Source organism: Actinokineospora globicatena, from assembly GCF_024171945.1.
Taxonomy (GTDB): domain Bacteria; phylum Actinomycetota; class Actinomycetes; order Mycobacteriales; family Pseudonocardiaceae; genus Actinokineospora; species Actinokineospora globicatena.
On the sequence record NZ_JAMTCR010000005.1, the window covers coordinates 230,687 to 346,029 of the forward strand.

Sequence of the window (115,343 nt, forward strand, 5' to 3'; positions counted from 1 at the left end):
TGACTCCGGCGGCGCCCCGGCCTCCATCGCCAGGGGAGCGGCTAGACCCTCGGGGATCACGGCAAGGCCGACGAGCCACGACAGGGACAAGAGCACGCGGAGCTTGCGGTCGCTGAAGACCCACTTGGCGCCGTCGAACCAGCCGTCGTCCTTGGACCCCGCGGGTGGCCGGTTGCGGACGTCGCGTTGCACCAGGATGGCCGCGATGGTGAAGGTGCCCGCGTCGATGAGCAGCGTCGTCGTGGTGCCGATGGCCGCGATGAGCAGCCCGCCGCCGCCGAGCCCGAGCAGCATCATCGTGTTCGTGGAGATGCCCCGCAGGTCCTGGCTGCGCAGGTAGAGGGCGTCGTCGTCGGCGAACACCTCGCGCGTGGTGGCGTTCTGCGCGGCCAGCGCGGGCGACTGCACCATCGGCACGATGATGACCAGCACGAACAGCACCCACAGCGGCACGTGCGGGATCGCCATGGTCGCGACCACCACGGCCTGGATGACCGAGCACACCACCATCAGCGTGCGGCGCCGGTAGCGGTCGGCCAGCTGCGAGAGCCCGAGGCCACCGGCCAGCGCGGGCAGGAACGTCAACGCGTAGATGCCCGCGGAGTAGAAGGCCGAGCCGGTGCGCTGGTACACCAGGATCGCCAGGGCGACCCGGGTCAGCTGGTCACCGGCGACCGACACCGCCTCGGAGATCCACAGCGCGCGGAACTCCCGGTTCCGAAGAACCGCGACCATGCTCGGCGCTGCTCGGCTCACGTGTGCTCCCGTCCGGCGGGTTCGTGGCCCGCTGGCTGACTCCCATCCTCCGCGTCCCTGGGTCTGGGGGCGGTGAACCCGGTGCCTGCCGCCGCTCGGTCATCGCGGCGTCGCACAGAGTACCGGCAGTATCGGCGCCGGATCGGCACAGGTGAAGCACCAAGGACCCGGAAAACCCGCTGATGCGCCCGTCCGGCGCAACCGGTCCGATCGGTCGGCGACTACCCGCGGGCTGAATGGCCCACCGCGTTCGGCGCAGCCGCCTCGCCGCTCGTCGCGGGGCACCCCGCGGTGGTGACCGAGTACCCAACACTGGCGTCAGCTTGTGGCGGTGTGACCGCCACCGCGGCGGGCGCTCGTCCGCCGCGGGGATCGGGGCGGCGAGGGGTGGACGGCATGGACGGCAAGGCTGTGGTGGTGACCGGGGCCGGGCGCGGACTCGGGGAGGCGTTCGCGGCGCACCTGGCGCGGGCGGGCGCGGCCGTCGTGGTCAACGACGTCGACGAGGCCCAGGCGACCAGGGTGGCCGAGCGGATCCGCCGCGACGGGGGCGCCGCGGTGGCCAGCGGGCACAGCGTGGCCGACCCCGAGCAGGCCGAGGCCATCGTGGCGCTGTGCGCGGCGGAGTTCGGCGCGGTCCACGGGCTGGTCAACAACGCGGGCCTGACCTACGAGGCGCTGCCGTGGGACGACGACCCGGCGCGGGCCCGTGCGGTGGTCGAGGTGAACGTGCTCGGCGTGATCTACACCGGACTGGCCGCGATCCGGCGGATGCGGGCGGCGGGCGGCGGCGCGATCGTCAACATCTCCTCCGGCGCGGCGCTCGGCCAGCGCACCATCGCGACCTACGCGGCCACCAAGGGCGCTGTGTCCTCGCTCACCGCGTCCTGGGCGCTGGACCTGGAGGACTGCGGCATCCGGGTGAACGCGGTCTGCCCGAAGGCGTACACCAGGATGGTGTGGACCTCGGAACGGGCATCGCGGCACACACCGCCCGAACGCACCCCGGACCTCGTGGCGCCGCTGGTGCACTTCCTGCTCGACGAGCGCTCGGCTGGCATCACCGGGCAGGTTGTCCGGTGCACCGGACCGGAGTTGCACATCGTCGGCCAGCCGTACCTCAAGGCGCCGATCCTGCACCGCGACGCCTGGGACGTCGACAGCGTCGCGACCGCGTTCGCCGAGGTGTTCGGCGGCCACCTGGAGCCCTACGGGTTGGAGAAGCGGTTGTCGCCGCGGTTGCGCAAGTGGCTGACCCCCGTGCGCAGCGCGTAATCGGCCACCCGCGCGGGAGAGTGATCAATTCCCTCTATCGGGCGCTGCGCGGCGGTGGCGAACGCCGTAATCGAGTAGTCGACACGTCCGAGTAGTGTCGTGCTCCATTCGGGCGCTGCTTGGCGTAGCGGGGTCGCTACTGTCGGCGCAGGACGTACCGTGGGGACAGTGGCACGCGGAACGGTCACGCGGGTCCAGCACGGCCCGAATGACACACCGCGTGAGCGGTCGGCGATGTTATCGGCGAGTGCCCGGCGACCACGCCGGGCCGGGTGCCCGGGTCCGGACACAACCCCCCGGGCGCGCGGACGTCTCAGTGGACGCTCGCTCGCGGCGCGGAGGAAGGAGGGCGAGGCGTTGGGGCTCACCGATCGTGGCGACGCGCACGACGCGCCGCGCTCCGGCGTGCCGCCGTTTTCCGGTGGGGACACTGGGGATCGAGGGGATCGCGCTGCCGGGGGCAACGGGGACATCGCCGTCGGGGCGGGCGGGGTTACCGCCGCGGCCGCTGTGGACGGTCGGACCGGGACACCGGTCGAAGTGGACGATCTCGACGTGCTCACCAATCACGGGACACTGGGTGCTCCTCGGGTTGGGTCGGCGGGAGTGGTCGACGCTGAGCTCACCAATCGCGGGACATCCACGGCTCCTTCGGTCGTTGCTGGGCTTGACGGTGGGGCTGTGGTCACCAGTCGCGTGACATCGGGCGCTCCTCTTTCTCCGGTCGGGGCTGTGGCTGGGGTTGACGCTGCGTTCACCAGTCGCGGGACATCCGTTGCTCCTTCTGCTGTCGCTGGGGTCGGGGCTGAGGTGGTCACCAGTCACGAGACATGTGCTGCTCCTCGGGGCGTCGACGGGCTTGATGGCGGGGTACTTGATGGCGGGGTAGTGGTCACCAGTCGCGAGACATCGGGTTCTCCTTCTGCTGCTGAGCGGGATGGCGTGGGGGCTGTGGTCACCAGTCGCGGGACATCTGCGGCTCCTTCTGCTGTCGCTGGGGATGGCACTGGGGTTGTGGTCACCAATCGCGAGACATGCGCTGCTCCTTCTGCGGTAGCGGGGAATGGCGTGGGGGTCGTGGTCACCAGTCGCGGGACATCTGCGGCTCCTTCTGCGGTAGCTGGGGTGGACGCGGGGGGCGTGATCACCAATCGCGAGACATCTGGGGCTCCGTCCGAGGTTGTTGGGGTGGGCGCTGAGGTGGTCACCAGTCGCGAGACATCGAGTGCTCCTTCTCCGGTCGGGTCGGTGGTTGTGGCTGACGCTGTGGTCACCAATCGCGAGACATCCGCGGCTCCTGTTCCTCTTGGGACGGTGGGTGGCGTTGGGGCTGTGGTCACCAGTCACGGGACATCGGGGGCTCCTTGTTCTCCAGTCAGGACAGTGGCTGAGGGTGAGGATGTGGTCACCAATCGCGAGACATCCGGGGCTCCTTCGGTGGTCGACGGGGCGGGGGTCACTGCCGGGGTCACCAGTCGCGTGAGCGCATCGGGCTCTCCTTCGCTGGGTCGGGCCGTGGGGTCGGACGGGGTCACCAATCGCGAGAACGCATCTGCCGCGACTCCTTTGCTCGATGTGGACGCTGCCGATAGGTACGCTGGGAACCGCCACGCTGCCGACAGGGACGTTCACCCTGCGCGGTCGGTGGGCGCGCACGTGCTGGGCGGTAACGTCACTGGTCACGCGAGCGCATCGGACACACCTCCAAGGGGATCCACGCTGGACGAAACGTTCGACAGGCCGGAAGGTGACGCCGCGGCGGCGAATCGCAACCGTGGCGGCACCGGCGTTGGCGCGCCGGGGTCTGCGCCGCGCGGGGGAGGCTGGCGCTGGATCCGTTCACGGCTAAGTGTGACCGACTCGCTGCGCACTGAACACCCTTCGTCTTGGCGGTGGGTCCGCTCGTGGGGCCTGTGGTCGCTCTCGACCGGCGCCCGCCGCTATGTGATCATCTTCGAACTCCTCGCCGCCATCGCGGTCGTCGTCGCCTGCCTCACTGACCTACCACCGACGCGCGCGGATTGGCGCTGGTTCGGGGTGCTCGTCGGCGCGGGCGCGCTGCACCTGTGGTTGTCGCGGCGCACGGAGGAGACCAGGCGCGACAGCGGCACCGGTCCGCACATGGACACCAGTGTCGTGTGGATCTTGCCCGCGATGGTCCTGCTCCCGGCGTGGATGGCCGTGCTGTCGATGTTGCTGCTGCGCGTGCAGCTCTACCCGGTGGCCCGCCGACCGCTCTACCGGTACACCTTCGGCACCGCGGGCATCCTGCTCGCCGCGCTCGGGTCGCTGGCCGTGGTCCGGCTGGCCGGGGTGGACATGACCAGCGCGTTCGGCGCCCGCGAGGCGCTGGTGCTCGCGCTGGCGGGCCTGACCTACTTCGTGATCAACGCGATCGCCATCGGCGGCGTCATCGCGCTCTCGGCGCCGCAGCCGACCTGGACGGTCGTGGCCGGTTCGCGGCGCGACAACGCCATGGCCGCGCTGACGGTGTGCCTCGGCGCGCTCGCCGCGCTGGCCATCGCGCACGCCTGGCTGGCGCCGCTGTTCGTGGTGCCGCTGCTGTGCGCGCTGGACTGGGGCGCGCTGCAGATCGAGAACCTGCGCGGCGACGCCCGCACCGACCACAAGACCCAGTTGCTCAACAGCCGCGGCTGGCACGAGCAGGCGGCCCGTGAGCTGGCCCGCTCGGCGCGGCTGCGCACCACGCTCTCGGTCGCGGTGCTCGACCTGGACCACTTCAAGCTGGTGAACGACACCTGGGGCCACCCGGCTGGCGACGCGGTGCTCCGCGCGGTCGGCCGGGTGCTGCGCGAGACCACCCGCCAGGGCGATGTCGTCGGCCGCTTCGGCGGCGAGGAGTTCATCCTGCTGCTGCCCGACACCGACCTCGACGGCGCCATCCAGGTCGCCGAGCGGATCCGCCGGGGGGTGGCCGCCATGCAGGTCGCCGCCACCGACAAGCGCGGCCAGCCGGTGGTCATCAGCGACCGCACCACCTCGATCGGGGTGGCCGCCGCCGCGGGCACCGCCGACCTGGACACCCTGATGCGCCACGCCGACGCCGCCGTCTACGAGGCCAAGCACGGCGGCCGCAACCAGGTCCGCGCGGCCGACCAGAGCGCCGACGCCGCCCTCTGACGCCCGCCCTGGTGTGGCCCAAGTCCTACCCGGTCGTGTCCCGACATGCGGGAAGCCGGCCCCGGGGGACCGGCTTCCACTGTTCGGTTCGGACTAGCGGGGATTACGGGCGGGACGCCCGCAGGGCGTAAGAGCCGGAGCCGCTGTAGGCGTGGACCTGCCAGCGGTAGTACCCGGCGGTGCCCGTGTACGACACGGACTCCGAGTTGGACGGAGTGGAGCCGCTGGCGACGTTCGCCCACGTGCTGCCGTTCCACTTCTGCAGGTACAGGTCGAAGTCGGTACCGGAAGGACCGGTCAGGCAGCCGCGGTGCGCGCCGGTCACGGTCGTTTGGTAGTAGCTGTTGTTCGGCTGCACGGCCCTACCGCCGCTGGCGAGGCTGCCGGTGTAGGTCGTGCCGGTGCAGTTGCCCGGCGGGTTGGTCGTGGGTGGGGTGGTGGTCGGCGGGGTCCCGCCGTTGGTGACCAGGCTCAGGCCGTAGGCCTGCAGGATCTCGTTGACCGGCTGGAAGTAGGTCGTGCCGCCCGACGAGCAGTTGCCGGAGCCGCCCGAGGTGACGCCCTGGGCCTGGCTGCCCGAGATGGCCGAGCCGCCCGAGTCGCCCGGCTCGGCGCAGGCGTTGGTGCGGATCAGGCCGGTGATGGTGCCCTCGGGGTAGGTGACCGAGGAGTTGCGGGCCTGGATGGTGCCGCAGCGCCACCCGGTGGTGGACCCGGAGCGGCAGATCGACGACCCGACCGGCGCGTCGGTGCTGCCCGCGACCGCGACCCGGCCGCCGGAGTAGTTGTTGACCGCGCCGATCATCGTGTTGCCGGAGCCGACCCGGACGAACGCGTAGTCGTTGCCGGGGAAGCTGGATCCGGCGAAGCTGCCGCTGGGCTGGGTCGTGCTGGCGCCGGTGTTGCCGCAGTGACCCGCGGTGACGAAACCGCCGTTGACGGAGAACCCGACCGAGCAGCGCGTGCCGCTGCCGATGTAGTACGCGTTGCCGCCGACCACGTCGATCAACTTGCGCGGCGACTCGTCGGACGCCTCCACGCTGACCGCGTCCGCCGGGACCCCGCTGGCCGCCACGAACGCCGTGGCCGCGGCGAGCGCCGAACCGCGCGACTTGACGACGATCTTGTTGCTGGGCAGGTCCACGTACCAGGCGGGGACGGTCTTGGGGCTCTTCGCCAGGTTCGCGTCCAACCTGGCCTTGAGGTCGTCGAGCTGCGCCTCGGTCCGCGACACCAGCACCGCGTCCGCCCCGGCCGCCCGCGCGGTCGACGCCGCACCGCTGTCGGTGACCGCGACCACGAGCTTGCCCCGACCCGCGTCGTACCAACTACCGCCGTGCTTGGCCGCCAACTGCTTGCGCAGCACCCGATCAGCCCCAGCCGCCCGGTCCTCACTACCGAGCCGACCGCTGACCGCCTCGGCGGACAGACCGAGATCGCGCTGCGTCGCCGCCCGCATACCGTCGTTCGAGGCCGCGGGCGGTGCGGGCGCCGCCTCAGCCGTCATCGTGACCGCGACAGCGACACCAGCGGTCGCCACCGTGGCCGAGAGTAACGCGATGATCTTCCGTGCCATGGGCCGTTCTCCTCGTGCAGGGGGAGGTGTCCGGAACCCACCAACCCCGCACCGAAGCCACCAGCTGGCTAGGCCGGTCTGTCGACCCCCGCGCGAACCCCGCCCGGAAGATCCCTCAACCGGACGAATCGGTCAGCAGGCCCCTGGCACGGTAATCCACATCACAGCCCTTCGGCCCATACCACTTCCCCATACCTCCTCAAGCCCCCACCGTGGGCCCTCCCCGCACACCCGCCCACAATGCCAACCCCGCCTCTCGCCGGCCTGGCCCGTCGACCAGGTTCGACCCTCGCGCTAACCCAGGCTTCGCCCGAAATCCCGCGCGCCACCACACCTTCGAGCGAACCCCCTTGACGCTCCCGGGGACCCTCCCCAAGCCTGGCCCGGCCCCCACCCATCCCGGGGGGCGTCCCTGGGCCAGTCTATCGGGGGGTGCCGACAGTGGATCTTGGAATGGGGGTGCGGAGATCCACATGTGGATAACTTCTGTCGCCCGGCGGAGTGACATTTCGGCGGGAAAGCCCTGGTCGCGGTGTGCGGAAGGGGTACGGCGGGGCCGTCGAGGGCAAGTCGTTCCGCGAGTGATCATCAGCGGCCGCCGCCCAGCCAAACGACCGCCGCTAAACGAGACGACCGCCCGGCCAGGCAGCAGCCGTCCAGCCAAACGGCAGCCGCCCTGCGGGCCGGGGGTGGGGGAAGCCCGGCCAGCAGGGCGGTGGGTCGAGTCGCGGGGGGAGCGGGCTACACGGCTTCCGGGCGTTCGACGCCGAAGCCGGGGTGGTCGCGGAGGAACTCGGTGTAGCGGGTGCTGCGGGCGATCACGTCGGCGTAGGCGGTGCTGGCCATCTTGACCAGTTGGTCGGAGAAGGCGGCGGCGGAGCCGTCGGGGTGCCAGCCGATGAGGTTGCGCCAGCGCAGGGGGTTTCCGGCGATGGGGACGGGGACGACGCCGGGCATCTTGCGGAACATGGGTTGGCAGAGCACGACCGCGTCACCGGACTCGACCAGGTCGATGCAGCTGTTGACGTCGGTCTCGTAGAGGGTGCGCGGGGTGAACCCGGCGCGGGCGCAGGCGGCGGCGAAGCAGTCGGCGAAGCAGCCGTCGCCGGGGGTGGCGCCCCACTGCCAGCCCGCGAGCGCCGACAGCTCGACCTGCGGCTGGTCGGCGAGCGGGTGCTTGTCCGAGAGCAGCACGAACACCGGGTCGGTGGCCAGCGTCCGCCAGATCAGGCCCGGTTGCGACGGGGGTGGTGCGTCGCCGCAGACCCCGACCAGGGTGTAGTCGACCCGCCCGTCGGCCACCATCGACGCCAGCTCCTCCGACGACCACGACACGTGCGTGGTGACGTGCAGGTCGGGGTAGGCGGCGTTGAGCTGGTGCACGAGCCCGCCGAGGACCGGGCCGGTGGCCGAGCCGAGCCGCAGCCGGGCCGGGGTGTCCCCGGGCAGGGCGGCGTTGTTGGCGAACCGGGCCGCTTCCTCCCGCAGGCCCGACACCGCGGGCAGCAGCAGTCGGGCCCGGGACAGCACGAGTTCACCGAGCGCGGTCGGTCTGGCTCCCTTCCGGTCGCGTTCGAAGAGAGGTCCACCGAGCGCGCGCTCGATCCGGTGGAGCTGAGCGGTCAGCGCGGGTTGGGCGAGTCCCAGGGTGGACGCGGCCTTGGTGATGCTGCCCGCCTCGGCGACCGCAACGATGATTTTGAAGTGGCGCAGCTCCAGCTCCATGGGACAAAGCTAGGCCGAAGGATCACAGACGCCAAGCCCTAGGACCAGGGCGCACGAGTTCTGCCTGTTGTTGCGCGTACACCACCGGTTAGCGACAACTTCGCTCACGGAGCGTGCAACTCTGGTTCAGGGGTGCGCACGTGCGGCCACGTGCGTAGACGTCGATCTGCAAGTTGCACCCTAGTCGGACCGGGTGGGTCTTGTCAGTGGGCGCGAGGGCTTCCGAACACGCTGGGAGCGCTCCACCCGGCTCCCGGATCGACCAGTGTGGACAGTCCAGCACGGACTGGGCGGTCTAGTCCACTGGCTCGGCTGTGCGCTGCCTCGCACGCTGGTACGCCCCGAACGCCACCAGCGCGACGAACATGCCGGTGACCACGCAGATGGACACCCTGGCCACCCCGGCCGCCAGTTGCGCGTCGGTCGGCGGCACCCCCGCGGCCAGCGTCTTGGTGAAGCCGACGACGGACTGGTGGTTCATCCAGGCCATCACCGTCACCGCCCTGACCACCGCGAGCCCGACCCCGGCGGCCACCACCGCGCTGATCACCAGCCACGGCCTGGCGGGCGGGGTGTAGAGCGGCGACACCCGCTCCACCGGCTCCTGCCGCCGCAGCCGCGCGAAGGCGTACCAGAGCACCACGGCCCCGCCGACGACGCTGCTCAGGTACTGCAGGAAGTGGTAGCGCGGCATGCCGACCCACAGCCACTCCCGGAACAGCCGCGGGTACTGCAGCACCACCCAGCCGTCGTGGTGGGTGAACGCGTCCCACACCAGGTGCGTCACGCCGCCGATCAGCACCGACAGCACGATCCACCCGACCGCCGCGACCCCCAGCCGCGGCGGTCGGGGACGCACCCGCACCCGGACCCAGCGCGGTGCCAGGGCCATCAGGGCGGGGACGACGAGCAGGTGGAACACGGCGAGCAGGGCGAGCGCGACCGGCAGGTCGATGACGAGCAGCCCGAGCCAGGTGTGCGTGCGCGCGTCCACGCCGGGTTCGAGGGCCAGGAAGTACAGCAGGTCCGGCGACATCGACCCGACCACGAGCGCGGAGGCCACCAGCGGTCGCCGTCGAACAAACGGCAACACGGCGGCGGCGTGCGACAGCGTGTAGGGCATGGCGCCACCTTGCCCGGTCGGCTGTGTCCCGCGCGCGCCTGAGTGGTGCACATCCTGTGGAGAACCGGTCGAGCCGCGACCGGTCCTGGACGTCGAACGCGGGCCACCCCCCGTCCGGGGTGACCCGCGTTCGAGCGCGGTCAGCGCTGGTGACCCAGCTCGACCGGGTCCTTCGCCGGACTAGCGCGCCGGGGCGCCTGCGACCTTCCAGATGGCGTAGGCGATCGCGTCGCTGTGCCGGTCGAGCGCGGTGGCGTTGATGTTGGTCGTCCGGTCGCACGAGCGGTGGTAGCAGGGGTCGAAGGCCGCGTTGGCGGTCCCGCCCCACTTGCGCGCCTGCGCCGCGGTCTTGGTGCCCTCCGCGCCGCTGAACAGGCCGCCGATCGGGATGCCCGCGCGGGCGAACGCGGCGTGGTCGGAGCGCCCGCCGACCGAGGTGGTCTCGGTGGGCACGCCGATGCGGGTGAAGTGCTCCTCGAGCGCCTGCTGCAGCGCGGCCGACCCGGTGGGCTGGCCGCTGGCGGCGTACACGAAGTACGCCGGGTTGGGCGAGCCGGTCATGTCGAAGTTCAGGTAGGCCTTGATCTTCGACCGCTCGGTGCTCGCCAGCGTGTTCACGTAGTTGGTCGACCCGACCAGGCCGAGCTCCTCCGCGCCCCACCAGCCGAAGCGCAGGTGCTTGGTCGGCTTGAGCTGCGCCCGCGACACCGCGAGCGCGACCTCGAGCAGCCCGGCCGACCCGCTGCCGTTGTCGTTGATGCCGGGGCCCGCGCTGACGCTGTCGAGGTGCGCGCCCGCCATGACCACGTTGTTGGCGTCACCGCCCGGCCAGTCCGCGATCAGGTTGTAGCCGGTGGCGCCGCTGGAGGTGAACGTCTTGACCGAGGTGGTCCACCCGGCCGCGTCGAGCTTGCTCTTCACCCAGTCCACAGAGGCCTTGTAGCCGGGCCGCCCGTGCGCCCGGTTGCCGCCGTTGTTGTTGGCGATGGTCTGGAACTGGTTGAGGTGCGCCTGCACGTTCGCCACCGAGATGTCCGGTGCCGCGAGCGCCTGGGCGGCACTGGCGGTGGGAACGGTGAGCACGGCGCCGACGAGCGCGAGCCCGGCCGCGATCGGTGCGATGGCTTTCCTGGCCATGGTTGGTGCCTCCTGCAGGGGTTTCGGGGACAACCACCCCGATACTGATCCACTGCCCGGTACGTCCGATAGGCCCGCCCATTCCCCTTATTGCCAGATGCGCATAACCCCAGGTCACCGCCCCCGCACGCAAGCGCCCACCAGTGCGCCCCCCAAACAGTTAACACTCCCCCAGAACACGAATCCCATAGCAATGTCACCCAGTCACGGATACACACTGGCGCAATAACTCACAGGCCAACCAAGCCCGCCGATACCCCACCCCTCGCGCACCCACCGCACCGTGGGCGACAACCCGTTGGTTATGCGATGACCGAAGGTCAAGCGACCCCCGCTGGGTCCGCCGCCGACCGCACCGTGGGGGTCTGGGGGTTCGACCCCCAGAAACGACAACAACCGACCAGGTCCACGTACTCTGTGGACACAGGTCGGTTGAGGTTGTGCGCCGCCAGGGACTCGAACCCCGAACCCGCTGGTTAAGAGCCAGCTGCTCTGCCAGTTGAGCTAGCGGCGCTCGTCAGGATCTCTCCTGCTGACGGGTGAAAAGTTAGCACAGGGTGTCGCGCGGACAGAAATCAGGGGGGTGTGTGGGCGGTGCGCGGGTCTCACTCGATCGTGTCTGGTTCGTCGGGCACACTGTTCACAGTGGTCTTGGCTCGGGCGTGGAGCAGGAACGGCAGGTCAGGTATGTCCAGGGGTGGGCGGTCGTTGGTGGGTCTGGTGGGGGTCGCGGTCCTCGCGGTCGCGGGGTGCACGGCGGCTGAGTCCGCCCAATCGGGTGGTACGAGTGTGGCCGGTTCCACACCGAGCGCGACCAGTACGACGGCGACGAAGCCCCCGGTGCCGTTCGCGTTGGCGCTAACTCCGGCGGACAAGGCGGCGGAGGTTTCGCCGGGTGAGTTGGTCACGGTCGTGGCGACGGGCGGCAAGCTCACCGCGGTAGCCGTGACAGGGCAAGACGGCCGTGTGGTCGCGGGCGCACTCGCCGCCGATGGCGCTAACTGGCAGAACACCGAGCCGCTCGGTTACGGCAAGACCTACACGACGACGGCGACCGGGCAGGGCGCCGACGGCAAGGCGAGCACGTCCACGTCGACCTTCACCACAGCGAAGCCGAAGCGGCAGACGGCGCTGTCGATGAACCCGCTCGACGGCCAGAAGGTCGGTGTCGGCCAGACCTTCGCGTTCTACTTCGACACCGTGATCACCGACAAGGCCGCCGCCGAGAAGGCCATCCAGGTCACCGCGAACCCGGTGACGGAAGGCGCGTTCTACTGGTTCAACGACAAGGAAGTGCACTGGCGGCCGAAGGAGTACTGGAAGTCCGGTACGACCGTCACCGTCAACGCGGCGATCTACGGTAAGAGCCTCGGTAATGGGGTCTTCGGCCGAGAGGACCGAAAGGCGACCGTCACCATCGGCGATTCCGTTGTCGCTGTCGCCGACGGTGCGACCCACCAGATGACCGTGACCGTCAACGGTGCCGTCGCCCGCACCATCCCGGTGTCGCTCGGTAAGAAGGCCCACGAGACCCCGGTGGGCACGTACACGGTGATGAGCGAGCACACGAACTACGTGATGGACTCCTCCACCTACGGCGTCCCCGCGGACTCGGCCGCCGGTTACCGCACCAAGGTGGCCGTCGCGACGCGCATGTCCAACAGCGGCATCTTCTACCACTCAGCGCCGTGGTCGGTCCGCGACCAGGGCGCGCGCAACGTCAGCCACGGCTGCATCAACATGTCGACCGATAACGCTGCCTGGTTGCAGAGCATCTCCAACAAGGGCGACGTGATCGTGGTGCAGAACTCCGGCGGACCGGTGCTGGAGCCGTGGGACGGCCTCAGCGTGTGGCAGGTCCCGTGGGAGACCTGGAAGGCAGGCGGCAAGAAGTAGCGGTCAGGGGGAGGTCACCCGGATCTCCTCCGCGCCGACCGTCACGTGGTCGCCGGGGTGGATCTGCCTGCCGCGGCGGAACTCGGTCTCGCCGTTGACCGCGACGTCGCCCGCGTCCAGCAGGTCCTTCGCCTGCGTCCCGTCCTCGGCGATGTTCGCCAGCTTCAGCAACTGTCCCAGTCGGATCATGTCGTCCCGGATCTCCACGTCACGCATGCGTTGACCCTAGGACGGGCAGGTGCCCCCACCCGGGACTGGGTGGGGGCACCTGGTTCGTTCAGTGCTGGCGCCTGGTGCTTAGAGCGCGCCGGTGTAGCCGGTGATCCAGCTCTTGTGCGCGACCACGTCGGTGTAGATGGACGGGGCCTGGGCGCACTGGGAGCCACCGCCGGAGCGGCTGGTGGCGCCGGTCAGCTGCCACACGCCGCCGACCGAGATGATCTGCGGGCCGCCGGAGTCGCCGTAGCAGGCACCCGCGCGGCCGCCGGGGTTGTTGGTGCAGATCTCGATCGAGCCGGAGATGCCGGAGCACCGGGAGTCGGCGACGACCGAGGTGTCGAGCTGCTGCAGGGTCACCGGCGCGCCGCAGCCGCCGGGGGCGGGGCAGGTCTGGCCCCAGCCGATGATCCGGCTGGCCTGGTTGGTGGCGCCCGAGCTCGCGGCGATCTTCGCGGGCGCCTGGGTGACGCTGGTGCTGAGCTGGATCAGCGCGATGTCGTTGCTGGTCCGGTAGCTCGGGTGGATGATGATCCGCGAGGCGCGGGCGACGGTGCCGCCGCTGGTCCGGTTCGTGGTGCCGATCCGGGCCTGCACGCTGGCCGCGGACTTGCCCTGCACGCAGTGCGCGGCGGTGACGATCCAGTTGGCCTTGATCAGCGAGCCGCCGCAGAAGTGGCTGCCCGAGGTGCTCTGCAGCGAGGCCATGAAGCTGTAGGTCTGGGTGGCGTTCCCACCGCCGACGATCGCCGGGGTCAGGACGGGGTCGCCTTCCGGGGCCGCGGTGGCGGCCGCGGGGGCGGCGATCGCGGTCGCCGCGGCGGCCAGCAAGCCGAGCAGCAGGGTACGGACCTTCATTCGGCACTCTCCTTCCGCACCGGGGCCCTCGTCCCGGTGACGAGGAGAAAAGTAGGTAGCACTCAGTGCCCGTCGCCAGGGGCCAAGCAGCGTCCACAGTTACCAGAGGTGCTGTACCGGTCACCGTTTCGACCGCCCGAAACACATTCACCTGTCCGAATACATCGCCCCAACCACCCGAAACACCCCCGTATTGGTCTGGTAACCCAGCTCACCCGCCCCCACCCGCCCACTCCCCGCCCCCGCAAAAAAACATCCCCAATGTCCGACTACCGAACACCCGCCCACCTCACCGCGACGCCCAAAGCCCGAGCGAGCCCCCGCCAGGCCCGTGTGCCAGCCCGTTCCCCCCGGCACGTGCTCGTCCCTCGCACTACGCCCGCGCGACCCCGATGCGACGACCGAAGGTCGAGCGAGCCCCCGCCGTCTTCGTGTGCCAGCCCGTTTCCCCGCTACGTGCTCGTCCCTCGCACACGCGCCCACCGCACCGTCGGGGGTCCGGGGGGCTCGGCCCCCCGGGAATAACAAAGGCGACCCACGTCCGCGCATTCTGCGGACATGGGTCGCCGTCGCCGGGTGAGTGACGGGACTTGAACCCGCGACTTCCTGGACCACAACCAGGTGCTCTACCAACTGAGCTACACCCACCATCGCACCCCCGGGGCTGGCCCCTGCGGTGCTCGAACATCGTAGCGTGCCCGGTACCGGGTCCTGAAACCGGTTAGGCCTTGGGCTCGGACACGGCCTCCGCGACCGCTCGGGCCTCTTCGGTCGTCGGCCCGGGTTGGGGGACGAACGCGGTGCCCCGGTAGTAGCGCAGTTCGCGGATGGACTCGCGGATGTCGGCGAGGGCGCGGTGGGCGAGGCCCTTGTCCGGCTGCGCGTAGTAGACCCGCGGGTACCAGCGGCGGCACAGCTCCTTGATGGAGGAGACATCGACCATCCGGTAGTGCAGGTGGGCGTCGAGGGCGGGCATGTCGCGGGCGATGAAGCCGCGGTCGGTGGCGATGGAGTTGCCGCACAGCGGGGCGACGCGGGTCTCGGGCACCCAGCCGCGCACGTACTCCAGGACCTGGGCCTCGGCGTCGGCGAGGGTCAGGGTGGAGGCGCGGACCTCGTCGGTGAGCCCGGAGCGGGCGTGCATGTCGCGCACCACGTCGGGCATGGCGGCCAGGTGCTCGTCGTCGGCGTGGATGACCAGATCGATCCCCTCGCCGAGGATGGTGAGCTCCGAGTCGGTCACCAGGGCGGCGATCTCGATCAGGGCGTCACGGCCCAGGTCGAGTCCGGTCATCTCGCAGTCGATCCACACCAGCCGGTCGGTCACCTGCGGGAGCTTAGCCCGATCGGTCCGCGCCGCCCGCGCGCTGACCGCCGGGTGGGGGTCGTTGGGCCGAGTGGAGTACGCCCTGTGGCGGGTTGCCCCGGCATGGATCACCCTGGGTGGCATGGGCAAGGACGTGGAGTCCACCGGCTTCACCAGGGCCGACCGCGCGCGGTTCCGGCAGAAGGTGCGCCGGTGCCTCGACGTGTTCGCGCAGATGCTCGCGGAGTCGCGGTTCGACGCCGACCGGCCGATGGCCGGGTTGGAGATCGAGCTGAACCTGGTGGACGGGACCGGTGACCCGGCGATGCGCAACGCGCAGGTGCTGGCCGCGATCTCGGACCCGGCGTTCCAGACCGAGCTCGGCCAGTTCAACATCGAGATCAACCTGGCGCCGCAGCGGTTGGGGCCCGGTGGGCTTGGCGCGTTCGAGCGGTTGGTGCGGGCGGACCTCAACGAGGCCGAGGCGAAGGCGGCGCGGCTGGACGCGCACATCGTGATGGTCGGCATCCTGCCCACGTTGCGCGCGCAGCACACCAGCGCGGCGGCGCTGTCGGCGAACCCGCGCTACAAGCTGCTCAACGAGCAGGTGCTTGCCGCGCGGGGCGAGGACCTGGAGATCAACATCGGCGGGGTGGAGCGGCTGCTGGCCTCCGCCGACTCGATCGCCCCCGAGAGCGCCTGCACCAGCGTGCAGTACCACCTGCAGGTCGCCCCGGACGACTTCGCCCGGTTCTGGAACGCCAGCCAGGTGGTCGCGGGTGTCCAGGTCGCGCTGGGCGCCAACGCGCCGTACCTGTTCGGCAAGCACCTGTGGGCCGAGACCAGGATCGCGCTGTTCGAGCAGGCGACCGACACCCGGCCCGACGAGCTCAAGGCGCAGGGGGTGCGGCCGCGGGTCTGGTTCGGCGACCGGTGGATCACCTCGATCTTCGACCTGTTCGAGGAGAACGCGCAGTACTTCTCGGCGCTGCTGCCGGTGACCGACCAGGAGGACCCGGTCGAGGTGCTGGCCAGGGGCGACATCCCGGAGCTGCACGAGCTGCGGCTGCACAACGGCACCGTCTACCGCTGGAACCGGCCGATCTACGACGTGGTCAACGGGCGGCCGCACCTGCGGGTGGAGAACCGGGTGCTGCCCGCAGGCCCGTCGGTGGTCGACACCGTCGCCAACGGCGCGCTGTACTTCGGCCTGGCCAGGGCGCTGGCCGACCAGGACCGGCCACTGTGGACGCAGATGAGCTTCTCCGCCGCCGAGGACAACTTCCACGCCGCGGCCCGCAACGGCATCGACGCGCGCGTGTACTGGCCGGGGGTCGGCGAGGTCCCGGTCACCGAGTTGGTCTTGCGCCGCCTGCTCCCGCTGGCCTACGAGGGCTTGGACGCCTGGGGTGTTGACCCTGCCGAGCGCGACCGGCTCCTAGGCATCATCGAGCAGCGCTGTCTTACTGGTCGCAATGGCGCTACCTGGCAGGTGGAGACCGTCCAGGCTCTAGAAAAGTCCTCCTCTGTTGACCGGCTCCAGGCTCTACGCCAGATGGTCGGCCTATACCGCGAGCACATGCACACCAACGAGCCTGTCCACACCTGGCCCACTACGCCTTGACCAGGAATTGCCCGATCAGGTCCGGGATAGCGCTGTCTGCCAGGTCGAGCCCTTGCTTGTCGCCGATGTCTAGCACCGAGTAGCCGCTAGAGCCTGCCGCGGTGATCGCGGTCAAGGTGAAGACGCGGGCGCGTCGCTGGAAGAGGGTGCGGGTGAGTTTCCAGCCGATGATGCCGTTGCGGAGTAGGGCAACGGTGGTGCGGTCTAGAGAACCAGAGCGGGCGACTAGGTAGTCGTTGGTGAGGGTGTGCCCGAGGTTGCGGTACCGGTCGAGGCCGAGCACGACGGACACCGGGATGAGCACGGCAGCGACGACCCACGGCCAGGTAGGCCAATCAGCGGTCTCCGCCAACAGCAGGAGAACACCGGCAACGACCACCGTCGGCACTACCGCGCGCACGACTCGGCGAACCTTCGCGCGCGCGGGGTGCTTGGTCAGCGGTGCGGCGGTAGGTGTCTCATCGACGGCAAGAACGTTGGCGGCGACCCGGTCCGCTTCGACGCGCGGAGCCGGGGGAAGCAAGAGGCTGCTTCCGCCGATCTTGTTCAGGCCGGTCGTGACAACTGTGACCCGCGCTCCCTTGCCCGCACGCAGCAGCAGCGGCTCGTGCAGCACCGCGCCGCGCAGCCGCTTCTCCTCGATGGAGACCGAGCGGGTCGTGAGGAGGCCCCGGCGGACGCGGACAGTGCCGTCCGGTTGGCGGGTCAGCCGGTAGTTGTGGTTCTGCAGGAGGTACCCGGCCAGCGAGGCCAGCACGGACAGCACGATCACGAACACGGCCGCCACCGGCACGACCCGCACCGGGTCCGCGTGGCTGACCCAGCCGAACGCCGAGCGGAACGCGCCCACCTCGGAGAACCGGAAGTCGAGTTCGCTCGCCAGGTTCATGACGAAGCCCACCACGATGCCGATGGTGATGAACCCCGACAACGTCAACGGCGCATAGCGGTACCAACGCTTGTCGAGCTGCGAGATAAGGACGCCCTCGTCGCTCTCGTCCTCGGAGTGCGCCACCTTGCGCAGTAGGGCCTGTCGCAGTCGCTCAGCCTCAACGGCGGTGACAGCGTCAAGCGTGACTGTGCCCTCGCCCGGCGTGCGCTCCTGTTGCCCGGTACCGACTCGGACAGCGGATAGGCCGAACGCGCGATGCCCGAGCTTGGCAGTGAGGTCTACCGAGCGGATCCGGTCGCGGGGGATCGCCCGGCGCTGCCGGAACACGACGCCCTTGTGCAGCTCGACCTGGGTCTCGGTGATGCGGTACTTGGTGGTCAGCCAGGACAGCAGGCCGTAGACGATGATCAACCCGACCACGCTCGCGCCGGTGACCACCCGCCAGGTGTCGACATTGCCGAAGAACACCAGCGCGGCCAGCGGCGGCAGCAGCCCGATCAGCTCGTTGAGCGGCCGGACCACGATCATCCTCGGGTCGAGCCTGCCCCACTCGGGCTCGCTCACGTCGCGTCCCCCGGCGTCGCCTGGGTGGTGGCGGCCAGCTCGTCGACCACCCGCGCGGCCACCTCGGCGTCGAGGCCCTCGATCTTCAACGGGCCCTGGGCGGAGGCGGTGGTGACGGTGATCGTCGAGAGCCTGAGCAGCTGCTGCAGCGGCCCGCGCGCGGTGTCCACGGTCTGGATCCGCGAGATCGGCGCCAGCCGCCACTCCTGGGTGACCCACCCGCTGCGGGTGAAGACCGCGTCGGCGGTCGTCTCCCAGCGGTGCACCCGGTAGCGCCACCTGGGCATCACGATCGTGTGCACGACCCCGACCACCGCGGTCACGACGATCGTCACCCGCAGCCACCGGGGTGCCCCGTCGACCACCAGCAGGACCACCGCCTGCGCCCCGGCGACCACCGCCCAGAAGATCGCCGCGCGCAGCGTCCACAGCAGAACGGCCCGCTTGCTGACCAGGTTCGCGGGTGCCCGCAACCGCCACTCCGACTCGCTCACGGGACCAGTCTGCCTGGGTCTGGACCACTCCGGCGTCCGACTCCGGTATCACCGGGGGATCAACGCCGTGTCGCATGTTGGCGAGTAACCAGTCGCCCGCTTGTTCGGGGACATTCTGAGATCGCGTCACTTTTGTCGTCACGTGTCGTTACCGTCCGCGTCATCACCTAGTCGGGTTCCTCGACCCGACGGCGGCGTGGTCGGAGGGGTAGGTGCGGTGAACAACCACCGGGAGTGGTCGGTCGGCTGTCGCGACATCGCGGGTCGGCGGCGGGACGTGACCGTGTTCGTGCGGGGTGGGCGGGTGGTGCTGGTGGCGCCGCCGGGGGAGACGGCGGTGTTCTCGCCGTTGGACGTGGGCAGGCTGCGGGCCGCGCTGCGCGACGCCGTGGTCGACGCCACCGTGGAGGACTAGAACTTCCTACTTTGGAGTAGGTAGTGGCAGACTCGGTGCCGAGGAGGCACGAGATGGCAACCTACTTCGTCACCGGCGGCACCGGGTTCCTCGGTCGCGCGCTGGTCGAGCGGCTGGTGGTCCGCGGTGAGACGAGCGCGGTGCACATGCTCGTGCGGCAGCGCTCGGTGGACCGGTTCGTCGCGGCGGCCCGGCGCTGGAGCCGCCCGGACCTGGTCTTCCCGGTGATCGGCGACCTCGGCGAGCCGGGTCTCGGCGTCGATGCCACCGCGCTGGCCGGAGCCGTCGACCACGTCGTCCACCTGGGCGCCGTCTACGACTTCACGGCTGCGGCCGAGGACAACCAGCGGGCCAACGTCGACGGCACCCGGCACGCCCTGGAGTTCGCCGAGGCGGTCGGCGCGGGCCTGTTCCACCACGTGTCGTCGATCGCCGTGGCCGGTGACCACCGGGGCCGCTTCACCGAGCGGGACTTCGACCTCGGTCAGCGGCACCACTCGCCGTACCACGCGACCAAGTTCGAAGCCGAGCGCTTGGTTCGCCAACAGGGCCGCGTGCCGTTCCGCGTCTACCGGCCCGCCGCGGTCGTGGGCGACTCGCGCACGGGTGAGATGGACAAGGTCGACGGCCCGTACTTCTTCCTCCCGCTCTTGACCCGCCTGGCGCGGTTGCCGAAAGCGCTTCCGTTGGTGCTACCGGACTTGGGCGGCACCAACATCGTGCCGGTGGACTACGTCGTCGACGCCATGACACACCTGATGCACGTCGACGCGGCCTCAGGCACGACCTATCACCTCACGCACAACGGCAAGCAGCGCGTCACCGATGTCTTCAATGCACTCGCGACAGCCGTTGGTGCGCCTCGGGTGCGGGTGAGCCTGCCTTTTTCGTTGCCCCGTTTGCGCGCTGTAAGGCCAGTTCCGGCCGCGGTGCTCAACGAGCTAGGTGTGCCTGCCGAGGTTCTTCCGCACATGGACCTACCAACCGTCTTCGACTCAACGGAGACTGTGGAAGCTCTCGACGGCATAGAGCTACCTGACTTCACGACATACGCCGACGTCCTTGTCCGCTACTGGGCGGAGCACCTGGATCCCGAGCGGGTGTGGGACAAGTCGTTGCAAGGGAAGCGAATCGTCGTTACCGGAGCCTCTAGCGGTATCGGGCGTGCGACGGCTCTAGCGGTAGGAGCGCGCGGGGCAACCGTGTTGCTGGTCGCGCGTAGGCAGGCCGAACTGGATGACGTGCGCAGCGAGATCGAGCAGGCAGGCGGCACCGCGTCGGTCCACCCCTGCGACCTGACTGACACAGACGCGGTCGACGCCTTGGTCAAGGACCTCGGTGTCGTCGACATGCTCGTCAACAACGCGGGCCGCTCGATCCGCCGTGCTGTCCACCTCTCCGTCGACCGGCTTCATGACTACGAACGCACCATGGCACTGAACTACTTCGCGCCACTACGACTCACCCTCGGCCTTCTCCCCGGTATGCGCGCTAGAGGTTTTGGTCGGATCGTCAACGTCACGACCATGGGGTTGCAGACAGACACACCGCGCTTCTCCGCCTACCTAGCGTCCAAGGCGGCCCTAGAGGCGTTCGGTCGCGCGGCAGGTCGGGAACTGCTCGCCGACGGAGTCACCGTTTGCGCTGTCCGCATGCCCTTGGTCCGCACACCGATGATCGGTGCCACGGACGCCTACAAGGGCTTCCCCGCGACCTCACCGGAATCGGCCGCCAAGCTCGTCCTGCGGGCGTTGACCAGCGACAGCGAGGTCGTCCAGCGCGCCGAGGGCCTGGCCATGGAACTACTTCGGGTGCTCGCGCCCGGCCTGGCCCGCCAGGTCCTCAACATCGCCTACCGGCTCACCGGCGAGTCCGCCCCCGAGGCCAGGACCCGCCCCGGGCGACCGCTGCCCGTCCTCGCCACCGCCCTCGTCCGACCGCTCTGGCGCGGCCTGCGGCGCTGACGGCCGCATCAGCGCGAACGTCGCTATCCCGCCCACCGACAGCACCGCGATCACGATCGCCATCGGCAGCGCCGTGTCGCCGCCGCCCAGCCCGACCAGCGGCGAGGCGATCCCGCCGATGACGAACTGGAGCACGCCGATCAGCGCCGACGCCGCGCCCGCGTCCCGGCCGTGGTCGGCCAGCGCCAGCGCGGTCGAGTTCGGACTGATCATGCCGATGCAGGCCACCGACACGAACAGCGTCACCAGCAGCCACACCAACCCGAGGTCCCACACCACCGCGCCCAGCACCCCGAGCCCGCCGACCGCCGCGACCACCAACCCGGCCACCAGCAGCGCCCGCGGCGCGAACCACCGCAGCAGCAGCGAGTTCAGCTGGGCGACCAGCACGATCCCCAGCGCGTTCGCCCCGAACACCAGGGCGTACTGCTGCGGGCTCAACCCGTGGATGTCCTGCAGGACGAACGACGACCCCGAGATGTAGGCGAACATCGCGGCCAGCACGCACCCGGCCGACACCGCGTAGGCCACGAACCCGCGATCGGCCCCGATCCTGGCGTAGGCGCGCAGCGTGCGGCGCAGGTCCGCCTTGCCGCGGTACTCCTTGGGCAGCGTCTCCGGCAGCCACAGCAGCGTGGCGACGAACAGCAGCGCGCCGAACCCGGCCAGCACCACGAAGATCCCCGGCCACGCCGTCCAGCGCAGCACCTGCCCGCCGATGATCGGCGCCAGCATCGGCCCCAGGCCGTTGACCAGCATCAACGCCGAGAAGAAGCGGGCCATCGCGGCCCCGGAGAACAGGTCGCGCACCGCGGCCCTGGCGATCACCACCCCGGCCGAGGCGGCGACACCCTGCGCGAACCGCAGCACCACCAGGGGGTACACCGAAGGGGCGATGGCGCAGGCCAGCGAGCTGAGCACGTAGAGCCCCAACCCGACCAGCAGCGGGCCCCGCCTGCCCAGCGAATCCGACCACGGCCCGGCGACCACCTGACCGACGGCCAGCCCGATCATGAAGGTGGTCAGGGTCAGCTGCACCTGCGCGGGCCCGGTGCCCAACCCGGTCGCGAGCTCGGGGAACGCGGGCAGGTACATGTCGATGGAGAGCGGGCCGAAGGTCGACAGCCCGCCCAGGATGAGGGCGAGGCGGACCCTGCTGGGGGCGGGCTGGGCGGACATCCGCTGATTCTATGAATGCCGAACCGGGATCCGTGAGCGCTGGGGGTGCGGGTAGGACGAACACCACGTGGCGGTGCGTAGTCACGCGTGCGGGTGAGGCGATGCGGCCACTCGGGTGTGGTTGGCGGTAAACGGGTGAACTCTTCACCTTGACGGAGGACACTGGGGTAGCCATTCGTGACCGGGCCGCGCGCGTCGCCGCTGATCCGACCGGTGGCTTGACACACTGGAGGTCGAGGAGCGGAGGGTGCCATGGCCGAGTCGATCGACGCGGTGCTGGTGGAGGCCGCGCGGCTCACGGCGGCCGGTCGCCCCACCGAGGCCGTCGAGGTGCTGCGCCCGGTACTGGTGACCCACCCCGACCACTCCGAGGCCTGGTGCAGGCTGGCCGCGGCCCTGCTCGACGCGGGCGAGTTCCAGCCCTGCCTCGACGCCGCCAAGCGCGCCATCACCCTCGGCGAGCGGTCCTGGGCGCACCGGCTGGCGAGCCTGTCGCTGGCCGAGATGGGCCGCCACGACGAGGCCATCGTGTCCGCCAGGGAGGCCGCCCGGCGCGACCCCGGCGACTGGCGCTCGCTCGTCACCCTCTCGGAGGTACTGGGCCCGGCCGACCCGGAGGAGTCGCTCGCCGTCGCGCTGGGCGCGGTGACCGCCGCGCCCGAGGTGCCGCGCGTGCACGAGGTGCTCGGCCTCGCCGCGGCCCGCGCCGGTGACGACGACCTCGCCCGCCGCGCCTACACCGACGCGCTGCTGCTCGACCCGGGCAACACCGAGGTCAAGGCCCGGCTCGACCGCTTGCCCGCGCTGCCCCGGCGGCGCGGTGTGCCCGCGACCAACGGGTTCGCCCGCCGCCTGTCCAACGGCGCGGGCGACTACGACCACGCCGCCGCGGAACCGGTGGTGATCGACGCCGTCGTTGATCGGGTGGAGACTGTTGGTGCGTTCGTCGGCCCTGTCAGGCCGGTGGACCCGGTAGACCTACCTGACGATGAGGAGTTCGTGGAAGACCGGTGGACAGTCGAGTCGGAGTGGCAGCAGCGGATGTCCGCTGTCTGGCCGGTCCCGGCCAGGCCGGTCGACGCGGAGATCGAGCCGGTCATCCAGGTCGTCGCCGAGCCCGCGGTCACCGTCCGGCCCGCTGACCCCGAGCCCGCCGAGGCGCCCCGCCGTCGGGTGGTGCGCAGGCCGACACGGGAGATCCCGGTCGTCGAGGAGCCGGTTCGCCCGGATCCACCCGCCGCGCGTCCCGGGCACGCGGGGTTCACCCGCGCCAAGCGCGTCTCGCTGTGGTTGGTGCTGCGCCGCTGCGCGGGCTGGCTGGCCATCGGGGGATTTGTCCTTTTAGTGGCCGGAATGCCCGAGCCGAGTCCGCTGCTGGTCTGGTTCGCGCTGGCGTTATTGCTCATTGTCACCGGAGCGGGCGGTTTTGGTTACCGCGCCATTCCCGCTGTCGACCGACCCACCCCGCGTGAGGTCGCCGACCACGCGCCGCTGATCGCGCTCGCGGCGGCCCTGGTGCTGTTCGGCCTGGTCATGCTCGGTGTCTGGACGCTGGTGCTGTCCTTCGGCGCCGCCGGGAAACCACTGCTGGTGACCGCCCTGGTCCTCGGTCTCGCCGCAGGCGGGGTCTCGTGGTTCGGGCTCTGGCGAATACGGACCGCCTCCCGATAAGGTGCGCGGGTCAGTTTTCGAATGGGGAGTCGCGGGTGGGGGCAGCCGCGGATTTCACCGAGGTCACTAGGGGACGCTCGTGCGTGGTTTAGCCGGTTTGCTGATGGTCTACGGGTTCGGGTCCGCCCTGATGAGCCTGTTCGGGTACTCGTTCACCATCGTGTCCTGGGCGTACTCGTACCAGCCCGGCGCCGGGCTCGGCATCGGCGCGCTCGGCCTGCTGATCCTGGTGCTGTCCATCGCGTTCACCAAGGAACCGCAGGACCCGCCGAACACCGTCCTCCCCCCGCCGCCGGGGTACTCGTACGACCCGCAGCAGCCCCAGCCTGGTAACCCGGGTTACCCCGCGCAGCCTGGCTACCCCGCGCAGCCCGGTTATGCCGCGCAGCAGGGCTATCCCCAGCAGGCCTCTTACCCCGCGCAGCCTGGTTACCCCGCGCAGCCTGGTTACCCCGCGCAGCAGGGGTATCCCGCTCAGCCCGGGTACCCGCCCGCCCAGCCGGGTGGTCAGCCGCCGCAGGGGTTCGGGCCGCCGCGCTAGCGCCTCGGCCGGGCGCGGTGGCAGACTCACCGCGCTCGGACGACCCCGGACGGTGAGGTTCGCGATGGCGGAGCACGCGCGGTACCAGAACGAGATCTACCTGCAGGGCCTCGCCGACCGGGTCCCGCCGTTCACCACGGACGCCACCCGGCTCGAGGCCGTCGCCGAGTCCACGATGGACCCCGGGCCGTTCGGCTACGTCGCCGGTGGTGCTGGGTCCGGCGACACCGTCCGCGCCAACCGCGCCGCCTTCGCCCGGTGGCGGATCGTGCCCAGGATGATGACCGGCGCCACCGAGCGCGACCTGGCGACCACGGTCCTCGGCACGCCCATGCCCGCCCCGGTCCTGCTCGCCCCCGTCGGCGTCCAGTCGATCGTCCACCCCGACGGCGAACTCGCCACCGCCCGCGCCGCCGCCGCGCTCGACGTGCCCATCGTGCTGTCGACCGCGTCGTCGTACCCGCTGGAGGACGTCGCCGCCGTCGGTGGGCCCCGGTGGTTCCAGCTGTACTGGCCCAACGACCCCGAGGTCTGCGCCAGCCTCCTGCACCGCGCGAAGGCCGCCGGGTACACGGTCCTGGTCGTCACCCTCGACACCTGGACCCTGGCCTGGCGCCCCCGCGACCTCGACCACGCGTACCTGCCGTTCCTGCGCGCCGCCGGTGTCGCCAACGCCTTCACCGACCCGGCCTTCCTCGCGGGCCTGGCGAAGCCCCCGTCCGAGGACCAGGCCACGGCCATCCTGCGCTGGGTCTCCCTGTTCACCGGCACCGACAAGCGCTGGGACCACCTCCCCTTCCTCCGCGAGCACTGGGACGGCCCCATCGTCCTCAAAGGAATCCAACACCCCGACGACGCCCGCCGAGCCGCCGACGAGGGCATCAACGGCCTCATCATCTCCAACCACGGCGGCCGCCAAGTCGACGGCGCGATCGCCGCCCTGGACGCCCTCCCCGCCATCGCCTCCGCCGTCGGCGACCGCCTAGACCTCCTCTTCGACTCCGGCATCCGCACCGGCGCGGACGTCATCAAGGCCCTTGCCCTGGGAGCCAAAGCCGTCCTCCTAGGCCGCCCTTACATCTACGGCCTAGCCCTAGCCGGCGAACAAGGCGTTCGCCACGCCCTCCGCAGCCTCCTAGCCGACCTAGACCTCACCCTCGGCCTAACCGGCCACCAAACCCCCGCATCCCTAACCCCCTCCTCCCTACACCGCGACTAATCCCTTCCCGCGCTCGCACTAACACCCCCCGCCCCACCAAGCCCACCCGCCTTACCGACCGACGCCCCACCACGTCCCCACGCCCAGCCCCAACCCACCCGCCAAGACTGGCGAGGACCCAACAACGTCGGCCCTGAAGCACCCGCCGACGACGTTGGCCCCAAGAACGCCCGCTGACGACGTTGGCCGCCCCGCGCTCCACGAAGTCGCTGGTGCCACCCCATCGAGCTTCGCTCGAAAATCGCGCCTGTCCGATGCCGCAGGCGAGGCGTTTCCCGCAGCGAAGCGAAGGCCCGAGACCCGGACTTCCCCCAGCTCAACGCCTACCCGCCCACGGCCCCCAAGATCAACCCGCCCCAAAGACCCCCGAATACACAGCCTACCGAGGGAGCGCCCAGGGGAGAGAGGATGAAACCAGAGCCTGTGCACAACTCACCCCCTGTGGACAACTCCAACAAGCCGCCCCGACCCCGCCGCCACCCCGCCCTCACAACCCCGCCCTCACAACCCCGCCCTCACAACCCCGCCCTCACTTAGCATCCGCATAACACTCCACCGCCTGTGCCAGCAACGGAAACCGCACCTGCGTCCCCGGGAACACCAGCCCACTAGCCTCCTCCGCCGCCACCCCGATCTCCGCGATCGCCGTCTCAGCCACTTCCTGAGGGCAATGCACCATCACCTCATCATGCTGAAAGAACACGATCCGAGCCTCCGGCGCACTCTCCGCCAACCGCCGCCGCAACGTCGCCAGCATCGTCAGCGCCCAGTCCGCGGCACTCGCCTGCACCACGAAGTTCCGCGTGAATCGCCCCCAGTCCCGTGCCGCCTGCCGTCCAGCGCGATCCGCGTCTTCATCCCCAGTAGCAGTAGTCCGCTCCCGCCAAGCCTCGCTAGGCGGCGGACTAGTACGCCCAAGCCGAGAGCGCACCACCCGCCCGTCCTCACCCGCCCGCGCCGCGTGTTCCACGTAGTCCACCGCTACCGGAAAGCGCTTGCGCAGCACCGAGAGCAGCGGTTCAGCCTCGCCGCTGGTTCCCCCATACATCGCCGACAGCATTGCGATCTTGGCGCGTCCCCGGTCCCCGTCGAACGCGTCCGCTGCCAGGCTCGTATATAGGTCGTCAGTGCTGGAGACCTCCGCGAAACGTTGGTCGCCAGACAGCGCACCCAACACGCGCGGCTCCAACTGGGACGCGTCGGCCACCACCAACGACCACCCCGGGTCCGCCCGCACCGCCGTGCGCAAGGCTTTCGGCAACTGCAACGCCGCCCCGCCGCGAGTCGCCCAGCGGCCTGACACGACTCCGCCGACGACGTACTCCGGGCGGAAGCGGCCCTCGGTGACCCACGAGTCCAGCCACGACCACCCGTGCGCGACCCACAGCCGCGCCAGCTCGCGGTACTCCAGCAGTGGCGGTACCGCCGGGTGTTCGACTTCCCGCAGCACCCACGCCCGTGCCGACGCGACCTCGACGCCCTCCCGGGCGAAGGCCTTGACGATGCTCGGTGGGCTGTCCGGGTTGATCGGCCGCCCGCCGAAGGCCGCGCTGATCTGCTCGGCCAGTGCGGCGAGCTTCGCTGGCCGCGCCCCCGGTGCGGGTCGAGGACCGATCAGGTCGGCGAGGAGTCCGATGTGGACGTCCGTGCGCCAGGGCAGGCCGTGGTGGCTCATCTCCGCGGCCGCCAGTCCGCCCGCTGACTCCGCCGCCGCCAGCAGGCGCAGACGGTCTGGGTGCGCGGTCGCCGACAGCCGTCGTTCCTGGTCGGCCAGCACCTCGGCGGCTGCCAGCGCCGCGTCCGCGCCGACCGGTGTCGTCCCGCGGTCCGCCTCGAACAGCGTCGGCTGCTCACCCCGGGCCATCGGCGGCGGATCAGCGGGTTCGGCGCCCCCGTGCAGCCGCGCCCACGCCGCGGCCAGGTTGCGCGGTCGACCCGGCCGCTCCTCGAACGCCAGCAGGATCGACTCGACCAGGGCGAGGTCGTGGCAACGACCCAGCCGGACGCCCGCGCGCAGCAACACCGGGTACGCCTCGTCCAGCGCGGGCAGCACCCACCTCGGCGCGTGCCGCCGCTCCAGGTCGGCCATCCACCCAGCGAGGTCCGGCACGTCGACCAGGTCCCCACCGGGCACCTGCGCGCGCCCGGCCCCCTCCGCTCCCGGTACCACCACCACCCGCACGTCCAGCATTCTTGGCCACGGCACCGACAACCGCAGCCACCTCGCGCCGACCCGCCACCCATCTCTGCTGATCCACACCCAGCGGACCCGTTCTCGAGTCACTCCGCGAAGGCGTTCGGCAGATGCGGTGACCAGGCTGTTGACTCGCCAGTAGGTAGTGCGGCACGGTGTTACTTTCGGGTAACACCTGTTGGGAGGCGCCGGTGAGCGAGTACCTGACCCGAGTCCGTGACCTCGTCGCCAAGGTCCCCACGGCGCTGCGCAGTGTCGAGGTGATGCGGCAGGCGGGTCTGGTGCCGCTGAGCAGGCCCGACCACGTGCTCGGGTCGATGATCGCGATGCGCAGGCTCGGCCCCATCGCCGGGGCCGCCCGGATCGCCGCCACCAGGGATGACGCCGCGATCGGGCTGGTCGACGAGCGCGGCAACCTCACCTTCGCCCAGCTCGACCGCCGGTCCAACGCGCTGGCCAGGGCGTTCGCCGAGCGCGGGGTCACCGCCGAGTCGGTGGTCGCGCTGCTGGCCCGCGACCACCGGGGCGCGGTCGAGACGATGCTGGCCGCCAGCAAGCTCGGTGCTCGGCTGCTGCTGATGAACACCGGTTTCGCCCGCCCGCAGCTGGTCGACGTCGCCGAGCGCGAGGGCGTGACCGTGTTCGTGCACGACCAGGAGTTCACCCCGCTGGTCGACGCGCTTCCCGGCTCGGTGCCCAGCTACCTCGCGTGGGTCGACGAGCCCGCGGGGGAGTCCCTAGAGGACTTGATCGCGAACACCGACGACCGCGCTGTGCCGTTGCCGCGCCAGCCGGGCGGCATGGTCCTGCTGACCAGCGGCACCACCGGCACCCCCAAGGGTGCGCCCCGCCAGGTCCGGTCGCCGTTGGCCGCAGCCCAGTTCCTGGACCGGATCCCGCTGCGCACCGGCGAGGCGACCGTGCTGGCCGCGCCGCTGTTCCACGCGACGGGGTTCTCCCAGTTCATCATCTCCTTCGCGCTCGGGTCCCGGGTCGTGCTGCGCCGCCGGTTCGACCCGGAGGCGACCCTCGCCGCCATCGCCGAGCACCGTGCCACCGCGCTGGTGTTGGTGCCGACCATGCTGCAACGCGTTCTCGACCTCGGCGACGACGTGATCAGCCGCTACGACACCACCAGCCTGCGCATCGTGTTCACCGCCGGGTCCGCCCTGTCGCCGGAGTTGGGCAACCGCGCGACCCGCGTGTTCGGCGACGTCGTGCACAACCTCTACGGGTCGACGGAAGTCTCGGTCGCCTCCGTGGCGACGCCGCAGGACTGGCGGGAGGCGCCGGGCACGGTCGGCAAGCCGCCGGTCGGCTGCAAGGTCGCGCTCTATGACGCCGACGGCAAACCGGTCACGGCTCCGGAGGTCACCGGGCGGGTCTTCGCGGGCAGCGGCCTGGCCTTCGGCGGCTACACCGACGGGCGGCACAAGGAGGTCATCGGCGGCCTGCTGTCCACAGGGGACGTCGGGCACTTCGACGCCGCGGGCAGGCTGTTCATCGACGGCCGCGACGACGACATGATCGTCTCCGGTGGCGAGAACGTGTTCCCCGGCGAGATCGAGAACCTGCTCGTGGCCCACCCGGGCGTGGTGGAGGCGGCGGTGCTCGGGGTCGCCGACGCGGAGTTCGGCCAGCGTCTCAAGGCCTACGTCGTGCTGGCGCCGGGCGCCTCGGTGTCGGCGGAGGAACTGCGCGAGCACGTGCGCGCCAACCTGGCCAGGTTCAAGGTCCCGCGCGAAGTCGTCTTCCTCGCCGAGTTGCCGCGCAATGCGACCGGGAAACTGGTCCGTAAAGAGCTCGGCTGATACCACGCTGAATTCTGCGGGCGCAACCCTCCGCGGTCGGGATAAACACACCGGAATGACTCGCTCGACGGTCGAACTGTCGCGATTTTCGAGTGTTTGGTTCACATTCACGCAATGGTTGATCAACCGGTGTCTTGGCAACGGTAAACCGGCTTTGAGCTGCGCGAACTTCGGGTTGTCCACAGGTTACCGGTGAGTATTCAGTGTATGCGGAGTTGTGCCGAATGGCGTAGTTCGACTGGCCCGATCAGTCCACATGTGGCAAGTGGCAACTGTTGATGCGATTCGCGACAGGGCGTTGCATATCACTCACACAACGACGCCGAGTCGGTGTCGGAAGTGCTCTGTCGGGGCTACGAAAGGTTTTCCATGACTACGAGGCGCGAAGGTCGTCGGGGCCGGCTAGCTGCTGGTTTCGCACTCGTCGGTGCCGCCGCTGTCGCCGCGGTCGCCATCACCCCAACCGCCCAGGCCGCCCAGGGCGAGGTCCGGTTCGCCGGATCCGCCGACGCGGTGGCCGACAGCTACATCGTCGTGCTCAAGGACACCAAGGCCGCGGTGAGCGCGCAGGCCAGCACGTTGGCAGGCCAGTACGGCGCCACGGTCAAGCGCGAGTACGACACTGTGCTGACCGGCTTCTCCGCGACCATGTCCGCCGAGCAGGCGCGCGAGCTCGCGGCCGACCCCAAGGTCGCCTACGTCCAGGCCAACCAGCGCTTCCACGCGACCGGCACCCAGGAGAACCCGCCGTCGTGGGGCCTGGACCGGATCGACCAGGCCGACCTGCCGCTCGACGACAGCTACACCTACCCGGGTGAGGCGTCCGACGTCACCGCGTACGTGATCGACACCGGTGTCAACGCCGCGCACGCCACCTTCGGCGGCCGGGCGTCCGGCGGCTTCGACGCGGTCGACAACGACGACGACCCCGACGACGGCAACGGCCACGGCACGCACGTCGCGGGCACCATCGGCGGCAAGGAGTACGGGGTCGCCAAGGGCGTCAAGATCGTGCCGGTCCGGGTGCTCGACGACAACGGCAGCGGCAGCACCGAGGGTGTCGTCGCGGGCATCGAGTGGGTCGCGGAGAACCACAGCGGCGCGTCGGTGGCGAACATGAGCCTCGGCGGTCCCGGTGACACCGCGCTCGACCAGGCCGTCAAGGGCGCCATCTCGGCCGGGGTCACCTTCGCCGTCGCGGCGGGCAACTCCGGTGACAACGCCAGCGGCTACTCGCCCGCCAGGGTCAGCGAGGCGATCACCGTCGCCGCGTCCGACGAGAACGACGCGCAGGCCCAGTTCTCCAGCTACGGCTCCGTCGTGGACATCTACGCGCCGGGTGTGAACATCACCTCGTCGTGGATCGGCAGCACCACCGCTACCAACCGGATCAGCGGCACCTCGATGGCCACCCCGCACGTGACCGGCGCCGCGGCGCTGTACCTCGCGGAGAACCCGTCGGCCGGCCCGGCGGACGTCGCCTCGGCCCTGGTGCAGAACGCGTCCTCCGACAAGATCACCAACCCGAGCTCGGGCACCGCGAACAAGCTGCTGCACGTGGGCTCCTGACCTGGGGGTTCGATGGCCCGCACCCTTTCGGGGGGTGCGGGCCGTCGCCTTGTCCGGCTAGGTTGACTCATCAGTAACTTGGCGGCTGGCTCCGAGGAGGTCTGGCGTGGACTTCGCACACCCGGCACGAGTGCTCGACCTCTTGGACCGGGTCGCCACGTTCGTCCGCGACGAGGTCGAACCGGCCGAGGTGGACCACCGGCGAGCCGTCGAAGCCGACCCGTGGGCGGTGCCGCCAGTCGTCGAGGAGCTCAAGGCGAAGGCTCGCGCGCAGGGGTTGTGGAACCTGTTCCTGCCGAGCGAGTCCGATTTGTCCACTGTGGAGTACGCGCCGCTGGCCGAGGCGATGGGCAGGTCACCGTTGGCGCCAGAGGTGTTCAACTGCAACGCGCCGGACACGGGCAACATGGAGGTCCTGCACCTCTATGGCAGTCAGGCTCAACAGGACCGCTGGCTCAAGCCACTGCTCGACGGTCTTATCCGCTCCGCGTTCTGCATGACCGAGCCGGACGTGGCCTCTTCCGACGCCACCAACATGGCCGCCACCGCGATCCCCGACGACGACAAGATCGTGCTCAACGGCACTAAGTGGTTCTCCACCGGCCTCGGGCACCCCAACTGCTCCGTTGTCATCTTCATGGGTCTTACCGACCCGACCGCGCCCCGCCATGCCCAGCACTCGATGGTTCTAGTCCCGCTCGACACCCCCGGCGTCACCATCGACCGCATGCTCCCCGTGTTCGGCCGTCACGATGAGCCGTACGGGCACGGGCAGGTCACCTTCACGGATGTGCGGCTGCCGCTGGACTCCGTCATCGCGGGGCTCGGTCGTGGCTTCGAGATCGCCCAGGGCCGGTTGGGCCCGGGCCGGGTCCACCACTGCATGCGCCTGATCGGCCTGGCCGAACGCGCCCTGGAACTGGCCTGCGTCCGCGCCACCCGGCGGGTCGCCTTCGGCAAACCCCTGGCCGACCTCGGCGGCAACCGCGAACGCGTCGCCACCGCCCGCATCGCCATCGACCAGGCCCGGCTCCTGGTCCTGCACACCGCGTGGAAGCTGGACGCGCACGGCCTCGCGGCCACCCGCTCCGAGATCTCCCAGATCAAGGTGGCGGTCCCGGCGATGGCCCTGTCCGTCATCGACATGGCCATCCAACTGCACGGCGCCGCGGGCATGACCGACGACTTCCCGCTGGCCGCCGCCTACGCCGCCGCCCGGTCCCTGCGGCTCGCCGACGGCCCCGACGAGGTCCACCAGGACGTCGTCGCCCGCCTGGAACTCAAGAAGCACCGCCCATGACCCCGGACCCACCACCAGGAGCACCTCTGTGACCAGGACGAACATCCTCATCACCGGCGCCAGTTCCGGCCTGGGCGCCGAGATGGCCAGGCAGTTCGCCGCCAAGGGCCGCAACCTGGTCCTCGCCGCCCGCCGCACCGACCGGCTCGCCCAGGTCCGCCAGCAGCTGCTCACCGCCAACCCCGGCATCACCGTCCTGGTCAAGGCCCTCGACGTCACCGACCACGACGCCGTGTTCCGGGTCTTCGCCGAGGCGCGGGCCGAACTCGGCACCCTGGACCGGGTCATCGTCAACGCGGGTCTCGGCAAGGGCCAACCGCTGGGCACCGGCTACTTCCACGCCAACCGGCAGACCGCGGAGACCAACTTCGTCGCCGCGCTCGCGCAGTGCGAGGCGGCCATGACCGCCTTCCGCGACCAGAACGCCGGGCACCTCGTGGTCGTGTCGTCCATGAGCGCGATGCGCGGACTGCCGCGCAACCTGTCCACCTACGCCGCCAGCAAGGCCGGTGTCGCCGCGCTCGCCGAAGGGGTCCGGGCCGACACGCTGCGCACGCCGATCAAGGTGACCACGCTGTTCCCCGGGTACATCCGCTCGGAGATGAACGAGAAGGTCCGCAAGACACCGTTGATCTCGGAGACCACGACGGGGGTCCGGGCCATGGTGCGGGCGGTGGAACGGGAGGTCGCAACCGCTTGCGTGCCCGCGTGGCCGTGGGCGGCGCTGGCGGTCGCGATGCGCGCGTTGCCGCTCGGGGTCGTGGCGAGGTTGTCGTGACCGTGCCCGTGCGGCCGGAGGACGCGTTCGACGTCCCGGCCGTGCACGCCTGGGTCCGCTCCACTGTGGACGTACCGGATGGCGAGCCCGAGGTGCGTCAGTTCCCCGGCGGCGCGTCGAACCTGACCTACCTCTTGCGCTATCCGGGCCGCGAACTGGTCTTACGCCGCCCGCCTGTGGGCCGCAAAGCCGTGTCCGCGCACGACATGCGCCGCGAGTACCGGGTCCAGCGGCAACTCAAGCCCGTCTACCCGTACGTGCCGGACGTGATCGGGCTTTGCGAGGACCACGGCATCCTCGGCAGCGACTTCTACCTCATGGGCCGCGTCCCGGGCACCATCCTGCGCGGCGACCTGCCCCCGGACATGACGCTCGCACCGGCCGAGGCGCGCGCGTTGGCCACCACTCTCGTCGACCGGCTCGTTGACCTGCACCGCGTCGACCCCGCCGCCGCGGGACTGGGGGATCTCGGCAAGGGCGCGGGTTACGTCGGCAGGCAGGTCCGCGGCTGGACCGAGCGGTACGCCGCCGCTCGCACGCCGAACGTGCCCGACTTCGTCCCGGTCACCGACTGGCTCGCGCGGCGGCGGCCCGACGACGTCGCCACCGTGGTGGTGCACAACGACTGGCGGTTCGACAACGTCGTGCTGGACGCCGACCTGGCCGTCGTCGCGGTTCTGGACTGGGAGATGGCCACGCTCGGCGACCCGCTGATGGACCTCGGCGGCGCCCTCGCGTACTGGATCCAGGCCGACGACGACGCGTTCTTCCAGCGCGCCCGCAGGCAACCCACGCACCTACCCGGCATGCCGACCCGCGCGGAGCTGGTCGCGCACTACGCCGAGCGGACCGGCTCGCCGCTGCCCGACTGGTCGTTCTACGAGGTGTTCGGCCTGTTCAGGCTGGCGGTGATCATGCAGCAGATCTACTACCGCTACCACCACGGTCAGACCCACAACCCGGCCTTCGAGGACTTCTGGACCTTCGTCGCCTACCTCGAGTGGCGCTGCCGCGAGGTGATCGGCTAAACCCATCCCCCTGCGACCCGAGGAGCGACCCCCATGGCCCGGCCGAACATAGAGCCCGTTGTCTGGCGTGCACCACGGGCAGGTCGACCGCCGCGCGGTTCGAACCTGCCCCCGTTGACCGTTCGCCCTATCGACGGCAAGGGCGCCGAGGACGTTCTAGTCGACACCGAGGGCCGCGTCCTCACCGGCGTAGAGGACGGTCGAATCCTGCGCGTCGCGGACGGCCGGGTGGATGTAGTCGCGGACACCGGAGGTAGGCCTCTCGGCTTGGAGTGGTACCCGGACGGTCGGCTGCTCGTGTGTGACGCGGATCGAGGTTTGCTGCTGGTCGCCGGTAGCGATATAGAGGTGCTCGTTCCCGCTGGGCCTGACCTCCGCGTGTGCAACAACGCCGCCGTTGCCGCTGACGGCACTGTCTACTTCACCAACTCGAGCGACCGGTTCGACCTCGAGTTCTGGAAAGCGGACCTCTTGGAGCACTCCAAGACCGGGCGACTGCTGCGCCGCGACCCGGACGGAACGCTGCACACCTTGTTGCGCGGTGTGCAGTTCGCCAACGGTGTCGCGCTCGCGCCGGACGAGTCCAGCGTGGTCGTGGCCGAGACAGGGGAGTACTGCCTGCGCCGGGTCTGGCTTACCGGCGACCGTCAGGGCCAGTCGGACCTTCTTACTGACAACCTGCCCGCGTTCCCGGACAACCTGTCCACCGGATCTGACGGTCTCCTGTGGATCGCCATGGCCAGCCCGCGCGATCCACTTGTCGACCTCTTGCTGCGGACCCCGCCGCTGCTGCGCAAGGCCATCTGGCGAGTCCCGGAACGCCTGCAACCGAAGGAGAAGCGCGTCGTGTGGGCGCGGGCCGTCGACTTCGCCACCGGCGCGGTGGTGCACGACTTCCACGGCACCGCCCCCGACTTCCACATGGTCACCGGGGTCCGCGAGCACCACGGCCTCGTCCACCTGGGCAGTCTGGAGGAACGAGCGGTCGCCGCGTTCGACCTGCCCTGACCACGATCGGGGCGCGGATGTCCCCCACACCGGTCGCCGCCGGGCGACGGCCCGACCCGCGCGGCACGATCGACGCAGCGCTACCGGGAGGTGGCGTTCCGTGATCCACCGAGTGGGGAGACCCCATGCGCAAGCTCTTGCGAGCCGCGGTCCTCGGTTTCGCCCTGGTCGCCGCCCTCACCGCTCCCGCACGGGCCGAGTTCCCCGACAGGGTCGTCGGCGATGTCGTAGCACCGCAGGGTGCCTACCCCTGGCTCGCGCGGCTGTCCATGGGCTGCGGTGGATCCCTCGTCACGCCGGACATAGTGCTGACGGCGGCTCACTGTGTTGGCGGAACCGGGGCGAACTCGAGCATAGAAGCGATGTTCGGCGCAGTGGACCTAGAGAGCCCAGACGCGGACATCATCGACTCCCTCTATGTCTATCGGTCGCCGGACTACACCTCAGCCAGCCGTGGGTCCGACTGGGCGCTGATCAAGCTCGACCGCCCCGCGCCCTATCCCGTCGTCGCACTCCAGTCGACGTTGGTGACCACGGGTCCCTTCCGCGTGATGGGTTGGGGTGCGGCACAAGAGGGCGGCGACCAGCAGCGGTACCTCTTGCACGCCGACGTCCCCTACGTCGACGACACCACCTGCGCCGGTCTCTACACCCCCTACGGCTACAAGTTCCTGGCTGCCGGGATGCTCTGCGCGGGTGTTGTCGGCACCGGTGGGATCGATACCTGCCAGGGCGACTCCGGGGGCCCGATGGTCGCGAAGGACGCCAGCGGCGTAGTGCGACAGGTAGGCATAGTCAGCTGGGGCATCGGCTGCGCGCGACCGCAGTTCCCCGGTATCTACACCGAGGTCTCCGCCTACCTGCCCGCGATAGCCGCGGCGATCACGGCGCTGTCCTGACGTCCGTTCGTCCGGTTGGCTACGCCCCGATGAAACCCTGAGGCGGTACACGAGCCACCGCAGGGCTCCTCCCGTGCTCCCGCCAGGTGTGACGCATTGCTCACCGCCCGAGGTAGCCGACATACCGGACAGCGCACCGGCAAGCAACCCCTTGGTGTCGTGACCGGTGCCCTGGTTTGCTTACGCCCGAGCGAGTACCCGAGCGGGTACCGGTGGCCAGGCTGGAGGCACGAGGAGATGACCGCGACCGTCGAGGGCAGCGCGGGGCCGAAACCGATGTTCGGTGCGCCCCGGGCGCACTGGCCGCAGGTCGGCACCTACCTGTTCATCCTGGTCCCGTTCGCCGCGCTGGTCGCCGCCGTCCCGCTGGCCTGGGGCTGGGGCCTTGGTTGGGTGGACGTCGCGCTCGCCGCGTTCTTCTACACCTTCACCTGCCTCGGCGTGACCGTCGGCTTCCACCGGTACTTCACCCACGGCTCGTTCAAGGCCACCCGCGCGCTGCGGGTCGGGCTGGCCGTCGTGGGCAGCATGGCGCTGCAGGGCCCGGTCCTGCACTGGGTGGCCGACCACCGCCGCCACCACGCCTTCGCCGACCGCGAGGGCGACCCGCACTCGCCGTGGCTGTTCGGCACCTCCCCGGCCGCGCTGGCCAAGGGCTTCTGGCACGCGCACATGGGCTGGGTGTTCGACCGCAACCTCACCAACGCCGAGCGGTTCGCCCCGGACATGCTCGCCGACCCCGACCTGCGCCGGGTGCACCGCCAGTTCGGCCTGTGGACCGCCGTCACGCTGCTGGCCCCCGCGCTGCTCGGCGCGCTGATCACCTGGTCGTGGTGGGGCGGGGTCACCGCGTTCTTCTGGGCCGGGCTGGTGCGGGTGTCGTTCCTGCACCACGTGACCTGGTCGGTCAACTCGGTCTGCCACATGATCGGCGAGCGCCCGTTCCGCTCCCGGGACAAGGCGACCAACTTCTGGCCGCTCGCCGTGCTGTCGATGGGCGAGGCCTGGCACAACCTGCACCACGCCGACCCCACCTCCGCCCGCCACGGCGTCCAGCGCGGCCAGGTCGACATCTCCGCCAGGGTGATCTGGCTGTTCGAGAAGCTCGGCTGGGCCACCGAGGTCCGCTGGCCCACGCAGGAGCGGTTGGCGAAGCTGACGGCCAAGTAGTGCCCAGGACGGCGACGGCCCAGACCCCCGACCGCGACGCGCTGCTGGAGTTCCTGCGCGCCCGCACGCGGTGCGTCCTGGTGACCCGTCGCGCGTCCGGTGCTCCGCAGATGTCCCCGGTCACCTACGGCGTCGACGACTCGGGTCGGCTGGTCATCTCCACCTACCCGTCCCGCGCGAAGGCGACCAACCTCCGCCGGGACCCCACGGCGGCGGTCTGCGCTCTCTCCGACGACTGGAACGGCCCCTACGTCCAGGTTGACGCCCAAGCGGAGGTCCTAGACCTACCGGAGGCTCTGGACCCTCTAGTCGACTACTACCGCTCGATCTCGGGCGAGCACCCCGACTGGGAGGACTACCGCGCCGCGATGGTCCGTCAGGGCAAGTGCCTGCTCCGACTGAGCATCACCGGGTGGGGGCCCATCGCCACCGGGGGCTTTCCCCCAGGTCTGGGTCACTAGCCGCGATCATCCGGACGGGGACAATCACTCCTCGGATCACCCAGTTACTCATGCTATCGGGTGATAGACGGTAGCGGTCGGTAACGAAGTGCTCCATTCGGCCGATCGACCGGGTATGTCGGTGGAACTGCGGGATCTGGTCTGGGCCAAGGCCGCGGAGGGGCCTGCCGCGGGGCAGGGCGCCCGCGCGACCGGCGAGCGCCGTGCGGCAGGAGACCCGGCTCGGGTCAGAGCCCTCCGCGTCGCCCGGGTGGACCGCGGCCGCGAGGACCACTGAGCGTTGGCATAGCGGTAAAGCGACAGCTGAAACAACACACAATTCACTGAATCGGACCCAATTTTCCTGTGGTCTTGCGCACGGGCTCGCGTCATGCACCGTTGGCCGGCAACAATCGGGTTATAGTCCCGGCGAACTCGAGCGGTGCTCCGCGTCGGTGATCGTTTCCGTCCGTCCGCGCCGCGAGGGAGGTCCCGGTGAACCCGCGCGAGCCGTTGGCGGTGACGACCAGGGGGACCCGGTCGGCCGTCGTGGTCAGCGCGGTGGGCCGCATCGACATGGTGACCGAGCGGCCGTGGCGCGAACAGGTCGAGGACGCCTGCGCGGAGAACACCGTGAAGCGCTTCGTGATCGTCGACCTGTGCGGGGTCACCCACCTCAGCGTCGGCGCCGCGCCGCTCATCGTGCGCGCCCACTACCACTGCCTGCACCGGGGCAAGCTGCTGCGCGTCGCCGTCCCGATGGGGCCCGCACTGCACACCATGCACGTGACCGGCGTGCGCGACCTGGTCGCGGTCTACCCGAACCTGGACTCGGCGCTGGAACCCCGCGCCTCCCGCTGGTGATCGGACCGAGATAGGCCGCTGGCGCATTCCCCGGGCGGTATTTCGCGCTCCGAGTCCGTTATTGACTCGTACGAGTGAGCGACGGTCGCGATCCGCTGACCGATTCCGGGCCCGGGGGAGTTGTCACCACCCGGTGGGCCCAACCCGGACGAGTGTGGCCATCGCGCAACGCGAGGTCCGGCGTGCGGGCGGCTGCTGATCATCCGGTCACGCCCCTGGCGAGCTGGTAGCCGTTGGACGGAAACCACCAAGCCCAGCCCGAGAGGAATCCCGATGAATCGCCACCTCGCGCGGTTCGTGACCGCAGTCGCGGCCGCGAGCGTGCTGACAGCGACCGGAGCGGGTCTAGCCTCCGCCACGGCACCGGCCGAACAGGACAACCGGGCCGCTCACCTGCAAGAACTGACCGCTGCGTACAACGAGCTCACCGCGGCCGGGGACGACGCCGCGCTCGGCACCGCCGTCACCAGCCTGCGGACCGCCCTCAACCACGTCCGCGGCTGCGGCGCGACCGACCTGGCCACCCCGGCCGACACCAAGGCCGCCGAGGTCGAGCGCATCCTGCCGATCCCGGGGCCGATCAACCCGGTGCTGGTCGCGGGCCTGCTCGACCTGGTCACCACCCTCATCCACCACCTGGCCGCCGCGCTGCCGGTGCCCGGTGGCCTGCCCATCCCCGGCGGTCTGCCCGGCACGCTGCCCATCCCAGGTAGCCTGCCCATCCCGGGTGGCTTGCCGACTCCTGGCACGTTGCCGATCCCGGGCGGTCTGCCGATTCCCGGTGGTCTGCCGACCCCGGGGACGCTGCCCGACCTGAGCACCATCCCCGACCTGAGCACGCTGCCGGACCTGCCCGAACTCCCGGACGTGCCCGATGTCCCGGATGTCGCCGACGTCCCGGACGTCGCCGACCTGCCGGAGCTCACCGACCTGCCCGACCTGTCCGGCATCTCCACCGGTGCCATCCAGCCCGGCCTCCCGGACCTGTCCGGCACCGTCCCGGCGCTGCCCGACCTCGGCGGTGCCCTGCCGACGCTGCCCGGCGGCCCGGAGACGACCTGACCCGGCGCGGACTCCCGGGTCGTTCGGGCTTGTCGGGAGAGCCCGACCCGTCGGTGAGGTCCGGCCACGAGTGTGCGGTGGGGTGATCTGCCCCGCCGAGCAGGCCGTCCGCCCGTGATCGGGTGGTGGTGTGCGTGATCGCCGAGCCCCGGTGGCCCACAAGGCCCCGGGGCTCGACCCTGTCCTAGGCTCGCCGCCATGCCCAGTCCCATGCGCCGCGTCACCGGCAAGCAGGTCGAGGTGGTCGAACCGGGGGCGTTCGCCGACCTGCGGTCCCGCTACTCGGGCGCGGTGCTCGACGTGGGCACCGGCGACGGCAAGCACGCGCTGCACCTGGCGAAGGCGCACCCCGAGCTGCTGGTGATCGGGCTGGACGCGGCCAAGGACAACATGCGCAAGTCGGCCACCAAGGCCAGTGCCGCGCCGAAGAAGGGCGGCCTGCCGAACCTGCTCTACCTGTGGGCCGCCGCCGAGCAGCTGCCCGAGCTGACCGGGATCACCGAGCTGCACGTCCTGATGCCCTGGGGGAGCCTGCTGCGCGGCGTCCTCGGCTCGGACCCGGCGATGCTGGCCGGTCTGGCCGGGACCTGCGCGCCGGACGCCCGGTTCCTGATCGCCCTCAACCTGCACGCCTGGCGCCCGCCGGTGCCCGAGGTCGGCACGCACGCCGAGCCCACGCCGGAGTCCGCGGTGGCCGAGCTGGGGCCCGCGCTCAAGGCGGCCAACTGGCACCTGGACGCCGCCGAGTACATGGCCGCCGAGGCCATCGCCGCCCTGGCCACCTCGTGGACCCGCAGGCTCAACTCCTCGCGTGACCAGCTCGACGTCCTCGCGCTCACCGGTCGGATCAACCCGGCTTAGCCAGCCCGAGCACGAAGTCGTAAGCCTGCTTGCGCGACCACCCCGGTTGCGCTGCCAGTGCCCGTGCGAGAGTCGACGCGGCTACCTCTTGGCCCAACAGCGCTGTCAGCAGTCCGGCGACGTCGAGGTCTACCGCGACGGGTCCCGCTGTCGGATCTAGAGCGCACCACACGGATGCTGATCCGCTGAGGTTGGCGAACTCTGAGACAGGGCCCCAGGTAGGCCGCTCGTCCACTGTCATAACGCTTACGTGCTCCGTGCCCGCGACGCGCTGGGCGTCCGCGAGCCAGCGGGGGAGATCGCTCGCGGGGCAGGTGAACACCACGCGCGCTGTACGGGTTGTCGCGGCCAACTTGACCACGTCTCGGCGGGACAACCCGGTAGCTACGAGCAGTGGGGCCACTTGCGGTGCCGCGCCTGCTACCGCCAACTCCGGCGGTAGGCCTAGCACCTCGACCGACGCGCCTTCGGCCAATAGCTTCGACACCGAGGCGCTAGTCCCGTCCACAGTGGATACCGCCAACGTGCGGCCGGGCCCGTTGATGTCTCGAGAAGGCGTGAAACCCAGAGCGGTCACCAAGGCTCGAGCACCGGCGTCTTCCGCGACGATCACATCGGCGGCAGCGCACTCTGCGCTCAAGCGGTCGTCGGGGCTAAGAGCACCCCGGTACCGCACGAGGTGGGTTCCAGACGTTTCGGCTCTAGTCACCACAACGTCTACGACTACGTCCGGATCGGACAGAGCCACCGCCAACTCGCGGGGGAGGTCGGCTGACGACAGATCTGCGTCCGTGGCGAGCGTGTTCGACATCCGTTGGCCACTACGCCGCACGACCGCGTTTCCGCCGGGGCGCCACCGCGAGTTCGCTTGTGCTCGCACGGTAGCGCTGACTCCGCCGGAACTGATCGTGATGAACACCGGCCCCGCAACGGCAGGCGGCGCTAGGCCGACAACCTCACCGGCGACCCCGACCACGCAGGTGGCGCGACCGGTGATCGCGGCGTCCGCGGTGAACTCCAGCGTCTTGCCGTGGGTCGCGCGGATGTCCTGGTGCCCGCGGCAGCGCAGCCGCAGCAGTTCGGTGGCCACCCGCCCGCCGCTACTTGACGACCTGGTAGATCGTCGAGTCGGTGTTGCGGTAGACCTCGCGCAGCCCGCTGACCTCGTCGAGGTCCTGCAGGCCGATGGCGACCGGGGCCATCGGGTCCGCCTTGACCGAGCCCCGGCTGACGAAGACGTAGCTGATCTTCAGGTTCTGCACCGCGCGGCGCACCGAGCTGTCGGTGTCCAGGTCGTTGAGCCGGTTCAGGATGATCGAGGCGTCGTTGCTGCCGTCCTTGCGCGGCGGGATCGGCCCGATCACCGACACCTTGAACAGCGGCTGCACGCCGTCGATCGCCCACATCCACGGCGAACCGTCGTGCGGGTCGTTGGCCACGATGGTGCCGGGCGGGACGTTCTTCTCCAGCCAGTCCATCGCTTCCATCTTGGTGTGCGATACGACCGGCCCGTCGAGGTAGAGCCACCGCAGCCGGTCGGTGTTACGCGGCAAGTAGAAGCCACGCGTCAGGGCGCCGAAGAGGACCACGACCACACCGAGGGCGATGACCGGGAGGAGAACGCGCTGGCGTTCGCTGGTCTCCCTCTTAGCCGTGACCTTCTTGTACAGCGTCACGAGGCCATCCCGGAAGGTGATGACACCGATGGCGGCCAGCACGATCAGCCCCGGCGTGCTCAACGCCGCGATGCGCCACGGGTCGTTCCACCACGGCCTGCTCAGCGCCCGCACCAGCGGCGTCGAGTACCCGGCCACCCCGATGTAGAGGATGGTGAACGCCAACCCGCCCAGCAGCCACCAGTACAGCGGCCGGAACTTCGCCTTGCGCACCCCGATCAGGCCCACGACCAACGCCGCGGTGAACCACCACGCGGGGAAGGTGGCGCTGTAAGGGGCCGCCCAGGCCGGGTAGCCGACCGCACGCGAGGCGCCCAAGAGCCTGCCGAAACCATCCGCGGGCAACGCCGTCGGCGGCCACGCGACGTCGTCACCGGAGACCTGGATGCCCAGGAATGCCGACACCTGACCGAATCCGATGACGATCGCGAGCACGGCGACCACAGCGCCTGCGGCCAGGTCGGGCAGGATCCGCCGCCGGTTCGTGATCCAGCGCTGCACCAACAACACGCCGCTGAGCAGGATGGCGGCCACGGCGACGCTGGAGTGGATCGCGAGCAACCCGATCCCCGCGAGCCCGGTCGCCAACGCCAGCCCGGGCGTGCGCTTGGTCAGCGTGTAGTGCAGCAGCGCGACGAACGCGGGCACCAGCGCGATCCCGGCGGCGAGCGGGAACAGCGGGCCCCACACCTGGATGTCGTACGGGAAGGTGGTGACGGTCGCGGACAGGATCGCCGTCACCGCGGTCAACGCCGGGCTGTTGGTGCAGACCTTCACCAGCGTCGCCATGCTCAGCACGAACACCGCGATCACGGCCCCGTTGGCCATGTCCAGCGAGGCCACCACGTCGAACCCGCCGATCTGCCGCACGACGGCGACCAGCGAGTGGAAAGCGTTCGGGTAGAAGTAAGTGGCGACGTCCGGGTCGGCCAGCACCTTCAACGCCGACGGCGCCGAGTTCCCGGTGTCGGAGATGAACCGGATCGCGTTGGCGTGGTACGCCGCGTCAAACCACTGCGGAACCGCCGAGAACCCGCGCGAGGCACGGTAAGAGGCGAACAGTCCGATCCCGGCCCCCAGCAGCACACTGCCGCCCACGGCCAAGTGGTGCGTTCGGCTCCAGGGCGCGCGCACCGGTTCCTCTTCGGCCCAACGCCCATCCCACCGCCGCGTGAGCCTGCTGATCCCGAAGCCCACCAACGCCAACACGGCAGACACCCCGAGCAACGCCACGACGTTCCACGAGATCCCCAACCGCGGCAACACCGGCGCCGCGACCCCCACCACCCCGAAGGTCACCACGGGCGCCGTCCCCACCAGCACCCATCCCCGCAGCCCCGAGGCATACCCCACCACCAGCCCCGGCCCCCCCGCGACCGCGACGGTGGTCAAAAGCAACAACGCCATCTCGCCGGTCGGGATCAACTCAGAACTCCACAGGTGGTGTCCTCGGAAAGCGCTCGTGCCCCCGAGCATCAACTCTCAAGCCGCCCCGAGGCTACACCGCCCCACCCCCATCACCCCCGGCAACACCAACCCCACCCACCGCAACCCCACCCCCAATCCGCCCCAACCCAACCCGCGAAGCAATCAGAGCCTTGAGGGCCGCCCCCCGACGAATTGCCCCAGAGCGAAGCTCCCCACACAGGCCTGAAGAATGACGACCAACCAGGTTCGCGCTCTCAGCGAACACGGGTGACCCACAGCGGGGGTCCCGGGGGCGAAGCCCTCCGGGCCAGCCTGTGGTCGCATCCCTGAGAAATGACGACCAACCAGGTTCGTGCCCTCCACCAACACAGGCGACCCACAGCGGGGGGTCCGGGGGCGAAGCCCTCCGGGCGGGTCTGGGGTTGCACCCCAGAGAAGATGACGAGCGACCCTGTTCGCGCATTCCGCGAACAGGGGTCGCCGGAGCTCGTGCCCCCGGCAGGACTCGAACCTGCGACCAAGAGCTTAGAAGGCTCCTGCTCTATCCGCTGAGCTACGGGGGCTGGGCGTGCGGCCGAGGCCGCACAGTAGTCCGCTCACGGGACTGATCGTCCGAGGACGGCTCACCGTTTCCGCTTGGAACTGATCGGGTGACGAACGACGCTCGGATGCGTCCGTTCGGGGGAGGGCCGTTGCGCTAAGCGCGCGGGAGTCTGGTTACCGCGCGTTCAGTGAGCGGTTGCAGGATACGCACCAGGGCGGCCTCGGACACGTCCCGCTTGTCCACCGCGACCAGCAGGGATCGGTCTGGGCGGACCTCGACGGTCGCGGTGCAGGTGCGGTAGCCCTCTGTGACCGTACAGTGCAGCCACGTCGGGTAGCCGAGGGTGGACTCGGCGTGGCCGCCCGGTTGGTCGCGGCGGACCTGGGCGAGGGGCTTGTGCAGGGCGACCAGGGCGAGGTCACTGGTGGCGCCGTTGCCGAGCGGGAAGCCGCAGGACTCGGGGAACGTCTCCGTGCGGGTTCTCGGGGTACCGATGAGGCCGCCTGCCTCGGTGAGGTCGTCGGCGGTGAGTAGCCCGCACAGGTTCACGCCGTCGAGGGATAACGGTGACGGAACGCTCACTGGGGTGTGCGGTGTCGTGACCGGGCCGAAGCCCGCGGCGGGAACGGGGCGGCCCGCCACCGGTGCGCCGCACGCCGCCAGCAGCCCGATGCCGACGACAGCGACAAGAGTCCGCCTCACGCCGCCTACGGTAATGCCTGGCCGCCTGTGTGTGATTACCCAAGCACGGCGGGTTGTGAATCAGCGCTTCTCGGCGCCTCCGGACCCGGCTACTACGCTCGACCCGTGTCCCCTGATAGCTCCACCGAGACCCGTCGACCGGGATCGGGCCTAGCCCCGTTGCTCGTGGTCGGGGGGCTGCTGGCCGCCCTCGTAGGTGCGGCGCTCGTCGCCGCGTCCGGTAGCGACCGGTATGTCCTGCAGGGGCTACCGACGCCGGACGCGTTCACCGAGCACGCGTTGACCGTGGTGCGGGTCCTGACCGAGGTCGGTTGTGTCATCACCGTCGGCAGCCTGCTGTTCGCGGCCTTCCTCGTGCCCCCGCAGCGCTCGGGGGTGCTCGACGTCGGTGGCTACGCCGCCATGCGCATGGCTACCTGGGGCGCTGTCGTGTGGTTCATCGGCGCGCTGCTCTCCGCGCCGTTCACCGCCGCCGACGCTGTTGGCCGATCTATCACGACCGTGCTGCGCGGCGATGTGCTGTTCACGCTCGTTGGCTCTCTCTCCCAAGCGCAGGCGTGGTTGCTCACCGCGGCTATCGCGCTCGTAGTGCTTGTCGCGACCCGGTTCGTGCTCACCTGGAACTGGACGGCGGCGCTGTTCGTGATCGCGGTCGTCGGCATCGTGCCGGTCGCGGTCACAGGGCACTCCTCTAGCGGCGGTCAGCACGACATGGCGACCAACAGCCTCTTGTTCCACCTTGTCGCCGCCGCGTTGTGGGTCGGAGGGCTTGTCGCGCTGCTTGCGCACGGTCGTCGTCGCACCGAGCACCTCGGATTGGCCGCGACCCGGTTCTCGCGAGTCGCCCTGGCCTGCTGGATCGTCATGGCGATCTCAGGTGTGGTCAACGCGCTGGTACGCCTGCCGCTGTCGGACCTCTTCACCTCTTGGTACGGCGGACTCGTCCTAGCCAAGACTGTCGCCCTACTGATCCTCGGCCTCTTCGGCTACCTGCAGCGGGAACGCGGAGTGCGCGCGGTAGTGGAGACCGGCAGCGGTAGCGCACTCGCCCGGCTCGCCGCGGTCGAAGTGCTGATCATGTTGTTGACGATCGGTATCGCCGCCGCGCTGGCCAGGACCCCACCGCCGGAGACCGGCGCCGCCGAACCCGGACGCGTCGAGCTCGCGCTGGGCTACCCCCTCAGCGAAGCGCCGTCGCTGGGGAACCTGTTGTTCGCGTGGCGGTTCGACCTCGTCTTCGGGACCCTCGCCATCGCGCTCGCCGTGGGTTACGTGCGCTGGTTCCTGCGGCTGCGCGCGAAAGGCATCGCGTGGCCCGTGGGTAGGCTGGTGGCGTGGCTCGCGGGCTGCCTCGTCGTCCTCTTCGCGACCTCGTCCGGCTTCGGCAAGTACTCGCCCGCCATGTTCAGCATCCACATGGAAGCGCACATGATGCTGTCCATGCTGGCGCCGGTCCTGCTCGTTCTCGGCGCACCGATGACTCTGGCACTGAGGGCTCTACCGCGCGCGGGTAAAGAAGGCGTGCCCGGAGCGCGGGAGTGGTTGCTGGCCTTCGTGCACTCGCCGGTGTCCCGGTTCCTGACCCACCCGATCGTCGCGCTGGTGCTGTTCGTCGGGTCCTTCTATGGGCTCTACCTGACCGGCCTGTTCGACTCGGCGCTAGAGGAGCACTGGGCGCACCTGGTCATGAATGCGCACTTCCTGATCGTCGGCTACATCTTCTACTGGCCGGTGATAGGAGTTGATCCCGCGCCGCGCCAGTTGCCCCACCTCGGCAAGTTGGGTCTGGTCTTCGCCTCCATGCCGTTCCACGCGTTCTTCGGGGTGATCCTGATGAGCACGCAGACGGTGATCGGCGAACGCTTCTACCAGGGCCTCGGCCTGCCGTGGAACACCGACCTGCTCGCCGACCAGCGCCTCGGCGGCGGCATCGCCTGGGCGTCCGGGGAGATCCCGCTGCTGGTCGTGCTCATCGCCCTGCTCGTGCAGTGGTCGCGCGCCGACGACCGGGAGGCCCGCCGCTCCGACCGGCGGGTCGACGAGGGCACCTCCGACGACCTCGACGCCTACAACGCCATGCTCCGCGAGCTCGCCGACGGAAAGAACCCGACCTGACCGACCGGGTTGTCCACAACCCCGCGAGCCATCCACAGCCCAACCGCACTCCTCGACGGCCGCCCCGCCGCCGCCCACCCTGGACCTGTCAGCAGGACACGACCCAGGAGGGCGAGATGAACGAGACCATGATCACGTTGGTCGGGCAGGTGGCGGGCGAGGTCACCCACCGCCGCTACGGCGACGACAAGGACCTGGTGCGGTTCCGGCTCTACACCAAAGAACGCCGGTACGACCCCGAGCAACGCACCTGGGGCAACGCCAACCCCATGTACTTCACCGTCAACTGCTGGAGCGGCCTCGGCGAGACCGTCCGCAGGACGCTGCGCAGGGGAGCGCGGGTGATCGTCCTCGGCAGGCTCTCGCTGCGCCAGTACGACGACGGCGACGCACAGCGCTTCGAGGCCAAGGTCGACGCCCGCGCCATCGGCGCCGACCTGACCTTCCAGGACATCACCATCGAGCACCCGGCGTGGTCGGGCCCCGACGACCCGCTCACCCAGGTCGAGCGGCCCGAGCCCGCCGCGATGGCGGCCTGAGGTGTTTGCCGTGGCCACGACCAGGGCACCTCTCCCGCGCGACCGGGACGAAAACCGACGGTGCCCGACCCCGGGAGCACGGACGAGGGTGGGCTCACCCACGCTCTCCGAGACCACTGACCACCGACGTCGCGCCCCTCGGGGTGCCCCGTCCCCCCGGTCGCGCTCAAGCGCCCGGGCCGACGCCTCTACGATCGCGAGCATGGCCGAGTTCATCTACACCATGAAGAAGGTGCGCAAGGCGCACGGGGACAAGGTCATCCTTGATGACGTGACCCTCCAGTTCCTCCCCGGGGCGAAGATCGGGGTGGTCGGTCCCAACGGCGCGGGCAAGTCAAGCGTGCTCAAGATCATGGCGGGCCTCGACCAGCCCAACAACGGGGAGGCGTTCATCTCCCCCGGGTACTCCGTCGGCATCCTGCAGCAGGAACCCCCGCTCAACGAGGAGAAGACCGTCCTGGGCAACGTCCAGGAGGCCTTCGGTGAGATCAAGCTCAAGCTCGACCGGTTCAACGAGATCGCCGAGCTGATGGCCACCGACTACTCCGACGAGCTGATGGAGGAGATGGGCAAGCTCCAGGAGGAGCTGGACCACGCCGACGCCTGGGACCTGGACTCCCAGCTCGAGCAGGCGATGGACGCGCTGCGCTGCCCGCCGCCGGACGCCGACGTCACGGTGCTCTCCGGTGGTGAGCGCCGCCGGGTCGCGCTGTGCAAGCTGCTGCTGTCCAAGCCCGACCTGCTGCTGCTCGACGAACCCACCAACCACCTGGACGCCGAGAGCGTGCTGTGGCTCGAACAGCACCTCGCGCAGTACGCGGGCGCCGTCCTGGCCGTCACCCACGACCGGTACTTCCTGGACAACCTCGCCGAGTGGATCCTGGAGATCGACCGCGGCCGCACCTACCCCTACGAGGGCAACTACTCCACCTACCTGGAGAAGAAGGCCGAGCGGCTCGCGGTCCAGGGCAAGAAGGACCAGAAGCTGCAGAAGCGGCTCAAGGACGAGCTCGCCTGGGTCCGGTCCAACGCCAAGGCCAGGCAGACCAAGTCCCGGGCCCGCCTCGACCGCTACGAGGAGATGGCCGCGGAGGCCGAGAAGACCCGCAAGCTCGACTTCGAGGAGATCCAGATCCCGCCGGGCCCGCGCCTGGGCAACGTGGTCGTGGCGGTCGACAAGCTGCGCAAGGGCTTCGGCGACCGGGTGCTCATCGACGGCCTGAGCTTCGACCTGCCGCGCAACGGCATCATCGGCGTGATCGGCCCCAACGGCGTCGGCAAGACCACGCTGTTCAAGACCATCGTCGGCCTGGAGAAGCCGGACGACGGCCTGGTCAAGATCGGCGAGACGGTCCGGCTGTCCTACGTCGACCAGGGCCGGGAGAACATCGACCCGGCCAAGACGGTGTTCCAGACCGTCTCCGGCGGGCTCGACTACATCCAGGTCGGCCAGGTCGAGATGCCCTCGCGGGCCTACGTGAGCGCGTTCGGCTTCAAGGGCCCCGACCAGCAGAAGCCCGCGGGCGTGCTCTCCGGTGGTGAGCGCAACCGGCTGAACCTGGCGTTGACCCTCAAGCAGGGCGGGAACCTGATCCTGCTCGACGAGCCGACCAACGACCTGGACGTCGAGACCCTCGGGTCGCTGGAGAACGCCCTCGAGCAGTTCCCCGGCTGCGCGGTGGTCATCTCCCACGACCGGTGGTTCCTGGACCGCACCTGCACGCACATCCTGGCGTGGGAGGGCACCGCGGAGCAGCCGTCGAAGTGGTTCTGGTTCGAGGGCAACTTCGAGGGCTACGAGCGCAACAAGGTCGAGCGGCTCGGTGCCGACGCCGCGCGCCCGCACCGGGTGACCTACCGCAAGCTCACCCGGGACTAGACGGGGAACGGCGACGTGGCGGCCTGGAACGAGTTACCCGCGGCGGGCACGGCCGAGTGCGCGGCACTCGTGGCCGCGGCCGACCGGCTGCGGTGGAGCGCGCCGGAACTGGCGGTCCAGTTCGCCGACCGTTCGTTGCGCTCCGGCGCGGCGGACGCCGCCACGACGACGAGGGCGCAGGTGCTGCTGGGCACCAGCCTGGTCCGGCTGGGCAGGCACGCCGAGGCGGTCGAGCCCGCGCTCGCCGCGTTGCGCGCGGTCACCGGCGGCGGCTTGGTCGAACGGGCCGCCGCCGTCCGGGTGGCGCTCGCCGCGTGCGCGCGCGTGCTCGGTGAGCCGTTGGTCGGCAGCGAACTGCTGCGGCCGGTGCTGCGCGCCTCGGCGGCGGCACCGGCGACCAGGGCGTTGGCGCTGGGCCAGTTCGTCGCCTGCGCCGGGCACGTCGGGCGGCGCGACGACCTGGAGGACGCGCTCGCCGAGGCCGACCGGTTACTGGCCGCCGACGAGTCGCTGAGCCAGGACGCGCGCAAGCTCGAACGCGCCCTGCTCTGCGTCCGGGCCGCCTCCTACCACCGTCGCCACGGTGACACCGAGGCCGCGACCGAGGTCGCCCGCGAGGGTCTCGCGCTGCTCAACCGGATCACCGGGGCGGGCGTCGAGGCCGGTCTGGCCAAGGCCAGGCTCGTCCTGGAGATGGTCTGCGCGTTGCTCGACGACGGCGACATCGACGAGGCGTCCCTGGTGGCCGCGACAGTGCTCGGTGAGCCGGTACGCGCGACCTCGGCGTTGGCGCTCGGCAGGCTCCGGCTGGCCATGGCGAGCCGGGTGCACCTGCCCTCGGGTCGGGCCGAACTCGGTCACGCCATGTTGCTCGACGTGGTCCGCATCGCCGATCGACACCGGCTGGACTCCTTGGTCGCGGACGCGTGGACCTTCCTCGCGCACGCGGAAGAGGAGGCCGGGCACCCGAGCGAGGCACTGCACGCGCTGCGATCGGCGCGGGCCGCTGAGTACCGGTACCTGCGGGCAGCGTCGACGGCTCGTGGCCTGCTCGTCGCTGAGGTGGGCACGGCGGTCAACCCGGAGAGCGTGGTCTCGCTGCTGCGCGCGACGGTCCGACCCGCGGTTGCCGTGGAAGGCAAGACCGAGGCGGCGGAAACGAGTTCGGGGGAGCGGACCGCCCGCAAGGCGACTTCGGCGACCAGGCGTGCGGCTGCGCGTGACGCGCCGGACGCGGCATCACCGGAGACTCCGCGTCGAGGCGCGTCGGTTCGCGAGTTGGCGTCGCACGGGAAGCAGGCGTCCGACGTGTCGGCACCGGTAGCCGGTGCGGACGCCAGGCAGGCGGAGACCTACGACCGGAGCCGTTCTACTGATCCGGCCGCGCGGGAGGGGACTCGGTCGCGGCGTGACGGGGCCAAGCACGGGGCCGGTGAGGGCGCTTCGGCTGGTGGGTCGCGGCGTCGGGCCTCGTTGCGCGAGTTGGCATCGCAGGGGAGTGCGGCGCCGGGGGAGTCCCGGGCTGGGCAGACCCGGCACAGCGCCGCCGATCGCGACGACGCTGACCAGGCGGACGCGGACCCAGTAGGCGCGGATCGGGCAGGCGCTGGTCGGGCGGACGCGGGCCGTTCGGCTGATCCTGGGGCCGCTGCTGATCGTGGAGGTGCGACTGGGCGCGGTGCGACCAGGCGCGTGGATGTGGCTGGCAGTGGCGGCGCGACTGATAGCGGGATCGCGCCTGGCGGTGGGGACGCTGCTGGGCGTGCGAACGTCGGTGGCCGAGGAGACACGGCTCGGCGTGCGGGCGCGGCTGGGCGTGACGCGGGTGCGCGGGGTGTGGCCGGTCGTGGTGCGACCGCGCCGGGCTCGGCTCAGCACAGCGTTGGTCAGCACAGTGCTGGTGGGTCTAACACCGATGGCGGATCTAGTGCCGACAACCGCACTGCAACTGCTGGTCGACGACCTGGTGGGGCTGCTGAGAGCGGTGCGGCCCAGCACAGCGATGCGCGGGCCAGCGGGGGCGGCCCGGTCGAGCACAGCGTGGCCGAGCAGGTGATGGAGCACGGCGTCGTCCAGCGCAAGGCTGGTACGTCCGGCGGGGAAGGCATTTCGCCTGCCGTCGGGACAAAGGCTGATGCGGCTGCCTCGGAAGTGGCCGGTCCGCTCAAGGCTGATGCGGGCGCGGCGGGGGCTCATCGGGGTGCCGGTGGGGGTTCGCCAACGGTGGCCGACGAGGCGCCGAAGGACGGGCTGTTGCGCGGGGTCTCGGCGCGGCGGGTCAAGCGGGTGACGACGACGCCGACCCGGCACGAGGCCGCCGCGGTGGAGATGTTCGCCGTGACGCTGGTCCGGGTGTCGCCCAAGGGGGTCGCGGAGCCGGTCGAGCCGGAGGAACTGCCGCTGCCCGTCGGGGGCGAGGTCACGCTCAACGCCTTGGCGATCCACGTCCGGGACCTGGCCCCGTCCGACGCCGAGTTGTTGCGGTCGGATCGCGGGGAGTTCGCGGTGCTGCTGCCGTCCACCACGCTCGCCGAGGCGGAGGCGCTGGCGGACGCGATCCGGCAGACCGCGCCGGACGCGCAGTGGTTGATCGACGACCAGGGCCAGGAACTCACGATCAGCACCGGTGTCGCGGCGTTGCCCGGCACGGTGGACGGCCCGCACGACGGCATCGAGGCGCTGCTGCTGGCGGCCCGGAGCGCGTTGACGGTGCCGGAACCGGCCAGCCCGGCGCCCGCCGTGCTGCGCCGCACCGACCGGTTCCGCCGGTCGCCGACCACGGCCAAGACCGTCCCGCTCAGTGACAAGCCCGCCCGGCGGCTCTCCGGCGCGGTCCGCCGCGTCGACCCGGCGCGGCACGACTCGGGTCTGATCGCCCAGCGCGCGGACGACTCGCCGACCATCCCCGACATCTCACTGGCCGACGACAACCCGACGATCCCCGCTCCGACCAGCCACCACACCGCCGCTGACGCCACCGGTGAGGCCGAGCAGACCGAGGGGCGGTGGTCCGTCGAGACCGTGCGGACCACCGGCGCCGAGGAACCCACGACCCAGGCCAACACCGGCTCGATGGGACGACGCGCCGCGCGCCGGGCCAAGGCGGACGAACCCCAAGAGTCCACTGTGGACGAGCAGGCGGGCGTCAAGTCCGTGCTGAGCCGGTTCGGGGTCACCGCCGAGGGCGGCGGCCGTCGCCGAGCACCGGACGGCGACGACGACTACTACGACCCCAACGCGCTGGTCGGCACCGACCTGCCCACGCCGCCGCAATCCTCGGCGCCCCCCGCCAGCGACCCGAAGCGGGCGCACGGGACCGAGCCCAAGCAGGCTTCCCAGCCACCGACCGCCCCGAAGCCCCCTGTCGGCACCGGTTTGCCCGTGCCGCCGATGTTGCCGCAGTCGCTGGAGCCCGACGCCGACGATCCGCGGTGGGCGCACGCGTCGGTCCCCGGGACCGAGGCGAAGAAGCCAGAGCAGGCAGCACAGCCATCGGCGGCGACGGAGATCCCCAGCCCCGACCGCGTGGATCTGCCTGTGCCGCCGATGCTGCCCCAGTCGCTGGAGCCTGACGCCAGTGATCCGCGGTGGGCGCAGGCGTCGGTTCCCGTGGCGGAGTCGAAGAGGTCGGAGCAGGTTGCTCAGTCTTCGACTGCCCCGAAGATCCCTGCTGGCACCGGTTTGCCTGTGCCGCCGATGTTGCCGCGGTCGTTGGAGCCTGATGCCAGTGATCCGCGGTGGGCGCATGCCTCCGTCCCCGGGACCGAGCCGAACGAGCCTGAGCAGGTTCCCCAGCCACCGGCCACCCCGGAGATCCCCGACCCCGGCACGCCGGATGAGATTCCGCCCGCCGCGCCCGAGCCGACGGCGCCCGAGGTTGATCCGCCGCCGAGCCAGGTGGTGGTGCCACGCAAGGTCGGGCAGGAGAGCGGTGTCCGGGCTGCTGGCCAGGTGACCGTGGAGCCCGCCGCGTCGGCGAATGAGCGGCGGGCCATCGACTTCGCTGCTCGGCTGCGGGGCTTACCCCGGACCACCGCCGCGGCCACCGAACCGGCCAAGGACGAGGACGACCGGCCCGCCCCGGACGACGCCGACCAGCCCGAACTCGTCGACCTCGACCCGCCGGACCTGCCTGCCCGGCGTCGGCGGACCCCGAGCGGTCGCCGGGAGCGCACCAACCCCAGTGGCCTCGCCGACCTGCTCGCCGAGGCGCTCGTCGCCTTCAAGGCCACCCAGCCCGACCGCCCCGACGGCGACGCCAACGCTCCCTGGACCGACGACTGGCCCAAGGCCCCCACCATCGGCCAGACCCAACCCACCGCCGACTCCCCACCCGCCGCAGCGCCGCCAGGAGAACCGGGCGGTTCCCCGAACTCGCCACCAGCCGCCCACCTGGACGAGCCGACCGGCCCGCTGCCCGAGTCCGACCGGACCATCGGCACCCAGGTCCACTACTCCGCCGAGCTCCGCAAACCCCGCGCGGACCCGGCCAAGTCGCACAACACCAGCGAGCTGCCCCGCTGGTCGCGCCTGTCCACCGAGTCGCACTGGCCCGACCAGTCCGAATGGCCCGCCCCGTCCGCCGACGGTCCCGCCTGGGCCGCCGACGCCCGAGCAGCCGAACCCGGCGACCGCTCCCGGTCCCGCCGCGCCGACCGCACCTCCCCCCACGACGACCCCCACGGCCGCCACCGCTCCTCCGAGTGGGCCCCCGCCGACTTCGAGAGCGGCTGACCCACCCGAGGACCCCGGTGATCGTTGGCCTCACCGCTACGGGTGGATCACCGACAGGTCGACATCCCCAGGGATCGGGATGCCTGTCCCACCAGGTGGGCGAACGCGAGGAATCGCCGGAGCTGGTGGTGGCTGGTCCGCGACATCGGGTCACCAGCAGGTGGACGGGGTGCCACCGGGGTCCGAACAGGGCGTTCCCATCCCGCGAAACGGCATGTCACGCCTGGGCGGCGGTCGGTCCCGACGTGCGGAAGCGGGGTCGGGCGGCACTAATGTGGGGGATGCATGCGGCACAGCGGCGTGCCGCCAAGCGTGGAGCCAAGGAACACCATGACCTCGACTGGAACACCGCCCCGCACCGATGGAGTCGTCAGCGTTGACGACTCGACGTCGGCGAGGCGGCCGGTCAGCACCAGCCCGGAACAGACAAGAGACGACCTCATCGAGCGGGCCGCCGTGCAGGCGCCCGACATCGCCGACCTGATTCGCCTGTACTTCCGCTACATCCCGCCGGAGGAGGTCATCGGGGACGACCCGGTCGACCTCGTCGGGGCGGTGCGCTCGCACCTGCAGTTGGGCGAGGCCCGGATCAAGGGCAGGCCCGCGGTGCGGATGCTCAACCCGGCCGCCGCCACCGACGGTTGGAGCGCTCGCGGCTCCGTCGTGCAGATCGTCACCGACGACATGCCCTACCTGGTGGAGTCGGTCAGCGCCGAGCTGGTCCGCCGCGGCGTGCAGGTGCAGCGCGTGGTGCACCCGATCGTGGTGGTGCGCCGCGATCTCGCCGGTGGGCTCAAGGAGGTGCTGCCGACCTGCGACGCGGCGGCCCCGCCGACCGACGCGTTCGCCGAGTCCTGGATGCACATCGAGGTCGACTTCATCACCGACGTCGACCGGGCCCGGGAGATCGAGAACGGCCTGCTCAGCGTCCTCAACGACGTGCGCGAGGTGGTCGAGGACGCCACCAAGATGGCGAGCACCGCGCTCGCCCTCGCCGAGCAGCTGGAGACCGCGCCGCCGCCGCTGGACGGGGAGGAGGTCCGCGACGGGGCCGCGCTGCTGCGCTGGCTGGCCGACGGGCACTTCACCTTCCTCGGCTACCGGCAGAACGAGCTGGTCACCGACGACGGTGAGCCCGCCCTGCGCGCCGTGCTGGCCTCCGGGCTCGGTGTCCTGCGCCAGGACAGCCTCGCCGCGCGCAGCCTCACCGCCGGTCCCGACTCCGTCGCCTACGCGCTGGCCCCGCGCCTGCTGGTGCTCACCGAGGCCAGTGCCCCGTCGACGGTGCACCGCTCGACCTACCCGTACTACGTGGGCGTGAAGACCTTCGGCGAGCACGGCGAGGTCACCGGCGAGCACCGCTTCCTCGGCGTGTTCACCGGCAACGCGCTGCACGAGGACGTCCTGGACATCCCGGTGGTGGCCCGCCGGGTGCGCGAGGTCATCCACCAGGCCGGGTTCCCGCTGGAGTCCTACTCCGGGCAGCGGATGCTCGAGGTCATCCAGAACTGGCCGCGCGCCGAGCTGTTCTCCACCACCGAGGACGCGCTCTACGCCACGGCCACCGGGGTGCTCGCCCTGGCCGACCGGCGCAGGCTGCGGCTGTTCCTGCGCCGCGACCCGTACAACCGGTTCTTCTCGTGCTTGATCTTCCTCCCCCGCGACCGCTACACCACGACCTCGCGCATCGCGATGCAGGAGGTGCTGCTCGACGAGTTGGGCGGCACGAACCTGGAGTTCAGCACCCGCCTCGGTGAGACGCCGCTGGCGCAGGTGTACTTCATCGTCCACACCGATCCCGGCCGCCACGTCGACCCGGACGTGCAGCGCATCCAGGAGCGGTTGACCGAGGCCGTGCGCGGCTGGGACGACCGGCTGGTCGAGGCCGTGTTCGCCGAGCAGCGCGAGCAGGCCCAGTCCGGTTCGCCGCTGGGCCCGGAGTCGGCGACCGAGCAGGGTCAGCGCTACGCCAGCGTGTTCCCCGAGGCCTACAAGGAGGACTTCACCGCCGCGGAGGCGCTCGCCGACCTGCACCGGCTGCGCAGCCTCGCCGACGAGTCCGACCTGCGGATGTCGTTCTACGTGCCGCAGGGCGCGGCGCCGGGGGAGCGCCGGTTCAAGCTGTACCTGATCGGCGAGGGCATCACCCTCTCGCAGGTGCTGCCGGTGCTGCAGAACATGGGCGTCGAGGTGGTCGACGAGCGCCCGTACGAGCTGCGCCGCGAGGACGGCAGCCGGTGGTGGATCTACGACTTCGGCCTGCGGATCGAGCCCGCGGTGCTCGAGGGCCGCGACGCCGACGAGCTCGACCGGCTCAAGGTCGACTTCCAGGAGGGCTTCGCGGCGATCTGGCGCGGTGACGCCGAGCCGGACCGCTTCAACGCGCTGATCCTGCGCGGTGGCCTTACCTGGCGTCAGGCCGTGGTGCTGCGTGCTTACTCGCGTTACCTGCGCCAGGCGGGCACTCCGTACTCCCAGGAGTACATCGAGGACGCGGTGCTCGCGCACACCGGTATCGCTACCGCGCTGGTCCGGCTGTTTGAGGTGACCTACGACCCCGCGCTGTCCGAGGACTCCAGGCACGCACAGGCAGGCACCCGGGTCGCCGAGATCTCGGAGATGATCGACGGGGTCACCAGCCTCGACGAGGACCGGATCCTGCGCAGCCTGCTCACGGTGATCAAGGCGACCCTGCGCACCACCTACTACGTCCGCGACGCCGACGGCGCGCCCCGGTCGTACCTGGCGGTGAAGCTGGAGCCGCGCGCGGTGCCGGACCTGCCGGAGCCGAGGCCGCGGTTCGAGATCTTCGTGTACTCGCCCCGGGTCGAGGGCGTGCACCTGCGCTTCGGCTCGGTGGCGCGCGGTGGTCTGCGCTGGTCGGACCGCAGGGAGGACTTCCGCACCGAGGTGCTCGGCTTGGTCAAGGCGCAGGCGGTGAAGAACGCGGTGATCGTGCCGGTCGGCGCGAAGGGCGGGTTCGTGGTCAAGCGCCCACCGGCGGCGACCGGGGACGCGAGCCTGGACCGCGAGGCGAACCTCACCGAGGGCATCGCCTGCTACCGGATGTTCATCTCCGGCCTGCTCGACCTGACCGACAACCTCGACGCGGGCGAGGTCGTGCCCGCGCGCGACGTGGTGCGCTACGACGCCGACGACACCTACCTGGTGGTGGCGGCCGACAAGGGCACCGCGACGTTCTCCGACATCGCCAACGAGGTCGCGGTCAGCCGGGGCTTCTGGCTCGGCGACGCGTTCGCCAGCGGCGGCTCGGTCGGCTACGACCACAAGGCGATGGGCATCACCGCCAAGGGCGCGTGGGAGGCCGTGAAGCGGCACTTCCGCGAGCTGGACCTCGACACCCAGACGCAGGCGTTCACCGTCGTCGGGGTCGGCGACATGTCCGGTGACGTCTTCGGCAACGGGATGCTGCTGTCCGAGCACATCCGCCTGGTGGCCGCCTTCGACCACCGGCACATCTTCTTGGACCCCAACCCGAACCCGGCCGTTGGCTTCAACGAGCGCAAGCGGCTCTTTGAGCTACCGCGCTCCTCTTGGGACGACTACGAGCGGTCGTTGATCAGCGAGGGCGGCGGTGTCTACCCGCGAACGCTCAAGGCCATCCCGGTCACCCCGGAGGTGGCGCGGTCGCTGAGCCTGCCGGAGGACACGGGCAAGCTGTCCCCGCAGGAGCTGATGAAGGCCATCCTGCTCGCCGAGGTCGACCTGCTCTGGAACGGCGGCATCGGCACCTACGTCAAGGCGAGCACGGAGAACCACGCGGACGTCGGCGACAAGGCCAACGACGCGCTCCGGGTCGACGGCGCCGCGCTGCGGGTCAAGGTCGTCGGCGAGGGCGGCAACCTGGGTCTGACCCAGCGCGGCCGCATCGAGTTCGCGCGCTCCGGCGGCAAGGTCAACACCGACGCGCTGGACAACAGCGCGGGCGTGGACTGCTCCGACCACGAGGTCAACATCAAGATCCTGCTCGACCACCTGGTCCGCGACGGCGGGCTGGACCGGGCGAGCCGCGACGCGGTGCTGGCCGAGATGACCGACGAGGTCGGCGACCTGGTGCTCGGCGACAACTACGCGCAGAACGCGGTGCTCGGCGTCAGCCGGGCGCACGCGGGCCCGATGCTCTCGGTGCACGCCCGGTTGGTCGACCACCTGCAGCAGGACCAGGAGGGCTTCGACCGCCGGTTGGAGGCGCTGCCCTCGCGCGAGCAGTTCCGGGCGCTGGAGAAGGCGGGCGACGGCCTGACCTCCCCGGAGCTGGCGACGCTGCTGGCGCACGTGAAGCTGGCGCTCAAGGAGGACGTGCTCGCCAGCGACCTGCCCGACCAGGACGTGTTCTCCCGCAGGCTGCCGGAGTACTTCCCCAGCCAGCTGCGGGAGCGCTTCGGCCCGGCCATCGGGGCGCACCCGCTGCGCAGGCAGGTGACCACGACGCTGCTGGTCAACGAGGTCGTCGACGGCGCGGGCATCTCCTACGCGTTCCGGCTGGCCGAGGAGATGAGCGCCAGCGCGACCGACGCGGTGCGCGCGTTCGCGGTGGCCACCAGGGTCTACGACCTGCGGTCGCTGTGGGCGGAGATCCACGCGCTGGACAACGCCGTGTCGACCGAGGTCACCGACGCCATGGTGCTGGAGTCGCGGCGGCTGCTCGACCGCGCGTCGCGGTGGCTGCTGTCGAACCGGCCGCAGCCGCTGGCGGTGGGCGCGGAGATCAGCCGCTTCCACCGGGTCGTCGGTGAGCTGGCGCCCAAGGTGCACGACCTGCTGCGCGGCCGGGCCCGCGAGGAGGCCGACGCCGACGCCGCGCGGATGGTCGCCGCCGGGGTGCCGGAGGCGCTGGCCAAGCGGGTGTCCGGGCTGCTCGACGAGTACGGCCTGCTCGACATCACCGAGGTGTCGGAGCTGGCGGAGCGGGACGCCGGGCTGGAGTCCGAGCGCAGCCCGCTGGAGACCGCGCAGCTGTACTACGCGCTGTCCGACCACCTCAACGTCGACCAGATGTTGACGTCGGTCAGCGCGCTGGAGCGCGGCAACCGCTGGCACGCCCTGGCCAGGCTCGCCCTGCGCGACGACCTGTACTCGTCGTTGCGCGCGATCACCCTCGACGTGCTGCGCCAGAGCGACCCGGGTGAGGCGGCCGAGGACAAGATCGCCATCTGGGAGCGGGCCAACGCCTCGCGGCTGTCGCGGTCGCGGTCGGCGCTGGAGGAGATCCACGCCTCCGGCAGGCTCGACCTGGCCACCCTGTCGGTGGCCGCGCGCCAGGTGCGCAGCATGGTCCGCTAGTCCTGTCTCCCGGTCGCGGGCCGAATCGGTCCGCGACCGGGGGCAGATAGGGTTGCCCAGGGGATCGGGCAGCTTTGGAGGGACAGTCGTTGGGTGTCTTCGTCGCCGAGGTGCGGCCGCGCTGGTCGGACATGGACTCGTTCGGGCACGTCAACCACGCGAACACGGTGACGTTGTTGGAAGAGGCCCGTGTCGACCTCTTGTTCCACGAGGCCGCGCTGCGCGGCGCCGATGACCTCGCCCGCGGCGTCGTCGTCGCCAAGCTGGTCGTCGACTACAAGGCCCCGCTGTTCGCCAACGGCGGCGTCTTACGCATAGAGATGTCCGTTCGCGAGATCCGGGCCGCGTACTTCGTGCTCGACTACGCCGTGCGCGGCGGACCGACCGAGTCCGACCCGGTAGCGGTAACGGCGTCGACGACCCTCGCGCCGTACGACCTGACTAGCGGCAAACCACGCCGCATCACCGACACCGAGCGGGACTTCCTCGCCGCTTGGCACAGCGGGGGCAACGGTGCCTGACCTGACCTTCACCGACCGCTCCGACCGCGACGACTTGGGCGCCTTCGTGGCCAGGGCTGTCCGGCTTGACCAGCAGGCCGTCGTCCGCCTGCGCGCCCGCGACGGCGACCTCGTCGACGCGTGGGTCGCCACCCCGTTCGACGTCCTGGCCACCCGCACCGCCCGCGCCACCATCGACCCGTCGGACATGACGGTCTCGGGCAACGAGCTCCTCGCCTCCCTCGCCGTCGTCCGCGGCGACCACCTGGACCCAGGCACCTCCCGCGACATGCTCTGGCGCTCCGCGCTACCCCCGACCCGGCACTGGCAGATGGTCGACCACCTCCCCGCGCCAATGGTCTCGGAACTAGCGGACAAGGGCTTGGCTGTCGCCCGGGACAACGTCGGCCCGCAGGGAACCCCGCCCGCGTCCCTCCTGGACCAGACAGTGCTGACTGTGTCTGGTGACGGCCTAGAGGTGAAGGTCCCCCTCCGCTGCCTCTTCGCCCTATCCGGCATGGGCTTCCTCACCGACGACGCAGACGACCAAATCCGCGTCACCGCCACCGACGCCTGGATGCGCCTGGACGCCCGCTACGGCGCCGTCGTCCGCCGCCGCCACGCGCTCCTGCCGCTGCTGATGTAGCTGTCCACTGTGGACGATCTCGGTGGTTTCGGGCCGCTAATCGATCTTCGTTCGGCCGACTTGGCGCGCTTCCGGCTGCCCGTTGGGGCTTGATGTGCCCTGACCTGGCGATCTCTGTTCTTGGGCTGCCCGATATTCATGCTTACGGGTGACAGAAGTTATCCACATGTGGATCTGTGCGGGGGTCTTTTCAAGATCGCCCGTCGGTGGGCCCCGGTAGACTGGCCCAGGGACGCCCCCCGGGATGGGTGGGGGCCGGGCCCAGGCTGGGGCGGGGCGGCGGGGGCTGTCAAGGGGGTTCGCTCGAAAGTGTGGCGGGGCCGGGTTCGCGGCGGGGTTGGGCGGCGCGCGGTGTAATCGCGGCGGTGTCGCCGAGTGTGGTGGCGCGCGGGGCGAAGCCGGGTGAGCAAGGGGGCGGCCTGGTCTGGCGGTTCCACTGTGGATGCAGAGAGGTCCACAGTGGAACGACGTGGGCTAGATGAGCCAGACGGCGGTTTCCGGGGGGAGGTCGGTGGTGGGGATGGGGCCTGAGGACAGGAGGATCTCGCCTGGGGGGAGGGGGACGGGGGCGCCGGAGGTGTTGAGGGCGCAGATGAGGCCGCCGCCCTTGCGGCGGTAGGCGAAGCAGCCGGGGGGTGCGCCGTACCACTCGATGTCGGTGCCGCTGAAGCCCGCGTGGGTTTTGCGGAGTTCTAAGGCCTGCCGGTAGAGGGACAGCATGGAGTCGGGGTCCTCGAGTTGCCGCTCCACCGTCAACCCGGCCCACTCGGGCGGGATCGGGAGCCAGGTGTTCGTCCCCTCCGAGAACGCGAATGGCGGCTCCGTCCCCTCCCACGGCAGGGGAACCCGGGCACCGTCACGGCCGCGGTCGGTGTGTCCCGAGCGCTCCCACAGCGGGTCCTGTAGCGCCCAGTCCGGCAGTTCCACGTTCGGCAAGCCAAGTTCCTCGCCGTTGTACAGATAAACCACGCCAGGTAGCGCTAACTGCACCAGTGCCATCGCACGCGCGCGCCGTGCCCCAAGCTCAGATCCCCCATAGCGGGTCACGTGCCGAACGACGTCGTGGTTGGACAGCGTCCAGGTCGGGGGCGCGGCCGAGCGGGACACCGCCTCCAGTGACAGGTCGATCGCGCGGCGGACGGCGTCGGCGTCGAAGTCGGCGTCCACCAGGGCGAAGTTGAAGCCCAGGTGCAGTTCGTCCTGCCGCACGTACTTGGCGAACTGGGTGTCGGTCTGCACCCAGATCTCGCCGACCGCCATGGTGTCCGGGTACTCGTCGGCGACCTTGCGGATCAGCCGGTGCACCTCGTGCACCTCGTCGTTGTCGAACCGGGGGTCGTCCACGCCGTGCGCCTGCGCGCCGGTGACCGAGCGCAGGTACTCCGGCATGTCCGGCAGCCCGGCCGGTTTCGCCATCCCGTGCGCCACGTCGATGCGGAACCCGTCCACGCCGCGGTCCAGCCAGAACCGCAGCGTCTCGACCAGGTCCGCGCGGACCTCCGAGTTGTCCCAGTTCAGGTCCGGCTGCTGCGGGGTGAACAGGTGCAGGTACCACTGCCCGTCCGGCACCCGCGTCCACGCCGGACCGCCGAAGACGCTGACCCAGTTGTTCGGCGGCTGGTCGCCGTCGCGGAACAGGTACCGCGCCCGCTCGCGCGATCCGGGAGCGGCCGCGAGGGCCTCCTGGAACCACGCGTGCTGGTCGCTGGTGTGGTTGGGGACCACGTCGATGGTGACCTTGATGCCGTGCGCGTGCGCGTCGGTCACCAGGCGGTCGAACGCCGCCAGGTCACCGAAGAGCGGGTCGACCGCGCGCGGGTCCGCCACGTCGTAGCCGTGGTCGGCCATCGGCGAGCGGAAGAACGGGGTCAGCCACAGCGCGTCGACCCCCAGCAGCTCCAGGTACCCCAGCCGGGACCGGATGCCCTCCAGGTCGCCAACGCCGTCGCCGTCGGAGTCGGCGAAGGAGCGCACGTAGACCTGGTAGAACACCGCCCGTTGCCACCAGTGCGGGGCTTGCTCACCCGAGGGGTCTGGCTCGGCGGATCGTCGCACGGTTGTCCATCCTGCCCGCAGGTCGGCTGGCTCGCCCAGCACCTGTGATCTTGACCCTGTCAGACCCAGCTGTTGAGCATGCTGTTGGCGGCCATCTCCAGGTACTGCCACAGCCGCGCCCGGTGCGCGTCCGAGAGGCCCGCGGCGTCCACCGCGATCCGCATGCAGCGCAACCACGCGTCGCGCTCGTTGGGGCCGATGGTGAACGGTTGGTGCCGCATCCGCAGCCGCGGGTGCCCGCGCTGGTCGGAGTAGGTGTGCGGACCGCCCCAGTACTGCATCAGGAACAGCCGCAGCCGGTCCTCGGCCGGGCCGAGGTCCTGCTCCGGGTACATCGGCCGCAGCAGCTCGTCCGCGGCGACCTCGACGTAGAACCGGGCCACGACCCGGCGGAAGGTGTCCTCACCCCCGACCGCGTCGTAGAAGTTCTCGGTGGGGGAGTCGGAGTCATGCGGTGTGCCCACGACACCCATCCTCGCGCACCGGTGGCTAGGCCGGGGCGGTCGGGGGGAACAGCCTGCCCATCGGCGGCTGGATCCCGGCTTCCTCGACCGCGCCCATGGTCCGCGCGCGCAGTGCCCGCTGCACCGCCCACTGCCTGCCCGGGCGCACCTTCACGGTCATCCGGATGGTCACGCTCTCCGGGGTCACCTTCTCCACGCCGAGCACCTCGGGGGCCTCGATCACGTCGGAGGAGAACGGTTCCTCCCCGGCGACCTCGGTGGCCACCCGGCCCAGCAGCGCGATCACCGCGTCCACGTCGGCGCCGTAGCCGACCGGGAGGTCGACCACCGCGACCGCGAAGCCCTGGCTCGAGTTGCCGACCCGCAGGATCTCGCCGTTGCGCACGTACCAGACCGTGCCGTTGACGTCGCGCAGCGTGGTCACCCGCAGCCCCACCGCCTCGATGGTGCCGCTGGCCTCGCCGACGTCGACGACGTCACCGACCCCGTACTGGTCCTCCAGCATCATGAAGATGCCGGACAGGAAGTCCTTGACCAGGTTCTGCGCGCCGAACCCGAGCGCGACGCCGACGATCCCGGCCGAGGCGATCACCGGTCCCAGGTTCACCCCGAGCTCGCCGAGCGCCATGATGAAGGCGAGCCCGTAGACGATGAACGTCACCAGGGACTTGAGCACCGAGCCGATGGTCTTGGCCCGCTGCTGGCGCCGTTCGGACACCAGCGCGCCCAGTGCCTGCGGCGCGCGTTCCTTGAGCGGGCGCAGCAGCGCGGGCGTCTTGCCCTCGCCCGAGGTCAGCCGGTCGATCAGCCTGCGCACCAGCACCCGGATCACGAACGCGATCGCGAAGATCAGCAGGATCTTCAGCGGCTTGGCGACCAGCCAGCCCGCCGACGCGGCCAGCCACTCGTTGCCGGTCAGCCGCCACACCTCCGCGCACCAGGAACCGTCCTCGGTGAGGCACTTGGGCGGCTCGGTCATGAACGGGAGTTGGGTCGGGGCCAGGGGCAACCGGATCAGTGGGGGAGTCGTGGCAATCATCGGCAGCGACGATAGCCGGCCCCGGCGAATCGGTCGAAGCGGGTGTCCACAAGCGGCGTTCACCGAGTTGTTGTCGGGTGATCCGGGACACGTCACAGAACACACGTGCGCCGCGGGCCTGGTTTGTGGTCGACTTAGGCAGCACCGGTGGAGGTGGTCGAGTGCCAGACCGACAACCGACCCGCTCCGGCGCGCCCTCGGGGCACGCGCCGGGGCCGACGCTTTGCCCGGATCCGGACGCCTCGGCGCCGGATGTGCCGCCACGCGCCCGGGCCGCCCCGACCTGCGTCCCCGTTCCGAACCTGCCCGTGCCGCCCGCGCCGTCGTGGGGCAGGCGCCGGGTGCTCTTGCTCAACACCACGTTCGAGCCGCTGACCGCGCTGTCGTTGCGCCGCGCCGTCGTGCTCATCGTCTGCGGCAAGGCCGAGGTCGTGCACGGTGACCCCGCGGGGATGGCGGTCCACTCCGCCACGTCCAGCGTGGTGATCCCGTCGGTGATCCGGCTCAGCAAGCACGTCCGGGTCCCCTACCGCGGCCGCGTCCCCCTGACCAGGGCCGGGCTGATGCACCGCGACCGCCACCGGTGCGCTTACTGCGGTGGCCGCGCGGAGACCATAGATCACGTCATCCCGCGCAGTCGGGGCGGGACCCACACCTGGCACAACTGCGTGGCGTGCTGCGCGAAGTGCAACCACCGCAAGGCGGACAAGATGTTGTCGGAGCTGGGCTGGCGGCTGCGGGTGGTCCCCACCGCGCCGCGCGGCCCGCACTGGCGACTGCTGGCAGGCGTGATCGACGCTGACCCGCTCTGGCTCCCCTACCTGGGTGAGCCCGCCGCTTGAGATGACACTACGCCGATGAACCGGCTGGTGGGCTAGGCCGCGGTGACGCGCGTGCCCGAGGTGACCCGGGTCCCCCTGGTCACCCGGGTGCCGCGCGTGACCCGCGTGCCCCTGGTGACGCGCGTGCCGCAGTCGTCCGCTCCGGTGACGCGGGTACCCCGGGTGACGCGGGTGCCGAGTTCCAGCGAGGTGACCCTGGTGCCACGGGTGACCCTGGTGCCACGCGTGACGCGGGTCCCGCAGTCCATCCCGGTGACCCGGGTGCCCCTGGTGACGCGAGTGCCACGGGTGACGCGGGTTCCGCGCGTGACCCGGGTGCCGCAGTCCATCCCGGTGACCCGGGTGCCCCCGGTGACGCGAGTGCCACGGGTGACCCTGGTACCGCGCGTGACCCGCGTGCCGTTCTCCAACAAAGAAGTCACGCGAGTGCCCCGGTCAAGGGTGGAAGTGACGCGGGTACCACGCGTGACGCGGGTGCCGTTCTCCAGCAGCGAGGTGACCCGGGTGCCCCTGGTGACCCTGGTGCCGCGCGTGACGCGAGTGCCGTTCTCCAGGACCGACGTGACCCGGGTGCCTCGGGTGACGCGCGTTCCCCTGGTCACGCGGGTCCCGCAGTCGAGGGCCGTGACCCTGGTGCCGCGCTCGGCGGCGGTGACCCTGGTTCCCCTGGTCACACGGGTGCCGCGGTCCTGCGCGGTGACCCTGGTGCCCCGGGTCACGCGGGTGCCCTTGGTGACCCGGGTGCCCCGGCCTGCCGAAATCCCCCTGGTGTCCGAGGTCACCTCCGTGCCACCCTGGGAGGTGGTGACCCACGTCGCGCGGGTCACCCGGGTGCCCTGAGCGGTGACCCGGGTTCCCCGCGTACCCCGTCGGGTACCGCCGCCCAGTTGCGTGTCGTCAGCCATTTGGGTGATGATCATTGCCGCGTCGTGGGAAGCGATGGTGTACATGGCGTGGCCTCCTGAGGGCGGTTGCGCGTCGAGAGAAGCGGAGGGGTGGTTTCGCAAGGGCCGTACAGGTGAAAGCTATGACTCGGATCGGTAACCGACAAGACGTCGGTGACCCCCAAGCGCCCCCGCCTGTGCGTTTGAGGCCATTCGCCCCTTGCTGATACGCCCAACGAGCTACGACGTCGGCCGACGCTCGGCCCAGCAGCCTTACCAGGAGAGCACCAACCGCTCACTCGCCGCGACCACCGCGGGGTGCTCTGGGAGCAGTGCTCACACCCGGTCCCAGTCCGGAGGCCGTCTCGGCCGGTCAGGGCCCTGTCGGCTACCGTATCCGCTGTGACGCTCGTCGAGACCCTGCTTGTCTTCGCGGCGATCCCGCTGGCCATCTATGGCGCGATCGCCCTACTGACACTGCGCGAGAAGTTCGCCAAGGCACCTCGGTACCGCCCCGGCCAGGACTGGGAGCACGAGCCGGTGTGGTGGACGGCGAACCCGGCAGGTCTGGGCGCGAGCCACCACGGCTCCGCCGAGACCGGCGCGACCCCGGTGCACACAGCCAAGGGAGGAGCCCGCGGTGGCTGGTGATCTGGTCCGGCACGAGCCGGACGTCTTGGTCGAGGACCCCGAGCACGGCTACGGCGCCGTCCGCACGATCAGCGGGCGCGTGTCGGTGGCCAAGCAGCACCAGGCCCCGGCCCCCGGCCTGCCGTTCTCCACGGTCGCGCTGACCCGCCTGGACGAGGCGCTGACGCTCTCGTCGCGGGCGACCGGCATCGGCTTCAGCGTGTACCTGGGCGACCTCGGTGCCGACACCAGGGCCCGCGCCGAGGAGCTGCACGCGGCCATCGGCGCGCACTCGGCCGAGTCGGTGCTCATCGCCGTCTCGCCCGGCCAGCGCCGGGTGGAGATCGTGACCGGCACCGAGTCCGCGCGCAGGCTGACCGACCGGGGCTGCAACCTGGCCGTCATGAGCATGGTCGCCTCCTTCAAGGAGGGCGACCTGGTCGGTGGCCTGGTCAGCGCCCTGCGGATGCTGGCCGACCAGGCCGGGCACGCCCCCAAGCACTAGGACCTCGACGAGAAGGGCCCCGGACCGCACTGGTCCGGGGCCCTTCTCGTCAGCTCACTTGCCGTAGAGGTCCCGCTGCTCGAAGAGGACCTCGCCGTCGTGCGCGTACAGGTCCTCCGGCCACTCGCCCTCGTCGGGCCCGAGGGTGTCCTCGCGGTCGACGACGACCACGCTCGCGCCGACCGGCCGCAGTCCCTCGACGTCGCCGAGCTTCGGCCACCCGTCCGCGTGCCCGATTTGGTACAGAGCCCGCCCGAGGTGGCTCACGTCCTCGGCGGCGGTGGCTTCATCGTCATCCGGCCAAGACCGCAGGTAGGCAGCGCGACCGGCGGCCATCACCGCTTCCGCGTCGGTCACCCGGTAGTCCTGCCGCTGCAGGATGGAGACGCCGGTCGACGGCGGCTCCTCTTCCTCTTCGTCTTCGTCGTCCTCTTCATCGTCGACGAGGTCGTAGAGGGGGCCGAGCGGGAAGGTGGTGCCGGTGTACTCGAACTGCGCGTCCGCGTACGCCAAGAGCGCGGGCAACAGCTGGTCGCCCGCCGTGAACACCTTCTCGGTGTCCTTCTCGCTCGTCCCCGCCGCGACCGCCTCCGCGTGCGCGGTGATCGCGGCGGTCAGCTCCGCGGCGGCGGCGCGGACCCGCGCCGCCCCGTCCGGGGTCCAGGGGATGAAGTCGTCCTCGTCGTCGCTCACGAGCCGTCGAACTCCCGGGCCGCGAGCGCGCGCACGATGCCCGCGCGGCCCTCGGAGACCAGGCGGCGCAGGGCGGGCGGGTGCTCACCGGTGAGCCACTCGTCGGCGGAGGCCACCGTGTCCGGGTGCACCGCCCAGGCCGGGAACAGCCCGAGCGCGACGGACTGCGCCCGCTCGCTGGAGCGGCGCGCCCACACCCCGGCGACGTCGGCGAAGTACCGCGGCGCGTAGGAGCGCAGCAGCGGCCGCTGCGCCGGGTGCGAGAAGCCGCCGATGATGGCCTCGTTGATCGCGTTGGGCAGGTCGTCGTCGTGGATGGCCCGCCGCCACGCCTCCGCCTTGCCCTCCTCGGTCGGCCGCAGCGACCGGGACCGCTCGGCCTGGCGCTGGCCCGCCGCGGTGGAGTCCCGCTTGAGCTCGGCGTCGATCTCGTCGTCGCCCGCCGCGCCGTGCGCGACCAAGGCGTGCAGCAGCCGCCAGCGCAGGTCGGTGTCCACGACCAGGCCCTCGAGCTCGGCCGAGCCGTCGAGCCAGCCGCGCAGCACGCCCAGCTTGGTCTCGTCGAGCACCGCGCCGGTCAGCGAGTTCACCAGCGCCAGCTGGTGGTCCGAGCCCGGCTGCGCGGCCAGGGCCAGCTCCAGCACCCGGTCGGTGAACTGCTGCCAGCCGGTCGGCGCGAAGGCCGGGTCGGCGTAGGAGGTGAGCGCGGTCTGCGCCTGCAGCAGCAGCCGCTGCACCACGCCGACCTCGGTCTCGGCGTCGAGGCCGTGGCAGACCAGGGTGACGAAGTCGCGGGCCTTGAGCTCGGCCTCGCGGGTCATCTCCCAGGCCGCCGACCAGCACAGCGTGCGCGGCAGCGGCTCGGTGATGTCGCCGATGCGGTCGATCAGCGTGGTCAGCGACCCCGGGTCCAGCCGCATCGTGCAGTAGGTCAGGTCGTCGTCGTTGACCAGCACGAGCTTGCCCGCGTCGATGCCGACCAGCTCGGGGACCTCGGTCAGCTCGCCGTCGACGTCGATCTCCACGCGGTGCGTGCGGACCAGCTTGCCGACGGTGTCGGTGGCGTCGTCGTACACGCCGATGGCGACCCGGTGCGTGCGCAGCTCGCCCTTGCCCGGCTTGGCCCCGCCCTGCAGGACCGCGAACTCGGTGAACTTGCCCTCGGCGTCGACCTCGAAGCGGGCGCGCAGCGAGGTGAGGCCCGTGGTCTGCAGCCACTGCGCGCTCCACCAGGACAGGTCCCGGCCGGAGGCCTCCTCGAGCGCGGCCAGCAGGTCGGCCAGGGTGGCGTTGCCCCACGCGTGCTTGCCGAAGTAGACCCGCAGCCCGGACAGGAAGTTGTCCAGGCCGACGTAGGCCACCAGCTGCTTGAGGACCGCGGCGCCCTTGGCGTAGGTGATGCCGTCGAAGTTGACCTCCACGGCCTGCACGTCCGGGATGTCGGCGGCGACCGGGTGCGTGGAGGGCAGCTGGTCCTGGCGGTAGGCCCAGGACTTCTCGATGTTGGCGAAGCTGGTCCAGGCGTGCTCGTACTCCGTCGCGCTGGCCTGCGCCAGGACGCTGGCCCAGGTGGCGAACGACTCGTTGAGCCACAGGTCGTCCCACCAGCGCATGGTGACCAGGTCGCCGAACCACATGTGCGCCATCTCGTGCAGCACGGTCTCGCACCGGCGCTCGTAGGCGTAGCGGGTGACCCGGCTGCGGAAGACGTAGTCCTCCAGGAAGGTCACGCAGCCCGCGTTCTCCATGGCGCCCGCGTTGAACTCCGGCACGAAGCACTGGTCGTACTTGCCGAACGGGTAGGCCACGCCGAAGTTGTCGTGGAAGAACGCGAAGCCCTGCTTGGTCTCGGTGAACAGCCGCTCGGCGTCCATGTGCTCGGCGAGCGAGGCGCGGCAGTAGATGCCCAGCGGGATCGTGCCGTGCTCGTCGCTGAACTCGTCGCGCCACTCGGCGTAGGGGCCCGCGACCAGCGCCACCAGGTATGTCGAGATCGGCTTGGTCGTCTCGAACACGTGCCGCGCGGTGCCCTCCACCCCGTCGACGTCGGTGATCGACGCGGCGGCGGCGTTGGAGATGACCTTCCACGAGCGCGGCGCGGTGACCGTGATCGCGTAGGTCGCCTTGAGGTCGGGCTGGTCGAAGCAGGCGAACATCCGCTTGGCGTCGGCGGTCTCGAACTGCGAGTACAGGTACACGCCCTTGTCGACCGGGTCGACGAAGCGGTGCAGGCCCTCGCCGGTGTTGGTGTAGAGGCAGCGGGCGACCACGGTCAGCACGTTGCTCTCGGCCAGGTCGACGAGCTCGACGCCGTCGTCCTCGCGGTAGCCGGAGACGTCGATGGGCACGCCGTTGAGCTCGGCGGAGACCACCGACTCGGCGACGACGTCGATGAACGTGCGCGCGCCCACCTCACGGCTGGTGAACCGGATGGTGGCGGTCGAGGCGAAGGTCGTCTCGCCTGGCTGGCCGACGCCGTCGGTGAGGTCCAACTCGACTTCGTAGGACTCCACCTCCAGCAGCGCGGCGCGCTGTTGGGCTTGGTCTCGGGTCAGGTTGGGGGCGGCCACGGCGAACACCTCGGCGAACTCGTCGGTCGGACTGGGGCGGGGGGACTGCGGGCACTGCCAGGACACGGGCGGGTGATCTCCCCGTCGTGGCCTGATGGTGACTTGGCACTGGGTGGAAACTGGCTGGAGCTGACTGGCGACTCGGTGCTGACAATCGCATCCAATCACGCTCCGGGGCCCGGCGGTGCCCCCATCCTCGGGGAAGCATTCCCAAGCGGTCCGCGTTGCACCGGCGGGGGAGGCCGCGCGCACCCGACGCACGCGGCGAAGATCCAACTCTGGAGACGTTTGATGACCGCAGCACAGCACGCCGACTCTGGGAACAAGACCAAGGTCGACTTCTACTTCGACCCGATCTGCCCGTTCGCCTGGATCACCTCGCGCTGGATCCTCGAGGTCGAGCGGCACCGCGAGCTCGACCTCCGGTTCCGGGTGATGAGCCTCTCGGTGCTCAACGCCGACAAGCCCGACCTGCCCGAGCAGTACCGCGAGCTGCTCTCCCGCGGCTGGGGCCCGGTGCGGGTCGCCATCGCCGCAGCCCAGCACCACGGCGAGGAGGTCCTGCGCGACCTGTACACCGCGCTGGGCACCCAGATCCACAACAAGGGCGTCAAGGACTACACCGAGGCGATCGCCGCCGCGCTGGCCGAGGTGGGCCTGCCCGCCGAGCTCGCCGAGGCCGCGACCAGCACCGAGTACGACGAGGCGCTGCGCAAGTCGCACCACGAGGGCATGGACCCGGTCGGCCAGGAGGTCGGCACCCCGACCATCCACATCGACGGGGTGGCCTTCTTCGGGCCGGTCCTGAGCGAGATCCCGCGCGGCGAGGACGCCCTGCGGGTGTTCGACGGCGCGGTGGCGCTGGCCAGCTTCCCGAAGTTCTTCGAGCTCAAGCGCACCCGCACCGGTGAGCTGAACTTCAACTGACCCGGTTCGCCCACCCGGGTCTCGTCCGCCCGGGCGGGCCATCCGGCCGTGCGCGGGCCGCCGTGGATGTGACACCCTGACCCCGAAATCGTCAGCAGGTGTCACAAGTGGAGGTCCCATGGCTGCCCCCGTCACCACTCGCGCCGGTCACGTCATCGGCGGCGCGCTGGTCTCCTCCGCCGGGGAGCGGATCGAGGTGGTCAACCCCGCCACCGAGGAGGTCATCGGCACCGTTCCGGCGGGCACCGCGGCCGACGTGGACACCGCGGTGGCCGCCGCGGCTGCGGCGTTCCCGGCGTGGGCGGCCCGTGACCCGCGCGAGCGGGCCGCCGTGGTGCGCCGGGTCGCCGAGGGCCTCGTGGCCAGGCGCGCCGAGATCGCCGCGCTGATCACCGCCGAGATGGGCTCGCCGATCGGGTTCGCCACCAAGGTCCAGGCGAGCCTGCCCGCCGCGACCACGGCGGGCATCGCCGACCTGCTCGAGGGCGGCTACGCCTTCACCGAGGAGATCGGCAACTCCCTGGTCGTGCGCGAGCCGATCGGCGTGGTCGGCGCGATCACCCCGTGGAACTACCCGCTGCACCAGATCGCCGCGAAGGTCGCCCCGGCGCTGGCGGCGGGCAACGCGGTGGTGCTCAAGCCGAGCGAGGTCGCCCCGCTCAACGCGAACCTGTTCCTGGAGATCCTCGCCGAGGCGGGCGTGCCCGACGGCGTGGTCAACCTGGTGCACGGCACCGGCCCGGTCGTCGGCGCCGCGATCGCCGGGCACCCGGGCGTGGACATGGTGTCGTTCACCGGGTCGACCGCGGCGGGCAAGAGCGTGTCCGCGCTGGCCGCGCAGACCGTCAAGCGCGTCGCGCTGGAGTTGGGCGGCAAGTCGGCCAACGTGGTGCTCGACGACGCGGACCTGGCCAGGGCGGTCAAGATCGGCCTGGCCAACACCTACATCAACGGCGGCCAGACGTGCACCGCGTGGACCCGCCTGCTGGTGCCCGCCGACCGGCACGACGAGGCCGTGGAGCTGGCCGTCGCCGCCGCCGCGAAGTACACCGTCGGCGACCCGCTCGACGAGTCGACCCGCATCGGCCCGATGGCCTCGGCCGCCCAGCGCGACCGCGTGCTCGACTACATCCGGATCGGGGTCGAGGAGGGCGCGACCCTCGCCCACGGCGGCACGACCGACGGCCTGCCCGAGCGCGGCGCCTACGTGCCCGCCACGATCTTCGCCGGGGTCCGCTCCGACATGCGGATCGCGCAGGAGGAGATCTTCGGCCCGGTCCTGTCGATCCTGCCCTACGCCGACGAGGACGAGGCCGTGGCGATCGCCAACTCGACCGTGTACGGCTTGGCGGGCGCGGTGTTCGGCGCCGACCAGGACCGGGCGGTCGCGGTCGCCAGGCGCTTGCGCACCGGCCAGGTCGACGTCAACGGCGGCGCCTTCAACCCGGTCGCGCCCTTCGGCGGCTACAAGCAGTCCGGCAACGGCCGCGAACTCGGCCGGTTCGGGTTGGAGGAGTTCCTGGAGGTCAAGTCCATCCAGCTCTAGCGGCTAGGCGCTGTCCTGCAAGTCCGGCACGCGCTATCCGCGCCCGCCTAGGCGACCCGTCCCCGCTCTAGCGCCGGACGGGTCGCCTCCGCCGGGTACGGGCTTTGCGCTACCGCCTCGTCCACGCTGAGCGTCCCACTGCGCACGCCGTCGAAGAGGCTTGCCACGACCGCTAGCTCTGCCCGCTGGCCGCGCACGAAACCCGGGTCGACCGGTTCCCCGTGTCCCGGCACGATGATCCGCGGTCCCAGGTCCAGTAAGACGTCCAGAGCGGCAGGCCACTCCAGCGGATAGCCGTCCTTGCCGATCGACGGCGGCGCGCCCTGCTCGACGGTGTCCCCGGCGAACACGACGCCGTCGTCGGACACGTGCACCAGGACGTCGTTGTCGGTGTGGCCGCGCCCGGGGTGCACCAACGTGACCGAACGGCCACCGAGGTCCAACTCGACGTGGTCGACGACCTCGTGCGTGGGGCGGACGACGCGCGCGGCCAGCAGCCGGTCGGCGAGGTCGTCGCGGCCGGACTCCCGGTACCGCTCGGCCCACGACTCGGCCTGGTCCCGTGCGTGGCCGTCGATCTCGGCGGTGCAGCGCGGGTGCGCCCACACGTCGGCGCCGGGGAACGCGGCGGTACCGAGGAAGTGGTCCCAGTGCGCGTGCGTGATGACCACTGTCCACGGTAGAGCGGTGATCTCCCGCACCGCCGCGGCCCACTCGGCACCGTGGTGCTCGTCGGTGCCGGTGTCGACCACAAGACACCGGTCGTCGCCCACCACCAGCCCCAGCGTCTGGTCGAGTTCGGCGTAGCGGCTGGCGAACACCCGGTCAGCAAGTTCGATCCATCGCATTACGGGTTTCTACACGATCCCGGGCAAACCGCCTGTAACCCCGACCACGCCGCCCGCGCCCGGTTGGGGCCCGGCCGCCGTCTGATGGCACACTCAGCGCCGTGCGCGTTTACCTGGGATCCGACCACGCGGGCTTCGAGCTGAAGACCCACCTCGTCGAGCACCTCACCGCAGCGGGTCACGACGTCGTCGACGTCGGCCCGCACGCCTACGACGCCCTCGACGACTACCCGCCGTTCTGCGTGGAGACCGCGCGCCGCGTGGTGGCCGACCCGGGCAGCCTCGGCGTGGTGCTCGGCGGTTCCGGCAACGGCGAGCAGATCGCGGCCAACAAGGTGCCCGGCGCCAGGGCCGCCCTCGCCTGGAGCGTGTCGACCGCGCGGCTGAGCCGCGAGCACAACGACGCCCAGCTCATCGGCGTCGGCGCCCGCCAGCACAGCACCGAGGAGGCCACCGCCATCGTGGACGCCTTCCTCGCCACCCCGTTCTCCGGCGACGAGCGCCACCAGCGCCGCATCGACCTGCTCACCGAGTACGAGCGCACCGGCGAGCCGCCCGCACTGCCCGCGTGATCCTGTCCTTCTGTCGCTCGATGGGGTGAAGTTCGCGTGCCCGAAGGGCATACGCTGCACCGGTTGGCACTGCTGCACCACAAGGCGTACGCCGGGTCTCCTGTTCGGGTGAGCAGTCCGCAGGGGCGGTTCTCGGCTGACGCGTCGCTTGTGGACGGTTCGGTGCTCGAGGCCGCCGAGGCGCACGGGAAGCACCTGTTCCACGTGTACGGGCCGGATCGGGTCGTCCACGTCCACCTGGGTCTCTACGGCACGTTCACCGATGGTGAGCCGCCCGTGCCCGAGCCGGTGGGGCAGGTCCGGATGCGGCTGGTCGGCGGTGCACAGTGGACAGACCTGCGCGGGCCGACCCGCTGCGAGCTGCTGACCGATGTCGAGGTGGACGCCCTGCGGGGGCGCCTAGGCCCTGACCCGTTGCGCGCCGACGCCGAGCCGGAACGGGTGTGGGAGCGGATCTCCCGGTCCCGTTCATCGGTGGCGGTGCTGCTGATGGACCAGTCCGTGATCGCGGGCGTCGGCAACGTGTACCGGGCGGAGTTGCTGTTCCGCCACGGCATCCACCCGTCCGTGCTCGGCCGCGACCTCGACCGGGCGCTGTGGGACGAGATGTGGCCGGACCTGGTCGCGCTCATGGAACTGGGCGTCCACAGAGGACGGATCGACACCGTGCGCGACGAGCACCTGCCCGAGGCGACCGGCCGCGCGCCCCGCCAGGACCGGCACGGCGGCGAGGTCTACGTCTACCGCCGCACCGGGATGCCCTGCCTGGTCTGCGGAACCGCCATCCGCACCGAGGTCCTGGCGGCGCGCAACAACTACTGGTGCCCGACCTGCCAACCGGCCTAGATCCGCGGGCCTAGAAGAAGTCCCCGCCGCCGAAATCGCCGCCGCCGAAGTCGCTGCCACCACCGAAATCGCCGCCGTAGTCCCCGCCGCCCGCGTCGCCGTAGTCACCACCGGCGTCCCCGCCCGAGTCGGCGATCGCGTCGGCCTGGCCCGCGTCGTAGCCGGACTCCCACGCCGCCGCGTCCGGGATGCCCGCCATGCCGGTGAACATCGCGTCGAACAGCAGCACGGTGCCGATGCCCCACGCGCCCGCCACCAGCGCTGGCTTCCACCACGGCTCGCTGTACCAGCCCTGCGGCACCGGCCTGCCCGCCACGCGGCCACCGGGGTAGTAGTGCGGCGTCCCCCGACCGGGCATCGGCGACGCCTCGTACGCGTGGCCCTCGACGAGCACCCTGCGGTCCTGCTCGACCTTGCCCGCGCGCTGCTGCTCGGGGTCGGCGGGCAGCTCGGGACCGGGGTCGAGGCCCATCGCCAGCCGGGCGGCGCGCACGTAGTACAGGCCCTCCATCGCGGTCTTGGTGACCAGCCTGGCCTGCTCGACCGTGCCGGCCTGCTCCATCTGCGACCCGGCCGCGGTGTAGCGCTCGGCGGCGTCGGCGATGGCCTGCTTGGACGGCTCGTCGGTGCCGGTCAGGTTCATCACCTGGCCGCCGAGGCGTTCCACCCAGCGCCGCGCCTCCGCCTTGGCGTCGTCGAGCTGCCGGGCCCGGGTGGTGCGCTGGTTGCGCAGCAGCACCGCGACCAGGGCCACGAGGAGGATGAGAACCACCACGATGAAGCCGCCCATTGTGCCTCCTTCGTCCGCTTGACCCAGACAACGCGAGACGCGCCCACCGTGGTTCCCGGCTATCGCTCAGAACACCTCGCGGCAGGACGGCTCGCGGTCGGCGAGCATCGCGTTCGACAGCGCTGTGGTGGCTCCGGTGGTGTGTTCGCGGACCAGGCCTGCCGCGGCTAGAGCGCTCAACCGGGTGCCTCCTAGGTAGGCCGCGCCTAGATCACGGATATCGAGTTCTAGGTCCGGTACCGCCTCGGTGCTCGCCACGGTCATCTGACCACTGTTGGCGGAGAGGTGCCATCGGCCGGTGTTCCACGGGCAGAAGGGGTCCTCTAGCTCGACTACGACGTCTATGGGGGTGAGGTACCGGCGCAGCGGTAAGGCTGCGGCGACGTCGACCAGTCGGATGTGCAGGGCGGGGAGCCGCTTTCGTAGTGCGACTCGGGTGTCGGGTAGGAGCAACGCGAGCGGGTCGTCTGGGTCGCCGTCGTAGTGGATGGTGCGCACGAGGTCGATGTCGAGCAGGTAGCGCCAGAGGTCCGCGGTTGCCTGGGGTGTGGTCGCGATGAACTCGTGCACGTCCAGCTGCCCCTGGGGGCCGGTGTCGTTCCACACCGGTTTCGCCCGGTAGGTGGCGTAGCCCGCGGGGTGCACAGCGAACCTCAGTGGGCTGCGGCCCGCCTGCACCCTGGTCGAGTCGAAGAGGTGGTGGTCCCAGTTGCCGTCGGTCCGGGTCAGCGCGCCGACCCGGTGCTCGGCGTACCGCTCGTACAGGGCGCGGATGACCGGAATGGCCTCGTCCCTGGGTAGCTCCCGCACCAGTGACGAGTCCGCGGTGACGCCTGGGCGGAACGCGATCCTGGTCGGCAGCGTGTAGCGGGTCAGCTCGGTCGCGACGCCGTAGCCGAAACGGCCGTAGATCGCCGCTTCCGACGCCCACAGCGCCGACACCACCGGACCCGACCGCGGCAACGCGGCGCGCATCAACCGGGTCAGCAGCCCGCGCCTGCGGTGGTCTGACGCGACCGCGACGGCCGTGACCGCGCCCACCGGGACCGAGGCCCCGCCGGGCACGCACAGGCTGCGGGCCTGCACCTGCGCTGTACCGACCTGTTGCTCTTGTGCGAAGGCCCCGAGGTTCACCGACCCCGCGAGGAGCCCGGCCCCCCGGGCGGTGATGTCGTCCTCGCTGCCGTCGACCAGGAAAGCCCTGGCGACCATGGGGGAAGCGGCGACCATCTCCTCGGGCGTCAACTCTCGGACGGTGTAGGTGTCCACCGCCGGGTGTCTACGGCAGATCCCCGGGCGTCGCCAGGGACTTCCGGGCCGCGTGCGGGCGGGCGGTCCGGGTCGGTACCCGCGCCGCCCACCCGGGTGCGACCCGGTGTGGCGGGATGTGGGCGATCAGGGGAAGTAGGGCTCACCGTCGAGGCCGTGCTCGACGACCAGCCGGGTGGCCTCGGTCACCGCGAGCTCCGCGAGCCGCTCGGGCTCGAGCCACGCGGCCCGCGCCGACGAGAGCCGACCACCCACCGGGCGGCCGCGGAAGCACACCGCGAGTTCGGTGCTCCACGGCTCGCTGTCGTCGTTGAACACCCCGACGAGGCCGGTGATCTCCACCCACACCCCGGTCAACTCCTCGACGGCCCGCACGGCCGCCACCGGGAGCGCCTCCGTGGCCGGTTGCGGCTTGCCGGGCAGCCGGTACCCGCCGTCCGCGCGGACCATCAGCACCAGCCCCGCGTCGTCGAGCACCACCACCCCCGCCCCGACCACGGTTCTCCGAACGGACAGGGACATGTCTAGGTCGAAATAGCCGGATTGCGACATGGCTCCTGCCTACCGAACAAGTGCTCACCGGCACCACGGCCGTTGACCCGTTCTTCGCGCCCATGACCGAAAATCACCCGCCTGGCTGTGGCCCACACCACACCCCCCGACGATTCGACGGCGACCGTCGCCCCTTCCCACCGAAACGTGGGCTGGGAACGATCCCAACTAACGAAAAGCGGCCAGACCTGATAAGGCCTGACCGCTGTACGAGGGTATCCACGTCCCACACCCGGAACCACCCGCGCCGCGGGGGTCCGGGGGGTCGCTCCCCGGGAATCATGGCGAGACCGACCGGCTCGCGATCTCCGCGAGCACAAATCAACCCCGATCGAGCGGGCGACGGGAATCGAACCCGCGTAGCTAGTTTGGAAGACTAGGGCTCTACCATTGAGCTACGCCCGCGTACGTGTCTTGGGGGACCACGCGTGAAACAGCCTAGCGCCTCCCGCTAGGCTGGTGGCACACACCCCGGGCTGTGGCGCAGCTTGGTAGCGCATCCGCTTTGGGAGCGGAGGGTCGCAGGTTCAAATCCTGTCAGCCCGACAAGGGGCTCTGACCACTGGTCAGGGCCCCTTTTTGGTTCTCGGGGGGCTGGCGCGGTGGTCGGTGACACTCCGCTTGGGAGGTCTGTACGTGCCGCCCCGAGCCGCTCGCTTCGCTCACCGCCGAGTGGGCTCGATCACTGCGAGCCCGGGGGCGAGGCTCTCGCGCCCCCTGTGGCCTGCCGGGCTGCCTGGGGCGGATGCGGCCGGGCCCGGCCAGTCGCCCAGCGCTGCCAAACCACTGTGGTTGGTCGTCGCCAAATGCTCGCCGGGTATGGCCGTCCGCAGCAGCGGGAGGTGGAACCCTGGTCGGCCTTTTCGATGTACGACTTCAGCCCGAATGCGCCGAGAAACAGTGCTCATCCGCGACGGAATGGCACGCCTTGGCCCGATGAGAGGCGCTACCGATAACGATAGTCTGGCACGTCCGCGGCACCCTGGTTGAGCAGGATGAGGAGGAGGACGGCACCCGCGGCGGGCAAGATGATCAGGGTCCAGATGAGGACCAACTTGATTGCCCTGAGCTGAACCAGCACGTGGTACAGGGCCTGCGCCTGAGCGGCCTCGACGTCCGGAGCGGCGTTGATGAACTGCTGCCAGCGCAGAACCGCTTTCGGGGTGTTGACCTTGCTGCTGTCGAATTCCGAGAGGACGTACTCAGCCACGTCAGGCCCCGTCCTGCTGCTGGGCCAAGAGCCGGTTCTGCTCCGCGAGCAGCTTGTTCTGCCTCTTGAGCTGCTTGCCGTTGAGCTTGGTGTTGCGGGCGATGCGTTCCTTGTCGGAGCGGAAGTCGACCATGCCCGCGGTCGAGATGCTGGTTATCTTGCGGAACAAGCCCATAGGTGCCTCCTGCGGAGTCGGGTCGACTTGCTGATCGACTTCCACCCTCTCCGCGTTACTCGTACACGCACGACAGGTGTCACCTTGTCGAGAGCGTGAGACATTTGCGCTGGTTGGATGGTGTTTGCCACCAATAGGGCAATGTGTGCGCGAGGCGCATACCGGCCGGGCGGTTGAACGTGCTGCGGTGGTCCGCATTTGGTTGGCCGGCATTGACCACCCGCTGCGCCGTGGTGTGGATTGTTACCCCGAGGTGCGAGTTCGTAGTCGCGGACCTCGGAGAATTGGCACCCAACTCGATGGCCTGACTGCCTCAACGGGCCGTGCGCGCCGTCTGGGCGGGAGGTCGCCGTCGCGTTGAGGTGATCAGGGTGGCGCTGATGGTCAGGATGCCCGCACCTAGGACTGACCAGCTCGTCACGCGAGTGGTCGCGAGTTCATCGGCGCAGTTCCGGCGCAGGCCAAGGGGAACGCTATCCGCGACACCGGACGCCGTGTTCCCGCACGGCTGTGGGATGCCCGCGACGTTGGGCGTGCTGGCGGGCGCGAACATCAACACGGCACCTGCGATCAGCAACAGGACGCCAGTCGCGATCAACACGACCGCGAAGCGGGGCAGGCTGAGCATGATCGACACATCGGGTGACCTGGGAGGCCTGTTACCCCAGCGCGATGATCCAAGCAGCGCGTTCGTGGAGCGTCTGGTGCCTCCCTCGTCGAGGGCAGGAGGTGTGGCCCGGAGGGCAGGGGGTGGCGGGGCGGGAGGTCGCTTCCCGTCGTTGTCCGCCTGCCCCCTGCCGGGTCGGGGGAGGGGGAGTTAGCAGTCGCGGAGTTCGGGGGATTGGTTGAGGAGTTGGCCGCGGGGGGAGATGAAGGCGCGGTAGCGGTCGCTGTCGACGGCGGAGGGGGTGAAGGCGGCGACGCGGTGGCAGTTCTGGAAGGCGAGCTTGACGCCGAAGTGGCGTTCCAGGCCGCCGCGGATCGCGTCTGAGGCCAGGGCGCGCAGGAGTTGGCCGCGTTCGGTCTCGCTGGGCGGCGGGACCTCGTTGTCGGCGAACCCGGACGCGTCGACCGAGGTCGCGACCGAGGAGATCACCTCCCAGGCGTAGGGCAGCGAGTCGCGGACCACCGCGACGAAGTCCGCGTCGTCCACCGCACCGGCTTCGGCGCGCGCCAACAGGTCGGCGGGCACATCGAGAGACATCCGCACCTCCAGGTCAAGGCGGCGGGAAGGGAGCCGCGGGTATTGCGTACCGCGTTCGTTGAACACCGGACAAGACCCGCCACCGGTTCGGCCCAGCGATCACCCGCTCGCCGCTTGCCCGTCACCTGTGCGGCCCGGTACGAGCAGGGGGGTGAAACTCGGAGTGTTCCTCCTCGCCGCCCGGTTCCCCGGTCAGAGCGATATTGATGCCCTGAAGCGCACTGTTGACGTTGCCGTCGCCGCCGATCAGGCAGGCCTATCCAGCGCCTGGGTCGCCGAGCACCACTTCATGCCCTACGGCACCTGTCCCGACGCCACGACTCTTGCCGCGCACCTGCTCGGTCGCACTACCCGCATCGACGTTGGGACAGCGGTAAGCGTCCTGTCGACCGCGCACCCCGTTGCCCTAGCCGAGCGCGCGCGGCTCCTCAGCGTCGTCAGCGACAACCGCTTCCGCTTAGGCGTAGGGCGTGGCGGCCCGTGGATGGACCTAGAGGTGTTCGGTTCCTCCCTAGAGCGCTACCAACACGGCATGCCTGCCGCGCTCGACCTCCTCCTCCGGGCCCTGCGCGACCCATCCGTCGAAGGTGACGCTGACTATCCATTTCGGTCAGTCCCGCTAGTCCCGACACCGCTCACCCCGCCGTCGGTCCACGTCGCCTGCACCTCCCACGCCACCGTCGAACTAGCAGCGGCTCGCGGCCTCCCGATGCTTCTAGGCATGCACATGTCCAACGAGCAGAAGCGCACGTTCGTGGACCACTACGGGGCACAAGGCGGCCCTACCGACGCCGAGCACGTCTCCGCCATCGCCGTCCACGTCGCCGACACGCGCGAAGAGGCCGTCGCGCAGGTCATGGCTACGGCCCCCGGTTGGCTTACCGAAGGCCTGGCCGCCTACATCCGGGTCGACGGCGGCCCAGGTCCCGACCGAGATCCAGTGGCGTACGCCAGGCACCTGTGCGACCTTCACCCCGTCGGCGATCCCGCCCACTGCGCGCGTGGACTGCGGGAGGCCGTGACCACCTCCGGGATCGACCACGTGATCGCGATGGTCGAGCTGACCGGCTCCCCTGACCACGCGCTGCGCACCATCGGCGCCCTCGCGGCGGCGCAGGCGACCCCACCCGGTCCCGACCTGGGCAAGCTCGCCTAGACTCGGGGGCTGATCCAGGCCGCGCGTGTCCGACCGGGCTGGACCGAGGGACCCGTGAGGGTCCCCGTCACCGCAGCAAGAGGGTGCCCGTCACCACAGCAAGGCCCAACCGCAGTTGTCGTAGACAGTCGCACGAGGAGAACACGTTGAAAAGCACCGTCGAGCAGCTGAGCCCGACGCGGGTCCGGATCAACGTCGAGGTGCCGTTCGACGAGCTCAAGCCGAACTTCGACCGCGCGTACCGCAAGCTCGCCAGCCAGGTCCGCATCCCGGGCTTCCGCCCGGGCAAGGCCCCCGCCCGCGTCATCGAGTCCCGCATCGGCCGCGCGCCGGTGCTCGACGAGGTGGTCAACGAGGCGATCCCGGCCAAGTACATGGAGGCGGTGACCGCGGGCGAGATCAAGGCCCTCGGCCAGCCCGACATCGAGGTCACCAAGCTGGAGGACGGCGACCACCTGGCGTTCACCGCCGAGGTCGACATCCGCCCCGACATCACCGTGCCCGCCTTCGGCGAGTTCACCGTGACCGTCGACGACGTCGAGCTCGCCGACACCGAGGTCGAGGAGCAGCTCGACGAGCTGCGCGCCCGCTTCGGCACCCTGACCGGCGCCACCCGCCCGGTCGAGGACGGCGACTTCGTCGCCATCGACCTCTCGGCCACCGTGGACGGCGAGGAGGTCGAGGACGCCAAGACCAGCGGTCTGTCCTACCAGGTCGGTTCCGGTGAGCTGATCGACGGCATCGACGAGGCCCTCATCGGCGCCTCCGCCGGTGACACCAAGACCTTCACCACCGCCCTGGTCGCCGGTGAGTTCGCCGGTCGCGACGCCGAGGTGTCGGTGACCGTGCAGTCGGTCAAGGTCCGCGAGCTGCCCGAGGTCGACGACGAGTTCGCCCAGCTGGCCAGCGAGTTCGACACCGTCGAGGAGCTGCGCGCCGACCTGCGCGAGCGGCTCGAGCGGGTCAAGCGCATGCAGCAGGGCGTCCAGGCCCGCGACAAGGTGCTCGACGCGCTGCTCGACGTCGTCGAGGTCCCGCTGCCGGACAAGGTCGTCGAGGCCGAGGTGTCCTCGCGCCAGCACGACGCGGTGCACCCGTTCGACCACGACGAGGAGAAGCTCAACGCCTACCTCGCCACCCAGGACAAGACCCGCGAGGACTTCGACGCCGAGGTGCTCGCCGAGGCGGAGAAGTCGGTCAAGACCCAGCTCATCCTCGACGCCATCGCCGAGTCCGAGCAGGTCTCGGTGACCGACGCCGAGCTGACCGAGCGGATCATCTACCAGGCGCAGCGCTTCGGCATCAGCCCGGACGAGTACGTGCAGCGCGCGCAGCAGTCCGGCCAGCTCGGCGCGATCTTCGCCGACGTCCGCCGGGGCAAGGCGCTAGCCTCCGTGGTCCGCCAGGCCGACGTGGTGGACGCCTCGGGCAACAAGGTCGACCTGACCGAGCTCTTCGGTGCGGCCGAGTCCGACACCGCGGCCCCGGCCCCCGAGGCCGCCGACGCCCCGGCCGAGGAAGTCGCGGCGCGATAGCCACCCGGACGGGTGCAGTGAGTGTGACGCTCTGAGCGAAAGTGGGCGGTGTCGGGAAGTCGGCGCCGCCCGCCTTCGTTACTGTCGGTCTAGAGATCAGTAGTGCCCAGGCAGACTTGGAGAAGGCAGGCAGACGTGACGCAGCACCTCTCGCCCCACATGCGGTCCACCGCGGGGCTAACCCTGAACGACTCGGTGTACGAGCGGCTGCTCCGTGAGCGCATCGTCTTCCTCGGTTCCGAGGTCGACGACGAGATCGCCAACCGCATCACCGCGCAGCTGCTGCTGCTCGCCGCGGAAGACCCCGAGCGCGACATCACCTTCTACATCAACTCCCCCGGCGGGTCGGTCACCGCGGGCATGGCGATCTACGACACCATGCAGCTGATCGAGCCGGACGTGGCCACCTGGGGGATGGGCCTGGCGGCTTCGATGGGCCAGTTCTTGCTCGCCTCCGGCACCCCGGGCAAGCGCTACGCGCTTCCGCACGCCCGGATCATGATGCACCAGCCCTCCGCCGGTGTCGGCGGTACCGCGTCCGACATCGCGATCCGCGCGCAGGTGTACGCGAAGTGGAAGTACGAGATGGCGCTGATCACCGCGGAGCAGACCGGGCAGACGGTGGAGAAGGTCACTCTCGACGCCGACCGCGACCGCTGGTTCACCGCCGAGGAGGCCAAGGAGTACGGCTTCATCGACCACGTGGTGAGCCGCGCGGCCCGCGTCGGCTCGGCGAACTGATCCCGGCCCGCGGACGCAGAGAAAACAGGAGCACCTCGTGAGTGAGATCCACGTCCCGCACCTCCCGCAGTCCCGCTACGTGCTGCCGTCCTTCGTGGAGCGCACGAGCTACGGGCCCAAGGAGTCCAACCCGTACAACAAGCTGTTCGAGGAGCGGGTCATCTTCCTCGGCGTCCAGATCGACGACGCCTCCGCCAACGACGTCATGGCGCAGCTGATCTACCTCGAGTCCACCGACCCGGACCGCGACATCACGATGTACATCAACTCCCCGGGTGGCTCGTTCACCTCGTTGATGGCCATCTACGACACCATGCAGTACGTCCGGCCCGACATCCAGACGTTCTGCCTGGGCCAGGCCGCCTCCGCCGCCGCGGTGCTGCTGGCCGCGGGCACCAAGGGCAAGCGGTTCGCGCTGCCCAACGTGCGGGTGCTCATCCACCAGCCCTCCACCGAGGGCGTCTACGGCCAGGTCTCCGACCTCGAGATCCAGGCCGCGGAGATCCAGCGGGTGCGCGGCGCGCTGGAGACCACCCTGGCCAGGCACACCGGCAAGGACGTCGACCAGGTCCGCCGCGACATCGAGCGCGACAAGATCCTCACCGCCGCCGAGGCCAAGGAGTACGGCATCATCGACGAGGTGCTGCCCTACCGCAAGCTCTCCACCCAGAGCTGAGTGGGCGAAATACCTCGCCTGAGTCGGTGAGCGGTCGAAAAGACCCGACACGCGGGCCGTCAGCGGCCTACCGTTGTCGACTAGGTTCGACACCTGCTCGACATGCGCAGTGCAGCAGATCGGCTCGCGTCGGTCCTTGCTTCTCCCGTTCGGCGGGGGTTGGCGGGTACCGTCGAGGGCAACGGTCGCGACCGGCCCGGTCACGCCGCGGTTCACCCGAGCCGCGCGTGACCGGGACCGGACGGATCGGACACACAGCCAGGCGTGCCGCCCCGGGCGCGCCGGAGGGGACAGAGGTCAGCGGTCATGGCACGTATCGGTGACGGCGGAGACCTGCTCAAGTGCTCTTTCTGCGGGAAGAGCCAGAAGCAGGTGAAGAAGCTCATCGCCGGACCAGGCGTGTACATCTGCGATGAGTGCATCGACCTCTGCAACGAGATCATCGAGGAGGAGCTGGCCGAGGCGGGCGACGTCAAGCTCGACGAGCTGCCCAAGCCAGCCGAGATCCACGAGTTCCTCGACCAGTACGTCATCGGCCAGGACGACGCCAAGCGCTCGCTGGCCGTGGCGGTCTACAACCACTACAAGCGCATCCAGGCCGGTGACCGCGCCCGGCCCGAGGGCCGCGAGTCGCGCGAGGAGACCGTCGAGCTGGCCAAGTCCAACATCCTGATGTTGGGCCCGACCGGCTGCGGCAAGACCTACCTCGCCCAGACCCTCGCCAAGCTGCTCAACGTGCCGTTCGCCATCGCCGACGCCACCGCCCTCACCGAGGCGGGCTACGTCGGCGAGGACGTCGAGAACATCCTGCTCAAGCTGATCCAGGCCGCCGACTACGACGTCAAGCGCGCCGAGACCGGCATCATCTACATCGACGAGGTCGACAAGATCGCCCGCAAGAGCGAGAACCCGTCGATCACCCGCGACGTCTCCGGCGAGGGTGTGCAGCAGGCGCTGCTCAAGATCCTCGAGGGCACCACCGCCAGCGTGCCCCCGCAGGGCGGCCGCAAGCACCCGCACCAGGAGTTCATCCAGATCGACACGACGAACGTGCTGTTCATCGTGGCGGGTGCGTTCGCGGGCCTGGAGAAGATCATCCAGGACCGGATCGGCAAGCGCGGCCTCGGCTTCGGCGCCGAGATCCGCTCCAAGGCCGACATCGACGCCGCCGAGGTCTTCTCGGACACGATGCCCGAGGACCTGATCAAGTTCGGCCTGATCCCGGAGTTCATCGGCCGCCTGCCGGTGCTGGCCAGCGTCACGAACCTGGACAAGGCCTCGCTGGTGCAGATCCTCACCGAGCCGCGCAACGCCCTGGTCAAGCAGTACCAGAAGCTCTTCGAGATGGACGGCGTCGAACTCGAGTTCACCGACACCGCCCTCGAGGCGGTCGCCGACCAGGCCATCCTGCGCGGCACCGGCGCCCGCGGCCTGCGCGCCATCATGGAGGAGGTCCTGCAGTCGGTCATGTACGACATCCCCAGCCGCACCGACGTGGCCAAGGTCGTCATCACCGAGCAGACCGTCCGCGAGAACGTGAACCCCACGATCGTCGCCCGCCAGCCCTCCCGCCGCGAACGCCGCGAGAAGTCCGCCTGATCTCCCGCTGCTGACGACCGAGGCCGCCACCCGTACTTCCGGGCAGGCGGCCTCCGTCGTTTGGCCTGCTGGACCGGTGGACGACCGGTCGATCCGTGCGTGCGTCGACCTGCTGGTCCGCGTCCCAACCGGGTGAATCTCGGCAGTGCCGCCGCTTGTTCCCAGGTCGCGGTTGTCCACAAGGGGTCGAGTTATCCACAGATTTTCGCCGTCACCCTTTCGGGCGAGGGGGTCCCGGTAGACTGGGCCTGGGGACGCCCCCGGGACAGGGTGGGGGCCGGGGTTCGCGGGGAGGGCCTCCGCGAAGCCGGGTGGGGTGGCGGCGGGGGCGGCCTCCGGCAGGTTTGCCAGGGCGTCGAGCCCGCGACTGGGCCAGGGCTGGGTCGGAGCCTGCGAGGGCGTTGGGTGAGCCGCTAGAGGCCGCGTTGAGCCGAGTCTGCCGAGGGCGGGTGGGCTACGGGCGGGGCGTGGTGGGGGTGTGCTTGCCGAGGAAGTCGAGGACCGACGGCACGACGCCGCGGTAGAAGGTGTCGCCGTGGCCGCCGGGGCCGGTGTAGGCGACCTCGGGTTTGGCGAGGCGGATGAACTTGCGGGTGCCCTCGATGAAGTGGTCCTCGGTGCCGCACCAGATGCCGACCGGGGTGCGGGCGAGTTTCTCGATGTTGCGCAGCGGGTCGAGGGTGGTCCACTCGTGGTTGTTCTTGAAGGCGCGGCGGGTGCTCATCTCGCGCCAGGACATCAGCAGGCCGGGCGAGATGGCGGCGACGGCGGAGAGCGGGCGGCCGAGTTCGGCGCGGCGGCGGGCGTAGAGCAGGGCGCCGAAGCCGCCCATGGAGACGCCCGCGCAGGCGAACGGCTCGGTGGACAGGCCGCGTTGGCCCAGCCAGCGGGGGACCTCGTCGAGCAGCATGGCCATGGAGTTGTCGCCGACGTGGTTCTCGTGCCAGTAGTTGTCGCCGCCGTCGACGGCCACGAAGGCGAACGGCGGGAGGGTGCCGTCGGCGACGCGCTTGGCGAGGGTCTTGGCCAGGCCGGTGGGCGCGGCGCGGCGGGCGTTGCCGCGCAGGCCGTGCAGGAACAGGCACACCGGGAGGTTCCGGTCGGGCAGTTCGGTCGGCAGCATCGTCACGAGGTCGACGTCGGTGCCCCGGGCGGTCGAGCGCACCCGCTCGGTCCGGATGACCGGGTCGACGCCGCCGACGGCCTCGGCGAGGGCGGTGAGCACGGGCAGGGTGCCGCTGGCCGCGCCGAGCGCGATGCCCGCCGTCGTGGCACCGGCGGCGCCCGCGACGAGCAGCGACCGCCTGCTCACCAGCGCCTTGCCCAGTCCCGCCATGGTCCCTCCCCGGACACGGACGAGACCCGGCCCCTCCCGGGTTCGTCACCACACTCAATCGTGTGAGGCGGCACGGACGTTTCTCGGTTCAGACACGCGCTGTGCCCGCGGTCGGAAAATGATCGCCCGACCAGCCGAGTCAGCAGGCCGGTGTAGCCGACGTCACGCCGCAGAGTCGCAGGTCAGCGATCTTGTCCGCCGGGTACCCGAGCCATTCGAGCACCCGCGTGGTGTGCTCCCCGACCCCCGGGACCGCCCCGGCGACCCACCCCAGACCGTCGACCGGGGGTCGCAGCATCGGGCTGACCCCGCCGGGCACGGTGACCTCGGTCCACCGCTCCCGCGCGACCAGTTGCGGGTGCTCGGTCAGCTCGCCGACGGCCCGGGTGCGCGCGGCGGGCACGTCGGCCCGGTCGAGCTCGGCCAACGCGCCGTCCGCGGTCGCCCGGTCGAAGTACGGCTGGAGCCGCGCGTGCAGGTCAGGTCGATGAGTGACCCGGTCAGCAACGGTCCGGAACCGCGGGTCAGCGGCCAGATCGGGGTCGATCAGCGAGCAGAGCCGCAGCCACTGGCCGTCGTTCTGGACCGCGAGGTGGACGGTGCCGCCGTCGCCGCAGCTGAACGGCCCGTACGGCGAGATCGTCGGGTGGTGCGCCCCGACCCGCTCGGGGTCCTTGCCCGTCCCGTGCGCATAGAGGGCTGGCTGGTGCATCCACTCGGCTAGCGCTTCCATCAGAGTTAGCCGCAACGTGGTGCCCTCGCCGGTACGCGACCGCGCGAACAGCGCCGCTAGCACTGCCGCATGCAGTTGGGTCCCAGCGGCGATGTCGGCCACAGAGATCCCGGCACGCGCGATGGTGTCGCCCTCGCCGGTAGCGGCGACGAGACCGGTCTCGGACTGGATCAGGGCGTCGAAAGCCTTCCGATCGCGATAAGGACCAACGTCGCCGTAAGAGGACAGCTCGGCCGCGATCAGGTGCGGGTAGGACGCACGCAAGGTGTCCGCGTCCAGCCCTAGACGTCGGGCAGCGCCGGGGGAGAGGTTGCACATCACGACGTCGGCGCGCGCGGCGATCGCGGTGATCACGGCAGCGCCATCCGGGTGCTTGAGGTCGACCGCCACCGACTCCTTGCCGACGTTGGTCCACGCGAAGTAGCTCGACACCTCGCCGCACGCCCGGTCGTAGTGGCGGGCGAAGTCACCAGTGCCCGGTCGCTCTACCTTGATGACACGCGCGCCCAGGTCCGCCAGCATCCTTGTCGCATACGGCACCGCGACGGCTTGTTCGAGGCTTAGCACTACCACCCCGTCGAGCGGTCTCACTCGACCCGCCCGTCGCCGGTATAGAGGTTCATCGTGTCGCCGCGCAGGAACCCGACCAGCGTCATCCCCTGCTCGTCGGCCAGTTCGACCGCTAGCGACGACGGCGCCGACACGGCCGCTAGCACCGGTACCCCCGCCATCGCGGCCTTCTGCACCAGCTCGAACGACGCCCGCCCGGACACCAGCAGCACGGTCCCCGCGAGCGGCACCAACCCCTGCTGCAACGCCCAGCCCAGCACCTTGTCGACCGCGTTGTGCCGCCCGATGTCCTCGCGGACCACCAGCGCCTCGCCGTCCGGGGTGAACAGACCGGCACCGTGCAGGCCGCCGGTGCTGCCGAAGACCTTCTGCTTCTCGCGCAGCACGTCCGGCAGGCTCGAAAGCACGCCGACGGACACCCGAACCGGGTCGGCGGCGGGGGAGTACCGCGTCTTGAGCCGGACCGCGTCCAGCGCCGCCTTGCCGCAGACCCCGCACGACGAGGTCGTGTAGAAGTTCCGCTCGACCCCGGGATCCGGCGGCGGGACCCCGTCGGCCAGGGCGATGTCGAGCACGTTGTAGGTGTTGCGGCCCTGGTCGTCGACGCCGTCGCAGTACCGGGCGACCGCGATGTCGGCCCGGTCGCCGATGACCCCCTCGGTCAGCAGGAATCCGTGCGCCAACTCCACGTCGTGCCCCGGGGTGCGCATGGTGACCGCCAGCGCCCGCCCGCCGACCCGGATCTCCAGCGGCTCCTCGGCCGCCAGCGCGTCCAGCCTGCTCCGCCGCCCGTCCGGACCGACCCGGACCACCGGCCTGCGCACCGTCACCCGTCCCATGCGCCCAGCTTAGGAGCCCGGCGCGCCCGGGTGCGGACGAGAAGGAGGGCCGCCCCCCGACGCCTGCGTTCGTCGGGGAGCGGCCCGCTCAGGGGGTTACCGCTGAACTGCTACGCGCGCGCCCAGAGGGACGGCACGTTCGGCGGCTCCCAGCCAGGCAGGGAGTGGTGACCCTGGATGGCCCGGTAGCTGGCGCCGCCGTAGGTGACGGTCGCGCCAACCGCGTAGTTGGTGTACGGGGCCCACGTCCCGCCACCGGGGTTGCCGGAGGTGGTCGTGGTGGGGTTGGTGGTCGGGTTCGGACCACCGGAGGTCAGCAGGCGCAGGCTGTAGACCTGCAGGATCTCGTTGACCGGCTGGAAGTAGAAGGTGCCGCCCTGGCTGCAGTTGCCGGAGCCACCGGAGGTGACGCCCTGCGCCTGGTCGCCCGCCAGCCACGAACCGCCCGAGTCGCCCGGCTCGGCGCACGCGCTGGTCCGGGTCAGGCCGGTCACGGTGCCCTGCGGGTAGGTGACCGACGAGTTCTTCTGCTGGATGGTGCCGCAGCGCCAGCCCGTGGTGGAGCCGGAGCGGCAGACCGACGCGCCGACAGCGGCCTCGGTGCTGCCCGCGACGGACACGGTGGTGTTACCGGAGTAGCGGTTCACCAGCGGTCGGGGGGTGTTGCCCGCGGCGACGCGGACCCAGCCGTAGTCGTTACCGGGGAAGCTGGACCCGGCGACCGAACCGCTCGGGTTGGTGGTCTGGGTGCCCGCGGTGCCGCAGTGGCCCGCGGTGACGAACCCGCCCTCGACGGAGAACCCGATCGAGCAGCGGCTGCCGCCGAAGCTGTAGGCGTTGCCACCGATGACGTCGATCAGCGGCCGTGGCTCCTCGGCCGTCGTCTCGAAGCGCACCGAGGTGGTGTCCAGGCCACTGGCCTTCGCCCACGAGGTCGCCGCGTCCTGGCCGCCCGCCTTGGTCAGCACGACCACCGCGTTCGCACTGACGTCGACGTACCACCCGGGCACGGTCTTGGGGGCCTTGCGGGAGTTGTCGTCGAGCCGGGCCTTGGCCGCGTCGAGCTGGGCCTGACTGCGGGTGACGACCTTGGGGACGGCGCCGAGACCGCGCACCTGGTCCGCCTTGGCGGCGTCGGTGATCGCGACGGTCAGGGTGTTGGCGCCGGAGTCCAGCCAGGCACCGCCGAAGGTGCCGCCGAGCGTGCCGCGCAGGGCGCCCTCGGTCTTGGCCGCCTTGTGCTCGCGGGTCAGGCGCTGCTTGGCCTGCTCCGGGGTGATCTTCAGGTCGCGGGCCATGGCGCTGAGCACCTCGGGCGCGGCCACCTCGGCGACGGCGGGCGCGGGGGCGGACTGGCCCGCGGTCGCCGACGGGGTTAAGGCGATGGCCGTCGTGAGACCACCCGCCGTGAGTGCTGCCAGTGCGGCAGCGGTGAACTTGCGATTCATCACGCTCTCCAATTGAGGGCGAGTTGTGCAGGGTAAGACCCGACGGTAGGAGGGTGATCCCCCATATTGGTACATACCAATGAGGTCATACCTCCCATATCGGCCACTACTGGGAAGGTGGGAACATGAATACTGGGAACGATTCCGGACCTCGGGAGACTCGACCACCGCGGCGGGTGCTGGTTACCGGCGCGTCCGGTGGTATAGGCGCGGCGGTGGCCAGGGCGTTCGCCGCGCTCGGTGACCGGATCGCGGTGCACTACTCCAGCCGGGTGGACCGCGCGGAGCGGCTGGTCGCCGAGTTGTCCGGCGACGGTCATCTGGTGGTGTGCGCCGACCTCGCCGACCCGGCGGCGATCCCGCCCCTCGTCGAGGCCACTGTGGACGGTCTGGGCGGCGTGGACGTCTTGGTCAACAACGCCGCCGTGCTCACCCCGGCGCACCCACCGGTCACGACGTCGTACGCCGAGTGGACCGGGGCGTGGCAGGACGTGCTGGCGGTCAACCTGCTCGGCGCGGCGAACCTGACCCACCAGGTCGCGGTCCGGATGATCGAGCAGGGCGGCGGCGGCCGGATCGTCAACGTCGGGTCCCGGGGCGCCTTCCGCGGCGAGCCGCAACACCCGGCGTACGGCGCGAGCAAGGCCGGTCTGCACGCCCTCGGCCAGTCCCTCGCGGTCGCGCTGGCGCCGCACGGCATCGCGGTCACCTCGGTCGCGCCGGGGTTCGTCAACACGGAGCGGGTGTCCGAGCGGCTGGCGGGCGCGGCGGGGGAGGCGATCCGCGCGCAGAGCCCGTTCGACCGGGTGGCCACACCGGAGGAGATCGCCGGGGCGGTGGTCTACCTGGCGTCGGAGGAGGCGCTGTGGGCGTCGGGGACGATTCTCGACCTCAACGGGGCTTCTTACCTGCGCACGTAGGCCACTACGGTCGGCTGGGTGGACGCATATGACGTTGTCGTGGTGGGCGGCGGGCACAACGCTCTTGTCGCCGCCGCCTACCTCGCCCGTGCCGGCCGGTCGGTGCTCGTGGTCGAACGCCTCGGCCACGTCGGCGGTGCCGCGGTGAGCGCCAGCCCGTTCCCCGGGGTGCGCTTGTCGCGGTACTCCTACCTCGTCAGCTTGCTCCCGGACCGGATCGTGGCTGATCTGGGCCTTCGGTTGGATCTGCGTTCGCGCGCGGTGTCGTCCTACACGCCGATCGAACGCGGCGGGAAGCACGCGGGTCTGCTGGTCGGCGGCGCTGACACGGCGGAGTCGTTCCGCGCGGTAACCGGCTCGGACAAGGAGTACGGCCGCTGGCGCGAGTTCTACGCGTCGATGGCCCGGCTGGCGGAGGTCGTGGCGCCGACCATGCTCGAGCCACTGCCCAGCCGCGACGCGCTGCGGGAACTAGTGGTCGCCGCGGCGGGTCCGGACGCCTGGCGCTGGGTGTTCGAGCAGCCCCTGGCCGAGACGCTGCAGGAGGTCTTCACCGACGACGTCGTCCGCGGCGTGGTCGCCACCGACGGCCTCATCGGCACCCACACCTCACTGGCCGACCCGGACCTGGCCGCGAACCGGTGCTTCCTCTACCACGTCATCGGCAACGGCACGGGCGACTGGCGCGTCCCGGTCGGCGGCATGGGCGCGGTGACCAGCGAGTTGGCCGGCGCGGCCCGCTCATCCGGCGCCCGACTCGTGACCGACGCCGAGGTCACCTCCATCGCCGCCGACGGCGTGACCGCCGAGGTCGTCTACCGCAGCGGGAACGAGGAGATCACCGTCGGCGCCCGCCACGTCCTCTCCGGTGTCGCCCCCGCCGTGCTGGACCGCCTGCTGGGCCGCCTACCCCGCCCCTCGGCGCCAGGCGCCCAACTCAAGATCAACCTCCTCCTGGACCGCCTGCCCCGCCTGCGCTCGGGAGTACGGCCTGAGGAGGCGTTCGCCGGGACCCTCCACCTGGATGAGTCCTATGTGGACCTGGAGATAGCGTACCGGGAGAGCGCCGCGGGCCACCTGCCCGAACGGCCGCCGGGGGAGATGTACTGCCACACGCTGACCGATCGGTCCATTGTGGACTCACCGACGGCCCACACCCTGACCCTGTTCGGCCTGCACGCCCCAGACACCCTCTTCGACGCCCCGGGCGCGAAGGAGGAACTGGTCGCCCGCTACCTGGCAGGCCTGAACCGCTACCTCCTGGACCCCATCGAGTCTTGCCTGACCACCATCGACGGCGTCCCGTGCCTGGAGGCCCGCACCCCGCGCGACCTCGAAACCGAACTCGCCATGCCCCGCGGCAACATCTTCCACGGCCCCCTCACCTGGCCGCACGGCACCGGCTGGGGCGTGGAAACCGACATCCCCAACCTCCACCAAGCCGCCAGCTCCGCCCAACGCGGCGGCGGCGTCAGCGGCATAGCGGGCCACAACGCCGCCATGTCCCTCCTCCACCCCACCAGCTAGCCGGCTCATCCCCTCCTGTGGACGCGCCTGCTTGCTGATGCAGCGGTGTCCTCCTGCGGGCATGCCCGAGAACCGGCAGGCTTGTCGGGTGACGACAAGCGGCCGTGCCACCAGGTGGAGCAATCGACGCGCGGCTCGGAAGGTGGTGTTGGGCTACATCGCCGTTGTCACCGTGGTGTTCGCCGCCGTGGCCGTAGTGCTGGCCGTCAACGAATCCGCCGACGCCTCGTTCGCGCCCGTGCTGGCGGTGGCGGTGAGCCTGCCCGCGTCGCTGCTGATCATCCTGGTGCCCGAACTGCCCCAACCCTGGGACGGCATCGCCGCCAGGGCCACCCTCGTCGGCGCGGCCCTCGTCCAGGCCTGGCTGCTCTGGCTCCTCTTCCGAGGCCACCGCACCGCCTGACCCGGCGTCGCCAACCACCCGGCTCCGGGGCCGCCTAGAGCGCTTGGCTTCGAAGCCTGGGCCGAGGGCTTGGGGCCGGGTCCCGGTGTCGCTGAGCCAACTGGTTCGAGACGCCGAGCCGTCGGACTCGGAGGTGTCCACCCGGCCGGTGTTGGTCGGGTGGGGTGGGGTGGTCCACCCCACCGCCGGTTCGGTGACTGCCTACTGGCCCAGTTCGGCCTTCACCTGCGCCAGGGACGGGTTGGTCAGGGCCGCGCCGTTGGGGAAGTGCAGGGTCGGGACGGTCTGGTTGCCGCCGTTGACGGACATGACGTACTCGGCCGCGCCGGGGGTGTCCTCGATGTCGATCTCGACGTACTCGATGCCCTCGGCGTCCAGTTGCGTCTTGAGCCTGCGGCAGTAGCCGCACCAGGTGGTGGAGTACATGGTCAGCGTCTCTGGCGCGGACATCGAGGGCTCCCTCATCGGCGAGTGGGTCGGTCACCAGCATCAACGCCGGGGCAGGCGCTCCGATGCCACCCAATCATGAGGCGCACGTCACATCAGGGCTCGTCTGAGACCACCTCCGGTTCCAGGCGGATGACGACCGACTTCGAGGTGGGGGTGTTCGACGTGTCGGCGGTCGAGTCCAGTGGGATGAGGGAGTTGGCCTCGGGGAAGTAGGCCGCCGCGCAGCCTCGGGTGGTGTCGTAGGCGACGACCCGGAAGCGGTGGGCGTGCCGTTCCACGACTCCCGTCGGGTCCTCCGGCCACTCGCTGATGAGCGTGACCAGCTGACCGTCAGCCAAGCCCAGGTCGGTGATGTCCTGGGGGTTGACCAGCACCACGCGCCTGCCGTCCTTGATGCCGCGGTAGCGGTCGTCCAGGCCGTAGATCGTGGTGTTGTACTGGTCGTGGCTGCGCAGGGTCTGCAGCAGCAGCCGACCAGGCGGGACGCGCAGCACCGTCAACGGGTTCGCCGTGAACACCGCCTTCCCGGTCCGGGTGCCGGTGAACTCGCGCGAGTCGCGCGGCGCGTGCGGCAGCACGAACCCGTCCGGCTCACGCACCCGCGCGTTGTAGTCGGCGCACCCCGGCACGACCCGCGAGATCCGGTCGCGGACCAGGTCGTAGTCGCCCGACAGCGCTGCCCACGGCACCGGGTGCTCCGGCCCGAACAGCGCTAACGCCAGCCCGCAGACGATCCCGACCTCGGACATCAGGTGCTCCGACGCGGGCTCCAACCGCCCCCGCGACCGGTGCACCACCGACATCGAGTCCTCGACCGTCACGAACTGCTCCCCGGCCGCCTGCTCGTCGCGCTCCGTGCGCCCACGCGTCGGCAGGATCAACGCCGTTCGCCCGTGCACGACGTGCGACCGGTTGAGCTTCGTGGACACGTGCACCGTCAGGTCGCACGCCCGCAGCGCCGCCTCCGTCACCGCAGTGTCCGGACTCGCGGAGGCGAAGTTGCCCCCGACGGCCATGAACACCCGGGCCTGGCCATCGCGCATGGCCCGGATCGCCCCGACGGTGTCCAGCCCGTGCGAGCGCGGCGCGGTGATGCCGAACTCGGTGTCCAGGGCGGCCAGGAACTTCTCCGGCATCTTCTCCCAGATGCCCATGGTGCGGTCGCCCTGCACGTTCGAGTGCCCGCGCACCGGGCACAGCCCGGCCCCCGGCTTCCCGATCATCCCGCGCAGCAGGGCGACGTTGGCGATCTCGCGGATCGTCGGCACCGAGTGCTTGTGCTGGGTCAGTCCCATCGCCCAGCACACGACGGTCCGCTCCGACTCCGCGAACATCCGCGCCACCCGCTCGACCTCGGCCCGGTCGAGCCCGGTGGCCACGTCCACCGCCTCCCAGTCGACCTCCGCCACGTGCGCGGCGTACTCCTCGAACCCCTCGGTGCTCCCGGCCACGAAGTCCCGGTCCACCACCGTGCCCGGCCGCTCGGCCTCCCAGCGCAGCAGCAGGTGCCCGATGGCCTGGAACAGCGCTTGGTCGCCGCCCAGCCGGATCTGGAGGAACACATCCGCCAGCGCCGTGCCCTTGCCCAGCAGCCCGCTCACCTTCTGCGGGTTCTTGAACCGCAGCAACCCCGCCTCCGGCAACGGGTTCACCGCGATGATCCGCGCCCCGTTCGCCTTCGCCTTCTCCAGCGCGCTGAGCATCCTGGGGTGGTTGGTGCCCGGGTTCTGCCCGACCACCACCAGCAGGTCGGCGCGGGTGACGTCCTCCAGCGTCACCGAGCCCTTGCCGATACCGGTCGTCTCGGCCAGCGCGGCACCGGAGGACTCGTGGCACATGTTCGAGCAGTCCGGCAGGTTGTTCGTGCCGAACGACCGCACCAGCAACTGGTAGAGGAACGCGGCCTCGTTGCTGGTCCGGCCGGAGGTGTAGAACACCGCTTCGTCCGGTGTGGACAGTGCGCGCAGCTGCCCGGCGATCAGCTCGAACGCCTCCGGCCAGTCGATCGGCGTGTAGTGCGTCGCCCCTGGTCGCAGCACCACGGGCTGGGTGATCCGGCCCTGTTGGCCCAGCCAGTAGTCGGTGCGCTCGGCCAGCTCGGCGATCGGGTGCTCGGCGAAGAACTCCGGCCCCACCCGCCGTCGCGTCGCCTCCTCCGCGACCGCCTTGGCGCCGTTCTCGCAGAACTCGGCCACTGACCGGTGCCCACGCGGCTCCGGCCAGGCGCAGCCGGGGCAGTCGAACCCCTCGCGCTGGTTCAGCAACCGCAGCGTCGCCCCGGTCCGCAGGGCGCCCATCTGCTCGACACCACGCCGAAGAGAGGTGGTGACCCCGGGGATTCCGGCGGCCCACGTCTTGCGCGTGGTGACGTCCAGCTCGGCTTCGTTGACGTCGCGTTCTGGCGGTGTGCTGACCATGTGACCCATGGTCGGCTATCCGTGTCAACCCTGCAAAAAGTTGTCCACAGGCCCTAGTTCGGGCAGCCGCTTTCCAGCGGGATGTCCGCTTCCGGGTCGAAGTAGGTGACCTTGTCGTGCTTGGCCTTCGTCCGCGTCGGCGTGCGGTCCTGGTAGTCCGAGGCGATGAAACCCTTGGTGTAGGCGTCGCAGGAGATCGAGTAGTAGAAGCCGTCGACCTTCTCGTACCAGAGGCCCAGGCTGCCCGGCGCCCACCGCGCGCCCTTGCGCATCACGTACTCGATGTCGGCGCGGACCACCACGATCACGCTCATCGGGTCCAGCGGCAGGGCTACCTGCTCGGCGGTGAAGGCGTAGGCGAACACGTAGTTGGTGTGCACCACCAGCTCGTCCGCCTTGCCCGCCTCGACCCGCATGGTGCCCTTGACCTTGGGCGCCGCGGGGAGCAGCTGCGAGCCGGTGTCGATCATGCTGACCAGCGCCTGGACCTGCCGCTCGTTGCCGGAGCCGAACAGCGGCCGCAACTGCCTGGCCACGTCGGGCGCGAGCATCCCCAGGTAGCGGTCGGGGTTGTGGTCGCGCAGCATCGCCGGGTCGAGCCTGCTGGCGATCAGCACGTCCTTGACCTGGCGGGTCGCGTCGGCGACCTCCTCGGCGCTGAACTCGCCGACCTGCATCGCGGGCGGGGTCGTGATGCCCGCCTCGCCGTCGGCCCAGTGCGCGGCGGGGGTCAGCGCGAACGGCCGGTTGAGGTCGACGACGTTCTCGGCGCCCGGCTCGTCCCCGGGACCTCCTGGCGGCCCACCGCGCCCGGACCGGTCGAACACCCCGACCCCGGCCAGCAGCATCACCACGGCCACCACGGCGACCAGCAGCATCGACGTCACCAGCCAACGCTCAAGACGGCGACGTCGCGTCCTGCGCAACATCGCCTTCACGTCGGCTTGCGCCGACGCGCGCACTCGGCGGCGCCACGCGGCATCTTGTAACGCCGCGTGATCGCCGTACTCACGTTGGTCCACCGGCCCCCCAAGGGCGATCCAACCCGGCTGGCCGGGCTGGTTGAGGTGTCGACTGCCTGGTGAACACCTCATCGATATGGCCACAGCCCGTGTTAACACCAAGGCCATACGGACCGCTCACGCTGCGGTGAGCGGCGCCCAATGCCGGACCAACGGTCACGATCGCCCGTTGACAGTCGCGCAGTGTCACCCGAACGGCGCAGACCGCCGCCACACCCCCGTGGCGAGTACACAGCGCGTGGGTCCGAGCCTGGACCGGCGTGGATCACCGGGGTCAAGCGTGGCCCAGGTCACAACGCTATTCCACGGCGAGGACGACGCGGACCGCTAGACGATCATCGTCTGATCGGGTGTAAGTGAGCGACTGAACGGCCCCGGTGGCCCGGAGGTCACCCTCCGCAGCCGTGATGGCCGTCTCATCGGCTGCCGAGCAGGTCACGACCAGTTCGGCGACGGTCCACCGCAGTGATCTCCTGGCCTCCGACTTCGCCCGCCGAACCGCCGCGAGCACCGCCGTCACCGGCTCCAGCAACGCGGCCTCGCCATCACCACCGGTGACCGTCGGCCAAGCTGCGGTGTGCACCGAGCCCTCTTGCCACCACGACCACGACTCCTCGGCCGCGAACGGCAGGAACGGCGCCAAGAGCCGCTGCACGGCCGACAGAGCAATACGGAGAGTTGCCCTCGCGGAGCTGTCTTCGCTGTAAGCCCTGTCTTTGACCAGTTCGATGTAGTCGTCACACCAGAGCCAGAAGAACCGCTCCACGAGCTCCAGCGCCTCGGCGTAGTCGCACGCCTCTAGAGCCTCCGTGGCACCCGCCACCACCCTGTCCAGCTCGGCGAGCAGCGCTAGATCCAGCGGAGCGCTCGGTTCGCCGCCCGCGCCCATCCCCAGCGCGAACCGGCTGGCGTTGAGCAGCTTGGTCGCCAGCCTGCGCCCCACGCGCATCTTGGCCTCGTCGAACACGGTGTCCACGCCTGGCCGCGCTGACGCTGCCCAGTACCGCACCGCGTCAGCGCCATGGCGGTCGAGAAGGTCATCTGGCGAGGTAGCGCTACCGGACTTCTTGCTCAGCTTGTTCCGGTCGGGAGTCACCACCCAGCCTGAGATCGCCGCCCGCCGCCACGGCAGCGCACCTGTCTCGGTGTGGGCGCGGAGCACTGTGCTGAACAACCAGGTGCGGATGATCTCGTGAGCCTGTGGCCGCAGGTCCATCGGATAAGTCTTGGCGAACAAGTCAGGGTCATCGTCGGCGCCACACACAAGCAGCGGAGTTAGCGATGACGTGGCCCAGGTGTCCATCACGTCCGGATCAGCGGTGAAGCCACCGGGCACGTCGCGCTGATCGGCCGCGTAGCCAGGTGGGGTCTCCGACGCCGGGTCGACCGGAAGCGCGGTGGGCAAGATAGGGCTGCCGTGGTCCGGTTCTCCGTCGGCGTCTAGCGGGCACCAGAGCGGGAACGGCACGCCGAAGAATCGTTGGCGGCTCACCAGCCAGTCGCCCGCGAGGCCGTCCACCCAACTCTGGTAGCGCGCGTGCATCTGCGCGGGCTGCCAGTCGAGTTCGCGGCCGCGCTCGCGCAGGACTTCCCGATGTCCGGCTGATCGGATGAACCACTGCCGCCCGGACACGATCTCCAACGGCTTGTCACCGCGCTCGTAGAACGCCACCGGCCGCTCCACCGGCCGCGGCTCACCCACGAGCGACCCGTCCGCCCGCAGCAGCGACACCACCCGCTCACGTGCCGTGTGGACGGTCGCCCCCACGAGCGCCGAGTACGGCTCTTGCGGCACGCCGTCGGGAGCATCGGGCAGGAAACGCCCATCGCGGCCGATCACCGGCCGAATCGGAAGACCTAGCTCACGCCACCACCGCACGTCGGTGAGGTCACCGAACGTGCAGCACATCACCAGGCCGCTACCGCGTTCCGGATCCGCCTCGTGGTGAGCCAACACGGGCACAGGCACGTCAAACAGCGGCGTGCGCACGGTTGTCCCGATCAACGCTCTATGCCTGTCGTCGTCAGGGTGAGCGATAAGCGCAACGCAGGCAGGTAGCAGTTCCGGCCGCGTTGTCTCCACATCGATGCCATCGCCGAACCGCAGCGTGTGCCAGGCGCCTTTGAACGGCCGGTGCTCCACATCCGCCTGAGCCACCGCCGTCCCAAACCCGACATCCCACAACGTCGGCGCCTCAGCCTGGTAGGCCTCACCCGCCGCGAGTAGCCCTAGGAACGACCGTTGCGACAAGCGCTGCGCCCGAGCACCGATAGTCGTGTAGGTCCGCGACCAGTCCACGGATAGGCCGAGCCGCCGCCACAACGCTTCGTAGGCCTGCTCATCCAGCGCGGTCTGCCGCGCGCACAACTCCACGAAGTTACGCCGCGACACCGCAGTCGGCTTGCCCGTAGGCACAAAGTCAGGTTCGTAGGGCAGCGCGGGGTCACACCGCACGCTGTGCACTAACTGCACGCGCCGCTCGGTAGGCAGACCGTTGTCGTCCCACCCCATCGGATACAGCACGTCCTTACCGCGCATCCGCTGGTATCGGGCGATCACATCCGTGTGCGTGTACGAGAACACGTGCCCGATGTGCAAGCTCCCGCTCACCGACGGCGGCGGCGTGTCGATGGAGAAGACCGACTCCCGATCCCCGTCACCCCGGAACGCGTAGACGCCTACCTCATCCCACCGAGCCGCCCAGGTCGCTTCCAACCCGTCCAACGACGGGCGCTCGGGGAGTTTCGGGGTATGCGCCATGTGCGGAGGGTAGTCACCACCGAGCGCCCGGTTCGACTTGTTTTCGCTGGCCTTCGTAGACTCGTGGGGTGACTGATAACCCCACCTCGCCCAGTTCTGACCTTCCCCCGGCCTGGGAGCCGGCAGCGGTAGAGGCGGAGCTGTACGAGGGCTGGGTAGCGGCTGGGTACTTCACCGCGGACGCCGCGAGTGAGAAGCCGCCGTTCACGATCGTGTTGCCGCCGCCGAACGTCACGGGCAGTCTCCACATGGGGCACGCGCTCAACCACACGGTGATGGACGCGTTGTCGCGGCGGCGGCGGATGCAGGGCTTCGAGGTGCTGTGGCTGCCCGGCATGGACCACGCGGGGATCGCGACCCAGAACGTCGTGGAGCGGCAGCTGGCGAGCCAGGGGCTGTCACGGCACGACCTGGGGCGGGAGAAGTTCGTCGAGCGGGTCTGGGAGTGGAAGGCCGAGTACGGCGGCAAGATCCTCGACCAGATGCGGCGCCTCGGGGACGGGGTCGACTGGTCGCGTGAGCGGTTCACGATGGACGACGGTCTCTCCCGCGCGGTGCAGACCGTGTTCAAGCGCCTCTATGACGACAAGCTGATCTACCGCGCCGAGCGCATCATCAACTGGTGCCCGCGCTGCCGTACCGCGCTGTCCGACATCGAGGTGGAGCACTCCGAGGACGAGGGCGAGCTCGTCTCTATCCGCTACGGCGATGGTGACAACGCCATCGTGGTCGCCACCACGCGCGCGGAGACCATGCTCGGTGACACTGCCGTCGCCGTGCACCCGGACGACGAGCGTTACCGCCACCTCATCGGTACCGAGGTCGCGCTGCCGCTGACCGGTAGGCGTATCCCGATCGTCGCGGACGAGCACGTCGACCCCGAGTTCGGCACCGGTGCCGTCAAGGTCACCCCCGCGCACGACCCCAACGACTTCGAGATCGGCCGCCGCCACGACCTGCCGTCGCTGACGGTCATGGACCTGACCGGCGTGATCACGGTCAAGGGCCCGTTCGAGGGCCTGGATCGCTTCGAGGCGCGCCCCGCAGTGGTGGCCGCGTTGCGCGAAGAGGGCCGCATCGTCGCGGAGAAGCGCCCGTACCTGCACTCGGTCGGGCACTGCTCGCGCTGCGACACGGTTGTCGAGCCGCGCCTGTCGTTGCAGTGGTGGGTCAACGTCGAGCCGCTGGCGCGCGCCGCAGGTGACGCTGTCCGCGACGGTAGGACCCAGGTGCACCCGCCGGAGTTGGCCAAGCGCTACTTCGACTGGGTCGACAACATGCACGACTGGACCATCTCGCGGCAGCTGTGGTGGGGCCACCGCATCCCGGTTTGGTACGGGCCCAACGACGAGGTCGTGTGTGTGGGTCCCGACGAGGAGCCCCCCACCGGCGACGGCTGGACCCAGGACCCGGACGTCCTTGACACGTGGTTCTCCTCAGGCCTCTGGCCCGTGTCCACGCTCGGTTGGCCTGCCAACACCGACGACCTCGCCAAGTTCTATCCGACGAGCGTCCTGTCGACCGGCTACGACATCCTCTTCTTCTGGGTCGCCCGGATGATGATGTTCGGCCTCTATGCGATGGACGGCAAGCAGCCGTTCGACCACGTCTATCTGCACGGACTTATCCGCGACGCGCAGGGCAAGAAGATGTCCAAGTCGCGCGGCAACGTGCTCGACCCCTTGGACTGGCTCGACCGCTTCGGCGCCGACGCCACCCGCTTCACCCTCGCGCGCGGCGCGAACCCCGGTAGCGACATGGCGCTGGCGGAGGAGTGGGCCGCCGGGTCGCGCAACTTCGGCACGAAGCTGTGGAACGCCAGCCGCTTCGCGCTGATGAACGGCGCCACCACCGCCATCCCGGTGCCCGCCCGCGACCAGCTGACGGACGCGGACCTGTGGATCCTGGACAAGGCCGACGCACTGGTGTCCGAAGTGGATGCCCTCTTCGAGAAGTTCGAGTTCGCGAAGATCTGCGACGCGCTCTACCACTTCACTTGGGACCTCTACTGCGACTGGTACCTCGAACTGACCAAGGTGCAGATCGCCGAGGGTGGCGCGCGCGCCGACGCCACCCGCGCTGTCCTGGGTCACGTGCTGGACACCGTGCTGCGCCTCTTGCACCCGATCACGCCGTTCATCACCGAGGTGCTGTGGAAGGCGTTGACGGGTAAGGAATCCATCGTCGTCACTGAGTGGCCTACCGTCTCCGGTAGCGCTGCCGACGTCGATGCGGCTCGTCGGGTCGAGGGCGTGCAGAAGCTCATCACGGAGATCCGCCGCTTCCGCGCGGACCAGGGCGTCAAGCCCAGTCAGCGCGTCGCGACCCGGTTGTCCGGTGTGGATGAGGCAGGCCTGACGGCGCTCGTCGGCGCTGTCACGTCGCTGGCGCGGTTGGACGCTCCCGGCGAGGACTTCACCGCGAGCGCTTCGCTAGAGGTGTCTCTAGCGGGCGGTAGCGTCACCGTCGAGCTGGACCTGTCTGGCGCTATCGACGTCGCGGCGGAACGCAAGCGGCTCACCAAGGACCTGACGGTCGCCGAGAAGGAACTCGCGCAGTGCGAGGCCAAGCTGGGCAACCCGAAGTTCACCGACAAGGCCCCGGCCGACGTCGTCGCCAAGATCCAGGCGCGGCGCGAGGCAGCGCAGGCCGAGATCGCCCGCGTGCAGGCCAGGCTCGCTGCCCTGCCCGCGGGCTGACCGCTACTCGGGACTACGCGGGCTGGTCGGGGTTCTCGTCGACCCACCGGACCTCGACCGGCCTGCTGCCCCCCAACACCCGCGTCGCCGACTCGGCGGACTGGAACTGCCCGCGCATCCGCGCGCCCTTGTGGTCGGGCATGCCGAACAGCTCCACGTAGTCCTCGCCGAACCCGTCGGCGATCTCCATGCCCCAGCCGAGCACGGCGAAGTCCAGCGCCTGCCCGTCCGCGTCCCGTTGCACCTGGTAGACGGCGAACCGGCGTGGTGCGCACTCGGCCGTGACCTGGGCGATCTGCTGCTCGAGCTGGTCCTCGGAAATGATCGTCTGCAACTTGTACCTCCAAGATAGCAACGTTGCGATACTGCCTGGGGAGCATCGCATCACGACGGGTCGGATCACAATGACGCCATCGAGTGAATGATTTTGCTCTTCAGATGCGAGAGACTGTCGCCGTTGGCCCAAGATCGGGAGGGATGGACATGGCTACTACCAAGCAACCCACTGTCATCGGCAGGGGTCTCGGCGGCGAACTGCGGGTGCTGCGCGAGGGCCGGAAGATGAGTCTCAAGGAGGTGGCCGACCTGCTGGGGTGGCAGGCGTCCAAGATCTCGCGGATGGAGACCGGCAAACAGGGAATCAGGCCCGCCGACGTCGCGTCCCTACTCGTGGTCTACCGAGTGACCGGAAGGGATCGGGACCGTCTGGTCAAGTTGGCCGAACGTTCCGAGGACACAGGGTACTGGGAGAACCAACCTGCGCTGTCAGCGGAGTCCAAAACCCTCATGCGCATCGAGCGCGAGGCTTCCGAGATCGTCATCTACGAGCCGCTGCTCATCCCTGGCCTGGTGCAGACAGGCGACTACGTCAGGGCGCTGATGAGGGCCGGGAACGTCTCTGCGGAAGATGTCGACGCGCGGGTGGCTGCTCGTCTTGCGCGTCAGGCAGTGCTGACCAAGGACACGCCGCCGAAGCTGAAGATGATCGTCGACGAGTTCGTTCTGCGCCGCGTGCTGGGCAATCCCAAGATCATGGCAAGACAGCTCCGGCATGTCCTTGAGTCGGTTGAGCGGGGGACGACGAGCTTCCAGGTGTTGCCCCTGTCGCTATTCGGGCACTCGGGTCTGGATGGCTCGTACACACTCATGGAGTTCGTGCGGAACTTGCCGGTCGTCTACTTGGATCACAAGATTTCCGGCCTCTTCCTGGAGGAACCGGCGCACATCGAGTTCTTCCGCGACGAGACCGATACCCTGAGCGAGTTGGCTCTGAGCCCCGTCGAGTCGGCGGAACTCGTTGCGACCATCGCACGGGAGCACGACCGAGAGTGAGGATCTTGATGAACGCGGTGGACCGGTCTTCGATCGTGTGGCGGAAGTCCAGCCGCAGCGGTACGAACGCGCAGTGTGTGGAGGTCGCGCGTACCCCGGCCGTGACCGCCGTGCGGGACTCCAAGAACCCCGATGGCCCCACCCTGGCCTTCCCCGTCGCCTCGTTCGCGCGGGCCCTCCGTACGCTCTAGGCGTGAGTCTGGAAGAACTGCGTCAGGTCGAGTCGGAGCTGGACACCCGCTGGCCGGAGACCAAGATCGAGCCGTCGCTGGCGCGCATCGCCGCGCTGGTCGACCTGCTCGGGTCCCCGCAGCGGGCGTACCCGGTGGTGCACATCGCGGGGACCAACGGCAAGACCTCGGTCACCCGGATGATTGACGCACTCCTCACCCGGCTGGGGGTGCGCACCGGCCGGTTCACCAGCCCGCACCTGCAGTCGGTCACCGAGCGCATCAGCCTGGACAACGCGCCCATCGATCCGGTGCGCTACGTCGAGGTGTTCCGCGACATCGAGCCGTACATCGCGATGGTCGACGCGGGCGCCGACATCCGGCTGAGCAAGTTCGAGATCCTCACCGCGATGGCGTACGCCGCCTTCGCCGACGCCCCCGTCGACGCCGCCGTGGTCGAGACCGGCCTCGGCGGCGCGTGGGACGCCACCAACGTCGCCGACGGCAAGGTCGCGGTGATCACCCCGATCGGCATCGACCACGTCGACTACCTGGGGTCGGACATCCTGGGCATCGCGGGGGAGAAGGCCGGGATCATCAAGCCCGACTCCATCGCGCTGCTCGCGGAGCAGACCCCGGAGGTGGCGCGGGTCCTGATCGAGCACGCGACGAAGGTTGACGCCACCGTCGCTCGACAGGGCCTAGAGTTCGGCGTCCTCGCGCACGACGTGGCCGTCGGCGGCCAGGTCCTACGCCTACAGGGCCTCGGCGGCGTCTATGACGAGATCTTCCTACCGCTGCACGGCGAGCACCAGGCCACCAACGCCGCTCTAGCGCTCGCCGCCGTAGAGGCGTTCTTCGGTGCGGGGGCCCAACGGCAGCTCGACGTCGACGCCATCCGTGAGGGCTTCGCGTCGGTTGTCTCACCTGGCCGTCTTGAGCGCGTCCGGACGTCGCCCAGTGTGTTCGTGGACGCCGCGCACAACCCCCACGGCGCGGCCGCCCTCGCGAAGGCTCTCGACAGCGAGTTCGGCTTCCGCAAGCTCGTTGGCGTTGTCAGCGTGATGGCGGATAAGGACGCTGCTGGCATCCTCTCCGCGCTAGAGCCCGTGCTCACGGAGGTAGTCATCACCACCAACTCCTCTACGCGCGCGATGGACCCGGACCACCTCGCCAACATCGCCACCGACATCTTCGGCGACGAACGCGTGACCATGTACTCGCACCTGACGAGCGCCATCAACGCCGCCGTCGAACTCGCCGAAGAGACCGACGACCCCGACGAACCCCGCTCCGGCACCGGCGTCATCGTCACCGGCTCGGTCGTCACCGCGGGCGAGGTCCGGGCCCTCTTCGGCAAGGACCCCGCATGACCGCCCCCGACCCCATGAAGGGCTTCCGCGGCGTCATGTCCGCGGTCCTCATCCTGGAAGCCCTCGTCGTCCTCCTGGCCCTCCTCGTCGTCGCCAAGTCCGACGGCGGCCTGGCCACCTGGCAGGGCTGGTCCGTCGGCACCATGGCCCTGATCCTGATCCTGACCTGCGCCTTCGTCGGCCGCCCCTGGGGCATCCACCTGGCCGCCGCCCTCCAGATCATCATGCTCGGCGGCTTCTTCATCGACTCCGCCCTCGGCATCGTCGCCGTCGTCTTCGCCCTGGGCTGGACCTGGATGCTCTGGGCCCGCCACGACGTCCTCAAACGCATGTCCGAAGGCCGCCTGGCCAGCCAACAACCCCCGCCCGACTAGCGCTGGCTCCTAGCGAGCGCAAGCCAGCCGCACCCGGCGAACGTCCCCGATATCAACCAAGCGGTTCCGACGTCGGCGGGCTGCACTGGCCACGAGAACACCATCGCCAGCCCACCTGGCGTACCTGACAAGAGGGCTACCAACGCCACTGATGCCGCAGCGACCGGCAGCACCCAGCCCCGGCTCGCGCCAAGTAGTCCGACGCCTATAGATCCCAGTCCGGCGAGCCCAACGGCGTTTCGCAGTAAGACCTCTGCATCCACACCGCTAGGGCTAAGAAGCTCAATGGCCAGCGGTAGGCCAGCCGCTAGTGCGGCTATCGCTACTAGGTGCACCGTTAGTCGAGGAAGCCAGGCGATGGCAGCCGTGCGGTCCAAGTCCGGGTCCGCACCGGTCAGGCCTCCGCTGGCGACACCGACGGCCACTGCTGTCGCCAGGACCGACATGGCCACGGACAGGCCTGGTGATCCGGTAAGCCTGCCGACCGGGGCAAGCGCGATGGCAGCGCCGACCATCGTGGCCATAGCGGCCGGTATGCCTCTCGAGCGGCAGTACAGAACGGCCTCCCGCATCACTTCTCCGTCAACACCGTCAGCAGATCACCCTCACAGCGAAGGCCCGCTGATCGCACGGCCGCCACTCGCGTCACCTGCTCGGCGCGCGGCAACGCCCGCAGGTCTGCCCAGGTCCGTTGGATGAGGTCTTGCGCTTCCGCCCAGATGTAGCTGTGCCCAGGCAGGGGCTGTAGGTCGTCGACGAACCAGCCTGCGGTGACGGTTCTGGCGACGGTCTCGCGCTCGACATCGGCGTAGGTGCTGTCGTCGGTGGCGCATGCCTGAGTTCCGGCTCCCGCGAGTAGGGCTCGTCGCAGTTCGGCAGGGCCGCCACGCCTGAATGCCGGATCGCCCAAGTCGATCCCCAGCGTGTCCGGCTCACCCGGTGTTCGCGGCAAGTGAGGGGAAGTCGGGTGCTCGACAACAGTCGTAGGCGCGTTCGGCAGCACTGCCAGATCCGCCAGTGCCTGTGCCGAAGGTCCACGGAGTTCGGTGAGCCGCGTCTTGCGCGCCTCGGTCACGCACACCCGCGGCTCGCACACCAACGAGAGAGCGCGTGCGTCCGGGACATGCACCGGGGAGCCGTGCGGCACCACCAGGGCCAGCACTGTCGCCCCCACTGCGAGCGGCACAGCCGCCAAGGCGCGTAGTCGTGTGCCCGCGAAGAGGACGAGCCCACTCGCGGCGAGCATCAGGAACCACAACGCCTGCCCTGTCGACGCACGCGGCGCGACCTGGGTGAAAACGCTCACCCCACCACCGGAAACGGCGGGTGTGAACAGCAGTGCCGTCGTCGACTCCTGGCTTCGCCACACCAGCACCACCTGGACCGCCAACCCCGCGACGGCCGCGACCGGCGGGGTCATCACCGACGGCAGCAACCGCCCGATGCCCAAGCCAAGCAGAGCGACCGCGACGAGGGCCAAGGCACCCAGCAGCGCCACTACGAGCCAGTCGGCGCGTAGTGCGGCACCACTGGCTATGACCCGAACCGCACCCACCGCCACCACGCCGAGGTAGCCCGCAGTGACCCCGATCGCCACCGCGCTCGCCACGGGGACCGCCCGTCGCCACCGTGACGAGGGCACTGTGGCGAGCAATTCGTCCATGTCCGATCGGGTGTCGCGCGCTCCTTGCCACGCACCCGCGCCCAGCACCAGCGGCCAGACGAACATCAGCAGGTATCTCGACCACTCGGCGAGGCCGGTCCACTCGCGGCTCCACGCCGCGTCTCCCTTTGTCCAAGGGCCGGACATGAGATGCGCGATCGCGAGTAGGAGCACGGCGAGCCCAAGACCTGCCGGTAGGCCTACTGACCGTCGGAGATGCAGAGAGGTCACCGCGCAGCCCGGTCCAGCAAGGCCGAGTAGCCCCTTTCAAGCGGGCTGTCCCCAACTTCGGAAGCCTCTCCCGCAGCCGCGAGCTCGTCGGTGCCACCCTGGAACAGCACTCGGCCCTTGTCCATCAGCAGCACCTGATCACAACCTGCCGCGACATCCTCTACCAAGTGGGTCGACACCACTACGCACGTGTCTTCCGCGGATTCCCGCAGCAGCGCGCGGAACCGCATCCGTTCTGCCGGGTCCAAACCCGCTGTGGGTTCATCGAGCAGCAGCACAGCTGGCTCGTTCACGATGGCCTGGGCGATGCCCACCCGCCGGACCATGCCCCCGGAAAGTGTGCTGAGCTTGTCGTCAGCGCGGTCACCCAGACCAACCCGCTCCACGGCGCGCTCGACCGCCCCAGGTATGTCCACCCCGGGCATCTGCTTGAGCCAGGCCATGTACTCGACGAACTCGCGCACCGTGAACCTCTTGTAGTAACCGAACTTCTGCGGCAGGTAGCCGATCCGCTCGCGTACCTGCCGCAACGACTCGCGCGAACCAAGAGCGGTCCCCAGCATGGTCAGTTCGCCGGACGCAGGGCGCAGCACGGTCGCAAGAGCCCGCATCAACGTCGTCTTACCCGCGCCGTTCGGCCCGAGCACACCATGCACACCGTTCTTGAGATCGAGGTCGATCCCATCGACGGCCATCCTGCGGCCCGCGCGCACCCGCAGCCCGACCGCCTGTACCCGCACCATCGTCGCCTCTCTTAGTTTCCACTGGCCAGACGCGTGAATGTGGACGCCCGCAACACAACAACAACCGCTGCGACCGCGCACGCGATCAACCAGAGGCCCGCCGAAGACGGCTCGAGCAGAGCGGGCAGGCTTGCCGTGACCAGGCTGGGGCCCACTACGAACGCAACCCAGGTAGTCGCCAGTCCTACCGCGGCTCGCCTGACGCCGATGAGGGTGCCTAGCGCGAGCGTCGCCGTTGTGAACGCCAAGCACGGCAACAACCACTGCGCGGGGGAGGCCCCGATCAGCCAACCCAACGGCAGCAGTACCGGCAGCAGGACAGCCAAGACCGCGATCGTGCGACGCAGCACCAAGTCCAAGCCCGCGCGCGGAGTGCAGGCAACGATCTCGTGTGCTGGATCCATGCCGCGCGACCACGCCGCGGCCACACCGGCGACCGGTGCGATCGGCGCCAGCAACACCAGCAGTTGAGTCCCTAGGAGATCGGTGACCACAGCGACGGCGGTGACCAAGACCGTCATCGCGATCCACGGCACCATCGCGGGTGACGCCCACACGGCCGCTCGGACCAAAACCGAGTCCCGCGGCCTTGTCGCGCCTAGGTCGATCTCACTCCACACCTCGTCGAGCACCTTGTCCGGCACATGGAGCTTGGAACGGCAGGACGCGCATGTCCCGAGATGGGCCTCTATGACCGCGGCGTCGATTCCGGTGCTCAGGCCTTGGGCGTAGCTCGCGATGAGGGCAGGCGGCACGTGCGTCATGACAGCGCCCTTCCTAGAGCGATCCGGGCCCGACGCGCCCGCGTCTTCACCGTTCCCTCCGGCACGTCCAACACCCGCGAGGTCTCCTTGACGCTCAACCCGTCCAACACCAGCGCCCGCAACACCGCCCACAACTCAGGCGCCAACCCGTCCACCGCGGCCCCCACATCCCCGTCGAGGACCTGCTCGAGCAACGCCTCCTCCGCCGAGACGGCAACCATCGCGTCGGCCGGAACCGGCCGCCCCTCCCGCGCCTGCCTGCGGAACCCGTCCACCAACCGCCTGCTCGCGATGGTCCACAACCACCCCAGCCCGGACTCCTCCGTCAACACCCCGGACAGCCGCCCGGCCGCCCGCCACACCGCCAGGTAGGTCTCCTGCATGACATCAGCGACCAACTGCTCGTCCCGGCACCGCCGCCGCAACCGCACCACCAACCAAGGCGACGTCAGGCGGTAGAACCGCTCAAACGCCACCCTGTCGCCCCGAGCCGCCCGCTGAACCAGCCCAGCCTCGTCGCTCACACCCACACCCAGTGGTCGCCCGCGTTGAGCCATGAGGTTCTCGATCCGACTGTGACCTGAGACATGTTAAGTCGGCTGAGCGCGGCCAACAGCCGAGGAAGGCCCGCTGCTCGGCGGTCAGGCCCGGGTGCGTGAGCCGATAGCAGTTGACCTGCTCGGACCACAACGCTCTGCGCTCGGCGGGCGACAACGGCAGCGAACCCCGGTTCGCTGCGACCCACGCCTGGTGGCGCGGAAGCGTCATCCGCTGGTCAACTCGGGTTGGTCCGGGGGCTGTGGTGGGGGATTACAAAGCGGCGCATGAGTGAACTGAACCGTAGGGCTTTGTTGCGCGCGGGCGGGATCGGCGCTGGTGTGGTCGCGGCTGGGGTTGTGCTGCCCGGGGTCGCGTACGCGGCGCCGAAGGCGCGGCCGGTGTTGACGCACGGTGTGCAGACCGGGGATGTGACCAGTGACGGCGCGATCCTGTGGACGCGGGCTGACCGGCCGTCGCGGATGCTGGTCGAGGTTTCCCGTGACCCGTCGTTCCGGCACGCCCGGTGCCTGCGCGGCCCCGTCCTCACCCCCACCACCGACGGCACCGGCAGGCTCCGGCTCACCGGCCTGCCCGCGGGCGACGAGATCCACTACCGGGTCCGCGCCGAGGACCTCGACGGCCGCACCGCCAGCGCGCCGCTGGTCGGGTCGTTCCGCACCGCGCCCGTGGGTCGCGCGGATGTCCGCTTCACCTGGTCCGGTGACGTCGCCGGGCAGGGGTGGGGCATCAACCCCGAGATCGGCGGCATGACCGCGTACGCCGCGATGCTGGCCCGCCGCCCCGACTTCTTCCTGCACAGCGGCGACACCGTGTACGCCGACGGGCCGCTCAAGGAGTCGGTGACCCTCCCCGACGGCCGGGTGTGGCGCAACCTGGTCACCCCGGAGAAGCTGAAGGTCGCCGAGACCCTCGCCGAGTACCGCGGCCAGTTCGCCTACAACCTGCTCGACGAGAACGTCCGCGCGTTCGCCGCCCGGGTCCCGTCGGTCGTGCAGTGGGACGACCACGAGGTCACCAACAACTGGTACCCCGGCGAGATCCTGGACCTGCCGCAGTACACCGAGAAGCGGGTCGACGTGCTCGCCGAGCGCGCGTCGCAGGCGTTCCACGAGTGGCAGCCGATCGACCGCAGGCGCGCCGAGGACGGCCGCGTCTACCGCAGCTTCGCCTACGGCAAGCACGTCGAGGTGTTCGTGCTCGACATGCGCACCTACAAGGACGCCAACACCGCCGACAAGAACGGCCGGGGGCACGTCATGGGCGACCGCCAGGCCCGCTGGCTGGTCGATGGCCTGGCCCGCAGCCGCGCGACGTGGAAGATCGTGGCCGCCGACCTGCCCATCGGCCTGATCGTGCCCGACGGCAAGGACATCGAGGGCGTCGCGAACGGGCTGCCCGGCGCGCCCGCGGGACGCGAGTTCGAACTGGCGTGGGTCCTGCGCACGCTCGCCCGCCGCCACGTCCGCAACGTTGTCTGGTTGACGGCCGACGTGCACTACACCGCCGCGCACCACTACTCCCCGGACCGCGCCGCGGTGGCGGACTTCGACCCGTTCTGGGAGTTCGTGTCCGGTCCGCTGCACGCCGGTGCCTTCGGGCCGAACGTGCTGGACCCGACCTTCGGGCCGGAGGCCGCGTTCGTGCACGCGCCGCCGGTGGCCAACACCTCGCCGCTGGAGGGCTTCCAGCACTTCGGAGAGGTCCAAGTGGACGGTCGCTCCGGTGACCTCACCGTCTACTTGCGCGACGGTAAGGGAACCTCGCTCTGGTCTAAGACGCTCAAGCCCAGCCGCTAGTACGCGTCGGACACGTTGTTGGCGAACAGGGACCAGATCGCATAGGCGGCACCGGAGTAGATCTTCGCGGCAGCGGTAACGGTGAAGGGACCACCGGCCCGCGCGCGCAGCTCTACTCCGGTGTTGCCGCGTTCGAACGAGAACACGATGTTGCGCCCCTCGCCCTCGGAGTGGCCCGGTAGCGACAAGAAGGTCCATGAGTTCGCGGTTCGGTCAATGACAACGACCGGGTTAGTCCTACCTGCCAGCGAGTAGAGATCGCACCGTCCAGACACAGGAGGTAGGGACGGGCAGTTCGAGTCGTAGGGGAAGTACCGGCGGAAGTCAGCGGTGACTGCGGCCGTCAACGCTTCCACGCTGAGATCGGTCTCTAGGGCTAGTGGGTACCGGTAGGCGTAAGACAGGTCGGTCGGAGAGGCTGAGGCGGGGACAGCGGTCCCGAGCACGGTCACGAGGGCGACGACTGTTGACTTGAACATGAGACCAACGGTGGTCGGCCAAGCGGGAGCCGGACAAACAGTGCCACCGCACCGGGTTACCCTGCTCACACGCTCGTGTGGTCCACACGAAGCCGCACACCCGTGAAATGGAGTACCGAGAGCCGTGAGTGAGCGCACCCTGGTCCTGGTCAAGCCCGACGGCGTGAGTCGTGGGCTGGTCGGTGAGGTCATCGCCCGCATCGAGCGCAAGGGCCTGTCGCTGGCCGCACTCGAACTGCGCACCGTGGAGCGCTCGGTCGCCGAGCAGCACTACGCCGAGCACGCCGAGAAGGGCTTCTTCGGCGACCTGCTCGACTTCATCACCGGCGGCCCGCTGGTCGCCATCGTCGTTGAGGGCCCGCGCGCCATCTCCGCGTTCCGCCAGCTCGCGGGCGGGACCGACCCGGTCGACAAGGCCACCCCGGGCACCATCCGCGGTGACTTCGGCCTCGAGGTCCAGTTCAACCTGGTGCACGGCTCCGACTCCACCGAGTCCGCCGAGCGCGAGATCAAGATCTGGTTCCCGAACCTCTGATCGACCCGGCGCCGCCCGGGGCGATTCCCGGGCGGCGCGGAAACCCGGTCGGAATCGTCAGACCCTCCGACTAGGGTGCCCCGCGTGGTGGCGGAAACAGTGGTTCACGGCGGCGGCCTCCGAGACGGCGCGCTGGTCAGGGCACGTGGCCTGGCCAAGCGCTTCGGCGACTTCGAGGCCGTCCGGGGCATCGACCTGGATGTCCGGCCCGGGGAGGCGTTCGGCTTCCTCGGACCCAACGGCGCGGGCAAGTCCTCGACGATGCGCATGGTGTCCTGCGTGTCGCCGCGCACCGGTGGTGACCTGACCGTGCTCGGCATGGACCCGCACACCCAGGGGCCCGCCATCCGCGCCCGGCTCGGCGTGGTGCCGCAGCAGGACAACCTGGACAACGAGCTGACCGTCCGGCAGAACCTGCACGTCTACGGCCGCTACTTCGGACTGTCCAAGGCGCACGTGCGGGCCAAGGCCGTCGAACTGCTGGAGTTCGCCCAGCTCGTCGACCGCGCCGACGACGAGGTCGAGCCGCTCTCGGGCGGCATGAAGCGCAGGCTGACCATCGCCCGCTCGCTGATCAACGACCCGCAGCTGCTGCTGCTCGACGAACCCACCACCGGCCTGGACCCGCAGGCCCGCCACCTGCTCTGGGACCGGCTGTTCCGGCTGCGCCAGCAGGGCGTCACGCTGATCATCACCACGCACTACATGGACGAGGCCGAGCAGCTCTGCGACCGGCTCGTGGTGATGGACGGCGGCAAGATCGTCGCCGAGGGCAGCCCGGGGGAGCTGATCGCCCGCTACTGCAGCCGCGAGGTGCTGGAGCTGCGGTTCACCACCGACAAGCCGGACGCCGCGGCCATCGACGGGCTCGCCGATCGGGTCGAGGTCCTGCCCGACCGCCTGCTGCTCTACACCGCCGACGGCGAGGCCTCCCTGGCCGCCGCCCACCAGCGCGGCCTGGCCCCGGCGTCGAGCCTGGTCCGCCGCGGCACCCTCGAGGACGTCTTCCTGCGCCTGACCGGCCGGACCCTGGTGGACTGACCCATGTCGACCGCCACGAAGTCCACGGCACACGCCCCTGCTCCGCTCACCGCGGTCTGGCTGGTGGTCGAGGGCCTGTGGGCCTGGTACCGCCGCAACTGGCGCTCCTCCGCCGTGTCCAGCGTCCTGGAGCCGGTGCTGTTCCTGCTCGCCCTCGGCTTCGGGTTCGGCTCGCAGATCCAGCCCAGCGCGGCCACCGGCGGCCTGGACTACGTCGCGTACCTCGCCCCCGCCCTGGTGGTGGCCTCCGCCGTGCAGACCTCCGCGTTCGAGGCGACCTACCCGGTGCTCGCGGCGTTCAAGTGGAAGCGCACGTTCATCGGCATCGCCTCCACCCCCGTGGCGCCCGCCCAGATCGCCTACGGCCAACTGCTGTGGATCGCCTTGCGGGTCGCCGTCTCGTCCACCGCCTTCCTGGTCATCGCCACCGTCCTCGGCGCGGTCACCAGCGTCGGCGTCGTCGGATCGCTGCTGGTCGCCGTGCTCACCGCGATGGCCTTCGCCGCACCGGTGGTCGCCTACTCCGCCACCTTGGAGACCGAGGGCCAGCAGTTCACCGCGATCTTCCGGTTCGTCGTGGTGCCGATGACCGTGTTCGCGGGCACCTTCTTCCCGGTCGACCAGTTACCCGTGTGGGTGCGGCCGCTGGTGTGGGTGACCCCGATGTGGCACGGCACGGAGCTGTCCCGGGCCGCCGCGTTCGGCACCGGCGAACTCCTCGCCGTGCTGGGCCACCTGCTGTTCCTTGGCGCGCTGGTCGTCCTCGGCGCCCGGTTCGCCGTCCGCACGTTCACCCGAAGGCTGGAGGTCTAGGTGACCACGACCGCCCCCGCCCCGAGTGACCGCGCGGGCCTGCTGCTGCGCGTGCTGCCCACCGGCATGTACGCGGGCCGCTCCCGCGTGCTGGTCGAGCGCTCGTTCCTGGTCAACCGCCGCGCCTGGCTCGCGGTCGTCTCCGGCTTCTTCGAGCCGCTGTTCTTCCTGTTCGGCCTGGGCTTCGGCTTCGGCAAACTCATCGGCGACGTCGTCGGCCCCGGCGGCGAGCCGATCAGCTACGTCGCCTACGTCGCGCCCGCGCTGCTGGCCGCCTCCGCGATGAACGGCGCCGTCTACGACGCCACCTTCAACATCTTCTTCAAGTTCAAGTACGCCAAGCTCTACGACGCCATGCTGGCCACCCCGCTCGGCCCGCTCGACGTCGCCAT

Annotated in this window: 97 protein-coding genes, 5 tRNA genes and 2 pseudogenes (2 of these 104 running past the window's edge); 55 read left to right on the forward strand and 49 right to left on the reverse strand. The window is 70.3% G+C overall.

Annotation, left to right across the window (positions count from 1 at the left end; all coding sequences use genetic code 11):
• On the reverse strand, window positions 1-735 hold the 5' portion of the coding sequence (locus tag LV79_RS24700) for an MFS transporter (RefSeq protein WP_253841188.1). The gene continues 492 nt to the left of window position 1, outside the view; the window shows 735 of its 1,227 coding nt (coding positions 1-735); it begins with the start codon at window positions 733-735; the stop codon falls past the left edge of the window.
• Between the two features lie 417 nt (window positions 736-1,152).
• Between LV79_RS24700 and LV79_RS24705 the strand changes: the two genes are divergently transcribed.
• A complete protein-coding gene (locus LV79_RS24705) occupies window positions 1,153-2,031 on the forward strand; it encodes an SDR family NAD(P)-dependent oxidoreductase (protein WP_301321650.1) in 879 nt (292 codons plus the stop codon).
• A gap of 1,851 nt (window positions 2,032-3,882) precedes the next feature.
• On the forward strand, window positions 3,883-5,172 hold the full coding sequence (locus LV79_RS34635; RefSeq protein ID WP_253840630.1) for a GGDEF domain-containing protein: 1,290 nt from the start codon (window positions 3,883-3,885) through the stop codon (window positions 5,170-5,172).
• A gap of 103 nt (window positions 5,173-5,275) precedes the next feature.
• Here LV79_RS34635 and LV79_RS24715 read toward each other — a convergent pair whose 3' ends face one another.
• From LV79_RS24715 to LV79_RS24735, 5 genes are all read right to left on the reverse strand, one after another.
• Complete coding sequence (locus LV79_RS24715; protein ID WP_253840631.1) at window positions 5,276-6,748, reverse strand: S1 family peptidase; 1,473 nt, start codon at window positions 6,746-6,748, stop codon at window positions 5,276-5,278.
• 741 nt (window positions 6,749-7,489) lie between these two features.
• Window positions 7,490-8,473 carry a LysR family transcriptional regulator gene (locus LV79_RS24720; RefSeq protein ID WP_253840632.1) on the reverse strand — a complete coding sequence of 328 codons (984 nt, stop codon included), beginning with the start codon at window positions 8,471-8,473 and terminating at the stop codon, window positions 7,490-7,492.
• Window positions 8,474-8,768: 295 nt separating this feature from the next.
• The gene (locus tag LV79_RS24725; protein WP_253840633.1) at window positions 8,769-9,596 is read right to left on the reverse strand and encodes a DUF4184 family protein; all 828 of its coding nucleotides are present in this window, start codon (window positions 9,594-9,596) and stop codon (window positions 8,769-8,771) included.
• A gap of 180 nt (window positions 9,597-9,776) precedes the next feature.
• Window positions 9,777-10,733 (reverse strand): M28 family metallopeptidase, encoded by a 957-nt coding sequence (locus tag LV79_RS24730; protein ID WP_253840634.1) that lies wholly within the window; start codon window positions 10,731-10,733, stop codon window positions 9,777-9,779.
• Between the two features lie 441 nt (window positions 10,734-11,174).
• Window positions 11,175-11,247 (reverse strand) — tRNA-Lys (locus tag LV79_RS24735).
• A gap of 206 nt (window positions 11,248-11,453) precedes the next feature.
• Here LV79_RS24735 and LV79_RS24740 point away from each other — a divergent pair.
• Window positions 11,454-12,629: a L,D-transpeptidase gene (locus LV79_RS24740; RefSeq protein ID WP_253840635.1), complete on the forward strand. Its 1,176-nt coding sequence runs from the start codon at window positions 11,454-11,456 to the stop codon at window positions 12,627-12,629.
• 3 nt (window positions 12,630-12,632) lie between these two features.
• Here LV79_RS24740 and LV79_RS24745 read toward each other — a convergent pair whose 3' ends face one another.
• From LV79_RS24745 to orn, 4 genes are all read right to left on the reverse strand, one after another.
• Window positions 12,633-12,845, reverse strand: coding sequence for an RNA-binding S4 domain-containing protein (locus tag LV79_RS24745; RefSeq protein ID WP_253840636.1), 213 nt, complete (start codon window positions 12,843-12,845; stop codon window positions 12,633-12,635).
• A gap of 81 nt (window positions 12,846-12,926) precedes the next feature.
• On the reverse strand, window positions 12,927-13,703 hold the full coding sequence (locus tag LV79_RS24750) for a S1 family peptidase (RefSeq protein ID WP_253840637.1): 777 nt from the start codon (window positions 13,701-13,703) through the stop codon (window positions 12,927-12,929).
• Between the two features lie 575 nt (window positions 13,704-14,278).
• Window positions 14,279-14,351 (reverse strand) — tRNA-His (locus LV79_RS24755).
• Window positions 14,352-14,424: 73 nt separating this feature from the next.
• Window positions 14,425-15,030, reverse strand: coding sequence for an oligoribonuclease (orn, locus tag LV79_RS24760; protein WP_253840638.1), 606 nt, complete (start codon window positions 15,028-15,030; stop codon window positions 14,425-14,427).
• Window positions 15,031-15,151: 121 nt separating this feature from the next.
• Here orn and LV79_RS24765 point away from each other — a divergent pair, with 121 nt between their 5' ends.
• Window positions 15,152-16,633, forward strand: a complete 1,482-nt coding sequence (locus LV79_RS24765; protein WP_253840639.1) for a glutamate-cysteine ligase family protein — start codon at window positions 15,152-15,154, stop codon at window positions 16,631-16,633.
• Here LV79_RS24765 and LV79_RS24770 read toward each other — a convergent pair.
• Both LV79_RS24770 and LV79_RS24775 read right to left on the reverse strand, forming a co-directional pair.
• Complete coding sequence (locus LV79_RS24770; protein ID WP_253840640.1) at window positions 16,623-18,089, reverse strand: PH domain-containing protein; 1,467 nt, start codon at window positions 18,087-18,089, stop codon at window positions 16,623-16,625. The two genes, LV79_RS24765 and LV79_RS24770, sit on opposite strands and share 11 nt — an antisense overlap.
• The gene (locus tag LV79_RS24775; protein ID WP_253840641.1) at window positions 18,086-18,583 is read right to left on the reverse strand and encodes a PH domain-containing protein; all 498 of its coding nucleotides are present in this window, start codon (window positions 18,581-18,583) and stop codon (window positions 18,086-18,088) included. Before LV79_RS24775 ends, LV79_RS24770 begins: the two co-directional genes overlap by 4 nt.
• Before the next feature lie 217 nt (window positions 18,584-18,800).
• Here LV79_RS24775 and LV79_RS24780 point away from each other — a divergent pair, with 217 nt between their 5' ends.
• Together LV79_RS24780 and LV79_RS24785 are read left to right on the forward strand one after the other, a co-directional pair.
• Entirely contained in the window at window positions 18,801-18,998 is a 198-nt protein-coding gene (locus LV79_RS24780) for a hypothetical protein (protein ID WP_253840642.1), read from the forward strand.
• A 53-nt stretch (window positions 18,999-19,051) separates the two neighbouring features.
• Window positions 19,052-20,962, forward strand: a complete 1,911-nt coding sequence (locus LV79_RS24785; protein WP_253840643.1) for an SDR family oxidoreductase — start codon at window positions 19,052-19,054, stop codon at window positions 20,960-20,962.
• Here LV79_RS24785 and LV79_RS24790 read toward each other — a convergent pair.
• Window positions 20,960-22,141, reverse strand: a pseudogene (locus LV79_RS24790) (multidrug effflux MFS transporter); the annotation flags it as partial. The gene LV79_RS24785 and the pseudogene LV79_RS24790 sit on opposite strands and share 3 nt — an antisense overlap.
• Before the next feature lie 252 nt (window positions 22,142-22,393).
• Here LV79_RS24790 and LV79_RS24795 point away from each other — a divergent pair.
• From LV79_RS24795 to LV79_RS24805, 3 genes are all read left to right on the forward strand, one after another.
• Window positions 22,394-23,812, forward strand: coding sequence for a tetratricopeptide repeat protein (locus LV79_RS24795; protein WP_253840644.1), 1,419 nt, complete (start codon window positions 22,394-22,396; stop codon window positions 23,810-23,812).
• 79 nt (window positions 23,813-23,891) lie between these two features.
• Entirely contained in the window at window positions 23,892-24,353 is a 462-nt protein-coding gene (locus tag LV79_RS24800; RefSeq protein ID WP_253841231.1) for a hypothetical protein, read from the forward strand.
• A 64-nt stretch (window positions 24,354-24,417) separates the two neighbouring features.
• The gene (locus LV79_RS24805; protein WP_253840645.1) at window positions 24,418-25,572 is read left to right on the forward strand and encodes a lactate 2-monooxygenase; all 1,155 of its coding nucleotides are present in this window, start codon (window positions 24,418-24,420) and stop codon (window positions 25,570-25,572) included.
• 529 nt (window positions 25,573-26,101) lie between these two features.
• Here the strand turns inward: LV79_RS24805 and LV79_RS24810 are convergent.
• Window positions 26,102-27,754: a bifunctional 3'-5' exonuclease/DNA polymerase gene (locus LV79_RS24810; RefSeq protein WP_372495447.1), complete on the reverse strand. Its 1,653-nt coding sequence runs from the start codon at window positions 27,752-27,754 to the stop codon at window positions 26,102-26,104.
• Window positions 27,755-28,029: 275 nt separating this feature from the next.
• On the opposite strand from LV79_RS24810, the gene LV79_RS24815 reads away from it, so the two are divergent.
• From LV79_RS24815 to kamB, 13 genes are all read left to right on the forward strand, one after another.
• On the forward strand, window positions 28,030-29,577 hold the full coding sequence (locus LV79_RS24815; protein WP_253841190.1) for an acyl-CoA synthetase: 1,548 nt from the start codon (window positions 28,030-28,032) through the stop codon (window positions 29,575-29,577).
• A 369-nt stretch (window positions 29,578-29,946) separates the two neighbouring features.
• Window positions 29,947-31,146: a S8 family peptidase gene (locus LV79_RS24820; RefSeq protein ID WP_253840646.1), complete on the forward strand. Its 1,200-nt coding sequence runs from the start codon at window positions 29,947-29,949 to the stop codon at window positions 31,144-31,146.
• A 106-nt stretch (window positions 31,147-31,252) separates the two neighbouring features.
• Complete coding sequence (locus tag LV79_RS24825; RefSeq protein ID WP_253840647.1) at window positions 31,253-32,446, forward strand: acyl-CoA dehydrogenase family protein; 1,194 nt, start codon at window positions 31,253-31,255, stop codon at window positions 32,444-32,446.
• A gap of 28 nt (window positions 32,447-32,474) precedes the next feature.
• Window positions 32,475-33,224 carry an SDR family oxidoreductase gene (locus LV79_RS24830; protein ID WP_285470454.1) on the forward strand — a complete coding sequence of 250 codons (750 nt, stop codon included), beginning with the start codon at window positions 32,475-32,477 and terminating at the stop codon, window positions 33,222-33,224.
• Complete coding sequence (locus LV79_RS24835; RefSeq protein WP_253840648.1) at window positions 33,221-34,252, forward strand: phosphotransferase family protein; 1,032 nt, start codon at window positions 33,221-33,223, stop codon at window positions 34,250-34,252. Before LV79_RS24830 ends, LV79_RS24835 begins: the two co-directional genes overlap by 4 nt.
• Before the next feature lie 114 nt (window positions 34,253-34,366).
• Entirely contained in the window at window positions 34,367-35,260 is an 894-nt protein-coding gene (locus LV79_RS24840; protein WP_253840649.1) for an SMP-30/gluconolactonase/LRE family protein, read from the forward strand.
• 125 nt (window positions 35,261-35,385) lie between these two features.
• On the forward strand, window positions 35,386-36,159 hold the full coding sequence (locus LV79_RS24845; protein ID WP_253840650.1) for a S1 family peptidase: 774 nt from the start codon (window positions 35,386-35,388) through the stop codon (window positions 36,157-36,159).
• Between the two features lie 237 nt (window positions 36,160-36,396).
• Window positions 36,397-37,329 (forward strand): acyl-CoA desaturase, encoded by a 933-nt coding sequence (locus LV79_RS24850; protein ID WP_253840651.1) that lies wholly within the window; start codon window positions 36,397-36,399, stop codon window positions 37,327-37,329.
• Window positions 37,329-37,790 carry a PPOX class F420-dependent oxidoreductase gene (locus LV79_RS24855; protein ID WP_253840652.1) on the forward strand — a complete coding sequence of 154 codons (462 nt, stop codon included), beginning with the start codon at window positions 37,329-37,331 and terminating at the stop codon, window positions 37,788-37,790. Before LV79_RS24850 ends, LV79_RS24855 begins: the two co-directional genes overlap by 1 nt.
• A gap of 115 nt (window positions 37,791-37,905) precedes the next feature.
• Window positions 37,906-38,067, forward strand: coding sequence for a hypothetical protein (locus tag LV79_RS24860; RefSeq protein WP_253840653.1), 162 nt, complete (start codon window positions 37,906-37,908; stop codon window positions 38,065-38,067).
• 197 nt (window positions 38,068-38,264) lie between these two features.
• Window positions 38,265-38,633: an STAS domain-containing protein gene (locus tag LV79_RS24865; protein ID WP_253840654.1), complete on the forward strand. Its 369-nt coding sequence runs from the start codon at window positions 38,265-38,267 to the stop codon at window positions 38,631-38,633.
• 273 nt (window positions 38,634-38,906) lie between these two features.
• A complete protein-coding gene (locus LV79_RS34110) occupies window positions 38,907-39,695 on the forward strand; it encodes a hypothetical protein (protein WP_285470460.1) in 789 nt (262 codons plus the stop codon).
• Window positions 39,696-39,905: 210 nt separating this feature from the next.
• The gene (kamB, locus tag LV79_RS24880; RefSeq protein WP_443612882.1) at window positions 39,906-40,556 is read left to right on the forward strand and encodes a 16S rRNA (adenine(1408)-N(1))-methyltransferase KamB; all 651 of its coding nucleotides are present in this window, start codon (window positions 39,906-39,908) and stop codon (window positions 40,554-40,556) included.
• On the opposite strand, the gene LV79_RS24885 is transcribed toward kamB, so the two are convergent.
• The 4 genes from LV79_RS24885 to LV79_RS24900 all read right to left on the reverse strand — a co-directional run bounded on the left by LV79_RS24885 (window position 40,543) and on the right by LV79_RS24900 (window position 44,906).
• Complete coding sequence (locus LV79_RS24885) at window positions 40,543-41,646, reverse strand: DUF371 domain-containing protein (RefSeq protein ID WP_253840657.1); 1,104 nt, start codon at window positions 41,644-41,646, stop codon at window positions 40,543-40,545. The two genes, kamB and LV79_RS24885, sit on opposite strands and share 14 nt — an antisense overlap.
• A gap of 10 nt (window positions 41,647-41,656) precedes the next feature.
• Complete coding sequence (locus LV79_RS24890) at window positions 41,657-43,657, reverse strand: DUF6541 family protein (RefSeq protein WP_253840658.1); 2,001 nt, start codon at window positions 43,655-43,657, stop codon at window positions 41,657-41,659.
• A gap of 493 nt (window positions 43,658-44,150) precedes the next feature.
• Window positions 44,151-44,223, reverse strand: a tRNA-Arg gene (locus tag LV79_RS24895).
• Between the two features lie 134 nt (window positions 44,224-44,357).
• A complete protein-coding gene (locus LV79_RS24900) occupies window positions 44,358-44,906 on the reverse strand; it encodes a DUF3558 family protein (protein ID WP_253840659.1) in 549 nt (182 codons plus the stop codon).
• Between the two features lie 105 nt (window positions 44,907-45,011).
• Here LV79_RS24900 and LV79_RS24905 point away from each other — a divergent pair, with 105 nt between their 5' ends.
• The 7 genes from LV79_RS24905 to LV79_RS24935 all read left to right on the forward strand — a co-directional run bounded on the left by LV79_RS24905 (window position 45,012) and on the right by LV79_RS24935 (window position 60,623).
• On the forward strand, window positions 45,012-47,021 hold the full coding sequence (locus LV79_RS24905) for a bifunctional copper resistance protein CopD/cytochrome c oxidase assembly protein (RefSeq protein WP_253840660.1): 2,010 nt from the start codon (window positions 45,012-45,014) through the stop codon (window positions 47,019-47,021).
• Between the two features lie 116 nt (window positions 47,022-47,137).
• Window positions 47,138-47,560: a single-stranded DNA-binding protein gene (locus tag LV79_RS24910; RefSeq protein ID WP_253840661.1), complete on the forward strand. Its 423-nt coding sequence runs from the start codon at window positions 47,138-47,140 to the stop codon at window positions 47,558-47,560.
• A 202-nt stretch (window positions 47,561-47,762) separates the two neighbouring features.
• Window positions 47,763-49,439 carry an energy-dependent translational throttle protein EttA gene (gene ettA, locus LV79_RS24915; RefSeq protein ID WP_253840662.1) on the forward strand — a complete coding sequence of 559 codons (1,677 nt, stop codon included), beginning with the start codon at window positions 47,763-47,765 and terminating at the stop codon, window positions 49,437-49,439.
• Between the two features lie 15 nt (window positions 49,440-49,454).
• Window positions 49,455-54,173 carry a hypothetical protein gene (locus LV79_RS24920; RefSeq protein ID WP_253840663.1) on the forward strand — a complete coding sequence of 1,573 codons (4,719 nt, stop codon included), beginning with the start codon at window positions 49,455-49,457 and terminating at the stop codon, window positions 54,171-54,173.
• Window positions 54,174-54,503: 330 nt separating this feature from the next.
• On the forward strand, window positions 54,504-59,477 hold the full coding sequence (locus LV79_RS24925; protein ID WP_253840664.1) for an NAD-glutamate dehydrogenase: 4,974 nt from the start codon (window positions 54,504-54,506) through the stop codon (window positions 59,475-59,477).
• Between the two features lie 89 nt (window positions 59,478-59,566).
• Window positions 59,567-59,998: an acyl-CoA thioesterase gene (locus LV79_RS24930; RefSeq protein WP_253840665.1), complete on the forward strand. Its 432-nt coding sequence runs from the start codon at window positions 59,567-59,569 to the stop codon at window positions 59,996-59,998.
• Complete coding sequence (locus tag LV79_RS24935; protein ID WP_253840666.1) at window positions 59,991-60,623, forward strand: DUF8010 domain-containing protein; 633 nt, start codon at window positions 59,991-59,993, stop codon at window positions 60,621-60,623. The genes LV79_RS24930 and LV79_RS24935 overlap by 8 nt, the downstream gene beginning before the upstream one ends.
• 474 nt (window positions 60,624-61,097) lie before the next feature.
• Here the strand turns inward: LV79_RS24935 and LV79_RS24940 are convergent, their stop codons facing one another.
• The 3 genes from LV79_RS24940 to LV79_RS24950 are packed head-to-tail and all read right to left on the reverse strand — an operon-like array spanning window position 61,098 to window position 64,181.
• On the reverse strand, window positions 61,098-62,678 hold the full coding sequence (locus tag LV79_RS24940; protein WP_253840667.1) for a glycoside hydrolase family 13 protein: 1,581 nt from the start codon (window positions 62,676-62,678) through the stop codon (window positions 61,098-61,100).
• 59 nt (window positions 62,679-62,737) lie between these two features.
• Window positions 62,738-63,151 (reverse strand): globin, encoded by a 414-nt coding sequence (locus LV79_RS24945; protein ID WP_253840668.1) that lies wholly within the window; start codon window positions 63,149-63,151, stop codon window positions 62,738-62,740.
• 16 nt (window positions 63,152-63,167) lie between these two features.
• Window positions 63,168-64,181: a mechanosensitive ion channel family protein gene (locus tag LV79_RS24950; RefSeq protein WP_253840669.1), complete on the reverse strand. Its 1,014-nt coding sequence runs from the start codon at window positions 64,179-64,181 to the stop codon at window positions 63,168-63,170.
• A gap of 161 nt (window positions 64,182-64,342) precedes the next feature.
• Here LV79_RS24950 and LV79_RS24955 point away from each other — a divergent pair, with 161 nt between their 5' ends.
• Window positions 64,343-65,023: an HNH endonuclease gene (locus LV79_RS24955; protein WP_253840670.1), complete on the forward strand. Its 681-nt coding sequence runs from the start codon at window positions 64,343-64,345 to the stop codon at window positions 65,021-65,023.
• Between the two features lie 32 nt (window positions 65,024-65,055).
• On the opposite strand, the gene LV79_RS24960 is transcribed toward LV79_RS24955, so the two are convergent.
• Window positions 65,056-65,352 (reverse strand): hypothetical protein, encoded by a 297-nt coding sequence (locus LV79_RS24960; protein ID WP_253841192.1) that lies wholly within the window; start codon window positions 65,350-65,352, stop codon window positions 65,056-65,058.
• A gap of 165 nt (window positions 65,353-65,517) precedes the next feature.
• Window positions 65,518-65,805 (reverse strand): annotated as a pseudogene (locus tag LV79_RS34850) (hypothetical protein); the annotation flags it as partial.
• 504 nt (window positions 65,806-66,309) lie between these two features.
• On the opposite strand from LV79_RS34850, the gene ctaJ reads away from it, so the two are divergent.
• Window positions 66,310-66,558 (forward strand): aa3-type cytochrome oxidase subunit CtaJ, encoded by a 249-nt coding sequence (gene ctaJ / locus LV79_RS24965; protein WP_253840671.1) that lies wholly within the window; start codon window positions 66,310-66,312, stop codon window positions 66,556-66,558.
• Window positions 66,548-67,042 carry a DUF5130 family protein gene (locus tag LV79_RS24970; protein WP_372495451.1) on the forward strand — a complete coding sequence of 165 codons (495 nt, stop codon included), beginning with the start codon at window positions 66,548-66,550 and terminating at the stop codon, window positions 67,040-67,042. Before ctaJ ends, LV79_RS24970 begins: the two co-directional genes overlap by 11 nt.
• A gap of 54 nt (window positions 67,043-67,096) precedes the next feature.
• Here LV79_RS24970 and LV79_RS24975 read toward each other — a convergent pair whose 3' ends face one another.
• Both LV79_RS24975 and pepN read right to left on the reverse strand, forming a co-directional pair.
• Window positions 67,097-67,735: a hypothetical protein gene (locus LV79_RS24975; RefSeq protein WP_253840672.1), complete on the reverse strand. Its 639-nt coding sequence runs from the start codon at window positions 67,733-67,735 to the stop codon at window positions 67,097-67,099.
• Window positions 67,732-70,305: an aminopeptidase N gene (gene pepN, locus LV79_RS24980; RefSeq protein WP_253841194.1), complete on the reverse strand. Its 2,574-nt coding sequence runs from the start codon at window positions 70,303-70,305 to the stop codon at window positions 67,732-67,734. The genes LV79_RS24975 and pepN overlap by 4 nt, the downstream gene beginning before the upstream one ends.
• A 291-nt stretch (window positions 70,306-70,596) precedes the next feature.
• On the opposite strand from pepN, the gene LV79_RS24985 reads away from it, so the two are divergent.
• Together LV79_RS24985 and LV79_RS24990 are read left to right on the forward strand one after the other, a co-directional pair.
• Window positions 70,597-71,232, forward strand: coding sequence for a DsbA family oxidoreductase (locus LV79_RS24985; protein WP_253840673.1), 636 nt, complete (start codon window positions 70,597-70,599; stop codon window positions 71,230-71,232).
• 118 nt (window positions 71,233-71,350) lie between these two features.
• Window positions 71,351-72,778 carry an aldehyde dehydrogenase family protein gene (locus tag LV79_RS24990; RefSeq protein ID WP_253840674.1) on the forward strand — a complete coding sequence of 476 codons (1,428 nt, stop codon included), beginning with the start codon at window positions 71,351-71,353 and terminating at the stop codon, window positions 72,776-72,778.
• 47 nt (window positions 72,779-72,825) lie between these two features.
• On the opposite strand, the gene LV79_RS24995 is transcribed toward LV79_RS24990, so the two are convergent.
• Window positions 72,826-73,626 carry an MBL fold metallo-hydrolase gene (locus LV79_RS24995; RefSeq protein WP_253840675.1) on the reverse strand — a complete coding sequence of 267 codons (801 nt, stop codon included), beginning with the start codon at window positions 73,624-73,626 and terminating at the stop codon, window positions 72,826-72,828.
• Between the two features lie 101 nt (window positions 73,627-73,727).
• On the opposite strand from LV79_RS24995, the gene LV79_RS25000 reads away from it, so the two are divergent.
• The gene (locus tag LV79_RS25000) at window positions 73,728-74,198 is read left to right on the forward strand and encodes a ribose-5-phosphate isomerase (protein ID WP_253840676.1); all 471 of its coding nucleotides are present in this window, start codon (window positions 73,728-73,730) and stop codon (window positions 74,196-74,198) included.
• A 36-nt stretch (window positions 74,199-74,234) separates the two neighbouring features.
• Window positions 74,235-75,044 carry an Fpg/Nei family DNA glycosylase gene (locus tag LV79_RS25005; protein WP_253840677.1) on the forward strand — a complete coding sequence of 270 codons (810 nt, stop codon included), beginning with the start codon at window positions 74,235-74,237 and terminating at the stop codon, window positions 75,042-75,044.
• Window positions 75,045-75,054: 10 nt separating this feature from the next.
• Here LV79_RS25005 and LV79_RS25010 read toward each other — a convergent pair whose 3' ends face one another.
• The 4 genes from LV79_RS25010 to LV79_RS25025 all read right to left on the reverse strand — a co-directional run bounded on the left by LV79_RS25010 (window position 75,055) and on the right by LV79_RS25025 (window position 78,060).
• The gene (locus LV79_RS25010; RefSeq protein ID WP_253840678.1) at window positions 75,055-75,834 is read right to left on the reverse strand and encodes a hypothetical protein; all 780 of its coding nucleotides are present in this window, start codon (window positions 75,832-75,834) and stop codon (window positions 75,055-75,057) included.
• 66 nt (window positions 75,835-75,900) lie between these two features.
• Complete coding sequence (locus LV79_RS25015) at window positions 75,901-77,103, reverse strand: GNAT family N-acetyltransferase (RefSeq protein ID WP_253840679.1); 1,203 nt, start codon at window positions 77,101-77,103, stop codon at window positions 75,901-75,903.
• A 126-nt stretch (window positions 77,104-77,229) separates the two neighbouring features.
• Complete coding sequence (locus LV79_RS25020) at window positions 77,230-77,625, reverse strand: NUDIX hydrolase (RefSeq protein WP_253840680.1); 396 nt, start codon at window positions 77,623-77,625, stop codon at window positions 77,230-77,232.
• 364 nt (window positions 77,626-77,989) lie between these two features.
• Window positions 77,990-78,060 (reverse strand) — tRNA-Gly (locus tag LV79_RS25025).
• 67 nt (window positions 78,061-78,127) lie between these two features.
• Between LV79_RS25025 and LV79_RS25030 the strand changes: the two genes are divergently transcribed.
• Window positions 78,128-78,201: transfer RNA gene (locus tag LV79_RS25030), tRNA-Pro, on the forward strand.
• 400 nt (window positions 78,202-78,601) lie between these two features.
• Here the strand turns inward: LV79_RS25030 and LV79_RS25035 are convergent.
• From LV79_RS25035 to LV79_RS25050, 4 genes are all read right to left on the reverse strand, one after another.
• Complete coding sequence (locus LV79_RS25035) at window positions 78,602-78,865, reverse strand: hypothetical protein (RefSeq protein WP_253840681.1); 264 nt, start codon at window positions 78,863-78,865, stop codon at window positions 78,602-78,604.
• A gap of 1 nt (window position 78,866) precedes the next feature.
• The gene (locus LV79_RS25040) at window positions 78,867-79,040 is read right to left on the reverse strand and encodes a hypothetical protein (RefSeq protein WP_253840682.1); all 174 of its coding nucleotides are present in this window, start codon (window positions 79,038-79,040) and stop codon (window positions 78,867-78,869) included.
• A 313-nt stretch (window positions 79,041-79,353) separates the two neighbouring features.
• Complete coding sequence (locus LV79_RS25045; RefSeq protein ID WP_253840683.1) at window positions 79,354-79,668, reverse strand: hypothetical protein; 315 nt, start codon at window positions 79,666-79,668, stop codon at window positions 79,354-79,356.
• 189 nt (window positions 79,669-79,857) lie between these two features.
• A complete protein-coding gene (locus LV79_RS25050) occupies window positions 79,858-80,244 on the reverse strand; it encodes an SCO5389 family protein (protein ID WP_253840684.1) in 387 nt (128 codons plus the stop codon).
• Between the two features lie 151 nt (window positions 80,245-80,395).
• Here LV79_RS25050 and LV79_RS25055 point away from each other — a divergent pair, with 151 nt between their 5' ends.
• From LV79_RS25055 to clpX, 5 genes are all read left to right on the forward strand, one after another.
• Window positions 80,396-81,400, forward strand: coding sequence for an LLM class flavin-dependent oxidoreductase (locus LV79_RS25055; protein WP_253840685.1), 1,005 nt, complete (start codon window positions 80,396-80,398; stop codon window positions 81,398-81,400).
• A 146-nt stretch (window positions 81,401-81,546) separates the two neighbouring features.
• Window positions 81,547-82,935 (forward strand): trigger factor, encoded by a 1,389-nt coding sequence (tig, locus tag LV79_RS25060; protein WP_253840686.1) that lies wholly within the window; start codon window positions 81,547-81,549, stop codon window positions 82,933-82,935.
• A gap of 159 nt (window positions 82,936-83,094) precedes the next feature.
• A complete protein-coding gene (locus LV79_RS25065; protein ID WP_092777388.1) occupies window positions 83,095-83,676 on the forward strand; it encodes an ATP-dependent Clp protease proteolytic subunit in 582 nt (193 codons plus the stop codon).
• Between the two features lie 46 nt (window positions 83,677-83,722).
• Window positions 83,723-84,352: an ATP-dependent Clp protease proteolytic subunit gene (locus LV79_RS25070; RefSeq protein ID WP_211346757.1), complete on the forward strand. Its 630-nt coding sequence runs from the start codon at window positions 83,723-83,725 to the stop codon at window positions 84,350-84,352.
• A gap of 306 nt (window positions 84,353-84,658) precedes the next feature.
• A complete protein-coding gene (clpX, locus tag LV79_RS25075) occupies window positions 84,659-85,951 on the forward strand; it encodes an ATP-dependent Clp protease ATP-binding subunit ClpX (RefSeq protein WP_253840687.1) in 1,293 nt (430 codons plus the stop codon).
• Window positions 85,952-86,405: 454 nt separating this feature from the next.
• On the opposite strand, the gene LV79_RS25080 is transcribed toward clpX, so the two are convergent.
• The 4 genes from LV79_RS25080 to LV79_RS25095 form a co-directional block, all read right to left on the reverse strand.
• Window positions 86,406-87,287, reverse strand: a complete 882-nt coding sequence (locus LV79_RS25080; RefSeq protein WP_253840688.1) for an alpha/beta hydrolase — start codon at window positions 87,285-87,287, stop codon at window positions 86,406-86,408.
• A 139-nt stretch (window positions 87,288-87,426) separates the two neighbouring features.
• Window positions 87,427-88,611, reverse strand: coding sequence for a CaiB/BaiF CoA transferase family protein (locus LV79_RS25085; protein ID WP_285470474.1), 1,185 nt, complete (start codon window positions 88,609-88,611; stop codon window positions 87,427-87,429).
• Window positions 88,608-89,429: a formate dehydrogenase accessory sulfurtransferase FdhD gene (gene fdhD / locus LV79_RS25090; protein ID WP_253840690.1), complete on the reverse strand. Its 822-nt coding sequence runs from the start codon at window positions 89,427-89,429 to the stop codon at window positions 88,608-88,610. The genes LV79_RS25085 and fdhD overlap by 4 nt, the downstream gene beginning before the upstream one ends.
• 110 nt (window positions 89,430-89,539) lie before the next feature.
• Complete coding sequence (locus LV79_RS25095) at window positions 89,540-90,877, reverse strand: alpha-lytic protease prodomain-containing protein (protein WP_253840691.1); 1,338 nt, start codon at window positions 90,875-90,877, stop codon at window positions 89,540-89,542.
• 125 nt (window positions 90,878-91,002) lie between these two features.
• Between LV79_RS25095 and LV79_RS25100 the strand changes: the two genes are divergently transcribed.
• From LV79_RS25100 to LV79_RS25110, 3 genes are all read left to right on the forward strand, one after another.
• On the forward strand, window positions 91,003-91,797 hold the full coding sequence (locus LV79_RS25100; protein ID WP_253840692.1) for an SDR family NAD(P)-dependent oxidoreductase: 795 nt from the start codon (window positions 91,003-91,005) through the stop codon (window positions 91,795-91,797).
• Between the two features lie 18 nt (window positions 91,798-91,815).
• Complete coding sequence (locus tag LV79_RS25105; RefSeq protein ID WP_253840693.1) at window positions 91,816-93,324, forward strand: phytoene desaturase family protein; 1,509 nt, start codon at window positions 91,816-91,818, stop codon at window positions 93,322-93,324.
• A gap of 61 nt (window positions 93,325-93,385) precedes the next feature.
• Window positions 93,386-93,727, forward strand: coding sequence for an SCO4225 family membrane protein (locus tag LV79_RS25110; RefSeq protein ID WP_372495452.1), 342 nt, complete (start codon window positions 93,386-93,388; stop codon window positions 93,725-93,727).
• 201 nt (window positions 93,728-93,928) lie between these two features.
• Here the strand turns inward: LV79_RS25110 and LV79_RS25115 are convergent, their stop codons facing one another.
• The 4 genes from LV79_RS25115 to valS all read right to left on the reverse strand — a co-directional run bounded on the left by LV79_RS25115 (window position 93,929) and on the right by valS (window position 100,377).
• Window positions 93,929-94,177 (reverse strand): mycoredoxin, encoded by a 249-nt coding sequence (locus tag LV79_RS25115; RefSeq protein ID WP_253840695.1) that lies wholly within the window; start codon window positions 94,175-94,177, stop codon window positions 93,929-93,931.
• Between the two features lie 92 nt (window positions 94,178-94,269).
• Window positions 94,270-96,594, reverse strand: a complete 2,325-nt coding sequence (locus LV79_RS25120; protein WP_253840696.1) for an FdhF/YdeP family oxidoreductase — start codon at window positions 96,592-96,594, stop codon at window positions 94,270-94,272.
• 53 nt (window positions 96,595-96,647) lie between these two features.
• Window positions 96,648-97,481 (reverse strand): hypothetical protein, encoded by an 834-nt coding sequence (locus LV79_RS25125; protein WP_253840697.1) that lies wholly within the window; start codon window positions 97,479-97,481, stop codon window positions 96,648-96,650.
• 433 nt (window positions 97,482-97,914) lie between these two features.
• A complete protein-coding gene (gene valS / locus LV79_RS25130; RefSeq protein ID WP_253840698.1) occupies window positions 97,915-100,377 on the reverse strand; it encodes a valine--tRNA ligase in 2,463 nt (820 codons plus the stop codon).
• 68 nt (window positions 100,378-100,445) lie between these two features.
• Here valS and LV79_RS25135 point away from each other — a divergent pair, with 68 nt between their 5' ends.
• On the forward strand, window positions 100,446-103,076 hold the full coding sequence (locus tag LV79_RS25135; protein ID WP_253840699.1) for a valine--tRNA ligase: 2,631 nt from the start codon (window positions 100,446-100,448) through the stop codon (window positions 103,074-103,076).
• A 13-nt stretch (window positions 103,077-103,089) separates the two neighbouring features.
• On the opposite strand, the gene LV79_RS25140 is transcribed toward LV79_RS25135, so the two are convergent.
• Window positions 103,090-103,410, reverse strand: coding sequence for a hypothetical protein (locus LV79_RS25140; protein ID WP_253840700.1), 321 nt, complete (start codon window positions 103,408-103,410; stop codon window positions 103,090-103,092).
• A gap of 149 nt (window positions 103,411-103,559) precedes the next feature.
• Here LV79_RS25140 and LV79_RS25145 point away from each other — a divergent pair, with 149 nt between their 5' ends.
• The 4 genes from LV79_RS25145 to LV79_RS25160 are packed head-to-tail and all read left to right on the forward strand — an operon-like array spanning window position 103,560 to window position 106,325.
• Window positions 103,560-104,408 carry a helix-turn-helix domain-containing protein gene (locus LV79_RS25145; RefSeq protein ID WP_253840701.1) on the forward strand — a complete coding sequence of 283 codons (849 nt, stop codon included), beginning with the start codon at window positions 103,560-103,562 and terminating at the stop codon, window positions 104,406-104,408.
• A gap of 8 nt (window positions 104,409-104,416) precedes the next feature.
• Entirely contained in the window at window positions 104,417-104,599 is a 183-nt protein-coding gene (locus LV79_RS25150; RefSeq protein WP_253840702.1) for a DUF397 domain-containing protein, read from the forward strand.
• A 2-nt stretch (window positions 104,600-104,601) separates the two neighbouring features.
• Entirely contained in the window at window positions 104,602-105,951 is a 1,350-nt protein-coding gene (gene folC / locus LV79_RS25155) for a bifunctional tetrahydrofolate synthase/dihydrofolate synthase (RefSeq protein ID WP_253840703.1), read from the forward strand.
• Window positions 105,948-106,325 (forward strand): DUF4233 domain-containing protein, encoded by a 378-nt coding sequence (locus tag LV79_RS25160; RefSeq protein ID WP_253840704.1) that lies wholly within the window; start codon window positions 105,948-105,950, stop codon window positions 106,323-106,325. Before folC ends, LV79_RS25160 begins: the two co-directional genes overlap by 4 nt.
• Here LV79_RS25160 and LV79_RS25165 read toward each other — a convergent pair.
• The 5 genes from LV79_RS25165 to LV79_RS25185 all read right to left on the reverse strand — a co-directional run bounded on the left by LV79_RS25165 (window position 106,322) and on the right by LV79_RS25185 (window position 110,283).
• On the reverse strand, window positions 106,322-106,897 hold the full coding sequence (locus tag LV79_RS25165) for a hypothetical protein (RefSeq protein ID WP_253840705.1): 576 nt from the start codon (window positions 106,895-106,897) through the stop codon (window positions 106,322-106,324). The genes LV79_RS25160 and LV79_RS25165 overlap by 4 nt on opposite strands.
• On the reverse strand, window positions 106,897-108,135 hold the full coding sequence (locus LV79_RS25170; protein WP_253840706.1) for a hypothetical protein: 1,239 nt from the start codon (window positions 108,133-108,135) through the stop codon (window positions 106,897-106,899). The genes LV79_RS25165 and LV79_RS25170 overlap by 1 nt, the downstream gene beginning before the upstream one ends.
• A gap of 80 nt (window positions 108,136-108,215) precedes the next feature.
• Window positions 108,216-108,962 carry an ABC transporter ATP-binding protein gene (locus LV79_RS25175; protein ID WP_253840707.1) on the reverse strand — a complete coding sequence of 249 codons (747 nt, stop codon included), beginning with the start codon at window positions 108,960-108,962 and terminating at the stop codon, window positions 108,216-108,218.
• Window positions 108,963-108,973: 11 nt separating this feature from the next.
• On the reverse strand, window positions 108,974-109,726 hold the full coding sequence (locus LV79_RS25180; protein WP_253840708.1) for a zf-HC2 domain-containing protein: 753 nt from the start codon (window positions 109,724-109,726) through the stop codon (window positions 108,974-108,976).
• Window positions 109,723-110,283, reverse strand: coding sequence for an RNA polymerase sigma factor (locus tag LV79_RS25185; RefSeq protein ID WP_344761043.1), 561 nt, complete (start codon window positions 110,281-110,283; stop codon window positions 109,723-109,725). Before LV79_RS25185 ends, LV79_RS25180 begins: the two co-directional genes overlap by 4 nt.
• Before the next feature lie 267 nt (window positions 110,284-110,550).
• Between LV79_RS25185 and LV79_RS25190 the strand changes: the two genes are divergently transcribed.
• On the forward strand, window positions 110,551-112,083 hold the full coding sequence (locus LV79_RS25190; RefSeq protein ID WP_253840710.1) for an alkaline phosphatase D family protein: 1,533 nt from the start codon (window positions 110,551-110,553) through the stop codon (window positions 112,081-112,083).
• On the opposite strand, the gene LV79_RS25195 is transcribed toward LV79_RS25190, so the two are convergent.
• Window positions 112,080-112,562 carry a hypothetical protein gene (locus LV79_RS25195; RefSeq protein WP_253840711.1) on the reverse strand — a complete coding sequence of 161 codons (483 nt, stop codon included), beginning with the start codon at window positions 112,560-112,562 and terminating at the stop codon, window positions 112,080-112,082. The two genes, LV79_RS25190 and LV79_RS25195, sit on opposite strands and share 4 nt — an antisense overlap.
• A 124-nt stretch (window positions 112,563-112,686) precedes the next feature.
• On the opposite strand from LV79_RS25195, the gene ndk reads away from it, so the two are divergent.
• From ndk to LV79_RS25215, 4 genes are all read left to right on the forward strand, one after another.
• A complete protein-coding gene (ndk, locus tag LV79_RS25200; protein WP_253840712.1) occupies window positions 112,687-113,097 on the forward strand; it encodes a nucleoside-diphosphate kinase in 411 nt (136 codons plus the stop codon).
• Between the two features lie 84 nt (window positions 113,098-113,181).
• A complete protein-coding gene (locus tag LV79_RS25205) occupies window positions 113,182-114,138 on the forward strand; it encodes an ABC transporter ATP-binding protein (protein ID WP_253840713.1) in 957 nt (318 codons plus the stop codon).
• 3 nt (window positions 114,139-114,141) lie between these two features.
• Window positions 114,142-114,951 carry an ABC transporter permease gene (locus LV79_RS25210; RefSeq protein ID WP_253840714.1) on the forward strand — a complete coding sequence of 270 codons (810 nt, stop codon included), beginning with the start codon at window positions 114,142-114,144 and terminating at the stop codon, window positions 114,949-114,951.
• A protein-coding gene (locus LV79_RS25215) for an ABC transporter permease (RefSeq protein ID WP_253840715.1) crosses the window boundary here: on the forward strand, window positions 114,952-115,343 show its 5' portion. 442 nt of this gene lie beyond the right edge of the window; the window shows 392 of its 834 coding nt (coding positions 1-392); its start codon is at window positions 114,952-114,954; its stop codon lies off the right edge, out of view. It abuts the gene before it with no gap.

Excerpts from the sequence above, each read along its gene's own strand:
- LV79_RS24745 (WP_253840636.1), bottom strand. The coding sequence starts at position 12,845 with ATGCGTGACGTGGAGATCCGGGACGACATGATCCGACTGGGACAGTTG.
- LV79_RS25080 (WP_253840688.1), bottom strand. The coding sequence starts at position 87,287 with ATGGCGGGACTGGGCAAGGCGCTGGTGAGCAGGCGGTCGCTGCTCGTC.
- LV79_RS34110 (WP_285470460.1), top strand. The coding sequence starts at position 38,907 with ATGAATCGCCACCTCGCGCGGTTCGTGACCGCAGTCGCGGCCGCGAGC.
- LV79_RS25020 (WP_253840680.1), bottom strand. The coding sequence starts at position 77,625 with ATGTCCCTGTCCGTTCGGAGAACCGTGGTCGGGGCGGGGGTGGTGGTG.
- LV79_RS24850 (WP_253840651.1), top strand. The coding sequence starts at position 36,397 with ATGACCGCGACCGTCGAGGGCAGCGCGGGGCCGAAACCGATGTTCGGT.
- LV79_RS25120 (WP_253840696.1), bottom strand. The coding sequence starts at position 96,594 with ATGGTCAGCACACCGCCAGAACGCGACGTCAACGAAGCCGAGCTGGAC.
- LV79_RS24925 (WP_253840664.1), top strand. The coding sequence starts at position 54,504 with ATGACCTCGACTGGAACACCGCCCCGCACCGATGGAGTCGTCAGCGTT.
- LV79_RS24985 (WP_253840673.1), top strand. The coding sequence starts at position 70,597 with ATGACCGCAGCACAGCACGCCGACTCTGGGAACAAGACCAAGGTCGAC.
- LV79_RS25160 (WP_253840704.1), top strand. The coding sequence starts at position 105,948 with ATGACCGCCCCCGACCCCATGAAGGGCTTCCGCGGCGTCATGTCCGCG.
- fdhD (WP_253840690.1), bottom strand. The coding sequence starts at position 89,429 with ATGGGACGGGTGACGGTGCGCAGGCCGGTGGTCCGGGTCGGTCCGGAC.
- LV79_RS25150 (WP_253840702.1), top strand. The coding sequence starts at position 104,417 with ATGAACGCGGTGGACCGGTCTTCGATCGTGTGGCGGAAGTCCAGCCGC.
- LV79_RS25040 (WP_253840682.1), bottom strand. The coding sequence starts at position 79,040 with ATGGGCTTGTTCCGCAAGATAACCAGCATCTCGACCGCGGGCATGGTC.
- valS (WP_253840698.1), bottom strand. The coding sequence starts at position 100,377 with ATGGCGCATACCCCGAAACTCCCCGAGCGCCCGTCGTTGGACGGGTTG.
- LV79_RS24715 (WP_253840631.1), bottom strand. The coding sequence starts at position 6,748 with ATGGCACGGAAGATCATCGCGTTACTCTCGGCCACGGTGGCGACCGCT.
- LV79_RS24765 (WP_253840639.1), top strand. The coding sequence starts at position 15,152 with ATGGGCAAGGACGTGGAGTCCACCGGCTTCACCAGGGCCGACCGCGCG.
- LV79_RS24795 (WP_253840644.1), top strand. The coding sequence starts at position 22,394 with ATGGCCGAGTCGATCGACGCGGTGCTGGTGGAGGCCGCGCGGCTCACG.
- LV79_RS25180 (WP_253840708.1), bottom strand. The coding sequence starts at position 109,726 with ATGACGCACGTGCCGCCTGCCCTCATCGCGAGCTACGCCCAAGGCCTG.
- LV79_RS24845 (WP_253840650.1), top strand. The coding sequence starts at position 35,386 with ATGCGCAAGCTCTTGCGAGCCGCGGTCCTCGGTTTCGCCCTGGTCGCC.
- LV79_RS24820 (WP_253840646.1), top strand. The coding sequence starts at position 29,947 with ATGACTACGAGGCGCGAAGGTCGTCGGGGCCGGCTAGCTGCTGGTTTC.
- LV79_RS25010 (WP_253840678.1), bottom strand. The coding sequence starts at position 75,834 with ATGGGCGGCTTCATCGTGGTGGTTCTCATCCTCCTCGTGGCCCTGGTC.
- LV79_RS25045 (WP_253840683.1), bottom strand. The coding sequence starts at position 79,668 with ATGCTCAGCCTGCCCCGCTTCGCGGTCGTGTTGATCGCGACTGGCGTC.
- LV79_RS25145 (WP_253840701.1), top strand. The coding sequence starts at position 103,560 with ATGGCTACTACCAAGCAACCCACTGTCATCGGCAGGGGTCTCGGCGGC.
- LV79_RS25115 (WP_253840695.1), bottom strand. The coding sequence starts at position 94,177 with ATGTCCGCGCCAGAGACGCTGACCATGTACTCCACCACCTGGTGCGGC.
- LV79_RS25175 (WP_253840707.1), bottom strand. The coding sequence starts at position 108,962 with ATGGTGCGGGTACAGGCGGTCGGGCTGCGGGTGCGCGCGGGCCGCAGG.
- LV79_RS24990 (WP_253840674.1), top strand. The coding sequence starts at position 71,351 with ATGGCTGCCCCCGTCACCACTCGCGCCGGTCACGTCATCGGCGGCGCG.
- LV79_RS24950 (WP_253840669.1), bottom strand. The coding sequence starts at position 64,181 with ATGATTGCCACGACTCCCCCACTGATCCGGTTGCCCCTGGCCCCGACC.
- LV79_RS25165 (WP_253840705.1), bottom strand. The coding sequence starts at position 106,897 with ATGCGGGAGGCCGTTCTGTACTGCCGCTCGAGAGGCATACCGGCCGCT.
- LV79_RS25065 (WP_092777388.1), top strand. The coding sequence starts at position 83,095 with ATGCGGTCCACCGCGGGGCTAACCCTGAACGACTCGGTGTACGAGCGG.
- LV79_RS24805 (WP_253840645.1), top strand. The coding sequence starts at position 24,418 with ATGGCGGAGCACGCGCGGTACCAGAACGAGATCTACCTGCAGGGCCTC.
- LV79_RS24720 (WP_253840632.1), bottom strand. The coding sequence starts at position 8,473 with ATGGAGCTGGAGCTGCGCCACTTCAAAATCATCGTTGCGGTCGCCGAG.
- LV79_RS25185 (WP_344761043.1), bottom strand. The coding sequence starts at position 110,283 with ATGGCTCAACGCGGGCGACCACTGGGTGTGGGTGTGAGCGACGAGGCT.
- LV79_RS25195 (WP_253840711.1), bottom strand. The coding sequence starts at position 112,562 with ATGTTCAAGTCAACAGTCGTCGCCCTCGTGACCGTGCTCGGGACCGCT.
- LV79_RS24730 (WP_253840634.1), bottom strand. The coding sequence starts at position 10,733 with ATGGCCAGGAAAGCCATCGCACCGATCGCGGCCGGGCTCGCGCTCGTC.
- LV79_RS24945 (WP_253840668.1), bottom strand. The coding sequence starts at position 63,151 with ATGGGTGTCGTGGGCACACCGCATGACTCCGACTCCCCCACCGAGAAC.
- LV79_RS25050 (WP_253840684.1), bottom strand. The coding sequence starts at position 80,244 with ATGTCTCTCGATGTGCCCGCCGACCTGTTGGCGCGCGCCGAAGCCGGT.
- LV79_RS24815 (WP_253841190.1), top strand. The coding sequence starts at position 28,030 with ATGCGGCAGGCGGGTCTGGTGCCGCTGAGCAGGCCCGACCACGTGCTC.
- LV79_RS25110 (WP_372495452.1), top strand. The coding sequence starts at position 93,386 with ATGCCCGAGAACCGGCAGGCTTGTCGGGTGACGACAAGCGGCCGTGCC.
- LV79_RS24750 (WP_253840637.1), bottom strand. The coding sequence starts at position 13,703 with ATGAAGGTCCGTACCCTGCTGCTCGGCTTGCTGGCCGCCGCGGCGACC.
- LV79_RS24785 (WP_253840643.1), top strand. The coding sequence starts at position 19,052 with ATGGCAACCTACTTCGTCACCGGCGGCACCGGGTTCCTCGGTCGCGCG.
- LV79_RS24725 (WP_253840633.1), bottom strand. The coding sequence starts at position 9,596 with ATGCCCTACACGCTGTCGCACGCCGCCGCCGTGTTGCCGTTTGTTCGA.
- LV79_RS25095 (WP_253840691.1), bottom strand. The coding sequence starts at position 90,877 with ATGAATCGCAAGTTCACCGCTGCCGCACTGGCAGCACTCACGGCGGGT.
- LV79_RS24860 (WP_253840653.1), top strand. The coding sequence starts at position 37,906 with ATGTCGGTGGAACTGCGGGATCTGGTCTGGGCCAAGGCCGCGGAGGGG.
- LV79_RS24705 (WP_301321650.1), top strand. The coding sequence starts at position 1,153 with ATGGACGGCAAGGCTGTGGTGGTGACCGGGGCCGGGCGCGGACTCGGG.
- LV79_RS24910 (WP_253840661.1), top strand. The coding sequence starts at position 47,138 with ATGAACGAGACCATGATCACGTTGGTCGGGCAGGTGGCGGGCGAGGTC.
- LV79_RS25190 (WP_253840710.1), top strand. The coding sequence starts at position 110,551 with ATGAGTGAACTGAACCGTAGGGCTTTGTTGCGCGCGGGCGGGATCGGC.
- LV79_RS24995 (WP_253840675.1), bottom strand. The coding sequence starts at position 73,626 with ATGCGATGGATCGAACTTGCTGACCGGGTGTTCGCCAGCCGCTACGCC.
- LV79_RS25170 (WP_253840706.1), bottom strand. The coding sequence starts at position 108,135 with ATGTCCGGCCCTTGGACAAAGGGAGACGCGGCGTGGAGCCGCGAGTGG.
- clpX (WP_253840687.1), top strand. The coding sequence starts at position 84,659 with ATGGCACGTATCGGTGACGGCGGAGACCTGCTCAAGTGCTCTTTCTGC.
- LV79_RS25210 (WP_253840714.1), top strand. The coding sequence starts at position 114,142 with ATGTCGACCGCCACGAAGTCCACGGCACACGCCCCTGCTCCGCTCACC.
- LV79_RS25100 (WP_253840692.1), top strand. The coding sequence starts at position 91,003 with ATGAATACTGGGAACGATTCCGGACCTCGGGAGACTCGACCACCGCGG.
- ettA (WP_253840662.1), top strand. The coding sequence starts at position 47,763 with ATGGCCGAGTTCATCTACACCATGAAGAAGGTGCGCAAGGCGCACGGG.
- LV79_RS24960 (WP_253841192.1), bottom strand. The coding sequence starts at position 65,352 with ATGGACTGCGGCACCCGGGTCACGCGCGGAACCCGCGTCACCCGTGGC.
- kamB (WP_443612882.1), top strand. The coding sequence starts at position 39,906 with ATGCGCCGCGTCACCGGCAAGCAGGTCGAGGTGGTCGAACCGGGGGCG.